This is a genomic window from Aeromonas sp. sif2416, assembly GCF_019218665.1.
Lineage (GTDB): Bacteria > Pseudomonadota > Gammaproteobacteria > Enterobacterales > Aeromonadaceae > Aeromonas > Aeromonas encheleia.
Map to the genome: position 1 here is coordinate 1 of NZ_JAHUXC010000010.1, position 115,343 is coordinate 115,343.

Here is a 115,343-nt window from a genome sequence, read left to right on the forward strand (position 1 = left end):
CTCGGTGGGTGGGGGCATGTGCCTTGCATTAGGATTCGTAATTTCCGTCAGTGGAATCGTTCATCCTCAGATGCTCAACTCAGGGCCATCAAGTGACCCGCCAATACTGCACGGGGCTTGGCCCCGTCCCCCCTGGTACTAACAGCTGCTGCAAGCAGCACGATAACGACTATGGCGCCAAAGGCAGGGTATCCCGTGCCGAGGCTGACCGGCGCTTGCGCCAGTGCCTGATTGCCCAGGGCAAGCTGATTATGGCCTGGCTGTTCTGGGCCGCCTGCCGCGCTGGCGGCTGGTATTTCTGGAAGGACAAGACGAATGATTGATCTCTATCTTAAGGCAGGCAGTAAGTCGGCCATGACGTTGGCCCTCAAGACGGCGGGCTTTATCCAGGATCCCGATAGCGGGGCGCTCTATCACCCTGCCGCCGCGCTTGATGTGATCGGCGCCATCTACGCGCCGACTGGTGAGACCACCATGGTGGAGGGCGAGCGGGTGCCGGTGACAGCCCCAGTCCCCGGCTACCATGCCAACGTGCGCACCACATCGGAGGCGCTGGCCACTGCCCTCGATGCCCTGCGCCTCTACCCCGAGACGCCCGTGCGAGTGTGGGCCTGATGTGAATCCGCCCCGGCCAAGTGCCGGGGTGTCAAAATGTACGACGGCAGAAGGCCTAATCCTATCAAAGTCATATCAGGTACAAAATCTGGTACAGAATTAAAGTTGGTGGTAAGTTTTTAATAAAATTCAGATGTTTACTATGCGGTTTCGTAATCGTGGAAGTAGAAGGTGGGCTCGCTGCCTGGCTGTGCTGTTTTGCTCATGTTGTTCGAGATGGGCTGTCCGATGGCGGCGCCATGGCGCCTGGGTGGGCGGTGCCATGCACCGCAGTTGCCAGCATGGTAAACCATAGCGCAGGCAGAGCGAAGCCTGGGGCGGTTGCCTGCTGTTTTAATGGGCAGAATGAAACGGTGCTATTTGGCTATATCCCTCACTTTCTGCTCCACCTGATGGGCGATGGCCCGAATATGTGCCAGTTCCAGCGTGCCGACGCGCAACTGTGGCAGCACCTGTTCATCTCCTTGAAGCGGGATAAACAGCGGGTTCAATTATGCCCATCTATGTAAGGCGTACTCTTTTTGCCGCACGAACATAAGGTTGCAGAGAAAGGATAGTGGTCGTGAAGGCGGGCAGGTAAATCCTGTCGCAGTTGGGACCAACTCGAGATCCCGCTCTGCTCAGGGGTTGTCACCGGATGAGGTTGGCATCAGGCTATGCAGATCGAGCAGGGTGAAGAAGCCGCCCTCATGAGGGTACCAACCGCCGGTGTCGATGTAGTACACATTGCCCAGGCGGGCGGGGGCGCTCAGCGGGGTGTGGCCCACCACCAGGGCGACCAGATCCGCGACTCCACTCTCATCCCGCAGCTCTATGCGGCGGCGTGACCACAGGCAGACGTTCTTGATGGCCCGCAGCTGGCCGCCGGCCACCCCACCGTCCAGCTTGTCCAGCAGCGTTTGCCAGGAGGGGAAGGGGCAGTCGGCATGCAGCAGGCCGACCGGGCCGCTCGGGGTGGCCACCTCGATGGCAATCGGCAGTGCGCGGTAGCGGGCGGCAAATTCGTCTCGCTCGGCGCTGGCCAGGCGCTGAAACCAGGCGCCCCCATTCTGGATCCAGTTGTCTTTATCGCAGCTCTCGTGGCGGCAGACGTAGTCGTCGTGATTGCCACACACTGAGTGGAACCAGGGGCGTGCCAGCCAGTCGAGGGCCTGAGTGCACTCAGGCCCGCGATCGGTCAGATCGCCGACGGAGAACAGGCGATCGCACACAGGATCGAAGCCCACCCGGTTCAGCGCCTGTTGCAATAGCGCAAAATAGCCGTGGATGTCACCGACGGCCAGATCGCGCCCCCGGCGGTTGAGGGGGAAGCGTCGGATCAGTGGCGCCTTGTCCATGCCTGCCTCCTTGGTTGGGGTCGTCGGCCCAGGGCGGTGCCGAATGGCCGCTGCGGATGATTGCGTCGTGGATAAGAGCAGCATGGCACGCTCTGCCTCGGCGGTGTAGGAGCGGGCGGGATCAGGGCGCCCCGTCGCCCGGCGGCCGGGCTGGCGCACTCAGCGTCGCCGACTTTCCCGGCATTTTTCTGGGCATACACAGCCGAAGGATCCCATCCTAATGAAGACCGCCATCCGCTTCACACAGGGAGTCTCATCATGGCCGAATACAGGGTTCGTCTGGTTGCCCGCCACCCGCTCGCCGAAGGCACCATGGCCTTTCATTTTGAAAAACCGGAAGGGTTTGACCACAAGCCCGGTCAGGCCCTGGATCTCAGCCTGCCGGGACATCAGGACAACCCCAGATCCCCCGATGTCCGCCACACCTTCTCCATCGTCAGTGCGCCCCATGAGGACGAGTTGCTGGTGGCCACCCGCATGCGGGACAGCACCTTCAAGCGTGCGCTGGGCGCCCTGCCCATCGACAGCAAGCTCCAGATCAACGGCCCCTTCGGCTCGCTCACCCTGCACAAACAGCCGGAGCGCGCCGGCGTGCTCATCGCCGGCGGCATCGGGATCACCCCCTTCATGAGCATGCTGCGGCACGCGGCCAAGCAGCAGACTCCGCAGGACTTGCTGCTGCTCTACAGCAACCGGCGGCCGGAGGATGCGGCCTTCCTGGCCGAACTGCAGCGGCTCGAGCGACTCAACCCGAGATTTCGCCTGCTGGCGACCATGACGGACATGGCGCACTCGGCGCAGCCCTGGCAGGGCGAGACCCATGTCATCGACAGCCCCTGGCTGAAACAGGCCATCACCGGGCTGGCCAACCCGGTCTGCTACGTCTCAGGCCCGCCGCTCATGGTCGAGGCCATCTGCCAGGCGCTGACGGCGGCCGGCGTGGATGAGGAGAACGTGCGCAGCGAATCCTTCTATGGCTATTGAACAGGGTGCCGGCGCCACTCCCGTCGACTGCAGATTGAAATAGCGGCCTGTCATGTCGTGCGCGGCAGGCCTGCCTACCAGCCGTCCCGCCCTCGCGGCGGGACGCGCTTTTTCCCTGCTCGTACATAAGGTTACAGAAGATTGATAGCCGCCCCGAGGGCACTGGTGTAAACCTGATGGCGACTGGCAGGGAGAGGGGCGCGGCGATGGCACCCCGGCCGAGGTTCGTTCTCATTTGGACTGTATTTTCTCCACCCGACGTGGATTCTCTCCTTAGTCTCAATGGGGTGTGTTTGTTATTTCTCTCCTGACAGGAATCTTGAATGTGGCGTTCGCTGTTGATCTGGTTGGGCCCCCTGTGCAGCCTGTTGCTGCTGGGGGCGGCATTGACCGTGCTGTATCGTTTGACCCACCTCTGGCACTGGCACGACATCCGGCTGGCCATCTGGTCCCAGCCCTTGCCGCAGCTGGGCGGGGCGCTGCTGCTGACCCTGCTCAGCTATGGCTGCCTCTGCTGCTATGACCTGCTGGCGGTGCGCGCACTCGGCAGGCGGCTGCCCTGGCAACAGATCGGCATGACCTCCTTCATCGCCTACACCTTCTCCAATACCCTGGGGTTTGCGCTGCTGACCGGCTCCTCGGTACGCTACCGGATCTACTCCTCGCTCGGACTCGGCACGGGGGAGGTGGCCAGAGTCATACTGTTCTGCTCCATCACCTTCTTCCTCGGTCTGCTGGCCTGGGGCGGCGGCGCCTTGCTGCTGGGGCAGGCCGCCAGCCTGTTGCCTGGCTGGCCGGCATGGACCGGCTGGCTGTTGCAGCTGGTCGGCGCCCTGGCGCTGCTGGCGGTGCTGGGCTATCTGCTGTGGCCCAGGCCGGCCCTCTCCTGGCGCGGGCACGATCTGGTGCTGCCAACCTTCAAGACGCGCCTGCTGCAACTGCTGATCGCCCTGCTGGACTGGCTGGCCGCCGCCGCCGTGCTCTATGTGCTGTTGCCGGCGGGCAGCGTCTCCTACCCGGTGCTGCTCAGCGCCTTCGTGCTCGCCAGCTTCCTCGGGGTGCTGGCCCATGTGCCCGGCGGGATAGGGGTGTTCGAGGCGAGCATGAGCCTGCTGCTCGCCCAGTATCTGCCGGTAGACAAATTGCTGGCCTCCTTGCTGCTCTATCGCTGCGCCTATTACCTGCTGCCCTTCCTCTGCGCCCTGCTGCTGTTTGCCAGCCAGGAGGCTTTGCAGCAGCGGGCCCGCTGGCACCGGCTGCAGGGGATCATGGCCGCCATGCGCGAATTCCTGCCGGCCCTGATCAGCCTGGGCACCTTCGCGGCCGGCACCCTGCTGCTCTGCTCCGGCATGCTGCCGACCATGCGAGGGCGGATCGAAGCCTTGCTGCAGCTGTTGCCGCTGCACCTGCTGGAGCTGTCCCATGTGCTCGGCAGCGTCAGCGGCGTGCTGCTGATCCTGCTGGCCCACAGTCTCTATCGGCGCCACGATGCCGCCTTCCGGATCACCCAGTGGCTGCTGGCGCTCGGGTTGCTCTTCTCCCTGCTCAAGGGATTTGACTGGGAGTCGGCCCTGCTGCTCGGCACCTTCCTGCTGATCATCACCCCCTGCCGCAGCCTGTTCTACCGCAAGGGCTCCCTGCTGCATGCCCAGTTCACCCCGGGTTGGCTCCTGTCGGTGGGCGCCGTGCTGCTGTGGGCGCTGTGGCTGCTGCTGTTCTCCTATCGGCAGGTGGCGTATGACCACAGCCTCTGGCTCCACTTCTCGCCCCATGGCGCCGCCTCCCGTGGCCTGCGCGCCATGGGCAGCGTGATCGCCGTGCTGGCCGCGGTCGGGGTGGCGCAGCTGCTGGCGCCCTTGCGGATCTCCGGTAACAAGCCGGATCAGGAGGCGCTGGCCAGGGCGCAGGCACTGGTGCGGCGGGAGGGCGGTGGCCACGGCTATCTGGCGCAGCTCGGCGACAAATCGTTGTTGTTTCACCCCGGCGGCGAGGCGTTTCTGATGTATGGGGTCGAGGGCAATGGCTGGATAGTGATGGGGGATCCCATCGGCCATGCCTCGCTCATCGAGGAGCTGCTCTGGCAGTTTCGCGAGCTGTGCGATGAGCACGACGTCAATCCTGTGTTCTATCAGGTGTCGGCCCGCTATCTGCCGCTCTATCTGGATCTCGGACTGATCCCGTTCAAGCTGGGGGAGGAGGCCATCGTCGAGCTGCGCGAGTTCGATCTCGCCAGCAGTCGGCTGCGCAACCTGCGCCAGAGCCATGCCAAGGGCAAGCGGGAGGGGCTCAGCTTCGAGGTGGTGGATGCAGATCGGGTCGTCGCCTTGCTGCCCAACCTGAGCGCCATCTCCGACGCCTGGTTGCAGGGCAAGCAGGGCAAGGAGAAGGGCTTCTCGGTGGGCAACTTCGAGCCCGGCTACCTCGCCTTGAGCCCGGCGGCGCTGGTGCGGCAGGGTGGGGATCTCGTCGGCTTTGCCAACCTCTGGGTCAGCGATGACAAGGAGAGCCTCTCCATCGATCTGATGCGCTACGACACGGATGCGGGCACGGCGCCCATCATGGACTTCCTGTTCGTCGAGCTGCTGCTGTGGGGCAAGGCCCAGGGCTATGCCAGCTTCAATCTCGGCATGGCGCCCATGTCCGGCTTCAACGACCACCCGCTCGGTGGTTACTGGGCCCGGCTTGGCAACACCCTCTTCACCCGGGGCAGCCGCTTCTACAACTTCCAGGGGCTGCGGCGCTACAAGGAGAAGTTTTCCCCGCGTTGGGAGCCCCGCTATCTGCTCTGCACCAGCCGATTGGCGCTGCCCGGTACCCTGACCCACCTGATCTCCCTGATAAGCCGCGGCCCGCTCGGGCTGATGAAGAAATAGGAGTCGGCCATGAGAGCCCTGTTGTTACTGTCCCTGCATTGTTTTTTGCCATCCCCGTTGAGTCGGGACCTGCTTTGGCCCGTCAAGCGAAACGGGAGTGGCTCATGAGAGCGCTGTTATTGCTGCTGCTGTGTTGTTCGTTTCCGCTCTTCGCCGCCTCGGTGAAGGCGGATCTCGGCCTGGTGGAACTGCCGGTGGCGCAGGCCTCGTCGGCGCCCATGGTGGTGTTCCTGAGTGGGGACGGGGGCTGGGCCGCGCTGGACAAGGGGCTGAGCGCCGAGCTGCAGCGCCACGGCATGCCGGTGGTGGGCTGGAGTTCGCTCAGCTACTACTGGCAGAAGAAGACGCCGGCGCAGGCAACCCGGGATCTGGTGCGGATCCTGGACGACTATCAGGCGCGCTGGGGACGCCAGCGCTGGCTGCTGGTGGGCTTCTCCTTCGGTGCCGAGATAGTGCCCTTCGTCATCAACCGCCTGCCGGATGCCTATCGCAACAGCCTGGTGGGGGCCGTGATGCTCTCCCCCTCGACCGCGTCGGATTTCGAGATCCACGTCAGCGACATGGTGGTGCATGGCGAGGCGGGCAGCTATCCCACCCAGCCCGAGGTCAAGGCCATCCACAGCCTGCCGCTGCTCTGCGTGCAGGGGGCCGAGGATGACTCCCCGGTGCGGCTATGCCCTCGGCTGCAACAGACCAACGTCAGGACGGTCACGCTGCCGGGGGCGCACCACTTTGATGACGACTATGGTGCGCTGTTTCAGAGCATCGTCGCTCATCTGCCTCTGGTGCAGGGGTCGGCTGCGCCGTGATCTCGGGTGGCAAGGCCAGGTCGGATGGTGTTGGGATGAGGCAGGCGTGACGGGTTGGAGGGAGCAAGGCAATCAATGGGGCAGGGCCTAGAGGCGAGCCCGATGAATTGGCCCGCCTCATGGGTACTTCTGGGTCGTTAAAGCGCGGCCATGGCCTCTCTGACCAGGGCGCCTATCTTGTCCCACTCCCGCCGATCGATGAGATCGGCCGGGACCATCCAGGTGCCACCGCAGGCAAACACCGATTTAAGAGCCAGGTAATCCTTCACATTGCTCGGGCTGACACCGCCGGTGGGCATGAAGCTGATCGGGTAGACGGCACTCATGGCCTTGAGCATGGGCAGGCCACCGGAGGGCTCCGCCGGGAAGAACTTGAGGGTGCGCAAGCCCAGCTCCATCGCCTGCTCGACCAGGCTGGGGTTGTTGACCCCGGGGATCATCAGCACGCCGCGTGCCTGACAATACTGGACGATGCGCGGGTTGAGGCCGGGGCTCACGATGAAATCCACCCCGGCGTCGATGGCCTGATCCACCTGGGCTGTGGTGAGCACGGTGCCGGCCCCGATGATCATGTCGGGGAAGGCGGCCCGCAGCTGGCGGATGGCCTCGGCGGCGGCGGGGGTGCGGAAGGTGATCTCGGCGCTCGGCATGCCGTTGTCCATCAGGGCCCGACCCAGAGCCACGGCGTCATCGGCATCCTTGATGGCGATGACGGGAATGATCTTCAGGGTCGACAATTTTTCAAGCAATGCAGTCATGGGATGCCTCTGTGGTAGGAAGGGGAGTGGTCGGCATCGCCGGGCGGGGAATGATGGCCCCGCGATGCTGGATGACGGTGCTGGCCAGCAGATGGGCATAGTGCGCCGCCTCGCTCGCCGCCTGCCCGGCCAGCCGCTTGGCGAGGTAGCCGGCGCTGAACGAGTCACCCGCTGCCGTGGTATCGATCACCAGCTCCTTGGCCAGAGACATGGCAGAGACCTCGTCGTGCCGCTCACCTTGCACTATGAGGCAGGGCTCGGCGCCGCGTTTGATGATGATTTCCGGTACGCCGAGCGCCTGGGTGCGCGCCAGGGTCTGGGTCTCATGACTGTCGCCCCAGAGTGCTATCTCGTCATCCAGCGTCAGGAAGGCGATATCCGTCAGCGCCAGCACGGCGCCATAGGCCTGCTGCGCCGCCTCTTTGCTTTCCCACAGCCGTGGCCGGTAGTTGTTGTCGAACGCTATCTTCACGCCGGCCGCCCGGCACTCGGCCAGTCGTCGCAACAGGTTCAAGCGATCGGCGGGGGAGAGGATGGCGAGGCTGATGCCACTCAGGTAGAGGTAGTCAAAGCCGCGCAGTTGCTGGCAGATGGTCTCGGCCGTCGGGCCCTGCAGCCAGTAGCGGGCCGCCGCGTCGTTGCGCCAGTAGTGGAAGGTGCGCTCGCCCTGTACATCGGTCTCGATGAGATAGAGGCCGGGCAGCTTGTGCTCGAGGCGCTGCACCAGCTCGGTGTGAATCCCTTCCTGTTGCCACTGGGCCAGCATGGCGTCGCTCATGGCGTCGGTGCCGAGGGCCGTCACATAGTGCACGGCCAGCTCGGGGTTGGCACGGGTCAGGTAGACCGCCGTGTTGAGGGTGTCTCCGCCGAAGTGGCGCACTATGCCCGCCTTGCTCTCGGATAGTTCGATCATGCACTCGCCGATGACGGCAATCTTGGTAGGCATATGTCCTCCCGCGTTGATGATGGGGCACATTATATGTCATGCCCAATCGCCATCAAGTAAATTAAAACAATGTTTCATTAAATTATTTATAAATGTGAATTTGATCTGGAAGGGATGAGGACCAGTCTTTTGCTGGCCGGTTGGTCACAGCTCCGGCTATGGCGGCGCGGATCGAACAGGGCATGGGGCGGGTCAGCCGAGATGGCGTCGTCCAGCGCCAATATCCGCGGCCATGACTATGATTGCGCAGTCGTTTTAAATATAATGAAACGACGGAATTTATAAGGAGATCCCTATGTCAGTGGTAGATAACTCGCCGGATTCGGTCTCGTCAGTCCTGAAAGTGTTCGGCATCTTGCAGGCGCTGGGCGAACAGAAAGAGATTGGCGTCACCGAGCTGTCCCAGCGGATCATGATGTCCAAGAGCACCGTGTATCGCTTCCTGCAGACGATGAAGACCCTGGGCTACGTCAACCAGGAGGGGGAGTCCGACAAGTACACCCTGAGCCTGAAGCTGTTCGAACTCGGTGGCAAGGCGCTGGAGCATCAGGAGCTGATCCCGATCGCGGATAACCAGATGCACCGCCTCGGCAAGCTGACCAAGGAGACCCTGCACCTGGGGGCGCTCGATGAGGACAGCATCGTCTACCTGCACAAGATCGACTCCGAGTACAATCTGCGCATGTATTCCCGCATCGGTCGCCGTCGCCCGCTCTACAGCACCGGCCTTGGCAAGGTGATGATGGCCTGGCTGCCCGAGGAAGAGGTGCGCAGCATGCTGGCCAACGTGACCTTCGAGCGTTTCACCGATCGTACCCTGACCGACGTCGATGCCTTGCTGGCGGAGCTGGCGCTGGTGCGCGAGCAGGGATACGCGGAAGACAACGAAGAGATGGAGCCGGGCCTGCGTTGCTTCGCCGTGCCCATCTACAGCCGCATGGGCCGCATCATCGCGGGGCTTTCCCTGTCGCTGCCAGTGGTGCGCTTCGAGGAGGCGAAAGGCGCCGAGCTGGTGCGTCTGCTGCACGAGGCGGCAAGCCACATCTCCGCCGACATGGGGTTCCACGACTACCCGTTCGTCCCGCGCTAGGGCGGGAAAGCCGGCACCTGTTGCTGGCGCCGTGAGACATTTACAGGGGGCGTGCAAGGCATGCCCTCTTTATTTGTCCGCTTGCCAACAGACGAAAAAGGCGCCCTCGGGCGCCTTTTTGCATGCTGAGGAATTAACGGGCCAGCCAGCCGCCGTCGACGGCGATGGTGTAGCCATTGATGTAATCGGAGGCGGCGGAGGCCAGGAAGACCACGGGGCCCATCATGTCATCCGGCACGCCCCAGCGCCCGGCCGGGATCCGCTCCAGGATGGCGGCGTTGCGGTCATCATCGGCGCGCAGGGCTGTGGTGTTATTGGTGGCCATGTAGCCGGGGGCGATGGCGTTGACGTTGATGCCCTTGCTGGCCCATTCGTTGGCCAACAGGCGGGTGATCCCCATGACGCCGCTCTTGGACGCGGTGTAAGAGGGCACGCGAATGCCACCCTGATAGGAGAGCATGGAGGCGATGTTGACGATCTTGCCACCCTGGCCCTGGGCCATGAACTGTTTCCCCACGGCCTGGGACATGAAGAAGACGCTCTTGATGTTGATGTTCATCACGTCGTCCCAGTCTTTCTCGCTGAAGCTGATGGCATCTTCGCGGCGGATGATGCCAGCGTTGTTGACCAGGATATCGACGCGACCGAAGCGGGAGACCGCCTGATCCACCAGTGCGGGCAGGGCATCCACCTTGCTGACATCGGCCTTGAGGCTCAGGAAGGTGCGACCGAGCGCCTCCACCTTGGCGATGGTGTCGGTGGGTTCGACGATGTTGATGCCGACGATGTCACAGCCGGCTTCGGCCAGACCGAGCGCCATGCCCTGGCCCAGACCGGTGTCACAGCCGGTCACGATAGCGACCTTACCCTTCAAATCGAATGCGTTGAGAATCATCTTGTTTCCTCTGCTGCCACCCTGGGTGACAGGCATGATGGGGGGGAATACGGGCAGTGCAGACTGCCCGGCACAGAATGGGAATTAGCGCAGATCCTTGACGGCCACATGATCCATGTCGCCGAACACCTGGTTCTCGCCGACCATGCCCCAGATGAAGGTGTAGGCCTGGGTGCCGACACCGGAGTGGATGGACCAGCTCGGGGAGATCACCGCCTGCTCGTTGTGGACCAGCAGATGACGGGTCTCGTCCGGCTTGCCCATCATGTGGAACACGGCGGCATCGTCCTTCATGTTGAAGTAGAAATAGACTTCCATGCGGCGCTCGTGGGTGTGGCAGGGCATGGTGTTCCACAGGCTGCCCTCTTTCAGCTGGGTCATGCCCATCACCAGTTGGCAGGTCGGCAGCACATCTGGCACCAGGTACTTGTAGATGGTGCGGCGGTTGCTGGTGGCCGCGTCGCCCAGGGTGCTCGGGGAGGCCTGCGCCTGGGTGACCTTGCGGGTCGGGAAGCTCACATGGGCCGGGGCGCTGTTGTAGTAAAACTTGGCCGGCTGCTCGGCGCTGACGCTGGCAAAGCTCAACTCGCGGGCACCCTGACCCACATAGAGCGCCTCGGCGTTGCCGATCTCGAAGGTGGTGCCATCGACCACTACCACACCGGGACCGCCGATGTTGATGAGGCCCAGCTCGCGGCGCTCCAGGAAGTAGCTGACGCCGAAGGTCTTGCCCAGCTCGTCCGAGAAGGCGAGGGGACCCTGGACCGGCATGATGCCACCGAACACGATGCGGTCGATGTGGCTGTAGGTCATGGTCAGCTGGTCCGGCGTGAAGATCTCTTCTACCAGGAATTCACGGCGCAGGCCCTGAGTGTCCAGCTGTTTGGCATGATCGCTGTGAATGCTTTGACGAATTTGCATGGTTAACCTCGATGAGCGCCGCAGGTTGGCAGTCGCGTTGTCTGTAATGACCATAATAATAACAAGCAACAAATAAAAATCAAAACGGTGTTTTGTATTTTTTATTTATTGAGATTAAACTCCGTGCCCGGTGTGGCTCATGGCCGTGCCGGGCCCGTCGAACCGGGCCACAGATGTCTTTGCGGCATGAGGACAGGCTCGCGGCGAAGGCAGACAGGCTGCCGCCCTGCCGGGTGGCGGCGACAGGACATTCGTTGCCAATCTCATTCAATAACAGGTCTACCAATGAATAAGTGTGTTTCATCCAATCGAATCATCATGTTGGCCGGGGTGGCTGCGCTGAGCACCATTCTGTTCGCCTTCGATACCGCCTCCCTCGGGTTGTGCGCGGCCTTCCTGACCACGGGATCCTTCTCGCTGCAGGTGTTCGACATCCTCAAGACGCGGGAAACCAAGGCGATTTCCACCAAGATGTATCTGGTATTCATCAGTGGTCTGTTGTTGTGGCTGACCTATGGCCTGAAATCGGGCGACACGCCGCTGATCATGGCCAATGGCATCACCCTGCTGCTGGCCAGCGCCGTCATGGTGCTGAAGTGGAGCAATGAACGGGCCTGACCCAAGGGTCGCGAGAGAGGCCATCCTCCGCTGGGGATGGCCATCGGACGGGCCATCCTTTATCGGGGCTCAGCTCCCTCTCTCTCTGGTGGATGAACCAAGCGGCGCCCCGGGCGCCGTTTGTCGTAGGGGGCTGATCCTCTCCAGCATCCCGTGTTATCGACTCAAGTGGCGCAGATAGGCCACGCTCTCCCGCAAGGCCTCCCCCGTCAGCTCCTCGACGATGATGGGAATATGGGTCAGCTGACACTGCGCCAGCATGGCCAGCACCTCGGCATAATCGATCAGCCCCTGCGCCAGTCCCACCGACACCTTGTCACGCCCCTCCAAGATGAAGTTCTTGAAATGAAACAGCCGGATGCGCTCGCCATGCCGGCCGAGAAAGTCGGCCAGGATCTCGCGCCAGGCGGCGGCATTGTCGGCATCCAGCAGGTTGGCCAGATCCAGGGTCACCAGGAAGCGTTCCCCCAAGCGCGCGTTCAGCCGCGCCAGACTATCTGCGTCGTGAATGATGTGATCACACACCGCTTCGACCAGAAAATCGCAACCGGCCTGCGCCAGCTCGGGCCTTAACTGCGCCAGACTCTGCTCCACCTTGTGGAAGGCGGCGGCCCCGTGGTTGTCCGGATGCCGGGTCCAGTCATCATCGTTCAGGGAGCCGGTCTCGCTGCCCACGGCGTCGATGTGGCAGCGTTGGGCGAGCTCGATGTTGAGTCGCACCCGTTCCATCTCGCGCGCCAGGAAGTCGGCGTCGGAGTGGGCGGGGTTGAAGTAGCTGGCCAGCAGGAAGATGGAGAGATCGGCCTGCTGGAGGTGCTGGATATGGGTGGCCAGGATGTGGGTATCGCGGGCCTGATAGGCCTCGGGCCAGCTCTTGTGCACGGCCAGTTGCAGCCCGTCGAGGCCGAGCTCATGTGCCTGGGCGATCAGCGCCGCCGGCGTCTGATCCGCGAGATCATGGGCACGGGCCCCAATCTTCAATCTGTTCATGACATGCTCCTGTGGGTCATGGCGATGGTGTCTCTGACGGCGCCTTGGCTCGGGGGCTTGGGCTGGCATCAGAAACGGCTTGCGAGCCCATCTGGGCTCGCAAGTTCAAGAGGCAAGTCGCGGCGCTCGAATGGGCCCCGGTGAGGGGGCCCGATACCCGATGCGTGCGCTTGCCATCGGCACAATCAAAGTCCCATCAGGCGGCAGGTGCCGGGACGGCGGCATCGGGTGCTGCCTGCGGGCCCTTGTTGTACTCCTGCTCGAAGTACTCGCGCACCATGGGGGCCGACAGACCGACCACCACCTGCAGGTTCTTGCCCGAGCGCATGACCCCCAGGGCACCGGCCTGTTTGAGGGCCTTGTCATCCTGTACCAGGGTGGAATCCTTCACTACCAGGCGCAGACGGGTCTGGCAGTTGCCTATGGTCTCGACGTTGTCACAACCCCCGACACAGCGCAGGATGGCGGCAGCCCGGAGGCGATCCGGCTCCTGGCCGGCCACGGCCTTGCCAGACTGTTTGTCACGGTAGTCCTGCTTGGAGTAGAGACGCACGTCGTCTTCCTCTTCCTCATCGCCACGACCCGGGGTCAGGAAGTTGAACTTCAGGATCATGTAGCGGAACACGAAGAAGTTGATGGCGGCGAAGCTCAGGCCCAAGGCCAGGTGGATCCAGATCAGGTGAGCGTGGTTCTTGGCGTAGAAGACCCAGTTGAACAGGATGATGTCGTTCAGACCACCGCCCATGAAGCCGACCACGCCGGACAGATAGAGCGCCACGCACAGGGTCGCACCTATGATGGCATTGACCAGATACAGCACAGGTGCCACGAACAGGTAGGTGAACTCGATGGGTTCGGTGATGCCGACGGCCATGGCGGTGATGATGGCCGGGATCACCAGGGCGGCGATCTTGCGCTTCATCTTCTGCTTGGCGGTGGCATAGATGGCGAGGCCAGCCCCCAGGGAGCAGAACACGCTGATGTTGCCGTACAGGGAGTAACCGGCGGCCGGGAACTGCTCAACCAAAGGCACGGTGGAAGCCGCATAGGTGGAGACGTTCTCGATCCAGTGGGTGTAGAGACCACCATCGACCACGGCCGGGCCGAAGAAGAAGGGGAAGTAGACGAAGCGGTGCAGACCGGTCGGCACCAGCAGGCGCTCCACGAAGGCGAGCAACCACATGCCGAAGGCATCGGCTTCAACATAGAAGCCCTGCATGGCGTTGATCCCGACCTGAACCTTGGGCCAGAACTCGCAGGTCAACCAGGCCATGGGCAACATGACGAAGAAGGAGATGATGAACACCAGGCTCATGCCCTGGAAGATGGTGAGGTAATCCGGCAGCTTCTTCTCGAAGAAACGGTTGTGGATCCAGGTCACCACGCCGCCGATGATGAGCGAGAAGACGATGCTGGTATCCAGTGTCTTGATGCCCCCCACCAGCGCCAGGCCGCTGGCGCCGCCGACTTCCTGATTGAAGTTGACCCCGAACTCAGGCCCCCAGAAGGTGAGCATGCTGTTGGTAAAGTAGTTGTAGGCCATGTAGGCAAAGAAGGCGACCAGCGCCGCCCGGGCCTGACCCGACCTGGCAAGACCCACCGGGAGTGCCATACAGAACAGCAGCGGGAAGTTGCGGAAGATGGTCCAACCACCCGACTTGATGATGGTCATCACCTTGAAGAAGTTGGAGTCGGGATGGGCCAGATCGCCCATGATATCGGGCATGGTGAGCAACCCGGTGATGGCGAGCAGCAAACCGGTAAAGGGTAAAAAGGCAATGGGGACAGCCATGGCACCGCCAAAAGTCTGGAAGGCCCCCATAAAGTTCCGTTTGGACATCAAATTTTCTCCGAATGATTACAACAATAAAGTGTTCAGGCCAGCCACTGGCCCTGCTCCAGCTCGAGCAGCAGCAACATCGTCAACGCCTGGGCATAGGGCACGGGCGCCATGGCAATGTCGCAGTAGTACTGATGGTCATGACCCACCATGGTCCCCTTGGAGGCCTCGAGGACGATGCCGTCCCCGTCGATACGCTGCCAGACGGCACGGGCCGCCCGCAGGGCAGGCTCAACCACGGCCTCATCCAGCAGGCCCAGGCGGACACCGCGCAACATGCCATAGGCGATCCCCGCCGTGGCCGAGGACTCCTGGGGGGAGAAGGGATCATCCAGCACCGTGTGCCACATGCCGTTGTCGGCCTGCAGCTCGCACAGGGAGCGCACCTGGCGCGCCACCACCTGGGTGAAGTAGCGCCGCACGCCGGCGTCCAGGTGATCCCCCATCAGATCGATGAACTCGGGGATGGCCACCGTGATCCAGGCGTTGCCCCTGGCCCAGAAGGCCTCGGCATAATGGTGCCGGTCGAGGAAGGTCCAGCCGTGATACCAGAGCCCGCTCTTGGGCTCGCTCAGGTAGCGGGTGTGCAGCAGGAACTGGTAGACGGCCTCGTCGATCAGATCCTGCCGCGCCAGCACTATCCCGGCCGTGCCGAGGAACAGGCAGGTCATGAAGAGGGTGTCATCCCAGAGCTGGCCGGTGTTGGGTTGCTCCTTCACCACGTGCTGGAAGCCGCCCTCTTCGGTTCTGGGCAGGTTGGCCAGCAGATCGTCGGCCCAGGCATTCACCGCCTCGCGCAGATCGGCACGGCCGCTGTGGCCCGCCAGCAGCGCCAGGGTGATCATGGGGGCCGTGGTATTGATCTGCATGGCGGGCAGCCCCTTGCGGATCTGGCCTTCGTACCAGGCCAGCAACGAGGCTTGCAGTTCGGCATCGTCCTTGTGCCGGGCATAGCGCCAGAAGCCGTAGAGCCCGACCCCGACCTCCCACTCCCACTGCTCGAACTGGATGGCCAGGCCCTGGCTGGCGGTCAGCTCGCCCATGCCTTTGAGCTGGCAGAAGCCACGGACCACCCGCTCCAGGGTGGGGATGAGTGCTTGCTGTTTCATTGTGCCTCTCCACGATAGGTGACGATGGGATCGCATCCCGCCTCGGCGGGGAAGTGGTGCGAGACTCCCTCGACCTGGCATGCACCCTGCCAATCCAGACGCATGAGTTCGCTCTCTGCGGTGCCAGCGATGGCCGTCTCGCCATCGAGGTGTACCTCGAGTGCGGCCATGCGTTGGCAGAAGGCCGCGAAGGCCGCGTCGTCGCCATGGCCGACCTCGATATACCAGGCAACCCGATGCGCCTTGGCGCGATATTCGTTGCCGGCGGTCATCCCGGTCGTCACCGCGCACAGGGGCGCCGAGCAGCCGATGGCGGCGAAGGCATTCCCGGCCCGGATCAGGCAGCCGTGAGTCGTCGCGATCACCTGATCGAAGGCCTCCGCCGGCAGGTAGAGGTGAGTCCAGGGGAAGGGATCATCCTCGGCCAGCCGATAGAGCTGCAGGGTGCGGTTTTCCACCTGCATCACCCGCGGCAGCACGCCGTTGCCGGACCAGTAGGAGGGGCGCTGTTCACCGCCGGGTTCGGCTTCGCCCGGGTGGTTGACCCAGAACTTGGCGTCGTGACCGGAGGCGAACTGCACATCCACCAGATGCTGCTGATGGCCGCGTTGACCGGTATGGTGGTCGACGCAACTGGAGAGGCTGACCCCCGGCTCCTTCCAGACGACGATCTTGCCGCCACCCGCCTGATAGCAGGCCACCAGGGTGCCCTGTTGCAGGGTCGCGTAGCGGTCAGCCTCAACCGGCGGCTGATAGTCGCTGGCACAGAACAGCGGCAGGGAGGCGCACTTGCGGTTATACCAGCCGCCGCCCCAGGCGACGTTGCCGTAGGCCGACAGCTCGGTGAGCACGCCAGCCAGCAGCTCCTTCTCGTAGACCCGCCCCATGGTGCCGGCGGCAATCCCGTCCTGATAATGCAGGGCGCTCAGCAGCATCAGTCGATCGATGAGCCCCTTGGCGCGCTCGCGCACCCAGGCATCTTCCGCCAGCTGATAGAGTGCAAAAAGGCCGATGTAGTCGACCGGATAGTAGGGCGCCGAGTTCCATTCGACGAAGCCGTGCCGATCGATGGCATCGAACCACAGCGCCAGGCGCTGCGCCGCGATGGCACGCTGCTGCTCGCCGCTGCGCCCCGAGGCCAGGAAGCGCTCATGGGGGAACATCTGGCCGGCCAGGTATTGGGCGGTATGGAAGCAGAGGGTATGGTTCTCGCTCCAGAACCACATCACGTCGTTACCCGGCTCATCCAGCCAGTAGCGGTAACCGAGGATGGAACTGCGCACCCGTCGCCACATGGCGGGCTGGAAGTGCTCGCCCTGATGGCGTTGCCAGATCCAGAGCAGCGGGACCAGGGAAAAGTCGGAGCAATCCTCGCGGGCGCTGATCCGTGCCAGGGTATCGAGCAGCAGCTGATCGGCCTCGGCCGTGAGCTCGCCGCACTGCAGCATGGCCAGCAGGCGGGCGGTGCGATCCATGCCATGACGGGCGGTGTGCCGCAGCGCCTGCTGCTTGCGCTCGGCCAGGTTGCTGGATGACTCGGCATTGCCGAGGGGCTGCATGACGTTGACACCGAAGCTGCGGCTGATGGCAACACCAGCACAGCTCATGTTCAGCACAATCTGGTAGTGCGCCGGACCGATGTCGGCGGGGAGATCCAGAGTCAGCAGCTGGCTGCCCGGCGAGACGGTGCCGAAATCCACCCGGCGCGGTCTGAAATTGTCATTGCCCATGCCGTGGATCTCGCCTTGCAGGCGAACGGGGTGCGTCGGTGCGGCCACGCCGAGCCGGATCCTGGCTTGGTTGTGCCAGGCGGTGAGTTCGGGGCGCATGGTGCCGGCAAACTGGCACAGCTCATCGAGCACGGCGGCATCGACATGGGGCAGCGAGACCCCGAGGGGCACGTGGCCACGGTAGATGAGTCGCAGCGCAAACACCGTATCCCGCTCAAACAGCTCCTCCAGATGGACAAGCAGGGTGTTCTTGCCAGCCTGCAAGGGCAGCATGAGCTCACAACTCTGCAGCTTGTTGCGGGTGAAGGGGGTGAACTGGGTGATGGCCAATCCATCACACCAGAGCCGGACACCACCGCAGGTCGACAGCTGGAAGGGGTAGTTGCCCGCCTCGTCGGCATGCAGCTCCACCTCTAGCCAGCGCTGCACATGGAATGGCACACGCTGGAAGGAGGAAAAAGAGACGGTATCGCTCTCGCCGGTGAAGCTCACCTGGGTGCGCGGCAGGGCTTCAGCCGGCTCGACGGTGCGCTCGGCCATCTGCTGGCGGAAGACTCGTCGGCAGAATGCGTCCTCTTGCGGCCCCATGCCATTCTGGAAGCGGTAATCCATGGTCATGTCCATGGCTTCACCGGCAAAAAATTCGGCGAATCGCTCCTCGCGGGGGGCAGATACGCAAAAACGGGTGAGTGCCGAATCCGGCTCGAGCACCCAATTACCAAGCTTCATACAACTCTCCTTGAAGCTATTAACACCCAGAGGGGGCTATCTATATTGAGTAACCAGACGAACCCCTTTTTATGTAATAAAAAGGGGTCGGTCACCTTAATAAGTCTAAAAACCAGATGGCCGTGTTCCTCAGCGGCAGTCGATGAGAGTCATTGTGGCATTTGACATCTGTTTTAAGCCTTCATTCAAAGCAATGATGCAAACTATGACGCGATCGGCAATATGGTCGGGTCAGCCGGCTCATATTTCCTGAACTGGAGCATAACAATCTCGTTCGTTCATCCGCTCACGGAATAATGTCAATTTCAGATAAGTCGACATTCTGTGACACAAGACCCATATTCAGCGATGCATATCCAACCATAATGAATAACAGGGGCCATTAGATTCCCTTGTTCGCACATCTTTCACGATTCTTAAATTCGTCGTGCAAGCGGATTGAATTGGCACCAGCTTGCAAGAGTGCTGTCGTTATTCACTGACTCCAATGATGCTTGATACATGGCTGATGGTGACATTGGTACATCTTACCGGCGGGGTGGCTCAGAGTTAGAAGATGTACTCTATCCCTACGCGCCAGCGCCACTGCCAATCATTGGGGTAGGGGTTGTCATCTGCCGGATCGTTGTATGACACATAACCGATCTCGGTGAATGGCCGCCAATTTTTATTGATCGGGACGCGAATGGTGACGTTATTCAGATAAGAATATTCTTCGCCATTAAAGTCCGGGTAATCGAGCTTTTTATATTCGAAGTCATAGGCAACAGACCAATTTTCCGCATTATAGCCGAGGTAATAGTTCAGCTGGAAATAATGGCCGTTTTCCTTGTTGAGCGAATCGTCGTAGTTACGCTGTCCCACCCGGAAACGTGCGGCGGTATAAAAGTTGGGATTGAACCAATAAGTGGGTTTGAAGTGAATGCGCAAATCTTGCACGTCATTGGTGATCTCGGTATTGAAACCGGCTTCCCACCACCATATGTCATTGGGCTTGGCAAGATAGGTCAAGTCATATTCGGTGCCCGTGGTGTGAAGTTCATCGAAGGCCCCTTCCCCTTCACCTCCACTGGTAAACTTGGATTCGACACCAACCCCCCAGCCATTATCGAAGCGATGAGAAACCACCAGACGATCGCTTTGCTGATCCTGTTTCTCCAGGAACTCGTGTCGGTAATTGAGGCTCAATGCATTTGCATTCATGCTGGTGAGCGCCGAACAGACGGCAATGGCTGCACATGTGAATTTCAACTTCATACCTTTCGATCAATCCTATGAAAAAAAGCTACTGACGGTGGTCCCATTGCCAGATAGCGCATGTGGCTTTCAATCTGGATCGGACTCGTTAGGGCCAATTTTGGTGGCAGGCCACGGCAGTGGGTCCTGAAGGCCAGCGCGAGCATCTGTACGACGCGTCGACTAGTTTCATTTTTACCGGGTTTTTGCTTTTCAAAACGACGGTTCAAATATAATTCATCTGGTGTTTCATTTGCAATGGTGGTGGCATGACGACATCAGAAAATGGGATCTGTATCTACATAAAATGAAACGTCGTTTCTATTGTGTGTTTTGGAGGGGGCTGACTGGAGCTTGGTGGGGCGGCGAGCTTGTTCAGGGGACGGGGGTTAGAGCGAGACGTCCGCGAGGAGTCAGAAACAACCTGGCCCTCGGGAAGAGGACCAGAGGAGGGTATTAGCACTGAGTCAGCGCGTTCAGCCTTGACGTGCCTTGAATCTGGGGTTGCTCTTGCAGATCACGAACAGCTTGCCGCGTCGACGCACGACCTGGCAATCCGGGTGACGTGACTTGGCCGATTTCAGGGAGGAGAGTACTTTCATGCCGGCTCTTTTCCTTTGTTGAAGAATTGCCCGAAGCGTTGGCCGAAGCGGGCTACTTGTCCCTCCTTGCCGACTTGTTTCTGCTTGCCGGTATAGAAGGGGTGAGAGGCACTGGAGACATCCAGCGTCACGTAGGGATAGGTGTTGCCATCTTGCCACTCCTTGGTGCGATCGGTCTTGAGGGTCGACCCTATCAGGAAGTGAGTGTTGGTGGTCAGATCGTGGAACAGTACCTGACGGTACTCAGGGTGAATATTGGGGCGCATGATTCTCTTCCTGTTGTTATGTTATAACAAACCAATTGTGCGACAGGTGAGAATCAATATCAATCCATTTTATGCCGAGATCTTATCCTGCCGGATAACGGCACCTGACGGACGCAATACAAAGTTAAGGAAATGCCCTCATCCGGGCTGTTGCGGGGAGATTTATTGGACGGCACGAGGTGAAACTAGGGTGGGCGCTTTACTTTTATAGCTTACTGTATAAAAATACAGTCATATATCATGGAGAAGTATCCTATGCGTCTGGAAATCATCATCGACAGAAAACATCAGATCCCCACCACGACCATGGAGGCGCTGCGCCAGGCGCTGCTCAAGCAGTTGGGTGAGAAGTTTCCCGATCTGCACGTGCGGGTCGCGCCGGGCAGCGCCATGGCGCTGACGGTCAGTCGCGCCAGCAAGGAGGACAGGGAGCTGGCGGAGGCCATGGTGCAGGAGGTGTGGGAGAACGCCGACAGCTGGATGCCCGAGGCGGAAAACGCCGACGCCTGAGCCGTCATCGCGGATGCTAGTGCCCGGCAAATGGCCGGCTCAATCCGGATCAAGCAAAACGCAGCCCTGGGCTGCGTTTTGCGTTTATGGATGAGCTGCTGTCAAACTTGGCCGACCCTCGACCCTCGACCCTCGACCCTCGACCCTCGACCCTCGACCCTCGACCCTCGACTTTCAACCTTCAACCTTCAACCCTCGACCTGCAGGCGCGCTCAGAGCCCGCTCCAGCGCTTGAGGCTGTCAACTTGTACGCGATGGTCGGCCTGGGCGATGTCGCCATTGGCGCGTAGGGCCTTGAGGGCGATGGGCAGGGCGCTGCGCACCTCGTCGGCAGTCATGCCGGCATGCAGGGCCGGGTGATAGGCGAGCTTGAGCAGCACGTAATCGAGCCCGGTCGGGAAGCTGTCGATGCTGTGGTCGTTGAAGATGGAAGGGAACACCTTGTCCGAGTCGTTGGGCAGTCCCATCACCTGGGTGAGCTCCTCCACCACGCAGTCCAGAAAGCGGCCCTTGGTCCGGCTGTAGTCCACCGGGATGATGATGGTAGCGCGGGTGATCTCGTAGCGGGCATTGGTCGCGAAGTTGGCCAGGCAGACCCCCTCCTTGAGGGCGATTTTGACCGATTCATCCTTGCCAATGGTGCGGCTGGCCCAGCTCGCCATCTGCTGGCGTCGGGTCATGATGAGGGTGAGGTTGGGCTTGTCGCCGACCAGCAGTATGGGTTGGCCGGTGATCCTGGCCAGGTGCTGGCTCTGCACCCTGACCACCTCGGCCTGCAGCGGCTTGTCACCGAACTCGTTGATGAGCTTGAGGCGGATCGGCCCCTGCCAGCGGGAGAAGCGCACATGCTGCTCGTGGCCGTATTCCCGCTTCATGGCGACCTCGAAGAAGCTCTGGGTCAGGTAAACATCGCTCTGCCAGCGTTCGGCCGCCGGCAAGGCGCAGGGCAGCAGCAAGGCGAGCCACAGCCCCAGCATCCGGCCTGGTGCGAAATGACGGCCGGATCGCCGTGCACGCTGTCGCCATGGGATCATGGGGCCTCCTTGCAAGCGGTATGGGTCAGCGCTGGGCTCGCTCGATATCACGCCAGGTGAGCCAGAGCCTGAGGTCGAACTCCAGTTGATGATAGTCCGGTTCCATGTGCTGACAGAGCTGGTAGAAGGCCTTGTTGTGATCCTTCTCCCTGAGGTGGGCGAGCTCGTGCACCACTATCATCTTCAGGAAGGCGGGATGGGCCTCCTTGAACAGGGCGGCGATGCGGATCTCGTTCTTGGCCTTGAGCTTGTTGCCCTGTACCCGGCTGACATAGGTGTGCAGGCCGAGGGCATCCTTGATCACGTTGATCTTGCCATCGAAGATCACCTTGGACAGTGGCGCCGAGCTCTTCAGGTAGCGGTTCTTCAGCTCCATGGTATAGGCCAGCAGCGCCTTGTCGCTCTGGACGAGGTGGGTGTCCGGGTAGCGTTTGGCCAGCATCTCGCCGAGCTTGTCCGCCGCGATCAGCTGTTGCACCTGGGCCTTGAGCGGCTCGGGATAGCCGCCCAGATAGGTCAGTTCCGCCATGATTCGTCACTTTTCACACAAAAAAGAGCGCCATTGTAGTCATCAAGCGCCGGCTTGGAAACAGACAGGCCGCCCTGGCGTCGCGCGCGCCAGCGAAAAGGGCCGCCATTGTTGCCAACGACGGCCCTCTCGGGGGTCTGTATTCACAGCCTGGCTCAGCGCCGGCGGTAGAGGCCCGGATCCACTTCCTGGTAGCGATCCGTCAGATATTGATAGAAGGCGAGGCTGGAGGGGGAGCTCGGCTGCTTCAGCTCGGCGGCCACCCGCTCCGGCTTGGCGATGATGAACTTGGGATCCTGGCGCTTGATGTCGGCCAGCACCCGCTCGCGCACGTCATAGGGCGGGTTGACGTTGGCGAAGAACAGATAGGCGGAGGCGGGCTGGCGATCGGTCCACAGATAGTATTGCGGCTGGATGCCATCGACCCAGATCTTGTCGGTCGGCACGGTTTCGGCCTTGATCCGATCGACCCGCACCTGGGCCGGCGGGTTGAACGGCTGGCCCTTCAGGGTGCCCTCCCAGGCGTTGTTGACCAGCAGGGCCAGCATGGCCAGCGAGGCCAGCCAGGGGGTGGCGCTGCGCACGTCCCAGGCGCGCCACAGGGGCACCAGGATCAGCACCGGCAGGGCCCACAACAGGCTGTTGCCGAGCACCTCCCGCACCCGCTCCAGCGACCACTCCTTGGTACTCCAGCCATAACCGAGCTGCTGGGCCAGCAGCCAGCTGGCGGTCAGCACCACCAGCGAGATGCAGAGCAGGCCTAGCGCATCGGCCTGCTGCTCGCTGCGATCCAGCAGGCAGGCGAGCGGCAGCAGGGCCAGCGGCAGGTAGAGCACGTCGTAGTGATCGAACACATGGCCGGAGACCGAGTTGGCGACCAGGGTAAACAGCACCCCGAACAGGGTGGCGAACAGGGCGGGCAGGTACCACTCCTGGCGGCGCCCCAGCATCAGCACCATGAAGGCAGGCAGCAGCATGATGAGGCCGGTGCGCAGCAGGCCGACGGCCCCCACTTCCGGCGAGAAGCCGTTGCCGTAGCTCCCCTCGAAGAAGATGCCGAAGGCGTAATACTGGAATTCGGCCAGCAGCCCGTGGTGCTGGAAGTAGGCGAACAGCGGGCCGCCGATCAGTGCCAGCCCCAGCAGGCTGCTGCAGAGCAGGCCGAAGGCGCAGCGCCACTGCTCACGCAGACACCAGTGGCAGAACAGCACCAGATACCAGGCGCCCCAGAAGGCGCCGTTGTTGGTGCGCATCCAGGCCACAATGGCGAAGGTGATGGCCGCCACCAGCGCCGGTCCCCAGCGAAACTGCTTGTCCAGCAGCATGGTGATGAAGGCCCACTGGGCGATGAGGGCCAGGTAGAAGGTCCAGTCCTCGGTCATGTTGCCGTAGTAGTAACGGGTGCCATAGAGCGCCAGCACCGCCAGCATGCTGCCGAGCCGGGCCTGCAGGGAGAGGCCGAGCTGGGAGAAAGCCTGCCAGCTGGCGAGCAGGCCGAGCCAGCAGAGCACCCACTCCAGCAGCCAGATCCCGAAGAAGCCACCCAGGTGATAGCCGAGCGCATCGAGGGCGAAGATCATGGGGCCCTTGATGTCGATCATGTCCCGATAGAGCACGCCCCCCTCGCTCCACATCTTGCCCATCACCGCGAACAGGGAGGCGTCAAAGCCGGGGGCCATGCCGTGGAACAGCGGGTTGCGCAGGCAGAACAGCAGCGCCATCAGGGCGGTGAGCAGGATCACCAGCGGCTTGAGCCCCGGATTGTGGCGCTGAGGGGCAAAACGGATGGCGTGATTCATGGGTGACCAGTTCCTGCAGGAAAGACGAGAAAGCGGGCCTATCTTGCCGAGGCTGGCAGCCTGATGCAATGGGGCGAGGGAATGTGCTTGAAATAATTTATAAAAGTATCGTTTTCAGTGCCCGCATTGTGCAAGACGAACAGCGGGACCCGGTGTTGCCGAGGCCGGCAGCCCGATGCAATGGGGCAGGGAAATGTGCTTGAAATAATTTGCAAAAGTGCCGCTTTCACGAAGCAAAGCGGCACTTTTGCTGGAATTTGGCCGGATGAGGGCCTCACTCCATGGCGCGGTCGCCATGATATTCCACCAGGGCCGGCAGGGGGGCGAGCTCGGGCAGATGGCGGGCCCAGCGGATGAAGGCATCGGCCAGGGTGATGCCGAGTTCCTGATTGTGCTGGGTCAGGGTGCGGGCCAGCGCGGTGTAGCCCTCCTTGCCGGAGGCGGTGTAAGCGCTGGAGACCCCCCGATAGACGGCGTCGGCCTCGACTGCTTGCCACTGGCCCGGGCTCGTCTCCCACTCCAGCCGGGTGATCCGGCTCCCCTTGGGGCGGTCGGCCCGGTAGCTGAAGCGCACCCCGGCGGTGTAGGGGAAGCTGCCGCTGCCATTGCCGATCACGCCGTTGTTGGTGGCGTTGTCGATGGCCCCCTCCAGCGCCTCGGCCAGTTCATGACCGTGGACCCGGTAGAGGGTGAGCGGGATGGCGAACGGCAGCAGGCGGCCGGCAATGTCCGCCTCGCTCAGGGGACCGGGTTCGAGGGAGCAGCGCACCCCGCCGGCGTTGTGCAGCGCGAAATCCACCTGACCCACCTGCTCTCGGGCGGCGGCCAGCATGGCATGGGCGACCAGGGGCGCCACCTGGCTGCCGGCAGGCAGCTGGGCATCGGGCAGGCGCTGATGGTGCAGTGGCCCGGCGAGGCGGGTGACGATGCGCTTGGTCATGGTCTCGAGTTCGGGCCGGTAGCGCTTGGCCAGGCGTTGCTCGAGCTCGGGGGCGGGCTCGCAGAAGTGCAGCCCGGCCGGGGGCGGGGAGGCGAAGGGCCAGGGCTGCCAGGGCAGCCACTCCAGTTGGCCCTTGCTGCGCCGCACGCGTCCCTTGTCGTCGAACTCCAGCTCGCAGACCCCGAGGCAGAGCGCGCTGTGGGCCGCATGCAGGATGGCGACCCCCTCGACCATCAGCGGGTAGTCTCCCTCGCTCGCCAGCCCCAGCGGAGCCAAGTCCCCCAGCTGGCTGTGGGTGTGGCCGCCGACGATCAGGCTGAGCTCGGGGAAACGAGCCGCCAGTCGCTTGTCCTGCTCGAGCCCGAGGTGGCTCAGCAGGATGATGTGCTGGATCCCCTGCGCCGCTATCTCGCTCAGGGCGGCGGTGAGGGTCTGCTCTATGCCGTGGAACCGGGTGTGGGGATCCGGGCTCGCGATGGCGGCCATCTGCGGCAGCGTGATACCGAGCAGGGCGAAAGGCACGCCATCGATGACCCGCTTGTGCCAGGGGCGGCTGGCATCGAACAGCATGGGCAGGTCCCGCAGTCGCAGCGGGGCATCGGCCGGCTCCTGGCTGCTGTCGAGGTTGGCGGCCAGCACCGGGAAGTCGAGCTGGCGCAGAAACTCCACCAGCGGGCCGTTGCCGAGATCGAACTCGTGATTGCCGATCACCATGGCATCCGGTCGCAGCAGGCGCAGCAGGTCGGCGTTGGCTCGCCCCTTGAAACGGTTGAAATAGAGCGAGCCCTGGAAGGTGTCGCCGCCGTGCAGCAACAGGCAGGTCTGGCCGGCGGCGGCAGACTGCCGGCGCAGGGCGTCGAGTCGGGTCAGGATGCGGGCATAACCGCCACACTGGGTGCGCCACTCGGTGTCGCCTGCGGGCAGGAAGCGCATGGGGGCGCCATCGAAATGGGAGTGGCAGTCACTGAAGTGGGCAAGTTGAACCGTAATACTCATCTCGGTCCTCCTTAGAGAAAAAGAGCACCGAGTCTACTGCAGGGAAGGGGGGGAAGCCAGCCCGGCGGACGCCGGGCTGGGAAAGTGTCAGGCGGGTACCATTATCTGGGTGGCGAGGATCACCACCAGCAGGCCGACCGCGACCGGCACCGAGGTGCGCTTGACCACCTCGAACGGCGACAGGTTGCCCATGCCCGCACAGGCGACCACCACGCCGGAGACCGGGGAGATGGTGCGACCCAGGTTGGAGGCCTGCAGCATGGGGATGACCAGGTAGGCGGGGTTGACGCCGAGGCTGGTGGCCAGGTGCGGGATCAGCTCCACGAAGGCGTAGAAGGGGGCATTGCCCGAGCCCGTGGTGAAGGCGGCCAGGGTGGTGATGACCACCAGCACCAGCATGATGACGATGCCACCGGTGCCGAAGCTCTGGGCCAGATCCAGCAGGTGGGCGATGAAGCCGAGCCCCATCAGCCCCTGGGCGAAGACGCCGGCACCGACCAGCAGCATGACCACGCCGGCGAAGGCGTCCGCCATGCTGCGCCAGCACACCTGCAGGCCGTCGAGCAGCTCCTTGCCGTTGCGCTTGCGCACCAGCTCCAGCAGGGCGGCCAGCACCAGACAGATGACGATGATGGTCACTATGTCGAGCTTGGGGCCCACCTTGCCGTCAAACAGCAGCACGCCGATGATGGGGGTGAACGGCAGTATGGCGTAGAAGCTGGGGGCATCGGTGATGAGATCGCTCGGGGCGACCGCCTCGTTGTGCTCGCCCGACCTCTGATCCAGATAGCGCTGCCAGAAGAAGTGAGCCACCGCCATGGCGGCGATGGCCACCAGCGAGATGGGCAGGGTCAGCTTGAAGGCGAAGTCGAGCAGCTCCATGTTGGCGGCCTGGGCGGCCATCACCACGTCCCCCGAGGTGGGGGCCAGGATGATGGCGGCCGGGGAGGCGCACACCGCCGCCGCGGCGCCACGGGAGATCCCCATGTTGACCATCAGCGGGAACAGGGTGGCCATCAACAGCACGCCGAGACCGGTGGCGGAGCTCACTGCCAGCGACATGGCACAGGCCACCAGGTAGGCGGCCACCAGCAGTATGTAGGGGGACTTGATGATCCCGAGCGGCTTGCTGGCGAGTTTCACCAGAATGGTGTTGGCGCCGATATGGCTCATGTAGCCGGCGAAGCCGCACAGCACCATGATCAGCATGCCCAGGCCACCGCCTCTGTCTACCAGCAGGTAGCGCACATACTCGAACACGTCGGTGGCCACGTGACCGGTCGAGGCGACGCTGGCGGGCAGCACGGCCTTGCCCATCAGGGCGGTAATGGCCAGCAGCAGCAGGCCGCCGCTGAGCAGCACCCCGGTCGCCGAGTAGCCTTTGAAGATGTAGCGTCCCACGGCCAGAGTGACCAGGGTGCCAATAAGCAGTTCCATCATAGACAAGTTCCTGAGTACGACATGAAGGTGGGACATTTCCGGCGTTAACTTGGTGGTTAATCTGGCCTGTGGCGAAATGTACCGGTAAAAACGCGGCGATTATTATCCAATAAGAGGTAAGCGACCATGATGTCGGTCATCACTTGTGATCCCGCCTGCAAATCTCGGTGCCCGGCCGGGGGGCGAGATCTTGCCCGGTTGCCGCCGCGGATGACGACAGCAGGTGACAGTCGTCGGGATCGCGGTTAATCTCCCATCCTGAATATTAATTCATTGATTCTTAATCGAAATAACGCTGGGACTCACAAGGGGCAAGGCCGCGAGCAGATGGGACTTTTCAGCAGAATAGGTATGGTGGCGGCCCTGATGTATGCCGCCTCGAGCGGGGCAGAACCCTCCCATTATGCCGGCATCCGGGTCGCCCCTGACATCAAGGTCGATTTCCAGTTTTATCGGGTGTCGGGGGCCGATGTCGCGACCGTGATGCGCCAGATAGCCAGGCAGGCACCGGCCCAGGCCGGCGGCCACATCGGCAAGGCCAGCTATCAGCTCTCCTGGCAGTTGCAGACCCGGCCGACGGCGTCGCGCTGCGAGCTGGAGCAGGCCCGCGTGACGGCCCGCATCGGGGTTCGGGTGCCGAACTGGATGGACAAGGCCAAGGCGTCCGCCGGCGAGCAGCAGAAATGGGATCGGCTGGTGGCGGCCATGTTTGACTACGAGAGTCGTCACAAGGACATACTGCTGGAGAGCGTCAGCCAGCTCGGCATCCGGCTGGCGCAGCTACCGGTGGCGCGGGATTGCGCCGCCTTGCAGTCCGAGGGCTGGCAGCAGGGGCAGGCGGTGCTCGCCAGCACCCGCGAGCGCTTCGCCGCACTGGCGCAGCAGACCGAGCAGGGCCGCAAGCTGGGGGTGATCTGGCCGCAGGGGAGCTGATCCCGCCCATCGCACGTTTACGCCAAGCAGTCGCGCTAAAAGAAACGGGCTACCCGCAAGGGAGCCCGTTTCTTATTGGCCGAGGTGGTGATGAGGGAACGGCTCGCCTCAGTGAAGGGGCTTGCCCTTGAGCAGCTTGCGCACCCAGTAGCGGGCGGGATGCAGCGCTTCCAGCAGCTCGGCCGCCAGCGGCAGCGGCTCACCGCAGATCTCGCTGGCGACCAGCTCGCCGCAGAGCGGGGCCGAGCAGAGGCCCCGTGAGCCCAGGGCCCCCACCACGAACAGGCCGGGATGGAGCGGCAGGGGCGCCGCGTGCTGCCGATCGGACTGCAGCCCGGCATAGTGCGCCGCGAGATTCGCCAGTCGGACGACGGGCCCTGCCACCGGCAGGTGATCCCGGCTGGCGCAGCGCACCCCGACCCGGGCCTCGGCCGCGCTCACATCCACCTCCGCAGGCCAGGTCTGCTCCGGCAGGCAGGCTTGCAGCCGAGCCTGATTTTGTATCTGCTCATCGGCGCTGTAGTCGGTCGTGCTCTGGTTGCGGCCATAGCTGGCGCCGATGCAGTGTTCTGCATCATGGGCTGGGGTGAGATAGCCGTCGTAGCAGAGCACCGTCTTGAGCCGGCTCAGGGTGGCCGTGGTCGGTACGTGGCTCACCTGGCCGCGCACCGGATAGAGCGGCAGCTCGGTAAAGGGCAGCAAGGCCTGCAGCCGGTGACCGGCGGCGACCACCAGATTGGGGGTCTGCCAGTGGCGACCATCCTGTGTCTCGACCCGCCAACCGTCGAGCTGCTCGTCGACAGCGGTGATGGGGATACCGTATTCCACTCGCAGCAGGCCGCTCGCCTGCGCCTCTTTGATGGCGGCGCGGGTCAGGTCCACCGGGCAGAGCCAGCCTCCCAGCGGGTAGCCGACGCCGCCATGGCCGCAGGGCAACCCGCATTCGGACTCGACCTCGGCGGGGGTCAGCGGGCGCATCAGCGCGGGCGGGAAGGGGCCCTGACCCATCTTGCCGAGCTTGGCGACGGACTTGTCGTCATAGCCGAGCTGCACCACGCCGCACAGGTCAAAGGCGATGGGATGACGCTCGGCGAGTGCCAGCAAGCGGTTGCGGGCATAGCCGAACGCCAGGGAATAGAAGCGGGAGAGGGCATCGTGCTCGCCATTGAGCAGGGGATAGAGCGCCCCCTGCCGGTTGCCGGAGGCACCGGTGGCGGGCTCGCCATCTTCACACAAGAGTGTGACCCTGCGCCCGCGCTCCACCAGGGAGAGGGCTGTCATGGCCGAGGCGATGCCGCCGCCGATGATCAGCACCTCGCCGTCTCGCCCTGCCTGACGGGCATACCAGGGCGCTATGGTCTGCTGCGGTTGCTTGTCGGCCCTGTCTCCCACCAGCATCTCCCGCTTGCTGCCGTGGCCCTTAGTCTTCTTCATGGCAAAGCCAGCCTCAATGAGGCCGCGGCGCACGAAGCCGGCGCAGGTGAAGGTGGCGATGCTGGCCCTGGGGCGGGCGAGGCGGGCGAGGCCGTCGAACAACTCTTGCGTCCACATCTCGGGATTCTTGGCCGGGGAGAAACCATCCAGATACCAGGCATCCACCAGCCCCTGTGGACCGTGGGGCACCTGGGGCAGCATGTCTTTGATGTCGCCAAACCAGAGATCGAGCCGAACTCGCCCCTCGGCGAACTGCAGGCGGTGGCAGCCGGACACCGGCAGCGGCCACTGCGCGATGAGCGCCTGACTCAAATGAGCGAGCTCTGGCCAGGCCGCCAGTGCCTTGCCAAGGTCGGCCTGGGTGAGAGGGTACTTTTCGAAGCTGATAAAGTGCAGACGAGCACAGCGATCGGGGTCGCTTCCCTGTTCCAAAAAGGCGGCCATTGTCGCCAGAAAGTTAAGGCCTGTGCCGAAACCTGTTTCGCCAATCACGAAATTGTCACTATCGTGGTGTGAAAATCGCGCCGGTAGCCGGTTTTGCTGTAAAAAGACGTAGCGGGTTTCACTTAGACCGTTATCATTGGAAAAGTACACATCCCCGAACTCACTGGAGACTGGAGTTCCCGCTTCATTCCAGTCCAATCGGGCATGATGTAAGGATGTTTGACTCACGTTTTCCTCTGCTCGCGTCACAAATTCGCGGGCATTCTACGTGAAAGCAGACCAGTTTGGCAGCCGAAAGCGGGTAGACTCGGTGCCAGTTTTTCCAGACGAGATGAATTAATGAGAAGAGCAGTGATCACCGGTATCGGCGTCATCTCCAGTATCGGCAACAACAAGGAAGAAGTGCTGGCCTCCCTGAAAGCAGGTAAATCCGGCATCACCTATTCCGAGCAGTTTGAACAATACAACCTGCGCAGCCGTGTCTGGGGTAACATCAAACTCGATCCGTCTGAACTGATCGACCGTAAAGTCATGCGTTTCATGGGCGACGCCGCCGCGTATGCCTATCTCTCCATGCAGCAGGCCATCGAAGATGCCGGGCTGCCGGAGGATCAGGTTTCCAACGAGCGCACTGGCATCGTGGTCGGCTCTGGCGGTGCGTCCGGCAAGAACACGTCGGAGTCTGCGGATATTGCCCGTGAGAAAGGCGTCAAGCGGGTGGGTCCCTACATGGTGCCGCGTACCATGTCCTCCACCACCTCCGCCTGCCTGGCCACCCCGTTCAAGATCAAGGGTGTCAACTACACCATCAGCTCCGCCTGCGCCACCTCTGCCCACTGCATCGGTCACGCGCTGGAGCTGATCCAGCTCGGCAAGCAGGACATCGTCTTCGCCGGCGGCGGCGAGGAGCTGGACTGGTCCTCGACCATCCAGTTCGACGCCATGGGTGCCCTCTCTACCAAGTACAACGACAACCCGGAAAAGGCCTCCCGTACCTATGACGCGGACCGCGACGGTTTCGTCATCTCCGGTGGCGGCGGCATCCTGGTGGTCGAGGAGCTGGAACATGCCCTGGCTCGCGGCGCCCACATCTACGCCGAGATCACCGGTTACGGTGCGACCTCCGACGGCTATGACATGGTGGCTCCGAGCGGCGAAGGCGCGGTGCGTTGCATGAAGATGGCGATGCAGGGCGTCGGCACCGTGGACTACATCAACACCCACGGTACCTCCACCCCGGTCGGCGATACCAAGGAGCTGGAGGCCATCCAGACTCTGTTTGGCAGCAATTCGCCCAAGCTCTCCGCCACCAAGGCCATGACGGGCCATGCCCTCGGCGCCGCCGGTGTGCACGAGGCCGTCTACTCCCTGCTGATGATGCAGCACGGCTTCATCGCCCCCAGCATCAACATCGAGACCCTGGACGAGAAGGCCATCGGCCTGCCCATCGTACGCGAGTGCGAGGCCGCCGAGCTCAATACCGTCATGTCCAACAGCTTCGGCTTCGGCGGTACCAATGCTTCCCTGGTGTTCAGCCGATTCAAGGCTTGATGATCCGGAAAGTAGATTGAAAAAGGCGCCGCGAGGCGCCTTTTTTTATGGGGAAATCGATGACTCTCAGGCCGGCTCGGTCAGCGGCAGCCGCATGTAGACGGCCCCTTCTCCATACTCGGCCAGCGACTTTCGGGTGGCGGCCGGCAGGAAGCCCTGCTTGCGCCAGAAGGCCGGTGCGTCCTGTACCGCCACCAGCCCCGCATGTTCATACCCTTGATCGCAGGCAAACTCGAGGGCGGTCTCGAGCAGGCGCTGGCCTATGCCCCGACCCCGTGCCAGGGGCGAGACCGCCAGATCGTGCAGATAGAACTCCTCATCCCCAGCCAGGCTCGACAGGGATACGGAGAGGGGTGGGGGCTGGTGGGCACGCCAGGGATGGCAGAGCAGGTAGCCCAGCACCTCGCCGCCATGTTCGGCCACCCAGCAGCAGGCCGGGGCCAGCTCGGCCTTGTTGCTCATCACCTCGAGGGGCTCGGGCTCCAGCTGGTGATAGCAGTCGCTCTGAATGCGCATGATGGCGGGCCAGTCGTCGGCCAGGGTCGTGCGGATCTTGATCATGGTACTGTGACGTTCGCTCGTGCCGGTGGGTGACGGGAAAATTGCGTCAGCCAGCATAGCAGAGCGCGGCGACGAACTGAACAACCATATCCAAACGATGCCTTTTTAAGGCAGGCGCGTTAGCGGACCGGCTGCTTGCTCACCACCCTGATCAGCTGATAGCGCACCGAGGAGGCATCGGCGGGGACATCGGTCAGCTGCTCGGTGCGCACTTCCAGCTGATAGCGGAAGCCCGGCTCGAAGGTGAAGCCCTCGATCTGCTGGTAGAAGAGGCTCCAGCTTGCGCCCGGCTGGCTGCGCACCTGCATGCACTTCATGGGGGCGACACCGACGCAGTCGGCCAGCTGATCCTGGATGTAGAGGGTCTCGGTGGTCGGGGTGCTCTGGCAGGCGCCGAGCAACAGGGCGGAGCAGAGCAGCAGGGGGGCTTTCATGATGGTGTGTCCTTGACGTAAAAGGGCGCGATTAGACCCTCAAATAAAAAGGCGGTCAATGACCGCCTTTGTAACAAACCATGTCAGATGCCGGGATCAGCGCTGATCGAGCGGGGTGAATTCCCGTTGGGCCAGGCCGGTATAGAGCTGACGCGGACGGCCGATCTTCTGGTCCGGGTCCGAGTGCATCTCGTTCCAGTGGGCGATCCAGCCGATGGTGCGAGAGATGGCGAAGATCACGGTGAACATGGACATGGGGATGCCGATGGCCTTCATGATGATGCCGGAGTAGAAGTCCACGTTCGGGTAGAGCTTCTTCTCGATGAAGTAGGGATCGGACAGCGCGATGCGCTCCAGCTCCATGGCCACATCCAGCAGCGGATCCTTGATCTGCAGCTCTTGCAGCACCTCGTGGCAGGTCTGACGCATGACCTGGGCACGGGGATCGTGGTTCTTGTAGACCCGATGGCCGAAGCCCATCAGACGGAAGGGATCGTTCTTGTCCTTGGCCTTGGCGATGAACTCGGGGATGCGTTCCACCGATCCGATCTCCTCGAGCATCTTGAGGCAGGCTTCGTTGGCGCCGCCGTGAGCCGGCCCCCACAGGGAGGCGATCCCCGCGGCGATACAGGCAAACGGGTTGGCACCGGAGGAGCCGGCCAGACGCACTGTGGAGGTGGAGGCGTTCTGCTCGTGATCCGCGTGCAGGGTGAAGATGCGATCCATGGCCCGCTCGACGATGGGGTTGACCTTATACTCTTCGGTCGGCACACCAAACATCATGTGCAGGAAGTTGCCGGCATAGGAGAGGGCGTTACGCGGCTGCATGAACGGCTGACCGATGGAGTACTTGTAGCACATGGCGGCCAGGGTCGGCATCTTGGAGAGCAGACGGAAGGCGCAGATCTCGCGATGCTCTTCGTTGTTGATATCGAGGGCATCGTGATAGAAGGCGGACAGGGCGCTGACCACACCACACATGATCGCCATGGGGTGGGAGTCACGACGGAAGCCGCGGAAGAAGAAGGCGATCTGCTCGTGCACCATGGTATGGCGGGTGACCAGGCGTTCAAATTCCGCGTATTGCGTCTTGGTGGGCGCCTCGCCGTACAGCAGGATGTAGCACACTTCGAGGTAGCTGGCCTGGGTGGCCAACTGGGCGATGGGATAACCACGGTGCAGCAAGACACCCTGATCTCCGTCGATATAGGTAATGGATGATTTACAAGCACCGGTGGCCATAAAGCCGGGATCGAAGGTGAAGTACCCTTGAGCACCCAGTTTTCTGACATCGATTACATCGGGTCCGACAGTTCCAGACAGGATCGGTAGTTCTACCGGCTCTTTTCCGGGCAGATGTAGGGTGGCTATCTTATCAGCCATAGCACGTCTCCTTTGCTCTTTTATAATTTGGTTCCAGTCCTACTTTATTACGACTTTCATAACGCTGGCAAAGGTTCTTACCCATACCGCGGCGGCTGGAGCGCCTTATTTGAACCAGAGATCCACCTTCTTGTCAATTTTACTGAATGATCATTAATGACTTGTTAAAGCCATTGTGAGATCTGGTTTACGGTTTTGGGTTTTCTATGTAGCCAATTGATTGTCATTGGTTAAGGCCGCCGATATACTGCGCCTCGTGGGTGATGGTCGTCGGTGTTTGAAACGCTTTCGCAAAGCCAGATGTGATATCTAAAATGTTGTTTTTGGCTTTTCCGAGTTGTTTTGGTAACAAAAACCTAACAAATGCCACTCCTAGCCCTCAAAGCGTGTGAAAACAATAACTAACGTGCTCAATGGAGCTGAGTGGGCAAAGCCGTGAAAAATAAACAGAGACCTGTAAACCTCGACCTGCAAACGATCAGCTTTCCTGTCACCGCCATCGCTTCCATCTTGCACCGTGTCTCAGGGGTCATCACCTTTGTGGCGCTCGCAATCTTGCTGTGGATGCTTGGTACTTCACTCTCCTCTCCCGAAGGATTTGAGTCGGTCGTTGCCATCATGGACAACTTCCTGGTCAAGTTCGTGTTGTGGGGGATCCTGACCGCGCTGGCTTACCACATTGTGGGTGGTCTGCGTCACCTGGTCATGGACATGGGGCATTGGGAAGAGCTGGAATCCGGTAATCAGAGTGCCCGCGTGGGCTTCGTGATCACCGCGGTTCTGGCGGTATTGGCGGGGGTGCTGGTATGGTAACCAATTCTGCAACTTTCGGGCGCAGCGGCGTTCATGATTACATCCTGATCCGCGCCACCGCTCTCATCATGACGTGCTACGTCCTCTACCTGGTTGGCTTTGTCGCCATCAACGACATCAGCTACGAGGTGTGGACCGGCTTCTTCGCTAAAACCTTCACCAAGGTCTTCACCCTGCTGACGCTGCTGTGCGTCCTGATCCACGCCTGGATCGGTCTGTGGCAGGTGCTGACCGACTATATCAAACCGGTAGGACTGCGCGGTGCGCTGCAATTCGCACTGGTTGTGGTGCTGTTTGTCTATCTGATGACTGGTTTCGTCGTGCTGTGGGGGGTGTAAGGTGACTATTCCAACTCGTGAATTTGATGCGGTGGTGATCGGTGCCGGCGGTGCCGGTATGCGCGCCGCCCTGCAGATTGCCCAGTCCGGCAAGAGCTGCGCCCTGTTATCCAAGGTTTTCCCGACTCGTTCCCACACCGTTTCCGCCCAGGGCGGGATCACGGTTGCGCTGGGCAATGCCCATGACGACAACTGGCAGTGGCACATGTATGACACCGTCAAGGGCTCCGATTACATCGGTGACCAGGAAGCGATCGAATACATGTGCAAGACGGGCCCGGAAGCCGTCTATGAACTGGAGAACATGGGCTTGCCCTTCTCCCGTTTTGACAACGGCTCTGTGTATCAACGCCCGTTCGGCGGCCAGTCCAAGAACTTCGGTGGCGAGCAGGCGGCCCGGACCGCGGCTGCGGCCGACCGGACCGGTCACGCCCTGCTGCATACCCTGTATCAGCAGAACGTCAAGAACAAGACCACTGTCTTCTCCGAGTGGTATGCGCTGGATCTGGTGAAGAACCAGGACGGTCACATCGTCGGTTGCACCGCCATCGACATGGAGAGCGGCGAGGTCGTCTACTTCAAGGCCAAGGCCACAGTGCTCGCCACTGGCGGCGCCGGTCGCATCTACCAGTCCACCACCAACGCCCACATCAACACCGGTGACGGTGTCGGCATGGCGCTGCGGGCCGGGGTCGGCGTGCAGGACATGGAGTTCTGGCAGTTCCACCCGACCGGTATCGCCGGGGCAGGGGTGCTGGTCACCGAAGGCTGCCGTGGTGAAGGCGGCTATCTGCTGAACAAAGACGGCGAGCGCTTCATGGAGCGTTATGCCCCCAACGCCAAGGACCTGGCTGGTCGCGACGTGGTGGCCCGCTCCATCATGATCGAGATCCGCGAAGGCCGTGGCTGTGACGGCCCCTGGGGTCCGCACATCAAGCTCAAGCTGGATCACCTCGGTAAAGAGGTTCTGGAATCCCGTCTGCCGGGGATCTGCGAGCTGTCGCGCACCTTCGCCCACGTGGATCCGGTCAAGGAACCCATCCCCATCATCCCGACCTGCCACTACATGATGGGCGGCGTGCCGACCAGCGTGAACGGTCAGTGCCTGAGCCAGGATAAAGATGGCAACGACGTGCCTGTGGTCGGTCTGTTCGCGGTGGGTGAAATCGCCTGCGTGTCGGTACACGGCGCCAACCGCCTGGGTGGCAATTCCCTGCTGGATCTCATCGTGTTTGGCCGCGCCGCCGGCATGCACCTGGTGGAGAGCCTGGGTCAGATGGAGCACGGTCGCGAGGCCTCCGAGGCCGATCTGGACGCCGCCCTTGCCCGTTTCAACCGTTGGGAAGCCAACCGTGACGGGGAAGACCCGGCCCAGATCCGCAAGGATCTGCAGCGCTGCATGCAGAACAACTTCTCGGTATTCCGGGAAGGGGATGCCATGGCAGAAGGGCTGGCCGAGCTGAAACTCATCCGCGAGCGGCTGAAGAATGCCCGTCTGGACGACACCTCCAAGGAGTTCAACACCCAGCGCATCGAGTGCCTGGAGCTGGACAACCTGATGGAGACGGCGTTTGCCACCGCGGTGGCGGCCAACTTCCGTACCGAGAGTCGTGGTGCCCACAGCCGCTTCGACTTCCCGGATCGCGACGATGAGGGTTGGCTGTGCCACAGCCTCTATCACCCGGACACCGAGTCCATGACTCGTCGCGCTGTCAACATGTCTCCGAAGACGCGCGAGGCATTCCCACCCAAGGTGCGGACCTATTGATGATGGAGCCAGGTGCGATGCAGGCCACCTCATCGATCTATCGCTACATTCGCCGGTCTGCGAAGAGGTGGGAGGCACTCCCATCTCGCTTATCCAAGGTGCGGACTAACTGATTGCGGAGCCAAGTACAATGAACGTCACATTCTCAGTCTACAGATACAATCCGGATGTTGATAACGTCCCCCACATGAAGGATTATCGTCTTGATATTCCTGAAGGTTCCGACATGATGGTGCTCGACGCACTGATCCAGCTCAAGGAGCTGGATCCCACGCTCTCCTTCCGCCGCTCCTGCCGCGAAGGGGTCTGTGGATCAGACGGTCTCAACATGAATGGCAAGAACGGTCTTGCCTGTATCACTCCGCTCTCCGATCTGCTGAAGAAGGGCAACAAGGTCGTCCTCCGTCCCTTGCCCGGCCTGCCGGTGATCCGTGACCTGGTGATCGACATGACCCAGTTCTACACCCAGTGGGAGAAGGTCAAACCCTTCCTCATCAACGAGGACAAGCTGCCGCCCGTGCGTGAGCACCTGCAATCCCCCGAAGAGCGCGCCAAGCTGGACGGTCTGTACGAGTGTATTCTCTGTGCCTGCTGCTCCACCTCTTGCCCCTCCTTCTGGTGGAATCCGGACAAGTTCATCGGCCCCGCCGGTCTGCTCGCCGCCTATCGCTGGCTGGCCGACAGCCGCGACACCGCGGCCAGTGAGCGACTGGGTAACCTGGACGACGCCTTTAGCGTGTTCCGCTGCCACGGCATCATGAACTGCGTGAGCGTCTGCCCCAAGGGCTTGAACCCGACCAAGGCCATCGGTCAGATAAAGTCGATGTTACTCAACCGGGCTGTTTAGTATCAGGGCCAGGGCGTCACGCGCCGGGCCCGACCTCTGGATAGCCATCCAACCCCCTGGTGGGATGGCTATTTAAACCCTACAAGCTGCGCTGCAGTGAACAAGATGTACAAGGGATAGAAATGCATAACGGCGTGATGAAGGCCTGGTTGGAGTCATCTCACCTGGCTGGTGCGAATGCAAGCTACATTGAGGATTTGTACGAATCCTTCCTTGAAAACCCCGAATCCGTGGCCGATGAGTGGCGCAGCCTGTTCGAACAGCTGCCCCAAGTCAATGGTCACGCGGTGGAACAACCTCATTCCCAGGTCCGCGACTATTTCCGCCGCCTGGCCAAGGACCCTTCCCGTTACAGCGCGCCTGTCACCGATCCGCAAGTGGACGCCAAACAGGTTCGCGTACTGCAAATGATCAACGCCTTCCGTTTCCGTGGCCATCAAAATGCCAATCTGGATCCGCTCGGCCTCTGGGCACGTGAAACCGTTGCCGAGCTCGACCCGGCATTCCACAACCTGCAGGGCGCAGACATGGAGACCACCTTCAACGTGGGCTCCTATGCCATAGGTCGCGAGACCATGGTGCTCTCCGATCTCTACGCCTCGCTCAAGAAAACCTATTGCAGCAGCATAGGTGCCGACTACATGCACCTCACCTCCACCGAGGAGAAGCGCTGGCTGCAGGACAGACTCGAATCCATCGAAGCCAAGGGCAGCTACAGCGCCGAGGAGAAGATCCGCTTCCTCGAGAGCCTGACCGCCGCCGAAGGGCTGGAAAAATACCTGGGCGCCAAGTTCCCGGGGGCCAAGCGTTTCTCCCTGGAAGGGGGCGATGCCATGGTACCCATGCTGAAAGAGCTGATCCGTCGCGCCGGTGAGCAGGGCTGCAAGGAAGCCGTCATCGGCATGGCCCACCGCGGCCGCCTGAACGTGCTGATCAACGTGCTCGGCAAACGGGCACAGGAGCTGTTCGACGAATTCGCCGGCAAGCATGGCGAGTCCTGGGGCACCGGGGATGTGAAGTACCACATGGGCTTCTCCTCCGACTTCGCCACCCCGGGCGGCAGCGTCCACCTGGCGCTGGCGTTCAACCCGTCTCACCTCGAGATAGTCAACCCCGTGGTCATCGGCTCGGTGCGTGCGCGCATGGACAGACGTGGCGACAAGGATGGCTCCAGCGTGCTGCCCATCACCATTCACGGTGACTCGGCCATCGCCGGTCAGGGGGTGGTGGCGGAAACCTTCAACATGTCCCAGACCCGTGCCTACGGCGTCGGCGGCACTGTGCGCATCGTCATCAACAACCAGGTGGGCTTCACCACCTCCAACATGCGTGACGTGCGCTCCACCGAATATTGCACCGACATCGCCAAGGCGGTGCAGGCCCCCGTGCTGCACGTCAACGGCGACGACCCGGAAGCCGTGGTGCTGGTGACCCAGATTGCCCTGGATTACCGCAACACCTTCAAGCGCGACGTGGTGATCGAGCTGGTCTGCTACCGTCGGCACGGTCACAACGAGGCCGACGAGCCGAGCGCGACCCAGCCTTTGATGTACCAGAAGATCAAACAGCATCCGACCCCGCGCAAGATCTACGCCGATCAGCTGATCGCCGAAGGCTGCGTCAGCCCGGAGCTGGTCACCGCTCAGGTCAACGACTATCGCGACGCCCTGGACAAGGGGGAGCGGGTGGTCAAGGAGTGGCGTCCAATGGAGCTGCACTCCGTCGACTGGACCCCGTACCTTGGCCACGACTGGGCCATGAACTACGACAGCACGGTGGCGATGGATCACCTGAAGTCCCTGGGGGAGCGCATCAGCCAGTACCCGGCTTCCCATACCTTGCAGCGTCAGGTCGAGAAGATTTACGAAGACCGCCGCACCATGGCCGCCGGCGACAAGCTGGTGGATTGGGGCTTCGCCGAGACCCTGGCCTACGCCACCCTGGTGGACAAGGGCTCCCGCATCCGCATCACCGGGCAGGATTCCGGCCGTGGCACCTTCTTCCACCGCCACGCCGTGCTGCACAACCAGAACGATGCCAGCACCTATACCCCGCTGTGCAACATCCACGAGAGCCAAGGCCCGTTCGAAGTCTATGACTCGGTGCTGTCCGAAGAGGCGGTGCTGGCGTTCGAATACGGTTATGCCAGCGCCGAGCCGGCCGGCCTGACCATCTGGGAAGCCCAGTTTGGCGACTTCGCCAACGGTGCCCAGGTGGTGATCGACCAGTTCCTCTCCTCCGGTGAGCAGAAGTGGGGCCGGATGTGCGGCCTGACCATGCTGCTGCCGCACGGCTACGAGGGGCAGGGCCCAGAGCACTCCTCCGCCCGCCTCGAGCGCTATCTGCAGATGTGCGCCGAGCACAACATGCAGGTGTGCGTGCCCTCCAACCCGGCGCAGGTGTTCCACATGCTGCGTCGCCAGGTGGTACGCCCGATGCGCCGTCCGCTGATCGTGATGTCGCCCAAGTCCCTGCTGCGCCACCCGCTGGCGGTGAGCAAGCTGGAAGAGCTGGCCGAAGGCACCTTCCAGAACGCCATTGGCGAGATCGATGCGCTGGATCCGAAAGGGGTCAAACGGGTGGTGTTCTGCTCCGGCAAGGTCTACTACGACCTGCTCGATGCCCGTCGCAAGGCCGAGCAGCAAGACGTGGCGCTGGTGCGGATCGAGCAGCTCTATCCCTTCCCTGAAGCGGAAGTGCGCGCCATCCTCGCCGATTACACCCAGGCCACCGATTTCGTCTGGTGTCAGGAAGAGCCGCAGAACCAGGGCGCCTGGTACAGCACCCGTCATCACTACGATGGCGTGCTGCCAAGCGGAGCCCGCCTGCGCTATGCCGGTCGCCCAGCCTCGGCCTCACCCGCCGTCGGTTACATGTCTGTCCACACCAAGCAGCAGAAAGCCTTGGTGGAAGATGCCCTTACCCTGTAATACGCCTCTGGCACAGTAGTAAACAAGGAACTGATTACATGACTATCGAGATCAAGGTACCGGACCTGCCCGAATCAGTGGCAGATGCCACCATCGCCACCTGGCACAAGAAACCGGGTGATCTGGTTGCCCGTGACGAAGTGCTGGTTGACATCGAAACCGATAAAGTCGTGCTGGAAGTCCCCGCGCCGGAAGCCGGTGTACTGGGTGACATCCTGCAACTGGAAGGCGCGACCGTGCTGTCCCGCCAGCTGATCGCCATGCTCAAGCCGGCCCCGGTGGCCGGTGAAGAGACCAAGGAGAAGCCGGTCGAAGCCGCCGCCGATGACTCTGCCGAAGGCCTGAGCCCGTCCGTGCGCCGCCTGGTGGCCGAACACTCCATCGACGTGGCCAAGCTGACCGGCACCGGCAAGGGTGGCCGTGTCACCAAGGAAGACGTGGAAGCCTTCATCAAGGGGCTGAGCAAGGCGGCGGTGGCTGCACCTGTCGCGGCTGTGGCGCCAGTGGCGCCCATCGCGCCGCTGGTCGGCCGCACCGAGAAGCGCGTGCCTATGACCCGTCTGCGCAAGCGGATCGCTGAGCGTCTGCTGGAGGCGAAGAACACCACCGCCATGCTGACCACCTTCAACGAGATCAACATGGCGCCCATCATGAAGCTGCGCAAGCAGTACGGCGAGATCTTCGAGAAGAAGCACGGCATCAAGCTTGGCTTCATGTCCTTCTACGTCAAGGCCGTGGTGGAGTCCCTCAAGCGTTACCCGGAAGTGAACGCGGCGCTGGACGGTGACGACATCGTCTATCACAGCTACTTCGACGTCAGCATCGCCGTCTCCACCCCCCGTGGTCTGGTGACCCCGGTGCTGCGTGACTGCGACAACATGAGCCTGGCGGACATCGAGAAGGCCATCAAGGATCTGGCGGGCAAGGGCCGTGACGGCAAGCTGACCGTGGATGAACTGACCGGTGGCAACTTCACCATCACCAACGGTGGTGTGTTCGGCTCCCTGATGTCCACCCCGATCATCAACCCGCCCCAGAGCGCCATCCTGGGGATGCACAAGATCCAGGACAGACCCATGGCGGTGAACGGCCAGGTCGAGATCCTGCCGATGATGTACCTGGCCCTCTCCTACGATCACCGCATCGTCGACGGTCGTGAGTCGGTGGGCTTCCTGGTCTCCATCAAGGAGCTGCTGGAAGATCCAACCCGCCTGCTGCTGGACGTCTAAGAGTATTGGCAGGATCGAGAAGCCCTCGGGCTTTGGAAGATCCGAGCCACATGCTGCTGGACGTCTAAGCGGCATTCGGGACATGACAGGGGGCCTTCGCGGCCCCGCATCGAATGTCTGAGCAAAATTAGAAAGATAATGAGGGGCCCTCGAGGCCCCGTTCACAGGGGATTGAGAAACAACGAGCCCCGGACGGAAATACCTACAACACGGATAGAGCATCTATGAATCTGCATGAATATCAGGCAAAACAGCTGTTTGCCGAGTATGGCCTGCCGGTCTCCGAAGGTTATGCCTGCGCCACCCCGCAGGAAGCGGCCGAAGCGGCCGACAAGATTGGCGGCAACACCTGGGTCGTCAAATGCCAGGTCCACGCCGGTGGCCGCGGTAAAGCGGGCGGCGTCAAGCTGGCCAAGAGCAAGGACGAGATCCGTGCCTTCGCCCAGCACTGGCTCGGCAAGAACCTGGTGACCTATCAGACTGACGCCAACGGTCAGCCGGTCACCAAGATCCTGGTGGAATCCTGCACCGACATCGCCAAGGAGCTCTATCTGGGCGCCGTGGTCGATCGTGGCAGCCGCCGCGTGGTGTTCATGGCCTCCACCGAGGGTGGTGTGGATATCGAGAAGATCGCCCACGAAACCCCGGAACTCATTCACAAGGCGGCCATCGATCCGCTGGTAGGCCCGCAGGCTTACCAGGCGCGCGAGCTGGCCTTCAAGCTGGGTCTGGTCGGCGATCAGATCAAGCAGTTCACCAAGATCTTCTTGGGTCTTGGCCAGATGTTCCTGGACTGCGACTTCGCGCTGTTGGAAATCAACCCGCTGGTGATCACCGACAAGGGCAACCTGCATTGCCTGGACGGCAAGATCAACATCGATGCCAACGCCCTGTATCGCCAGCCCAAGCTGCGCCAGATGCACGATCCGTCCCAGGATGACCCGCGCGAGGCGCACGCCGCCCAGTGGGAGCTGAACTACGTGGCGCTCGATGGCAACATCGGCTGCATGGTCAACGGCGCCGGCCTGGCCATGGGCACCATGGACATCGTCAACCTGCACGGCGGCTCACCGGCCAACTTCTTGGACGTCGGCGGCGGCGCCACCAAGGAGCGCGTGACAGAGGCCTTCAAGATCATCCTGTCTGACAGCAAGGTTCAAGCCGTGCTGGTCAACATCTTCGGCGGCATAGTGCGCTGCGACATGATCGCGGAAGGCATCATAGGTGCGGTCAAGGAAGTGGGGGTCAAGGTGCCCGTGGTAGTGCGTCTGGAAGGCAACAATGCCGAACTGGGTGCCCGTAAACTGGCCGACAGCGGCCTCAATATCATCGCCGCAACGAGTCTGACTGACGCAGCTCAGCAAGTGGTTAAAGCAGCGGAGGCCAAATAATGAGCGTTCTGATCAACAAAGACACCAAGGTGATCTGCCAGGGCTTCACCGGCGGTCAGGGTACCTTCCACTCCGAACAGGCGATTGCCTACGGTACCCAGATGGTCGGCGGCGTGTCCCCGGGCAAGGGTGGCACCACCCACCTGGGCCTGCCGGTGTTCAACACAGTGCGTGATGCCGTCGAAGTGACCGGCGCCACTGCCTCCGTCATCTATGTGCCGGCGCCGTTCTGCAAGGACGCCATCCTGGAAGCGATCGATGCCGGTATCAAGCTCATCGTCACCATCACCGAAGGCATCCCGACCCTGGACATGCTGCAGGTCAAGGTGAAGCTGCAGGAAACCGGCGTGCGCATGATTGGTCCGAACTGCCCGGGTGTGATCACCCCGGGTGAGTGCAAGATCGGCATCATGCCGGGCCACATCCACAAGCCGGGCAAGGTGGGTATCGTCTCCCGCTCCGGCACCCTGACCTACGAAGCGGTCAAGCAGACCACGGACGAGGGCTTCGGTCAGTCCACCTGCGTCGGCATCGGTGGCGACCCTATCCCGGGCTCCAACTTCATCGACATCCTGGAGATGTTCCAGAAGGATCCGCAGACCGAAGCCATCGTCATGATCGGCGAGATCGGCGGCAGCGCAGAGGAAGAGGCGGCGGCCTATATCAAGGCCCACGTCACCAAGCCGGTGGTCTCCTACATCGCGGGCGTCACCGCCCCGGCTGGCAAGCGCATGGGTCATGCGGGCGCCATCATCGCCGGTGGTAAGGGCACGGCGGCAGAGAAGTTTGCCGCCCTGGAAGATGCCGGTGTAAAAACCGTGCGCTCCCTCGCCGATATCGGCAAGGCCCTGCGTGAAGTGACCGGCTGGTAAGTCGTCCCTCGCTGAATGCACAATCCGGAAGCCCAAGGGCTTCCGGATTTTTTTATGGCGGCGCACTGCGCCGCCTTCGTGTTTCTGATATCTGCGCCCGGCGAATGGCTGGCTCATGCTCCCAACCTTGAAAAATCGGGCCAAAAGGGGTATAACCACGCGCTTTCCTGGTCTATTTAGCGAGCCCCTCCATGCAGCAAGTCGAGAAAATGCAGCCAACTCCTTTTTGGCAGGAAAAGACCCTGCAGCAGATGACCGATGCCGAGTGGGAGTCCCTGTGCGATGGCTGCGGCAAGTGCTGCCTGAACAAGCTGATCGACGAGGATACCGAGGAGCTGGTGTTCACCAACGTCGCCTGCGATCTGCTCAACACCAAGACCTGCCAGTGCTCCGATTACGGCAACCGCTTCAAGAAGGAGCCGGACTGCCTGCAGATCACCGTCGACAAGATAGCCGAGTACGACTGGCTGCCCTTCAGCTGCGCCTACCGGCTGCTGGCCGAGGGGCAGAGCCTGCCTGCCTGGCATCCGCTGATCACCGGCAGCCGCAGTGCCATGCATCAGGCCGGCCAGTCGGTGCGCGGCAAGGTGGTGCACGAGGCCCATGCCGGCGACTGGATCGATCACATCATCACCTGGGCCAGTTAAGGCCAGCTGAGCCGACTCAGGCAACCTTTATCCAATTCATGTGCCGCAGGGGCAGGGGAGTCAGACTCTTCTGCCCCTGTTGCTATTGGCATATCCATGATGCGTCTTGAGGGTGGATGGCAGTTTAACAAGGCGGGCCGAGGTTAAGGACCATGAAGCCGTAGATATCATCCCCCGGGCGCCGCTGGCGCACTTCAAATCACGGCTATGGCGCAAGGGCAGTCTGCTGTTCTTGATGCTTTCTGGTGCCGCACAGCGATGCACAGGCGCCATTCCCGGGGTAGAGGGAGTAGTTCGAGGGATGTATGCATCTCCCGGAGTCAGTTGGCCGAGTATGGATTTGTTCTCTTCTGAAAGCGTGAAGGCGAGGGGAGGTTGGGGGGCTAACGCACATCTCGCATCAGCGAGTCAAAGGGAGGGGGTGATCTAGGATCTGGCCATCAGGCATAAAAAAACCGGCGCCTTGGCGCCGGTTTTTGGTCACTGCGATGCTCTATTACAGAGAGGCGGTGAAGGTACGGGTGATGACGTCTTGCTGTTGCTCTTTGGTCAAAGAGTTGAAGCGAACGGCATAACCGGATACGCGGATGGTCAACTGCGGATATTTCTCCGGGTTTTCCATGGCTTCCAGCAGCATTTCACGGTTCATCACGTTGACGTTCAGGTGCTGACCGCCTTCCAGGTTGGCTTCATGGTGGAAGTAACCATCCATCAGGCCTGCCAGGTTGGCTTTCTGGGATTCCATGTCTTTACCCAGCGCGTTCGGCACGATGGAGAAGGTATAGGAGATACCATCTTTGGCGTAGGCGAACGGCAGCTTGGCCACGGAAGTCAGTGAGGCAACGGCACCCTTCTGGTCACGACCGTGCATCGGGTTGGCACCTGGGCCAAACGGCGCACCGGAGCGACGGCCATCCGGGGTGTTACCGGTCTTCTTGCCGTACACCACGTTGGAGGTGATGGTCAGCACGGACTGGGTGGCCACGGCGCCACGGTAGGTGTTGAGCTTCTGAATCTTCTTCATGAAGCGCTCGACCAGGTCACAGGCGATGTCATCGACGCGAGCGTCGTTGTTACCGAACTGCGGGTACTCACCGTCGATCTCGAAGTCGATGGCTACGCCATCTTCGTCACGAACTGGCTTGACCTTGGCGTACTTGATGGCAGACAGGGAGTCAGCTGCCACGGACAGACCGGCGATGCCGCAAGCCATGGTGCGATAGACGTCACGGTCGTGCAGCGCCATCAGGGAGGCTTCGTAGCTGTACTTGTCGTGCATGTAGTGGATGATGTTCAGGGCGGCGACGTATTGCTTGGCCAGCCAGTCCATGAAGTGATCCAGGCGATCCATCACGTCGTTGTACTCGAGGTACTCACCCTTGACCATTTCGGTCTTCGGACCGATCTGGATCTTGAGCTTCTCGTCGATGCCGCCGTTGATTGCATACAGCATGGTCTTGGCCAGGTTGGCACGAGCACCGAAGAACTGCATCTGTTTGCCGACGATCATCGGGGACACACAGCAAGCGATGGCATAGTCATCGTTGTTGAAGTCCGGACGCATCAGGTCATCGTTCTCGTACTGAACGGAAGAGGTCTCGATGGATACCTTGGCGCAGTACTTCTTGAAACCGACCGGCAGCTTCTCGGACCACAGGATGGTCAGGTTCGGCTCAGGGGACGGGCCCATGGTGTACAGGGTGTTCAGCATACGGAAGCTGTTCTTGGTGACCAGGGTACGGCCATCAACGCCCATACCGGCCAGGGTCTCGGTCGCCCACATCGGGTCGCCGGAGAACAGTGAATCGTATTCAGGAGTACGCAGGAAGCGAACCATACGCAGCTTCATGACCATGTGGTCCATCAGCTCCTGAGCTTCTTGCTCGGTCAGCAGGCCTTTCTTCAGGTCACGTTCGATGTACACGTCCAGGAAGCTGGAGGTACGACCGAAGGACATGGCTGCGCCATTCTGGGACTTGACTGCCGCCAGGTAGGCGAAGTAGGTCCACTGCACGGCTTCTTTGGCGTTCTTGGCCGGTACGGAGATGTCGCAGCCATATTTGGCGGCCATCACCTTCATCTGGGCCAGGGCACGGTGCTGCTCGGAGATCTCTTCGCGCAGACGGATGGTGGCTTCCAGATTGACGCCATTTTCCAGGTCGGCTTGCAGGGACTTGAACTGAGCCAGCTTGTCGGCCATCAGGAAGTCGATGCCGTACAGGGCGACACGACGGTAGTCACCGATGATACGGCCACGGCCGTAGGCATCCGGCAGACCGGTGATGACGCCGGATTTACGGCAGTTCAGGATGTCCTTGGTGTAAACGTCGAACACGCCCTGGTTGTGGGTCTTGCGGTACTCGGTGAAGATCTTCTCGACCATCGGGTCCAGTTGACGACCGTACACTTCGCAAGAAGTCTTGACCATCTTGATACCGCCGTTGGCGATGATGGCGCGCTTGAGCGGCTTGTCAGTCTGCAGACCGACGATTTGCTCCAGGCTCTGGTCGATATAGCCGGCATCGTGAGCGGTAATGGTGGAGGGCAGGTCAGTATCAAAATCGACCGGCGCATGAGTGCGGTTCTCGATCTTGATGCCTTCCATGACCTTGTCCCACAGCTTGGTGGTTGCTTCGGTCGCGCCAGCCAGGAAGGACTCGTCACCTTCATACGGGGTGTAGTTCTTCTGGATGAAGTCACGGGTGTTGACAGAGGTCTGCCATTCACCGGCCGCAAAGCCTTCCCATGCTTTTTGGAACTGTTCGTTAAGTTCTGCCATTTTCATTACCTCACAAGGTATTTATGTGTCAGCCGTCATCCTTAATGATGACGACGGAAGATAAACCAGTAAGTCAAACCAACCATGACACCACCACCAATGATATTACCCAGGGTGACGGGGATCAGGTTGTTTAGGACGAAGTTGGATACGGTCAGATCGGCGAAGGTGGCCGGATCCTGGCCGATGGCCTGCCAAAACTCCGGGCCTGCGACGCTGTGGATAGCGATACCGACCGGGATCATAAACATGTTTGCGATGCTGTGCTCGAAACCTGAGGCCACGAACATGGCGACGGGGAGCAGCATCACCATCACCTTGTCGGTGGCAGTGCGGGCGCCGAAGGCCATCCACACGGCGAGACACACCATGAGGTTGCAGAGAATACCGAGGGCGAGGGCCTCGAAGAAGCTGTGGTGGATCTTGTGCTGAGCCACTTTCAAGGCATTCAGGCCCCACTGACCATCTGCCGCCATGTACTCGGCCGACATGATGATGAGGCCGACGACGAGCAGGCCACCGATGAGGTTACCGAAGTAGACCAGGCCCCAGTTCTTGAACAACTGGCTCCAGCTGATGCGGTTGGCCGCCTTGGCGACCAGGGTCAGAGTGGTGGAGGTGAACAGCTCGGCCCCCAGCAGCACACACAGGATCAGGCCAAGGGAGAAGCAGAGGCCGCCGACCAGCTTGGACATGCCCCAGGACATGCCACTACTGCCCGTGGTGACGGTGATGTAGAACACGAATGCGATGGCGATGAAAGCACCGGCGGTGATGGCCAGGGGAATGACCTTGTGGGCGGGCTTGGTGGCCTTGGCATAGGTTATATCTTCTGCCAGTGCAGCGATGGCTTCTGGCTTGAGACAATCAAAGGGGGATTCTGCTTTCAATTCTCATGTACCTGAATATTTTGCCTGTGGAAATCATAGCAAAGGGCCAGATCGCCAAAATTGACATCGATCAACAATTACAGATTGTGAATGTAATTTTACTACAGATTTTTGAGTCGTTTGGAAGCTTGACTTTACACCAGGTTTCAGCTGAAACAGAAATGGGTGTGTTTATAAAAACATGATTTTAAAGAATTTATAATTTTAGCCTTTAAAAAGGCACCGGCAAGACATCTTTGCGGCAACCCTGCCCTATGGTCTGCACTTTAACAACCCCCTAAGAGGTATTTTTTGTTTTTTATTTCATCTTCGAATAACAAGCAGCCAAAGCGTAGACCATAAAACAGAAGGGGCCACTGGGCCCCTTCGTCACGCTAGCATATCAGGTCCACTGATGGGCTCGTTTGGCTTTTTGCAGTTTTTCGTAGGCGGCCAGCAACTTCTGGTGCAACGGGAACTGGGACAGCGACAGATCGGCGCTCTCCAGCCCGTGGAAGCGAGCCTCACCGCTGGCGTGCGCCCAGGCCTGCGCCAGGGTCTCTTCCCCGAACATGCGGCTGAACACCGGACGGTACTGCTCAGGGTCACGCTCCTCGTCCAGGAACAGCTCGACGCAGGCGCGCAGGGCACGGTAGTAGTTGGCGCGATCCGCCGGGAACACCGACTGGTTGAACTCCATGGTCCAGTCGATGAGGTCCAGCGCGCTCTCCAGCTCACCGGCGGCCAGCGCCAGCATGGCCTTGAGCTCACCCACCCGCAGGGTGTGCAGGGCGGTGCCCTTGGCGGCGGCGATGCCGAGCAGCTCGCGTACCCGGGTGCGCTCGTCGTGGCCTTCCTCATCCAGCTGGTCGAACAGCGCCATATATTGCTCGGCGTCCCACTCCAGCGACGGCAGCGCCAGGATCACCTCGCGCAGGTGAGCCCCCATGGTGTTGTTGGCCAGCAGCAGATCCTCGACTGGATAGATGTCGGACATGCCGGGCACCAGGATGCGACAGGCGTAGACGCCAAGGTGCTCGTAGTCGGCGATGTAGACCGGCTGCTCCAGCTCGTGGAAGATGCCGATCAGGTGATCGAACTCCTCCTGGGAGGTACCGCGGAAGTCCCAGTCGGCGAACTCGAAGTCTGCTTCCTGCTTGAACAGATCCCAGCTGATGAGGCCGGAGGAGTCGATGAAGTGGGTCTCCAGGTTGTGGTGATCCGCGACCTGCTCGTTATCGAACGAGGGCGGCACGAACACGTCCAGATCCTTCAGGCCACGGCCCTGCAGCAGCTCGGTGACGGTCCGCTCGAACGCCACTTCGAAGCGCGGGTGGGCGCCGAAGGAGGCGAAGCAGGTACCGTTGCGCGGATTGAGCAGCACCACGCAGATGACCGGGTAGCGACCGCCGAGGGAGGCGTCGAAGCTGTAGATGGGATAGCCTTCGGCTTCCAGCGCGGCGATGGAGGCCTTGATCCCGGGGTAGCGATCGATGACCTCGCTCGGGATCTCGGGCAGGCTGATGGCCTCGGCGATGATCTTGTTCTTCACGTGGCGCTCGAACACCTCGGACAGCCCCTGGGTGCGGGCCTCGGTCTTGGTGTTGCCGGCACTCATGCCGTTGGAGACATAGAGGTTGCCGATGATGTTCATCGGGATGTAGACGGTGTGGTGATCGGACTGACGCTCGAACGGCAGCGCGACTATGCCGCGGTCCTCATTGCCCGACTGCAGATCCACCAGCATGTCGGCGGTCACCTCGCCATCCGGGTTGTAGAACTTGCGGGTGAAGCTGTCGAGCAGGCCGGCCGGCAGCTGATCGCCCTCGATGGGGAACCACTTCTCGTTCGGGTAGTGGACGAAGTCGCCGTTGGCTACCTGCTCGCCCAGATAGAAGTCGGCGAAGAAGTAGTTGGTGGAGAGCCGCTCGAAGTACTCGCCAAGGGCCGAGGCCAGGGCCGCCTTCTTGCTGGCGCCTTTACCGTTGGTGAAGCAGAGGGCGCACTCCTTGTCCCGGATGTGCACGGACCAGACATTGGGCACGGGGTTGAGCCAGGAAGCCTCTTCGATATCAAACCCCAGGGCCTGCAACTTGGTCTGGAAGCGTTCGATGGAGTCTTCCAGTGCCGCGTCCTTGCCGGGAATAAAAGTGTGGTCGGTCATCACAATATCCTGATTTTTATTGGCTCATGTTTGGTCGCAGATAATAGCATGAGTCGAAAGAGATGCGGCCTAGACAATGGCGCAGCTCGCGCTCTTTTCAGTGCCTGAAAGGGGGGAGGACAAGCCAGCCGTGCCTGTTGGTACAGGGGAAAAACGCGAGGCCGGCTGGCCCTTATTAGGATTGCTTAATGGGATTAAGAAAAAGTAGGTTTTATTCTATCTGGCTGTTCTGCATGATGTTTCCACTTATTCCAGAGTGAGCTGCGCGCAACATGGCGCGGCAACACCTATTACCGCAGCGGCACCTTGCACCTTTATTATCGGCTCGGCCGTTGATCACGAATTGGGAGTATCTATGCCATCCATGACACCGCGAGTGGGGTCTGACATTACCAAGCTTGCCCCCGGCTTCAGAGCCCTAAGCATCCTGGTCGATGCGGCTACCATCACCAACATGAGCGTTGGTTCTCATGCGCTGCAGCGGGCTTGCCAGTCAGTCGCGGCGGGAGGCGCGCCCTGGGCGGAGGCGCACCTGGCGGCGTGGGCTGAGGTGTTCAAGCAGTTCGGCGCCAAACCACAGCGAACCCCTTGTTCGGCAGAAGCCCTGCGCAAGAGAGTATTGCGGGATGGCGAGCTGCCGAGCATCGATCCCATCGTCGATCTCTACAACGCCATTAGCATCGAGTATGCCATTCCCGTCGGTGGGGAAAATCTGGTTGCCTATGAGGGGGTACCGCGCTTGGTGGTGGCGGATGGCAGCGAACTGTTTGACACCATGAAAGAGGGCTTGCCCGCTCACGAAACACCCGAGCCGGGGGAGGTTGTCTGGCGTGATGACAAGGGGGTGACCTGCCGCAGGTGGAATTGGCGACAGGGTGTCAGAACCCGGCTCAGCGTGGAATCCGAGCAGATGTGGTTCATCCTGGAGAGCCTGCCTGAGATGCCCCTGGCTGCCTTGCAGGAGGCCGGCGATCGATTGATTGCCGGCTTGCTGGCGATGATGCCCGGAGCCCGGATAGAGCAAGAGCTGATCGGGTGCCAGTCCGGGGCATAGGGAAGGGAAGAGATGATGGCCACCGGGGGAGGGGCCATTTTTATAGGTGGTGATGGGCGCCGTACCGGGCGTCGACCTATGACCGAACGCTGAACCATGGCGGATAAAAACATTATCCGCCATCGATTTTACAGATGAAAAAATGCGTAAAACGATCACTGGTAGTGATATCTATGAACTCGCATTGGCGGGCACCTGTCACGCCGATATCGCTGGCGGGTAGGTTCATCTGGAGTCAGCCCTGTCTCCATTCAGCCGATAAATTTCAGGCCAAGGATCCCGCCGATGATCAGCAGCAGGCAGAGCACCCGTGCCAGGGTGGCGGGTTCGTTGAACAGCCAGATCCCCATCAGCACAGTGCCGACCGCGCCTATGCCAGTCCACACCGCATAGGCCGTGCCGAGTGGCAGCTGTTTGACCGCCATGGCGAGCAGCAGCACGCTCACCCCCATGGCAGAGAGCGTCAGCAGGGTAGGGAGGGGGCGGCTGAAACCGTCGGTGTACTTGAGGCCTATGGCCCAGGCGACCTCGAACAGGCCGGCCAGTAGCAGGAGTAACCAGGGCATAAGAGTATTCCACGCGGGGCAGGGTCGTCCCTGCGAGTAAAGAAGGCCTTGGGGTCGTCCCCGAGGGGCAGTGGTTGCCAGTCGGGCATCATGATGCCCGACCGATGGGGGGTCCGCCAAGAGGAGGAGCCTCGAACCTATGGTTATTGCGGCAAACGACACAGAATATTGCGCAATTCGACTTGCGCCTGTCGCCACAATCCGTAATGTGGACAGACGCATTTTTTGCAAATCATTCTTGTGACAAACTTGTGAACGGACCCGCGTCCGGCAAGGGGGCACGGCGTGTTAAGCACAGTTTCTATAGCAGCTATCCAGGGTAGGACATTATGAAAAAAGTAGGTTTGGTCGGTTGGCGCGGCATGGTGGGTTCGGTACTGATGAGCCGGATGCAGGAAGAGAACGATTTTGCCCGCATTCAACCCACCTTCTTTACCACCTCCCAGGCCGGTGAGGCCGCCCCCAACTTCGGCGTCGATGCCGGCACCCTACAGGATGCTTTCGACATCGAGGCGCTGGCCGCGCAAGAGATCATCATCACGGCCCAGGGTGGCGACTACACCAAGGATGTCTATCCCCGGCTGCTGGCCGCCGGTTGGCAGGGCTACTGGATCGATGCCGCCTCCTCCCTGCGCATGGAGAAGGACGCCGTCATCATCCTGGATCCGGTCAACGGCGACGTGATCGACGAGGCGCTGGCCAAGGGCGTCAAGACCTTCGTCGGCGGCAACTGCACCGTCAGCCTGATGCTGCTGGCACTGGGTGGCCTGTTCAAGGCCGATCTGGTGGAGTGGGTCAGCGTAGCCACCTATCAAGCCGCCTCCGGTGGCGGTGCCCGCCACATGCGTGAGCTGGTCACCCAGATGGGGCTGCTGCGTGACGAGGTCGCGGTGGAGCTGGCGGATCCCGCCTCCGCCATCCTCGACATCGAGCGCAAGATCACCGAGAAGACCCGTTCCGGCACCCTGCCGGTGGACAACTTCGGCGTGCCGCTGGCCGGTGGCCTGATCCCCTGGATCGACACCAAGCTCGACAACGGCCAGAGCCGTGAGGAGTGGAAGGGCCAGGCCGAGACCAACAAGATCCTCGGGATTGAAGACGCCGCCATCCCGGTGGATGGCCTCTGCGTGCGGATCGGCGCCCTGCGCTGCCACAGCCAGGCCTTCACCATCAAGCTCAAGAAAGACCTGCCGCTGGCCGAGATCGAAGCGCTGCTGGCGGCCCACAACGACTGGGTCAAGGTGATCCCGAACGATCGCGACATCACCGCCCGCGAGCTGACTCCGGCTGCCGTGACCGGGACTCTCAACATTCCGGTCGGCCGTCTGCGCAAGCTGAACATGGGGCCGGAGTACCTGGCGGCCTTCACCGTGGGTGATCAGCTGCTGTGGGGGGCGGCCGAGCCGCTGCGTCGCATGCTCAACATCCTGCTGGCGCGCTGATCGGCCAGGGTAGACACGACAAGAAAAGAGGAAGGTTCAGCCTTCCTTTTTTTGTGCTCGCAATAAAAAAACGGCAGCCCTTGCGGCCTGCCGTTTTCCATTGATCCAGTTCGACTCTTACATGTTCTGTGCTTCGTTTGGCACGATAACAGAGGCGTGATTTCCTTTCGGCCCCTGCTGCAGTTCAAAGTTGACTGCCTGACCTGCTTTCAAGGTCTTGTAACCTTCCATTTGTATCGTGGAGTAGTGAGCGAAGATGTCTTCACCACCGTCTTCCGGACAGATAAACCCAAATCCTTTTGCGTTGTTAAACCACTTGACTGTTCCGGTTGCCATACATCTACATCCTTTTATTGATTACCCTGAAGTCGTTGAGTAACCTGCGCCAGCCCTTTATAACTAGTAGCATATGCCCATAGCAGACGGGCGCCGATTAGCAAGTAACCAATCTAGTCTAACTTTTGAGCGAGTCAAGAAGTTGTTAACAACCGATGTGATCGGGTTAACAACTCTATTGACAATCTTGAGTAAGACGGTAGAAATCTAGAGGTACCGAAGCGCGATTATGAGCAAGCAGAAAGAACTCTTTGCTAATGAAGAGATTGCACAAGCAGAGAAAACGAAGCTGCAACCGCCACCCATGTACAAGGTCGTGTTGAACAACGATGACTATACGCCGATGGAGTTCGTGGTGGAGGTGCTGCAAAAGTTCTTTGGTATGGATCTGGACAAGGCGACTCAGGTCATGTTGAGTGTGCATTATAGTGGTAAGGGAGTCTGCGGCACTTTCACCGCCGAGATTGCCGAAACCAAGGTGGTCCAGGTCAATACGTATTCACGTAACAACGAACATCCACTGCTATGTACCATGGAAAAGGCTTGAATCTGATGACTTGATAGCGATGACGACACCACATTGTTGCTGTACTGAGGGGAGGTGCCTATGTTGAACAAAGATCTAGAAAAGACGCTGAACGAGGCTTTCAAACTGGCCCGTGACGAGCGCCACGAATTCATGACCGTCGAGCACCTGTTGTTAGCCCTGCTGGATAACAGCTCAGCCCATGAGGCGCTGAGTTCTTGTGGTGCAGACGTGGAGTTGATGCGCAAAGAGATCCGCGCATTCATCAGTCAAACAACCCCGCTTATTCCTCACGACGATGAAGACAGGGAAACCCAACCCACCCTTGGCTTCCAACGGGTGCTGCAACGGGCCGTGTTCCATGTGCAGTCCTCGGGCAATACCGAGGTCAGTGGTGCCAATGTCCTGGTCGCCATCTTTAGTGAGCAGGAATCCCAGGCCGCCTATTTCCTGAAAAAAGCCGAGGTCAGCCGACTGGATGTGGTGAACTTCCTCTCCCACGGGGTACGCAAAGACAGCAAGCCGGAGAGCGGTGGCAATAACGCCGAGTCTGACGATGATGTCTCCTCCGCCCAGATTGAGAGTTTTGCCACCAACCTGAATCAGATGGTGCTGGAGGGGCGCATCGATCCCCTCATCGGCCGCGATCAGGAGCTGAGCCGCACCATCCAGGTACTGTGTCGTCGCCGCAAGAACAACCCGTTGCTGGTGGGGGAGGCCGGGGTGGGCAAGACCGCCATCGCCGAAGGGCTGGCCTATCGCATCGTCAAGGGGGATGTGCCCGAAGTCATCGCTAACAGCACCATCTATTCGCTGGATATGGGGTCCCTGCTGGCGGGCACCAAGTACCGTGGCGACTTCGAGAAGCGCCTCAAGGTGCTGCTCAAGCAGATCGAGCGCCAGGAAGGGGCCATCCTGTTCATCGACGAGATCCACACCATCATAGGGGCGGGTGCGGCCTCCGGCGGTCAGCTGGATGCGGCCAACCTCATCAAACCGCTGCTCTCCAACGGCTTGCTGCGCTGTGTCGGCTCGACAACCTATCAGGAATACTCCCAGATCTTCGAGAAGGATCGGGCCCTAGCGCGCCGCTTCCAGAAGATCGACATCGTCGAACCAAGCGTGGATGACACCACTCGTATCCTTATGGGGCTCAAGAGCCGCTATGAGGCGCACCATGGCGTGCGTTACACCGTCAAGGCGATCCGGGCCGCGGTCGAGCTCTCGGCCAAGTACATCAACGATCGCCACCTGCCGGACAAGGCGATCGACGTGATTGATGAGGCGGGGGCGGGTCAGCGTCTGCTGCCCGTCAGCAAGCGTAAGAAAGTGATCAATGTGCCGGAAATCGAGGCCATCGTCGCCAAGATTGCCCGCATTCCAGAGAAGTCGGTCTCCTCTTCCGACAAGGAAGTGCTGAAGAACCTGGAGCGCAATCTCAAGATGGTGGTGTTCGGTCAGGACAAGGCCATCGCGGTGTTGACCGATGCCATCCGCCTGTCACGTTCCGGCCTTGGCAATGAGCGTCGTCCGGTGGGCTGCTTCCTGTTTGCTGGCCCGACCGGGGTGGGCAAGACCGAAGTCACCCAGCAGCTCGGCAAGGCGTTGGGAGTTGAGGTGCTGCGTTTTGACATGTCCGAGTACATGGAGCGTCACACCGTCTCCCGTCTGATCGGGGCGCCCCCCGGCTATGTCGGCTTCGAGCAGGGTGGGTTGCTGACCGACTCTGTGCTCAAACACCCTCATTCGGTGGTGTTGCTGGATGAGATCGAGAAGGCGCACCCGGATGTGTTCAACCTGCTGTTACAGGTCATGGACAACGGTACTTTGACGGATAACAACGGGCGCAAGGCCGATTTTCGCAACGTGATCCTGGTGATGACTACCAACGCCGGCGTGCAGGAAACCCAGCGCAAGTCGATAGGTTTCCAGCAGCAGGACATGAGTCATGATGCCATGGCGGTGATCAACAAGACCTTTAGCCCCGAGTTCAGAAACCGGCTCGATCACACCATCTGGTTCAACCACTTGGACATGACGGTGATCCACCAGGTCGTCGACAAGTTCATCGTCGAACTGCAGGTGCAGCTGGATGCCAAAGGCGTGTCACTCGAAGTATCGGAAGAGGTGCGCCACTGGTTGGCAGAGAAGGGTTATGACAGAGCCATGGGCGCCAGACCCATGGGACGGGTCATTCAGGAGCATCTCAAGAAACCCCTGGCCAATGAGATCCTGTTCGGTTCACTGGTCGATGGTGGGGTGGTGAGAGTGGAGTTGGTGAATAACAGCCTCAGCTTTGATTTTCAGGTCAATGTCGAAGCTGTTTCCCACTAAGCGTGATTGAGACCAGAAACGACAAAAAACCCCAACCGAGAGGCTGGGGTTTTTTGCTGAATTCCTGGCTTAGCGAGAGCGGAAAACAATACGTCCCTTGGAGAGATCGTACGGAGTCAGAGCCACCGTTACTTTGTCCCCAGTCAGGATACGGATGTAGTTTTTGCGCATCTTGCCGGAAATATGAGCGATAACCACGTGACCATTTTCCAGTTCCACACGGAACATGGTATTGGGCAGGGTCTCGAGAATAGTGCCCTGCATCTCAATACTGTCTTCTTTAGCCATTGAATCCTCTTGATAAGCCACAACAAAAATCCGCTGGATCATGCCGGATTTAAGGCTATGTGTAAAGTTTACTCGGGCTTGGTGTCGATCTTTTTCCATTCTCCCTGCACCAGCAGCTCGTGGGGCAGGTACTGGCGCTTGTAATTCATCTTGCGACAGGCCTCCACCAGATAGCCAAGGTACAGCCAACTGCGGCCGGTGCGCTTGGCCAGTTCCAACTGACTCAGAATGGCAAAGGTGCCGAGGGAGCGGTCGGCATAGTCCGGATCGAAGAAGGTATACATGGCGCTCAAGGCATGGGGCAGCAGATCCGTGGTGGCCACCCCGATGAGCCGGCCCGCCTTGCGCATCTCAAGATAGAGGGGAGGCATCCAGTCACAATGCAGGAAGCCCTTGTACTGGGTGCGGCTTGGTGGGTACATACTGCCATCGTGGTGGCGCTCGCGGATGTAACGCTCGTAGAGCTGGTAGTACTCCGGCTTGTCGTCATAGCTCAGCACCAGTTCCAAATCCCGGTTCAGCTGACGGATCCGTTTCTGGCCACGGCTCGGCACGAAGTGCTCGCTGTGAATGCGCAGGGACTGGCAGGCGCTGCAGGCCGGGCAGTGGGGACGATAGATGTCGTTGCCACTGCGCCGAAATCCCGCCGTCAACAGCCGCTCATAGCCTGCGGCATTGAGCAGTTCGTGATCCATCAGCACCAGCAACTGCTCCTGCTCATGGCCGAGATAGCTGCACGGGTGCCTGGGGGTCAGCCCTACCTTGAGGATCACTTCTTCGGTCATAGGCTGATGTCCCCCGGCTGCCAGCACCCCTCGGTCAGCGGCTGCCGGGTGAGGGTGGCCAGTTCCGTCAGAAAGCGCCTCCTGGGCCACTGCTCTATCCCCAGGGTAGCAAGGAAGTCATTTTGCATCTGGCAGTCGATGAGGGCGCCGCCGTGGCGGGCGAAGTGGCGGCAGAGCGCCACCATGGCCAGTTTGGCGCCGTTATCGATACGACTGAACATGGACTCGCCGCAGAAGACCCGACCGAAGGAGAGGCCGTAGAGGCCGGCTTGTAGCTGGCCCTCCTGCCAGATTTCGACGGAATGGGCGTGGCCGAGGCGATGAAGTTGTTGATAGGCGTCGATCATGGGCGTGCTTATCCAGGTTCCACTGGCGCTGCGACGGGGGGCGGCGCAGGCCACTATCACCTCATTAAAGGCGCGATCGATGGAAATATCGAATGAGGTGCGGCGGATAAACTTCTGCAGGCTGCGACCTATGTGCAGTCGCTCGGGTTCGACCACGCCTCTGGGGTCCGGCGACCACCACAGCGGCGGCTGGTAGGGCTCGTTCCACGGGAAGATCCCCTTGTGATAAGCTGCCAGCAGGCGGGCAGGGGAGAGATCCCCCCCGATCGCCAACAGCCCGTTGGGCTCTTCCAGCGCATGTCTGGGGTCGGGAAACCAGCACAGCTCATCATCCAGTTGGGTAAGATAGCGAGACATAAGACAGAGGTTCATAGATGAAGGCCATTATCCTGATAGTATCCAGCTTGCTTGGCTTTGTCACTGCACCCGCCTGGGGCGCGGCCTACGATCGCAACACGGCGCGCCCCGTGGATCAGGTGGTGTTTGGCCAGGTGGATACGGTGCGCAACATCACCCAGCGCCAGATAGTGGAGTCCGAGCATACCGGCTGGAAGACGCTGGGGGGCGCCGTGCTGGGAGGCTTGCTCGGCAATCAGTTCGGCGGTGGCCATGGCCGGGAGATCGCCACCGCGGTGGGCGCCCTGGCCGGGGCGGCTGCGGTGCAATATTACCAGTCGGGTGACAGCGTGGTGGAGAACAAGCTGGTGGAACTGCTTATCCGCAACGAGCAGAACGGGCTCATCAACGTGATCCAGGATTATGATCCGGCCATGCAGTTCGCCAGCGGCGACAAGGTGCGCATCCTCTATTTCAGCGACGGGGTGCGGGTCGACAAGACCTATTGAGCGCGCTCAACGAGCGGCAAGAGAGGGCAAGCAGGGGGAGGGGAATTACCCGGCGGCCACCACTAAGGGGCGCCGGGCGGTACTACACGGGATACCTGTGTTGAGACTCGCTCAGGCGTCCTGAGACACTATCTTGTCGCGGCCGGTGTTCTTCGCCTGATACAGCTGGCGATCCGCTTCGCTCAGTGCCTCGTCCATGGAGAGCCGCCCGACGTTGATGACGCCAAAACTGGCGCGCACGAATAGCGGTATCTCCCGGGACAGCGGTTGCTGGCGCATCTGCTGGCGCAGCCCCTCCAGTCGCTTGAGCAGCACGGGCACAGTGCTATGGGGCACCATGAGGGCAAACTCCTCCCCCCCGAAACGGGCGATCATGGCATCCGGGAAGAACTGGGTGAGCAAACGGGTCAGGTGACAGAGCAGCTGATCGCCGATGGCATGGCCCCAGTGATCGTTGACCTGCTTGAAATGATCCACGTCGAGCACGCACAGGGCGAGCGGCGCCTGCTGGCGCTGATGCTCCTCGAACCACCTCTGCCCCTCGTTGAACCAGTAGCGCCTGTTGTATAGCCCGGTCAGGTAGTCGCGATTGGCCGACTCCTGGATGCTGTTGAACTGCTCCAGCGCCTCCAGATTGTGGCTGACCCGGCATTGCAGCTCCTCCGGCTCGAACGGCTGGTTGAGAAAATCATTCGCCCCCTGCTTGAGGTAGCGGGCGGAGAGGCCGTGCTTGTCCGACACCGAGATACCTATGATGGCGAGCTGCTGCTTGCTGTAGCGCTCCCGCAGCATCCGCACCAGGCTGATGCCGTCGATCTCCGGCATGTAGTAGTCCACCAGCATCAGCCGAATGGCGGGATTCTGTTCCAGGGCGCTCAGGGCGTCGCGGGCGCAGTTTGCCTCATGCACCTGCAGCAACTGCTTGCGCAACTGGGCCGCGGTACGGTGGCGGGAGGTGCGCGAGTCGTCGACCACCAGCACCTCTATGGTCTGGTTGAGGTAGAGGCGGTGTACCAGGCTGACGGCGTATTGCAGGGAGTGGCGTGAATCCTTCATCACATAGTCCAGCCCCCCCGCCTCCAGCCAGGCTTCCCGCTTCTCCTCGCTGATGTCGGCGGTGAGGATCACCACCGACAAACCCCGCTCCAGCAACACCTTGACCGCTTCCCCGCTGGGGGCATCCGGCAGGGTGAGATCCACCAGGGCGACCACGTACTCCTCCCCCCGGCAATGACGGGCCCCCTCCAGGGTATCGAACGCATCGATCTCCAGCCCGGTTTGCTGCGCAATGGCCTGGATCAACATGCGGCGGATCGTCATGCTGTCTTCGACAATCAATATTTTCCGTTTCATCCGGATCCTTAAAAGAAAAAGGCATGCCTCTCGGCATGCCCTTTATAACCTTGTGCTTATTGTGCGTCCAGATATCGCTCTGCATCGAGGGCCGCCATGCAGCCGGTGCCGGCTGAGGTGATCGCCTGGCGGTAGACATGGTCGGCCACGTCGCCGGCGGCGAACACGCCGGGGATGCTGGTCTGGGTCGCGAAGCCTTCCAGGCCACCGCGTACCTTGAGATAGCCGTTCTCCATCGCCAGCTGGCCCTCGAAGATCTGGGTGTTGGGCTGGTGGCCGATGGCGATGAACACGCCCATCAGCGCCAGCTCGGAGCTGGACTCGTCACGGGTGCTGCGCAGGCGCACGCCGGTCACCCCCATGTTGTCACCCAGCACCTCGTCCAGAGTCTGGTGGGTGTGCAGCACTATGTTGCCACTCTCGACCTTGTCATTGAGGCGCTTGATCAGGATCTTCTCGGCGCGGAACTCGTCGCGACGGTGGATCAGATGCACCTTCTTGGCGATGTTGGCCAGATACAGTGCCTCTTCCACGGCGGTGTTGCCGCCGCCGACCACGGCCACTTCCTGGTTGCGGTAGAAGAAGCCGTCACAGGTGGCGCAGGCGGAGACGCCGCGGCCCTTGAACGCCTCTTCGGAGGGCAGCCCCAGATACTTGGCGGAGGCACCGGTGGCGATGATCAGCGCATCGCAACTGTATTCGCCGTTGTCGCCCTTGAGGCGGAACGGACGCTCGGTCAGCGCCACTTCATTGATGTGATCGAACAGAATGCGGGTATCGAACTTCTCCGCATGGGCCTGCATGCGCTCCATCAGGGCTGGACCGGTCAGGCCTTCCGCATCACCCGGCCAGTTCTCCACCTCGGTGGTGGTGGTCAGCTGACCACCTTGCTGCATGCCGGTGATGAGCAGGGGACTCAGGTTGGCGCGGGCGGCATAGACGGCCGCGGTGTAGCCCGCCGGGCCGGAACCCAGGATCAGCAGTTTGCTATGAGTAACTTGGCTCATGATGTGATTTCCGAGACGTGATGAGTTTGCGCGATTGTAGGTAATTCGTGATCCAGGGTCAAAGGCCAGCGCGTCGATTGTAGCAATCGCCTGTGGAGGGGGTTGGCGGCGCTCGTGGCGCCATAAAAAAACCGCCCATCGCGGGCGGATTTTCACTCATCGGCGCTCCCTTGCGGGGGCGGGATCAGTTCAGCAGGGTCAGGGGATCCGTGTAGGCCAGATGATGCGCCTCGGCCACTTCCCGGCAGGTGATCTTGCCTGCCATCACGTTCAGCCCGTGCAACAGGTGGGGATCGCCCAGCAGCGCATTGCGGTAGCCCTGCTCGGCCAGCCGGATGATGAAGGGCAGGGTGGCGTTGTTGAGGGCGACGGTGGAGGTTCGCGCCACGGCGCCCGGCATGTTGGCCACGCAGTAGTGCACCACCTCATCGACGATGAAGGTCGGGTCCTGGTGGGTGGTGGCGTGGGAGGTTTCCACACAGCCGCCCTGATCGATGGCCACGTCGACCACGGCCGAGCCCGGCTTCATGCGCGCAATGTGGTCACGGCTGACAAGTTTTGGCGCAGTGGCGCCGGGCACCAGCACGCCGCCGATGACCAGATCTGCCGCCAGGATGTGGCGCTCCAGGGTCTCGCGGTTGGAGTAGACCACCTTGGCCGCCCCCTGGAATTCGCTGTCGAGGCGACGCAGGGTATCGATGTTGTTGTCGAGTATGGTGACATCGGCGCGCAGGCCTATGGCCATACGGGCTGCATTGGAGCCCACTACGCCGCCACCGATGATCACCACCTTGGCAGGTTCGACCCCGGGTACGCCGCCGAGCAACACGCCGCTACCGCCGCGGGACTTCTCCAGCGCCTGGGCGCCCGCTTGAATAGACATGCGTCCGGCCACCTCCGACATGGGGGCCAGCAGCGGCAGTCCACCACGGGCATCGGTGACGGTTTCGTAGGCGATGCAGACGGCGCCGCTGTCGATCAATTCCCGGGTCTGGGCCAGGTCTGGCGCCAGATGCAGGTAAGTGAACAGGGTCTGGCCCGGACGCAGCATGGCGCGCTCGACCGCCTGGGGCTCCTTGACCTTGACGATCATCTCGGCCTTGGCGAAAACATCGTCAGCAGAGGCCAGAATTTCGGCCCCCGCAGCCAGATAATCTGCGTCACTGAAGCCAATGCCAGTTCCTGCGCCGCTTTGGACGAAAACGGTATGGTTTCGTGCTGTTAGTTCACGTACACTGGCCGGAACCATGCCTACGCGATATTCATGGTTTTTTATTTCCTTAGGTACACCGATAATCATGCTATCCCTCGTCTATCGATTGGTGGTTTATGTTGCCACAATGTTAAGCAACATTTGCGCCTAGTATATTCAGGTATTGACAGGATTTGTGACCATAATTATAAAATGACTGGTGATTCTTACCAAAAAATAGCCAAAGGATGGAATTAAATGATGGAAGCTAAGAGTCGGCTAAAGGATTTGGACAGGATTGACCGCAACATTCTGAATGAACTGCAAAAGGATGGCAGGATTTCGAACGTTGAGTTGTCCAAACGAGTTGGCCTGAGTCCTACACCGTGTCTGGAACGGGTTCGTCGCCTGGAGCGACAAGGCTATATCGAAGGATATGCCGCTATTCTGAACCCTCATTATCTGGACGCGTCTCTGCTGGTGTTCGTGGAAATTACCCTCAATCGCGGCGCACCCGACGTCTTTGAACAGTTCAACAAGGCTGTTCAGGTGCTTGAGGAGATCCAGGAGTGCCATCTGGTCTCCGGTGATTTCGACTATCTGCTCAAGACCCGCGTCAGCGACATGTCGGCTTACCGCCGCCTGCTGGGGGAGACCCTGTTGCGTCTGCCCGGGGTCAATGACACCCGCACCTACGTGGTGATGGAAGAGGTCAAGCAGAGCAGTCGTCTGGTGATCAGCACCCGCTAAGCCGGGTTATGCTGTGACTTGCAAGTTCCATGACGAGTCACGATAGTCAGAAACGAGCGGCCGGTCCGCTCGTTTCTTCTTATGAACTTGGTTGTAAAGATGGCCCCGCCCTCAGGCACAGGCTGACAATCGGTGGGCTTTTCAGGGATACTAGGCCCCCTATCCCCGCATTACATGTTTTCAGAAAGGAGCCGGAGTTTGGCCGATAAAAAGCTGTTTACTCCTTTGTCAGGTACCCAACGGATCTTCGAGGCCGTCTTGATCGCCATCACCCTGATGGCTGCCTATCTCTTGCTTGCCCTCTTGACTTACCATCCCGCCGATCCCGGTTGGTCCCAGACCTCCTGGCAGGGGGAGGTGAAGAACCTGGCGGGCAGCGCCGGTGCCTGGCTCGCCGACATCACCATGTTTACCTTCGGCGCCTTCTCCTATCTGGTGCCGCCGCTGACGGTTCTGCTCGGCTGGAGCCTGTTCTGGCGCCCGAGCCGGCTGCTGGAGGTGGATTATCTGACCCTGTCGGTGCGCATCGTCGGCTTCCTGCTGACGGTGCTCGGCATGTCGGCCATCGCCAGCATGAACTTCAACGACATGCAGAATTTTTCCGCCGGCGGCCTGGTGGGGGACGTGATCGCCTCCGCCGTGGTGCCGCTGTTCGGCGGTGTCGGCGCCAACCTGATGCTGCTCTGCTTCGTGGCCACCGGCATCACCCTGTTCACCGGCTGGTCCTGGCTCACCATAGTCGAGCGGATCGGGGCCAGCTGCACCGGCACCGTCAGCGCCATCTATCACTTCCCCACCACGCTAGGTCGCTGGTTGACCGGGGGCTGGCGCCAGCCTCGCTTCGAGGGACCGGATCCCTTGCTGGAAGGGGGCGTGGGTGCCATCGATCTGGATGAGGAAGACGAGCCTCACGGCAGCTGGACACGCAATCCCAAGGCCAAGGGCGCGGCCCAGAAGACAAAATCTGACGAATGGCTGCCGGAACTCGATGACGATACATTCCAGTTCGAGCCGCAGTTTGACGACGAAGATGACGAGGCGCCGACGCCCGTCGCCAAGCCGAAGCGCGCGGCCAATGCCCGCCCGCAACCCGTGCTGGCAGCCGCGGATGATGACGAGCTCGATCTGCCCTGGGCGGAGGGCGACGAGGCCCCGGCCGCGCCGGTGGCGGTCGCCCCCAAAGCCAAGCGCCGCCCGCAGCCGGGCATGGCCCCCTTGCCGGGGCTGGATCTGTTGGACAGACCGCCCGCCAAGACTCAGATGATGAGCAAGGACGAACTGGACCGCATGGGCCGTCTGGTGGAGGCCAAGCTGGCCGATTACAACGTGCAGGCCAAGGTGGTCGGCGTCTATCCTGGCCCCGTCATCACCCGTTTCGAGCTGGATCTGGCGCCGGGCATGAAGGCGAGCAAGATCACCAACCTGTCCCGCGATCTCGCGCGCTCCCTCTCCGCCAGCAGCGTACGGGTGGTGGAGGTGATCCCGGGCAAGACCTTCGTCGGCATCGAGCTGCCGAACCGGGTACGCCAGACCGTCTACCTGCGCGAGACTCTCGACTGCGACGACTTCCGCGACAGCCGCAACCCCTTGACCATGGGCCTGGGCCAGGACATCGCAGGGGAGCCCGTGGTGGTGAACCTCGCCAAGATGCCGCACCTGCTGGTGGCCGGTACCACCGGCTCCGGTAAATCGGTGGGGGTCAACACCATGATCATCTCCATGCTCTACAAGTCGTCGCCGGAGGATCTGCGCTTCATCATGATCGATCCCAAGATGCTGGAGCTCTCGGTCTACGAGGGGATCCCGCACCTGCTGACCGAGGTGGTCACCGACATGAAGGACGCCGCCAACGCCCTGCGCTGGTGCGTGGGCGAGATGGAGCGCCGCTACAAGCTGATGTCGGCGGTCGGGGTGCGCAACCTCAAGGGCTACAACGACAAGGTGCTGGCCGCGGCCGCCGAGGGACAACCGCTGCGGGATCCGCTGTGGCGCCCTGGCGACTCCATGGATCAGATGCCGCCTGAACTCGAGAAGCTGCCCCACATAGTGGTGGTGGTGGACGAGTTTGCCGACATGATGATGATCGTCGGCAAGAAGGTGGAAGAGCTCATCGCCCGTATCGCCCAGAAGGCGCGGGCCGCCGGTATTCACCTCATCCTCGCGACCCAGCGTCCGTCGGTGGATGTGATAACGGGTCTCATCAAGGCCAACATCCCGACCCGGATCTCGTTCCAGGTCTCGAGCAAGATCGACTCCCGTACCATCCTGGATCAGGGCGGTGCCGAATCCCTGCTCGGCATGGGTGACATGCTCTACATGCCGGCCGGTACCTCCAACCCGACCCGGGTCCACGGCGCCTTCGTCGATGACCACGAGGTGCACAAGGTGGTGGCGGACTGGAAGCTGCGCGGTGAGCCGAACTACATCGAGGAGATCCTCTCCGGCGAGTCGGATAGTGAAGGCGGCAGCGGTGACTACGGCAGCAGCGGCGACGAGGAGCTCGATCCCCTGTTCGACGAGGCGGTGGCCTTCGTGGTGGAATCCCGCCGTGGCTCCACCTCCAGCGTGCAGCGCAAGTTCAAGATCGGTTACAACCGGGCGGCTCGTCTCATCGAGCAGATGGAAAACCAGGGCATCGTCAGCAGCCCGGGTGGCAACGGTCAGCGCGACGTGCTGGCACCGCCGCCGGTGCGTGACTGAGTTCCCCCTATCATCCAGGCCATGTCTCGCTAGACATGGCCTCTTATCGAGCCCTTTCGAATGGGAAGCATGATGAAGAAACAATTTTTGATGGGTACGGTGCTGCTGCTGGCCAGCAGCCAGGTGTGGGCCGATGCCGCCAGCGACCTCAAGCAGAAGCTGTCCGATGTGAGCCTGTTCTCGGCCAAGTTTGCCCAGACCGTCTATGACAGCAAGGGCAAGGAGCTGCAAAAGGCGAGCGGTGATCTGCTGGTGCAGCGCCCCAACCGGTTCAACTGGCACACCACAGCGCCGGATGAGAGCCTGATCGTGGCCGATGGCAAGGACGTCTGGGTTTATGATCCCTTCGTCGAGCAGGTCACCGCCCTCAAGCTGAAGGATGCGGTGCTCAACACCCCCTTCGTGCTGATCGCCGGCAATGACAACGCGCTCTGGAAGAACTACGACGTGACCCAGCAGGGGGACGTCTACACCGTCACCAGCCGCAACCAGGACGAGCTGATCGCCTCCTTCCGCATCACCTTCGATCGGCAGAACAACATCAGCCGCTTCGACGTGAAAGAGGCGCAGGGGCAGTGGAGCGAGTTCACCCTCAGCGGCTTCAACCGCAAACCGGTGCTCAAGGGCAGCGAGTTCCAGTTCAAGATCCCGAAGGGGGTCGCACTGGACGACCAGCGCTGATGCGCGATCTCTCTTTGGATCTCTGCTCGGGCCGTCTCCTGCTGGCGGCCCGGGTGACGCAGGATGGTCAACGCCGATGAGCAACCTCTCTTTGGATTTATCGTCGGACCGTCTGCCACTGGCGGTCGACGTGGCGCAGGACGGTCAACGCAGATGAGCAACCTGTCGCTGGACTTCTCGTCCGACTTTCGCCCGCTGGCGGCCAGGATGCGGCCGCAGAATCTCGATCAGTACATAGGTCAGCAGCATATCCTGGGGGCTGACAAGCCCCTGCGCAAAGCCATCCTGGCCGGCCACTGCCACTCCATGATCCTGTGGGGCCCCCCGGGTACCGGCAAAACCACCCTCGCCGAGCTGATGGCGCACTATTGTCAGGCCGAGGTGGAGCGGCTCTCGGCCGTCACCTCCGGCATCAAGGAGATCCGCGCCGCCATCGACAAGGCGAAGGAGAACAGCTGGCGCGGGGTGCGCACCATCCTGTTCGTGGATGAGGTGCACCGCTTCAACAAGAGCCAGCAGGATGTGTTCCTGCCCCACATCGAAGACGGCACTATCACCTTCATCGGCGCCACCACCGAAAACCCCTCGTTCGAACTCAACAACGCACTGCTCTCCCGGGCCCGGGTCTATCTGCTGAAGAGGCTGGAGGAGGACGACATCCTCGCCATGATCGATCAGGCCCTGACCGACCCGCGCGGCCTCAATGACTCGACGCTGGCCTTCGCCCCCGGGGTGAAGGAGGCGCTGGCCAAGGCGGTGGACGGTGACGGCCGCAAGTCCCTCAACTACCTGGAGCTGTTGGCCGACATGGCCGAGGCCAACGGGGCAGGGCAGCGCATCATCGACAGCGCCCTGCTGGCCGCCGTGGTGGGGGAGCACGTGGCACGCTTCGACAAGGGGGGCGATCACTTCTACGACCTCATCTCGGCGGTGCACAAGTCCATTCGCGGCTCGGCCCCCGATGCGGCGCTCTACTGGTATGCCCGCATGGTGAGCGCCGGTTGCGATCCGCTCTACATCGCCCGCCGGCTGCTGGCCATCGCCTCAGAAGACGTCGGCAACGCCGATCCGCGCGCCATGCAGGTGGCACTGTCGGCCTGGGACTGTTTCCATCGCATCGGCCCGGCGGAGGGGGAGCGTGCCATCGCCCAGGCCATCGTCTACCTCGCCTGTGCCCCCAAGAGCAATGCGGTCTACACCGCCTGGAAGGCGGCGCTCAACGACGCCAGGAACCTGCCCGACTTCGAGGTGCCACCGCACCTGCGCAACGCACCGACCAAGCTGATGAGCGAGCTGGGCTATGGCGCCGAGTACCGCTACGCCCACGACGAGCCCGGCGCCTATGCGGCGGGGGAGAGCTACTTCCCGCCCGAGCTCGCCGGCAAGCACTACTACCAGCCGACCGATCGCGGCCTCGAGAAGCAGATTGCCCAGAAGCTCGACTATCTGCGTGAGCTGGACCGGCAGAGCCCGCACAAAAGAGACAAATAACGGCTCGACGCCGGATGTGGGACGCCGTAAGACCGGATCGGCGAAGAAGAGGCTGCCGATGCCCGAAAACTTGGCAAAAACGACAGCAATAGTCCCTGTTCGGGCGGGGGGGCGGTCTGCTACACTGCCCCTCTGACCCCGCTTGTCTTGGCCTTGCACCATCTTCTTGATTTCGAAGGCCCGATTCCGAAGACATAGGGGTGCGCCAACCGATGTTAACTTCCGGATCTGTTCTCTCGCCCGGTCACGACGACCCAGGCCCAGATCCCATTAAAAAAAGTAGGTAAACCATGCTGGATCCCAAATATCTGCGCAGCGATATCGAAGAGGCTGCCGCTCGTCTGGCGACACGTGGCTACGTTCTGGACGTAGCGGCTGTCAATGCTCTGGAAGAGAAACGCAAGGATCTGCAGTCCCGTACCCAGGAGCTGCAGGCCGAGCGCAACGCTCGCTCCAAGTCCATCGGTGAGGCGGCCCGTCGTGGTGAAGATGTGGCCCCGCTCAAGGCCGAGGTGACCAAGATCAACGACGAGCTGGAGACCAGCAAGGTCGAACTCGAGTCCCTGCTGACCGAGATCAAGGCCATCTCCGACGCCATCCCCAACCTGCCAAGCGAGACCACCCCGGTGGGCCGTGACGAGAACGATAACGTGGAAGTGCGCCGCTGGGGCACCCCGCGCGCGTTCGACTTCCCGGTACGCGATCACATCGATCTCGGTGAAGCGGCCAAGGGCGTGGATTTCAAGAACGGCGTCAAGCTCGCCGGTGCCCGCTTCGTGGTGATGAAGGGGCAGATCGCCCGCCTGCACCGCGCCCTGGCGCAGTTCATGCTGGACCTGCACACCCTGCAGCACGGCTACACCGAATGCTACGTGCCCTATCTGGTGAACCCGGACAGCCTGTACGGCACCGGTCAGCTGCCGAAGTTCTCCGAAGACCTGTTCAACACCGGCATCAATGGGGAAGGGGATGACGAGGGCAAGCTGCGCAAGTTCTCCCTGATCCCGACCTCCGAAGTGCCGCTCACCAACATGGCCCGCGACGAGATCTTCGACGAGCAGGAACTGCCCATCAAGATGACCGCCCACAGCCCCTGCTTCCGCTCTGAGGCGGGCTCCTACGGTCGTGATACTCGCGGTCTGATCCGCATGCACCAGTTCGACAAGGTCGAGATGGTGCAGCTGGTGCACCCGGAGAAATCCTGGGAAGCGCTGGAAGAGATGGCCGGTCACGCCGAGAAGGTGCTGCAACTGCTGGAGCTGCCGTATCGCGTGATGGCGCTGGCCACCGGCGACATGGGCTTCTGCGCCGCCAAGACCTACGATCTGGAAGTCTGGCTGCCGGCTCAGAACACCTACCGCGAGATCTCCTCCGTCTCCAACTGCACCGACTTCCAGGCCCGTCGCATGCAGGCCCGGGTGCGCATCGATGGCAAGCCCCAGCTGCTGCACACCCTGAACGGCTCCGGCCTGGCAGTGGGTCGCACCCTGGTGGCGGTGATCGAGAACTACCAGCAGGAAGACGGTCGCATCGCCATCCCGGCGGCGCTGCAGTCCTACATGGGTGGCCTGACCCACATAGGGTAAGCCGCTCGTGCTGACGACAACGCCATGGCAGTGCCATGGCGTTGTGCATTCCGGCGTCGGCCAATGGTTTCGGCAGGGGCTAACATGGCTTCTATCGGCGCCGTATTGGATATTTAACACAATTTTATCAAGCATTGCGCAATCGTTTTTGTTAGACTGCGCCGCAATTTCGCAGGACATCTTTTTCTATGGTCTGGATTGATTACGCCATCATCGGCATCGTCGGTTTCTCCGCTCTCATCAGCCTGGTGCGCGGCTTTCTCAAGGAAGCCATGTCCCTTGTCACCTGGTTCGTCGCCTTTTTCATTGCCAGCCATTTCTATCCCGATCTCGCCGTCTACTTCACCTCGTTTACCGATGCCATGGTGCGCAACGGCCTGGCCATCGCCGCCCTGTTCGTGGCGACCCTGATCCTGGGGAGCGTGGTCAACTATGTGGTGGGCTTGCTGGTGGAAAAGACCGGCCTGTCCGGCACCGATCGGGTGCTGGGAGTCTGTTTTGGCGCCATTCGCGGGGTACTGATCGTCAGTGCCCTGCTGTTTTTTATGGATACCTTCACCAGTCTCTCCCAGAGCGACTGGTGGGTGGCGTCCAAGCTGGTCCCCGAGTTTAAACCGGTGATCCAGTGGTTCTTCGGGTTCATGCTGAACTCATCCAGTTTTCTCAATCAGGTACAGTGACTTCGAGGTAGCAAAGACATGTGTGGTATTGTCGGTATAGTTGGCACCACCCCCGTCAATCAGGCCCTCTACGACGCCTTGACGGTGTTGCAGCACAGGGGACAGGATGCCGCCGGGATTGTGACCATAGACAGTGGAAACTTCCGGCAACGCAAGGCCAACGGCCTGGTGAAGGATGTGTTTGAAGTGCGCCACATGCAGCGACTGAAGGGGCATATCGGCATAGGACATGTCAGATATCCCACCGCAGGCAGCTCAAGTGCCGCTGAAGCCCAACCTTTTTACGTGAACTCCCCCTACGGCATGGTGCTGGCCCACAACGGCAACCTCACCAACGCCAAGGCGCTCAAGGAGCAGCAGTTCAAGGTCGCCCGCCGCCACATCAACACCACCTCCGACTCGGAAGTGCTGCTGAACGTGCTGGCGCACGAGCTGGATCTCTGCGACAAGATGGAGCTGCGTCCCGAGGACATCTTCTCCGCGGTGCGCAAGACTCATCAGCAGATCCGCGGCGCCTATGCCGTGGTCTCCCTGGTGATAGGTCACGGCCTCATCGGCTTCCGCGATCCCAACGGCATTCGGCCGCTGATCCTGGGTCGCCGGATCGACGAGCAGGGCCAGGTGGAGTACATGCTCGCCTCCGAGAGCGTGGCGCTCGACGCCATCGGTTTCGAGACGGTGCGTGACGTCGCCCCGGGCGAGGCCATCTACATCACCGAACAGGGCCAGCTGTTCTCCGAGCAGTGTGCGGAGAACCCGCAGATGAGTTCCTGCATCTTCGAGTACGTCTACTTCGCCCGTCCCGACTCCTGCATCGACAAGGTCTCCGTTTATGCCGCCCGCCTCAACATGGGTCGCAAGCTGGGCCAAAAGATCGCCCGCGAGTGGGAAGATCTCGACGTGGATGTGGTCATCCCCATCCCCGAGACCTCCTGTGACGTCGCGCTGGAGATAGCCCATACCCTCGATCTGCCGTACCGTCAGGGCTTCGTGAAGAACCGCTACATCGGCCGTACCTTCATCATGCCGGGCCAGACCCAGCGCAAGAAGTCGGTGCGTCGCAAGCTCAATGCCATCGGCTCCGAGTTCAAGGGCAAGAAGGTGCTGCTGGTGGATGACTCCATCGTCCGTGGCACCACCTCCGAGCAGATCATCCAGATGGCGCGGGAAGCCGGTGCGGCCAAGGTCTACTTTGCCTCCGCCGCCCCCGAGATCCGTTTCCCCAACGTCTACGGCATCGACATGCCCACCGCCAACGAGCTGATCGCCCATGGCCGGGAAGTGGAAGAGGTGTGCAAGCTGATCGGTGCCGATGGCCTCATCTTCCAGGATCTGGAAGATCTGGAAGAGGCGGTGCGGGAGATCAACCCCGAGCTGCGCCACTTCGAGACCTCGGTGTTCAACGGCCACTACGTCACCGCCGACGTGGATCAGGGCTATCTGGACCACCTCAATGCCCAGCGCTGCGACGACAACAAGGCCGTGCGCGAATGGCAGGAAGGCACCAGCAACCTGGAAATTTTTAACGAAGGCAGTTAAACGTTTTCCAGCTGGTCTAGACCGGAAATGAAGATGGGGGCCTTGGCCCCCATCTTTGTCTCGGTACTCTGTGCTTCATCTCACGCCAGATCTTCCCCATGGCTGGCGATCACCTTCTTGTACCACCAGAACGACTTCTTGCGCCTGCGCGCCAGGGTGCCCTTGCCGGCGTCGTCCCTGTCCACATAGACGAAGCCGTAGCGCTTGCTCATCTCCCCGGTGGAGGCGGCCACCAGATCGATGCAGCCCCAGCTGGTGTAGCCCAAGAGCGGCACGCCGTCGGCGATGGCGTCCCCCATGGCGCTGATGTGCTCGCGCAGATAGCCGATGCGGTAGTCGTCCTCGATCTCGCCCTGCTCATTGACCTCATCGACGGCGCCCAGGCCGTTCTCCACCAGAAACAGCGGCTTCTGATAGCGGTCATAGAGGGTATTCATGGTGATGCGCAGGCCGAGCGGGTCTATGCCCCAGCCCCATTCGCTCACCTTGATATGGGGGTTGCGCAGGGACTTGACCACGTTGGCGGCGCTGGTGTTGCCTGCGTTCATGTCGGCCGAGGCACAGCGGGAGGCGTAGTAGCTGAAGGAGACAAAGTCGACGGTGTTGCGAAGGATCTCGTCGTCACCCGGTTCCTTGACGAGCCGGACTCCCTTCTCGCGGAACACGCGCTCGGCATAGGCAGGGTAGGCGCCGCGAGCCTGCACGTCGATGAACAGCAGGTTCTCCCGCTCCTTTTGGATCGCAGCCCACACATCGTCAGGCTTGCAGGAGTAGGGGTAGAAATTGCCCCCCGCCAGCATGCAGCCGACCTGGTTGTGCGGGTTCACCTCGTGGGCAATTCGGGTCGCCAGGGCGCTGGCGATGAGCTCGTGGTGGGCCGCCTGATACTTTATCTGCTCCTGATCTTCACCCGCTTCAAACACCAGCCCGGCCCCGGAGAAGGGGCTGTGCAGCATGATGTTGATCTCGTTGAAGGTGAGCCAGTACTTCACCAGCCCGTCGAACGCCTCGAAGCAGGTGCGCGCATAGCGGGTGAAGAACGCCACCATCTTGCGGTTGCGCCAGGAGCCGTACTCCACCACCAGGTGCATGGGCACGTCGAAGTGGCACAGGGTCACCAGCGGCTCGATGCCGTACTTGCGGCACTCCTCGAACACCGCCCGGTAGAAGGCGATGCCCTCGGCGTTGGGCTCTTGCTCGTCCCCCTTGGGATAGAGCCGGGCCCAGGCTATGGAGGTGCGAAACACGGTGAAGCCCATCTCGGCCATCAGCGCTATGTCTTCTTTGTAACGGTGATAAAAATCGATGGCGTCATGGCTCGGATAATACTCGTCGTCCCGCAGGGTGAAGCGCGGTTCCTGGCCAAGTTTCACCGCCATCCGGTTGGCGCCGTGGGGGATCATGTCGACCGTGGTCAGGCCCTTGCCGCCTTCGCGGTAGCCCCCCTCCGCCTGGTTGGCGGCCAGGGCGCCGCCCCAGAGGAAGTCTCGGGGAAATCTTGCTAACGACATCTGTTACCTCTTGTCATGTCGGATGATGCGAATTCACAGGCTGGCGGCAGTCTTGACCTGCAGTGTCGGCACTGCCTCATCGGATGCGGCCTGGGGGTGCTCCTCCTGCACCGGAATGTCTTCAAAGCCCATCAGCAGGGTCAGGATGAAGGAGAGCACCACTGAGAGTGCCATGACCCCGAACACCCAGGCGATGCTCATGGGGTTGGCCGGATCGAAGAACTGGACGCTGGTAAAGAGACCCGGTGCCGCCATGGAGTGGCTGGCAAGCCCGGCCATGCCGGCCACGGCGCCACAGATGAAGCCGCTGATAAGGCTGGCGATGAGCGGCCGTTTCAGGCGCAGGGCCACCCCGTAGAGCGCGGGCTCGGAGATGCCGGCCATGATGGCGGAGGCCGCCGCAGCCAGCGCTGTCTGGCGCAGTTCCGGGTTCTTGGTGCGCCAGGCCACCGCCAGGGAGGATCCGCCGAGGGAGAGGTTGGCACCAATCTCGGAGGGCATCACCATGCCTTCCTTGCCGGTCTCGGCGATGGTCTGGATGATGGTCGGGGTGAAGACGCGGTGCATGCCGGTCATCACCAGCAGCGGCCACAGGGCCCCCATGATGGCCACTGACAGCCAGCCGAGGTAATCGTGTACGGTGTAGACCAGGCCGGAGATGGCGGTGCCGATCCAGATGCCGATGGGGCCGATCAGCAGGATGGCGAGCGGCGCCGCGATCAGCACGATCAGCATGGGTTTCAAGAAGTTCTTGGTCACCGCCGGGGTGATCCTGTCTACCCAGCGCTCTATGTAGGAGAGGCACCAGGTCATCACCAGGGCCGGGATCACGGTATAGGTGTATTTCACCGCGGTGACCGGGATAAAGCCGAAGCTGACCGGCTCCCCCTGGGCGGCTCTGGCCATCAGCTCGATGAAGCTCGGGTGCACCAGCACGCCGGCGATGGCGATGGCCAGCGACATGTTGGTCTTGAACTTGACTGCCGCCGAGGCGGCGACCATCAGGGGCAGGAAGAAGAAGGCGCCATCGCCGATGGCATTGAGGATGATGTAGCTGGGGGAGGTGACCTCCACCATGCCGCTCATACTGAGCACCATGGCCAGCAGCTTGACCATGGAGCCGCCGATGATCGCCGGAATGAGCGGCGACATGGTGCCGATCAGGGCGTCGAGGATGCCGGCGCCGAGGTGTTTGAGGCTGAAACCGGCTTTCACCTCTTGCGGTGCGCCCTGTGCGTCTTCTGGTAGCCGGGCGAGCACCTCGCGGTAGGCGTGGGACACCATGTTGCCGATGATCACCTGGCACTGGTTGTCATTGTTCACCACACCCAGCACCCCGGTGGTGGCCTTCAGGGCGGGGTTGTCCACTCGGCTTGAATCCGTCAAGACGAAGCGCAGGCGCGTCATGCAGTGGGTCACCGCGACGATGTTGTCCGCTCCCCCCAGGGCATTGACGACGGCACTGGCCAGGGCCGCATAGTTTTTTGACATCTGGTTTATCCTTTTGACCAAGAGATACCAGCCATAGCCCCGCCTGTGGCGTACGGATGGACGGTGTGAAACTGCACATGTGGAACCGGTTCCACATAGAGTGCTCAGTTTCTTTCTGCGATACAAGACAGTCTCCCGATCATTGTGCAGATCCGTGAATGGGATCACTCAATGACCCCCCATGCCCGCATTCTTGCTACGACAACCCCAGGCCGGTGCAGTACACTGCGGCCCGTCAAGCATAACGGGATGGAGCAAGATGACGACGATGCTGGAGGTGGCAAGGCGGGCAGGGGTGTCGAAGGCGACTGTCTCTCGCGTGTTGTCAGGCAATGGCTACACCAGCCAGGAGACCCGGGACCGGGTGTTTCAGGCCATCGAGGAGAGCGGTTATCGCCCCAATCTGCTGGCCAGGCAGCTGGCGACCAAGAATACCCAGACTCTGGGGCTGGTGGTGACCAACACCCTGTATCACGGCGTCTATTTCAGCGAGCTGCTCTCCCATGCGGCGCGGATGACCGAGGATCGCGGTCGCCAGCTGATCCTGGCCGATGGCAAGCACAGCGCCGAGGAGGAGCGTCAGGCCATCCAGTATCTGCTGGACCTGCGCTGTGACGGCATCATCATCTACCCGCGCTTTCTGAGCGTCGAGGAGATGGACGAGATCATCGAGCAGCATTCCCAGCCCATCATGGTGCTCAACCGCAAGTTGCGGCGCCACCACCGCCATTGCGTCTACTCCGATCAACAGGCTGCCGCCGCGGCCGTGGTGGATAAATTGGTGGAGATGGGCCACACCGACATCGCCTTCATCACCGGCTCGGCGGATTCGCCGACCGGCATCGAGCGTCTGGCCGGCTACAAGCAGGCTTTGGTCCGGCACGAGATCCCGCTGCGTGACGAATTGATCGCGCACGGCAAGTGGACCCCCGCCTGCGGCGCGGCCGGGGTCTCGACCCTGCTGGGGCGGGGGGCTCGCTTCAGCGCTCTGGTGGCCAGCAACGATGACATGGCGATCGGTGCCATCAAGCAGCTGCACCAGGCCGGCGTGTCGGTGCCGGAGCAGGTCTCCGTGGTCGGCTTCGATGACATAGCGCTGGCCCCCTACGTGATCCCGTCCCTCGCCAGCGTCAAGATGCCGGTGACCGAGATGATCCAGGAGACCATCAGCCGGCTGATCACCATGGTGGAGGAGGGGGAGGCCGGTGAGCTGCCCTCCTTCAGCGGCAAGCTGATCCGGCGCGACTCCCTCAAACGGCTGCTGAAGTGAGGCGCTGGCTCCTCGCTCAAGGTGGTGGGCAGCACAGGCGGGATCCGCTAGCATAGGTGCCCCGGCGCGTGCGCCGCCTGTCATAGCAAGAGATGAGACGTTAGATGGATGACCTGCTAGCCCCCGTTCGCCAGTTCCTGCATTGTGAGACCCCGGATGCCTGGGTGGAGATGGCGCGGGATCCTGCCCAATTGCCGACCCTGCTGATCGATCACGCCAACTGCGAGAACAAGGCTGCCCTGACCGCCCACAGCCTGGTGCGTCGCTACTGCCTGCCCAAGGGCAAGCGCCACCTGCTGCCCAAGCTGGCGTTCTACCGGGAGCTGGACGCCATCCCCGAGAAGGCCGAGATCCTCGGTAAACGTACCATGGGGGAGTCCGACAGAAGCGTGTTTGCCGAACTGGAGCGCAACCCCCTGCTGTTTCCCATGGTGCGGCTCATTCAGGAGGAGCTGCATCACTTCGAGCAGGTGCTGGAGATCATGGCCGCCCGCGGCATCCCCTACGGCCCGGTCAGCGCCTCCCGCTATGCCCGCAGTCTGCTAAAGCATGTGCGTACCTATGAGCCCGCCGCCGTGGTCGACAAGATGATCATCGGTGCCTATATAGAGGCGCGCTCCTGCGAGCGCTTCGCGAAGATAGCCCCCCATCTGGACGAGGAGCTGGGGCGCTTCTATGTCTCATTGCTGCGCTCGGAGGCGCGCCACTACCAGGATTATCTGGCATTGGCCTCGCATTTCGCGGGGGAGGACATCAGCGAGCGGGTGGCCTTCTTCGGCGCCATTGAGGCTGAGCTCATCTACTCACCGGATCCGCAGTTCAGGTTCCATAGCGGACCGCCTGTCAGATCTGACAGTTGTTGAACTCCAAGGGGGCACCTACTATCTCGGTGTTCCTACTACGAGCGACGCAATCACTTTTTGAGCGCAATTCCCGGCCCACAAGCCGGGTTTTTTTATGCCTGAAAAACGAGGGAACGGCCGCGCCGGGTCCGCGGCCTCGACATCATCTGCGGTATTCGTTGTTGTAGTTCTGGATGAGGCGGCGGGTCACCTCGTGCTGGGGATCGGCAAACACCTTGAGGGTCTTGCCGCGCTCCACCACCCGGCCGTCATGCATCACCAGCACCTCGTCGCTGATGTGGCTGACGATGCCGAGATCGTTGGCCACCAGCACATAGCTCAGCCCCGTGGTCTCCTGCATCTCCAGCAGCAGATTGATGATCTGGGAGCGCACCGAGATGTCCAGGGTCGACAGCGCCTCGTCCGCCACCACTATCTTGGGATTGAGGATCAGGGCGCGGGCCAGTCCCACCCGCTGCTGCTGACCGGCGGAGAGCATCTGCGGGTAGAAGAGGGCGTGGTCGGGCAGCATGCCCACCATGCGCAGGGTCTGCACCACCTTGTCCTTGCGCTCCTCCTCGCTCATCTCGGTGTTGAGGCGCAGCGGGGTCTCCAGGATCTGGCCGACCCGGATCTTGCGGTTGAGCGATGTATTGGGGTCCTGGAAGATCATCCGCAGCAGCTTGCAGCGGGTCTGGTAGTCGCCGTGCACCAGGGGCTGCCCCTCGATGGCGATCTCGCCGCCGCTGGGCTCTATCATGCCCGCCAGGATGCGCGCCAGCGTGCTCTTGCCGGAGCCCGCCTCGCCGACGATGGCCAGGGTCTGGCCCACCTCCAGATTGAACGAGAGCGGCTTGATGGCTTCCACCGCCTGGCGTCGGAACAGGCCGGTGCGGTTCTGGTAGGTCTTGCAGAGGCCTCTGACCTGCAACAGGGAGGGTTCGATCACAGGCTTGGCTCCTTGGCGAGCGACGGCGTCGCCACAGACAGATGATTCATGTTCATTTCTTCGGCTCTTCCATGTTCAGGGGGAAGTGGCAACTGATACCTGGCTGGCCCCTGGCGTTGCTCATGGGTCCGAATCATTTCTTCGGTTCGTCCATGTTCAGGGGGAAGTGACAGCTGATACCTGGCTGGCCCCTGGCGTTGCTCATGGGTCCGGATCATTTCTTCGGTTCGTCCATGTTCAACGGAAAGTGGCAACTGAACTGGTGACCCTTGACCTTGCTCATCAGCGGGGTCTGCACGCACTGCTTCTGGGCATAGGGACAGCGGGGGCCGAGGCGGCAGCCGATGGGCAGGTGCTGCAGCGGCGGTATCACCCCGGGCAGGGTCTCGAGCCGGGACTTGTGGCGCACCAGCTTGTCAAAGTCCGGAATGGACTTGAGCAGGGCGTCGGTATAGGGGTGATGGGGCGAGGTCAGGATCTGCTCCCGGGTGCCCACCTCCACCATCTGGCCGCAGTACATGATGTTGATGGTATCGGTCAGGTTGGCGATGGCGGCGATGTCGTTGCTGATGATGAGGATAGTGGTGTTGCCCAGCTTGTTCATCTTGTCCAGCAGCCGCAGGATCTGGGAGTGGGTAGTCGACTCCATGGCGCTGGTGGGCTCATCGGCCACCAGCAGCCGTGGCTGGTTGGCGATGGCCATGGCGATCATCACCTTCTGGCACATGCCGTCCGACAGTTCGTGAGGGTAGGCCCGCATCACCTTGCGGTGATCCTTGACCCCGACCCGGTGCAGCAGGGCGATGGCCCGCTTCTTGCGCCACTGGAAGCGCTGCCAGAACTTGCCGACGAAGGAGTCGGTCGGGATGGCCTCTTCCAGCTGGGTGCCTATCTCCTCCGAGGGATCGAGGCAGCTGATGGGGTCCTGGAAGATCATGGCGATCTCGCGGCCCATGATGCGGCGGCGCTCCTTGGGGGCCATGGTCAGCAGATCCATGTCGTTGAAGCGCATCCGGTCGGCGCGTACCGTCCAGTTGTCCTTCTGGATGCCGACGATCACCTTGGCGACCAGGCTCTTGCCGGAGCCGGATTCACCCACCAGGCCCCGGATCTCTCCCTCGTTCAGGGTCAGACTGACCCTGTCCACCGCCTTGACCTTGCCCTGGGGGGTATCGATCTCGATGGTGAGGTTGCGTATGTCGAGCAAGGGCATCAGTGGCGCTCCTTATCAAGGCTTGGCACGGCTTTTTGCGTCGCACCTATACCAATTTTAACGGTATCGAGTAAGGGCATCATCAATCATTCCCCTCTTTTAGCGCTTCACGTATGCCTTCGCCGACCAGGTTGGTCACCAGCACACTGAACAGGATGGCCATGCCCGGCAGGGTCACGGTCCAGGGGGCGAGATAGATGAGATCGCTCGAATCGGCCAGCATGGCGCCCCACTCGGGTTGCGGCGACTGGGCGCCGAGCCCGAGAAAGCCCACCGCCGAGATATCCAGGATGGCGGCGGAGAGGGTACGGGTGGTCTGCGCCACCAGGGTCTCCACTATGTTCGGCAGCACGGCGAGCCGCATGATGCGCCAAGGGGGCGAGCCGTCGAGGCGGCTGGCGATGATGTACTCCTTCTGCATCTCGGTGTGGACCGCGTTGTAGGTCGCCCGGATGAAGGGAGGAATGAGCGCCAGCGTGATGGCGATCAGGGTGTTGAACAGGCCAGGCCCCAGGATGGCGACCACTATGATGGCCAGCAGCAGGGAGGGGATGGAGAGCAGGGTATCGAGCAGGTGATGGAGCACGCTCGATTTTACCCCCTTGCTCATGCCGCCGAGGATGCCGATGGCGGAGCCGACGATGAGCGCGATCACCACCACCAGCAGGGCGTTGCCGAAGGTGAGCCTTGCCCCTACCACGAGGCGGGAGAGGATGTCGCGGCCCAGATCGTCGGTGCCGAGGAAGTAGTCGATGTTGCCGGTGCTGGCCCAGGAGGGGGCCAGCAGCAGGCGGCTGCTGTGTTGATCGTCGATGCCGTAGGGCACCACCAGGGGGCCCACCAGGGTGATCAGCAGCAGCAGGCCGAAGCACCAGAGGCCGCCCATGGCCAACGGGTTACGACGATAGGAGGCCCAGGTCTGCTCCAGCGGGGAGAGGATCTTGAGCTCCGGATAGATGTTCGATTTATCTTGCATAAGTCAGGCTCCAGCCCAGGCCATGAGCAGGTTCAATCTTGTTTTGCATAGCGTTCTTTGCGCCGTGCCGGGTACCCCATGAGGGCGGTGAGCAGCGCGGCGCTGACAGCATAGAGAGAGGGCAAGATGGGCTCACCATAGGTTCGTGTTCAATCTTGTTTTGCATAGAGCTCTTTGCGCCGTGCCGGGTACATGATGGTGGTGAGCAGCTCGGTGCTGACGCTGATGAAGATCACGAAGCTGGCGACCACCAGGGTCGCGCCCCGGATGGCGGCGTAGTCCTGCAGCGCTATGCTGTTGACCAGCCAGCGGCCGATGCCGGGCCAGTCGAACACCACCTCGGTGATCATGGCGGAGGTGAGCACGCTGCCCAGTTGCAGGCCGAGCAGCGGCAGCACCGGGGGCAGGGCATTCTTGAGACCATGGCGCCAGACGATCTGGCGGCGGGAGAGGCCCCGGCTCGCCGCGGCCTTGATGTAGTTCTGCTTCAGCACGTCGATGAGCGAGCTGCGCACGTGGCGGATCACCTCGGTGGTGGGAACCACCGCCAGCACCAGCGACGGCAGCACCAGATGGCGCAGGGCATCGTGCAAGGCCGCCTCCCGCCAGGGCTCCTGGCTCAGCAACACGTCTATGATGGCGATGCCGGTGATGGAGGGCACGTCATAGAGCAGGCTGATCTGGCCCGAGGCCGGCAGCCAGCCGAGATCCAGCGAGAAGAACATCACCATCAGCAGGGCCAGCCAGAACACCGGCACGGCGTAGCCGATGAGGCCGGCGGTCATGATGGAGAGATCCAGGGAGCGCCCCTGATAGAGGGCGGCCAGGGTACCGAGCGGGATCCCCAGCAGCAGCGAGATGGCGAAGGCCGTGATGCAGAGGGTCAGGGTCGCCGGGAAGTAGTGGCGGATCTCCTCCAGCACCGGCAGGCCGGAGACGCTGGACAGCCCGAGATCGCCGGCGAAGATGCGCCGCAGGAAGTCCGGGTAGCCATGGCCGAAGTCCAGCACCTGACCGATGAGGCGAGACTCCAGCAGATAGGCGCCCAGGGTCAGCACCAGCAGGGTGATCAGCAGCAGGCTGATGCGGCGCAGAATATAAAAGAACATGGTTAGCCCTCCGCACTCGGGTGCGTCGATGACAGGGGAGGCCGGCTGCCGCTGCCGGGATGGGGATAGAGACGCATGCTTACTCCCGGTAGGCCTGGTTGAAGGTGGTGCCACCGAAGGGCATGAGGGTCAGCCCCTGGATATCGCTGCGGCTCACCTGGGTGCGCAGGGCATGGGCCAGCGGGATCAGCGGCAACTGCTCATTGAGCAGAGTCTGGGCATAGTAGTAATTGCGCAGGCGGAAGGCGAGCTGGGGCGTGGTCACCGCATCGTCCAGCAGCTGATCGAAGGCCGGGCTGCACCAGCGGCTGTAGTTGTTGCCCCGCTCGACCGCGGCGCAGCTCAGCAGCTGGCGGAAGAAGTTGTCCGGGTCGGCGTTGTCGGCGATCCAGCCGGAGAGCAGGCTGTCGTACTGGCCCTTGGCGAGGCGGGTCTCGATGACCGGCCAGGCCTGCTGCACTATCTTCAGCTTCACCCCTATCTTGGCGAGATCGCTGCGCATCAGCTGGGCGGTCTTGAGGCCGTCCGGGTTGTAGGGGCGCGCCCCCGGCTGCACCAGTACCTGCATCTCGAAACCATGGGGGAGGCCGGCCTCCTTGAGCAACTGGCGGGCGAGTTTCAGGTCCGGCTGACGCAGTTGCAGGGAGGGGTTGTAGCCCCAGGAGAGCGGCGGCAGCAGGCTGGTGGCCGGCTGTCCGGTCTCGAAGTAGACAGCATGCAGCAGGTTCTGCACGTTGATGGCGCTGGCCAGCGCCTGGCGCACCTGCACCTTGTTGAAGGGGGCCTTGCGGGTATTGAGTGCCAGGAAGGCGACGTTCATGCCCGACTGGATCGACAGGTTGAGATCCGGATCCTTGTCGATCACCGACAGCTGGCTGGCGGAGGGAGTGCTCATCACGTCGCACTCGCCGGTCAGCAGCTTGGCGAGCCGCTTGGACGACTTGGGAGTGATGTCGTAGATCAGCTGTTCAATCTTGGCCTCGCCGCCCCAGTAGCCGGGATGGCGCAGGTAACGGATGAACTCGTTGTGGCGGTACTCCTTGAAGCTGAAAGGCCCGGTGCCTATGGGGCGATTGTCGAGCAGCGCCGGGGTGCCGGCCTTGATCATCTGCTCGCCATACTCGGCCGACAGCACCACGGCGTAGTCGCTGGCCAGGGTAGCGAGGAAGGAGGCATCCGGCCGGTTGAGCTCGAACACCACCTCATAGGGGCCCTGCTTGTAGACCCGCTTGATGAGGGAGGCCAGCCCCAGGCTGTAGAAATAGGGGTACTCGCCGCCGGAGATGGTGTGGAACGGGTGGTGTTCGTCCAGCAGGCGCTGGTAGGTGAACAGCACGTCGTCGGCGTTGAACTGGCGGGAAGGGCTGAACCAGGGGGTGCGATGGAAGGTCACCCCCTTGCGCAGGTTCAGGGTATAGGAGAGCCCATCGTCGCTGCTGTGCCAGTGGGTGGCCAGGCCCCCCTCGATGCTCAGGGTATTGGCGTTCACCTCGAGCAGGCGATCATAGAGCGGGCGGGCACTGGCATCCAGGGTCACCCCCGAATTGGCGATCTGCGGGTTGAAGGTCTGGGGAGCCCCTTCGACGCAGTAGACGAGCCCTGTCTTGGAGGCCTCTGTCTGTTTCTGACAGCCGGTGACCAGGACCAGGAGACCGAGCAGCAGTGGTTTGAGAATTCTCATTATGGAACCATGTTTTCATGCAGAGTTGCCCGCCGGGGGGCGGGCGCGTTGCGGGAGCCTGCCGGGCAGGGACTCCCTCTGTTGGGATCAGTCGCTATCGCTGTCACCATCAAGCCGCGGGCATGTACGCAGCATGCTCCGAAATCGGTGATGGCGCCGGCTCAGTCGCTGTCCGCGTTGCCATTGCTGTCATCCCCCTCGAGCCGCGGGCATGTACGCAGCATGCTCCGAAATCGGTGATGACGCCGGCTCAGTCGCTGTCCGCGTTGCCATTGTTGTCATCCCCCTCGAGCAGCTGATATTTACGCAGCATGCCCCGGAACTGGTGATAGCTCAGGGCCAGCAATTGAGCCGCTTTGCGCTGATTATACTGGGATTGCTGCATCGCTTGCTTGAGTAAATTAATCTCGTATTCCGCCACTGCACCCTTGAGATCCAGCGGCAGGTTGTGGGCCTGTTGCCCGTTCGGCGCCGCCTCGACGGGGGAGGGTGCCAGGCCATTGGCGCGGGGGCGCCAGGGTGAATCGAACGGGTTGAGCACCAGCTCCGCGAGCGGCAGCTGGGGGTTGCCCTGGCGGTAGAGGCTGCGCTCCACCACGTTTTTCAGTTCGCGCACGTTGCCGGGCCAGGGATAGTCCAGCAATAGCTGGGTCGCCTTGCGGGAGAAACCGGCAAACAGCGGATAGCCCAGCTCCCGGGTCATGCTGTGGGCGAAGTGCTCCGCCAACATCAGGATATCGTCCCGCCGCTCCCGCAGCGGGGGCAGGGTGATGACGTCGAAGGCCAGCCGGTCCAGCAAGTCGTGGCGAAACTGGCCGCGCTCGGCCAGCCGCGGCAGATCCTCGTTGGTGGCGCACACCAGCCGCACATCCACCTTGAGCGGCTTGGCACCGCCCACCCGCTCGAACTCGCCATATTCGATGACCCGCAGCAGCTTCTCCTGCACCCGGGCGCTGGTGGTGGCCAGTTCGTCGAGGAACAGGGTGCCGCCATCGGCGCGCTCGAAGCGGCCCTGATGGCGCTTGGCGGCGCCGGTGAAGGAGCCCGCCTCGTGGCCGAACAGCTCTGTTTCCAACAGACTCTCGCTCAGGGTGGCGCAGTTGATGGTGACAAAGCTTTGATCCCAACGTCCCGAGAGATAATGTAGGCGGTGGGCGATGAGCTCCTTGCCGGTCCCCCGTTCGCCGATGATCAACACGGGTTTGCGCAGCGGCGCGAGGCGCGAGGTCTGTTCGATGATTTCGAGGAAGGCGTTGGACTCACCCAACAGGCTTTCCGTGTCCGTGGTCATAATGATCCCTGCCCGGTGAAAAATCTGGTCAATCTTACCAAAAGTTAGTGTTTTTTATCATCTCTTGTTTCGGGCGTCTTGAAACTCATGGAGAGCGCCCATATAAATCAACAAGTTAAATTTCGTTCCAGATTGGCACACAAGTTGCCATTGTCAATGGAGAAACAACCCAATGCCCATCACAGGAGTACAATCATGAGTATTTTTTCCCGCTTGGCCGACATCATCAACTCCAACCTGACGGCCCTGCTCGACAAGGCAGAAGATCCCCAGAAGATGGTGCGCCTGATCATCCAGGAGATGGAAGATGAGCTGGTGAAGGAGCGCTCCAACCTGGCCCGCTTCCTCGCCAACCAGAAAGAGATTGGCCGTCAGGTCCACCGCCACCAGGAGCGGGTGAATGAGTGGCAAGGCAAGGCCGAACTGGCGCTGGCCAAGGGCCGCGACGATCTGGCCAGGGCCGCCCTCATCGAGAAGAAGAAGCAGACCGAGCTGGCCGAGACGCTCTATCGTGAGCAGCAGGCGGTGGACAGCGGCATCGACAAGCTGGGGGACGAGATCCGCCAGCTGGAAGCCAAGCTGGAAGACGCCCGCGCCCGCCAGAAGGCGATGGCCATTCGCAGCGAGGCCGCCAGCAGCCGCCTGAACGTGCAGAGCCAGGTGGCCCGTGGCGACAGCCAGGCCGTGGTCAGCAAGTTCGAGCGCATGGAGCGCCGCATCGACGAGATGGAGGCCCGCGCCGATCTCGGCCAGTCCGACAAGGCGCTGGCCCAGCAGTTTGCCGAGCTGGAAGTGGACGATCAGATCAGCCGCGAGCTCGAGGCCATGCGCCAGAAGCTGTGCCAGGGCGACACCGCCTCGAAACAGGGAGAGTGATGAATGGAAGACATTCTTGGGATATTGGCGACGCCACTCATCGTCTTCATGGTCATAGTGGCCCCCATCTGGCTGGTGCTGCACTATCGCGCCAAGGGCCGGATCGGTGCGGGTCTCGCCGACAATGAGCGGGAGGAGTTGCAGGGCCTGCTGGTCCGTGCCGAGAAGATGCAGGAGCGGGTCGGTGCACTGGAATCCATTCTGGATGCCGAGGTCCCCGGTTGGAGGAACAAGGTATGAATGCCATCTATGGCTGCCATGGCGTGACGTCTGCGTCGGTCGGTACACAGGGTTTCATTGCGGATGCGGAAGTCTCCGGCTGGAGGAACAGGGTATGAGCGCCTCGAACAACTCACGCAATCTCTACCGGGATCCCCAGAAGGGCAAGATAGCCGGCGTCTGCGCCGGCCTTGCCGACTACTTCGGGGTGGAGACCTGGATAGTGCGGCTGCTGGCCATCACCGGCCTCATCTTCGCCGGTTTCATCACCTTCACCGCCTACATCGCGGCCTGGTTTCTGCTCGACAAGAAGCCGGTCACCCTCTATGGGGAGCAGGAGGCGGATTTTGCCGAGGTGCGCATGAAGGCGCGCAGCTGGCAGGCGGGGGTCACCCCCCATCAGGCGCTCGGCCGCATCGCCCAGGAGCTCGACACGCTCGAGCCCAGACTGCAGCGCATCGAGAAGCTGGTGACCTCCAAGGAGTTCACCCTGCAGCGCGAGTTCAGCAAGCTGTAGTGCCATCATGAATGACACCGCGCCGGCCAGACGGGCCGGCGATCTTTAGCGGGAGGATCGAACGAGCCTTGATACGCAACAAGTTAGAGCAGAAGTGGTCTGTGCTGCAGCACAAGGCCTTCGAGGCGGTAAACCGGGTACGGGATCGCCACATCCGGCTGGCGGTCACCGGCCTGTCACGCAGCGGCAAGACCGCCTTCATCACCGCGCTGGTCAACCAGCTGGAACACGCGGCCATCGACGGTCGCCTGCCCCTGTGGGATGCCCAGCGCCAGGGGCGGATCCTGGGGGCGCGCCGCGTCCCCCAGCTGAATGCCCACATTCCCACCTTCGCCTATGAGCGGGGCCTCGACTCCCTGTTTGGCGAGCCGCCCGCCTGGCCGGAGCCCACCCGCGGCGTGGCCGAGGTGCGGCTCGAGATCCGCTACCGCACCCGCCATCCACTGCGCAAGCACCTGGGGGAGATCTCCACCCTCTATGTGGATCTGGTGGACTACCCGGGGGAGTGGCTGCTGGACCTGCCGCTGCTGGAGCTGAGCTACGAGCAGTGGAGCGAGCAGGTGGCAAACCAGCTGCGCCGCCCCGAGCTGCAAGCACTCGCCAGCAGTTGGCTTGAACCGCGCTGGCAGGCCGAGCAGGCCTTCGAGGAGCGGCCGGCCTGCGAGCTGGCGGAGCGTTACACCTCCTACCTGCATGCCTGCAAGCGCGAGCTGGGGCTGCACCTCATCCAGCCGGGCCGCTTCGTGTTGCCGGGGGAGTATGCCGGGGCACCGCTGTTGCAATTCGTGCCCTGGGTGTGGGACACGCCCGCCTCCGAGCCCGCCGATGGCAGCCTCTACGCCACCTTCAAGCAGCGCTTCGAGCAGTACAAGCAGCACCTGGTGCAGGGCTTCTACGAGCAGCACTTCGCCGGCTTCGATCGCCAGATAGTGCTGGTGGACTGCCTGCAACCCCTCAACGCCGGCGCCGCCAGCTTTGGCGACATGCAGCAGGCCATCGCCCGCATCATGGAGAGCTTCGCCTACGGCAAGAGCAACTGGTGGCGCCGGCTGTTCGCCCCACGCATCGACAAGCTGCTGTTCGTGGCGAGCAAGGCGGATCACGTGACCCCGGAGCAGCACGCTCCGCTGGTGTCCCTGCTGCAGCATCTGGTGAGCAGTGGCCGTGGCCAGGCTCGCTTCGAGGGGATCGAGACCGAGTGCCTGGCGCTCGCCGCCATCAAGGCCACCGAGGTGGGCAAGGGGCTGGCCAATGGCCGCGAGTTCCCGGCCATCCGTGGCACCAGTCTGGCTGGCGAGCCGCTGCTGCTGTTTCCCGGCGAGGTGCCGTCCCACATTCCCCCGGCGCAGTGGTGGCACAACCAGGGCTTCGATTTTCAGGCGTTTCGCCCCCTGCCCATGAGCCCCCATCAGGCGTTGCCCCATATCCGACTCGACGCCGCGCTGGAGTTTCTGCTGGGGGATCACCTCGAATGAGCGCCACCCCTGCGCGGGCACGGCGCCCTGACCGAGCGCTACAGAGGAACCTATTGCGATGAACGATCAGACCAAAGTGCGGACGCCAGACGAGGGCGTCCCGTTGCAAGGCAAGGTGCTGCTGGAGCCTGCGTTTTCGGCGGCGGCAACCGAGCAGGCGCCCGCTCCAGCCCAGCGGCTGGAGGAGGAGAGCTTCGAGCGGCTCGACGAGCTCAATGACTTCGTGGAGCCGGCCCTGACCCTGCGGCCAAGGCGCCGGCACCGGTTGCTGGGCTGGGGGCTGGGGGCGGTCGGTGTGCTCTCCCTCGGCCAGTTTGGTGGCTTCCTCTACGACCAGTTCGTCGCGTCCCCGCTCTGGGGCGGCGCCTGGTTGCTGGCCTCCGGGCTGGTGGTGGTGGGCACGGCCGGGGTCGCGGGGCGGGAGTGGTTGCGGCTGCGCACCCTCAAGCGGCGCCAGGATGTGCGCTCCCGCGCCGAAGACTTGCTGGCTCACCAGGGGGTGGGGCAGGGGCAGGCGTTCTGCGAGGCCCTGGCAGAGAAGAGTGGTGACAAGGGACGGGAGGGCTATCAGAACTGGCTCGGCCAGCTCGACGAGAGCCACAGCGATCGGGAGGTGCTGACCCTCTACAGCCAGCTGGTGCTGACCGAACGGGATAAACTCGCCCAGGCCAGGGTCGCCAAATGGTCGGGGGAGGCCGCGGTGCTGGTGGCCCTGAGCCCGCTCGCCACCGTCGACATGATGCTGATGCTGTGGCGCAACCTGCGGATGATCGAGGACATCGCCGATGTCTACGCCATCGAGCTCGGCTACTGGAGCCGCATCAGCCTCATCCGCCAGGTGCTTCGCAACATGCTCTATGCCGGCGCCACCGAGTTGGTGACCGAGGTGGGTATGGACTTGCTGGGGGCCGAGCTCACCGCCAAGCTCTCCGCCCGCGCCGCGCAAGGAGTGGGCGCCGGCCTGCTCACCGCCAGGCTGGGGCTGCGCACCATAGAGGCCTGCCGCCCGCTGCCCTGGTGCGGCGACGAGAAGCCGAAACTGGGTGAGTTGCGCAAGCGGCTTATCGGCCAGCTGGCGGGCTATCTCAACAAGTCCTGAACCCGGGGAAATGAACAGGTAATGTCACAAATTGTTTACATTTGTGGCCGGCAGCCGACCTCGGGGTCGGCTGCTTTTTTAGGGGCTAAACCGTTACAGTGATCCTGACAACCAACGCAAAGGCGCCGCTCTCTGGCGCGGGATGGAACGGGATCATGGCAAGCCTCTACACAGCACATCAACCGGACGAGCAGGGCCTCATTCATTACACGGATGAAGAGCACGGCACCTGGCAGATCCTGATCGATCGCCAGCTCGCGGCGCTCAAGGGCAAGGCCTGTGACGAATACCTGGCGGGGCTGGCCCGACTCGACCTGCCCCGTGATCGCATCCCGCAGCTGATGGAGATCAACGCCGTGCTGACCCCTGGCACCGGCTGGTCCGTGGTGGCCGTGCCCGCCCTCATCTCCTTCGATCGCTTCTTCTCGCTGCTGGCCCAGCGCCAGTTCCCGGTGGCCACCTTCATCCGCCGCCGGGATGAGCTCGATTACCTGCAAGAGCCGGACATCTTCCACGAGCTGTTCGGCCACTGCGCCATGCTGACCAACCCGGCCTTCGCCCATTTCACCCATGTCTATGGTCAACTCGGCCTCAAGGCCAGCAAGGAGGACAGGGTCTATCTGGCCCGGCTCTACTGGTTCACGGTGGAGTTCGGTCTGGTGCAGAGCGCCGCCTCCCTGCGTATCTACGGCGGCGGCATTCTCTCCTCCATCGGCGAGACCGCCTATGCCCTCTCCGGTCAACCCAGCCTGCAGCCGTTCGATGCGGTGGAGGTGCTGCGCACCCCCTATCGTATCGACATCATGCAGCCGACCTATTTCGTGCTGCCCAGCCTGGATGCCCTCTACCAGTTGGCGGAGCAGGACATCATGGCCTGCGTGGCCCAGGCGCGTCGCCTCGGCCTGCGAGCGCCGCGTTTCGCGCCGGCGCCCGGCAAATAGGCGAGCTGACGACGGCGCGCAATCCATTCCAACCCATTGTTAATGAAAGGAGTCCCTAATGTCCGAACTGGCAAGCCAACGGTGCGAAGCGTGCCGTGCCGATGCCCCCAAGGTCAGCGAGCAGGAGCTGAGCGAGCTGATGCACGCCATACCCGACTGGCAGCCCATGGTGGTGAAGGGGGAGTTGCAACTGCGCAGGGAGTTTGGCTTTCGCAACTTCAAGGAGGCGCTGGCCTTCACCAATCGCCTCGGCGAGCTGGCGGAGGCCGAGTTCCACCACCCGGCGATCCTGACCGAGTGGGGCAAGGTGACCGTCAGCTGGTGGACCCACAAGATAGGCGGCCTGCATCGCAACGACTTCATCATGGCGGCGCGCACCGACCAGCTGCTGAAATAAGCGGCTGGATCAGCGCTATAGACGAGGTGGTCTGCATGGCAAGGTGTTCATCATGGTGGCACGCACTGGCCAGTTGCTGAAATAAGCGGCTGGATCAGCGCTATAGACGAGGTGGTCTGCATGGCAAGGTGTTCATCATGCTGGCACGCACTGGCCAGTTGCTGAAATAAGCGCCTGGATCAGCGCTTTAGACGAGGTGGTTTGCATGGCAAGGTGTTCATCATGGTGGCGTGCACCGACCGGCTGCTGAAATAAGCGTCAGCCATTGACTCGGGCCTGTCCGGCGAAAGCGGGGCGGGCCCGCATTTTTATGGGCGAGCGCTCGCACTGGCGGGATCGAGTCTGTATCATCCCGTTATTCAGAGTGTTAGCTAGGAAGTGTGTCCCGAATGCGTCTTGAAGTCAGCTGTGAAGACCGCCTGGGCCTGACCCGGGAACTGCTCGACCGTCTGGTGGAGCACAACATCGATCTGCGCGGCATCGAAATCGATACCACAGGCATCATCTATCTCAACTTCCCCGAGCTGGAGTTTCGTGATTTCCAGCATCTGATGCCGGAGATCCGCCGTATTCCCGGTGTCTATGACGTCAAGACCATCCCCTACATGCCCTCCGAGCGGGAACATCACGAGATAGAGGCACTGCTCAAGGCGCTGCCGGATCTGGTCTTCTCCCTCGACAGCAAGGGGCGGATAACCCAGGCCAACCAGTCGGCCCTCACCACGCTTGCCTTGCCCCAGGAGGAGGTGCGCGGTCTGGCCCTCGGTTCCCTGGTCAAGGGCTTCTCCTTTGCCCGCTGGCTGGAGGCGAGCGAGATCAAGCCGCAGACCTGCAAGCTCAGCCTCGGCGGTGAGGAGTACCTCGGCGATCTGATGCCGCTGTTTGTGGCCGAAGAGAAGGGCCGGCAGGCCCTGGCCGGCGCCGTGGTGGTGCTCAAGTCCGCGCGCCGGGTCGGCATGCACTTCAGCGCGCTGCACGCGGTGGAGGTGGGGGGCTTCGAGCACCTGCAGGCCGAGAGCCAGAAGATGAAAGAGGTGCTGGCCCAGGCCGCCAAGCTGGCGATGCAGGACGCGCCGCTGCTCATCCTGGGTGAGACCGGCACCGGCAAGGAGCTGCTGGCCCGCGCCTGCCACGGCGCCAGCCTGCGCTCCAGCCATCCCTTCATGGCTCTCAACTGTGCCGCCATGCCGGACAACGTGGCCGAGAGCGAGCTGTTTGGCTACGCCCCCGGCGCCTTTGGCAACAACACCGAGGGCAAGCGCGGCGTGCTGGAGCTGGCCAGCGGCGGCACCCTGATGCTGGACGAGATCGGCGACATGTCCCCCCATCTGCAGACCAAGTTCCTGCGGGTGTTGCAGGACGGCGTCTTCCGCCGGGTCGGTGACGAGCAGGAGGTGAGGGTCAACGTGCGCTTCATCTGCACCACCCAGAAGCAGTTGCTGGATCTGGTGCACGAGGGCAAGTTTCGCGAGGATCTCTACTACCGTCTCAACGTGCTGAGCTTAGGCCTGCCGCCCCTGCGCGAGCGCAAGGCGGACATCATGGCGCTGGCCCAGCAGTTCGTCTCCCGCTTCGCCAGCGAGTTGCAGCGGCCCCGCCCGCGCTTCACCCGCAACATGGCCGAATACCTGACCGCCTATCGCTGGCCCGGCAACGTGCGCCAGCTGCGCAACTGCCTCTACCGCGCCATGACCCTGCTGGAAGGGGACGAGATAGGCCCCGAGCACGTGGATCTGCCGGTGGCGGCCGATGCCATGCCGCTCATCGACGAGTGGTTCGAGGGCGGGCTGGATGAGGCGGTGAAGCGCTTCGAGAGCCGGCTGCTGGAGCGGCTCTATCCGGCCTTTCCCTCCACCCGCCAGCTGGCCAAGCGGCTCGGGGTCTCCCACACCGCCATCGCCAACAAGCTGCGCGAATACGGGATCGGCAAGAAGTAAGCCCATGCCTGCCGTTGGTCAGTGGGGCTCACATCCGGGTGGGCCCTTGTCATTAGTACGACACAAGGTGACACAGCCTGCGCGCAGAGCCATGGGTGGCTGGCGCGCGACTGATAAGCTTGATGCCACTCCTCTTTGGCATAGCCCTCTGGCCTCTTGGGCAGACGTGAACAGGCAGGCATCATGCAGTCACATTCTCTGATCCGGGCCATGGCGTGGCTGGCGCTGCTGTTCTGCTCGCTGGCGCTGGCCAGCGTCAGCGAGACCTCGGCCGAGGTGCGCGCCGAGCTGGTGCGCCAGACGGTGCTCGACATCCTCAGCTATACCCGTTGGCCCACCGAGCCTGCCGAGTTGCGCCTGTGCATCGCGGCGCCGACGGAGTATGCCGGGGCTCTGCCCTCCATCAAGCAGCAGGCCAACGGCCGCCCGGTCGATGTGCACCGTTACGATCTGGATGACGAGGCCTTGAGCCAGCGCTGTGACGTGCTCTATCTGGGGGTGATGACGAGCGAGCAACGGGTGGCGCTGTTCCAGCGCCTGCGTGGGCACGCCATCCTCAGCATCGGTGAACAGAGCCACGAGTGCATCGCCGATGCGGTGTTCTGCCTGCAGGCCAGCCAGGAGCGGGTGCGTTTCAAGGTCAATCTGGATGCGCTCGCCCGCAGTGGCGTCCGGGTGCACCCGGCCGTGCTCAAGCTGGCCAGGGCGGACGAGGACGCACGATGAAAAATCAGATCCCTGCCGAGCAACGGATCACGTTGCGACAGAGCCTGGGCCGCACCCACATGATGACCTCCCTCACCGCGGTCTGCATGGCCGGCCTGTTCCTGACCATCACCGCCCTGCTGGCGCTGCGCCTCTACGCCGATCACAACCTCGAGCTGGTGGCACGCGCCATCAGTTACACCACTGAGGCGGCGGTGGTATTCCACGACGAGGAGGCGGCGAAAGAGACCCTGCAGGCCATCGCCTCCCACGAGGATGTGGCCAGTGCCCGCATCCAGCTGGCCGATGGCCAGGTGCTGGCGAGCTGGACCCGGGCCATCACCACCCCCTGGTCCAGCCTGGAGCAACAGCTGGCCCACCTGATCCTGCCGGGGCCGGTGGAGCTGCCGGTGCTGCGGGAGGGCAAGGAGATAGCGCGGATCCACCTGGTCGGCCACGGCCAATACCTGCTGCGCTTCCTGTTGCAGACCCTGATGGCGACCCTGCTCTGCCTGCTGCTCAGCATACTGGGGGCGCTCTATGTGGCGCGCCGCATGCAGTACTCCATCACAGATCCCCTCAAGGCGCTGGCGCAGGTGGCCCACAGCGTCCGCCGCCAGCGCGCCCTCAAGCAGCGCGTCCCAGCGGCCGACATCGCCGAGTTGCATGAGCTGGGGGAGGATTTCAACTCCCTGCTCGATGAGCTGGAGGCCTGGCAACTCCATCAGAAACGGGAGAATGCCAGCCTGCTGCACCAGGCGACCCACGATCCCCTGACGGGTCTCCCCAATCGCGCGCTGTTCGAAGCCCGGCTGGATCAATCCATCATGACCGGTCGCGCCCAGCATGAGCGGTTCGCCCTGCTGTACCTCGATTGCGACCGCTTCAAGCAGATCAATGACAGCCTGGGCCATGCCGCCGGTGACGAGGTGCTGGTGACGCTGGCCAGGCGGATACAGCATCAACTGCGACCCATGGATCTGGTGTGCCGGCTGGGGGGGGACGAGTTTGCGGTCCTGCTGGCGCCGCTGCAGCACGAGCGCGAGGTGCGCGACGTGATGATCCGGATCCAGCAGGCGATGATAGTGCCCGTAGTATTGGGGGATGGCCGCCATCTGGTGGCCAAGGTCAGCGTCGGCTATGCCATGTTCCCCGAGCAGGGGCTGACCGCCGATGAGCTGCTGCAGCACGCGGACAGTGCCATGTATCAAGCCAAACGACAACGCAGGGAGGAGGTCACCGACCACAAGCTGAGTATTTGATGTTTTTGCAGGCAAAAATAACAAAAGGACTATAACAATGAAAATTTCCAACCTGATGAAGGTGGGTCTGTTCGGGCTCTTGTTGAGTGTGTTGGCGGCTTGCCAGAGTGCGCCTCAGGGTCTCACGGCGGAGCAGGTGACCGTGCTCAAGGAGCAGGGCTTCCACCTCACCGATGAGGGCTGGACGCTGGACATCTCCAACAAGGTGCTGTTTGCCAACAACGTGGGCGCACTCAACCCCAATACCCGCCAGGTGGTGGAGAAGCTGGGCAAGGCCCTGCTGGACGTGGGCCTGAACCGGGTCAGGGTCGACGGTCATACCGACTCCAACGGCGAGGCGGCCTACAATGAGCAGCTCTCCCGCAAGCGGGCCCAGTCCGTGGCCGACGTGCTGGCGTCGGTGGGGATGCCGGCGGCCAACCTGGACATTCGTGGTCGTGGCGAGCAGGCGCCAGTCGCCGACAATGGCACCGCCGCCGGACGGGCGGAGAATCGCCGGGTGGCCATCATCATCGGCAACGGCTGATCCCACCCCAGTCGCAGTGCATTCGCCGCCTCCGTCCGTTGCCCGAGGCTGGCAGCAAGGCTCCCCGCTAGCCTGAATGCGTGTGTGTCCGCTCTCCTGTCGATGACCCCGATGCCGACAGGGGAGTGGTTCTCCGCCAGTACACTCTCTCCTGAACCAACCTTCGCTCAACAAACCCCCTGGCTGATGCCAGCCCGAGGGATAAATGGCGGCCCAGTGCCACAGACTTGATCTGGCACAAGTTCATTATTGAGTGATATTCGTTATCATTTGCATTATTTCCAAATGGTAACCGCCAGTGACGACAGCACAGCTCACCCCGACCATGACCGGACTCTCGACTCCCGATCCCCTCAAGTTTGCCTTCACCGCCAAGACCTCGGCCCACGCCAGCCGGGGCGGTATTCGCCCCTTGTCGCTGGATGACGCCGCCTGGCAAGGCTGGTGGCAACAGCCGAGCCAGGCGCAGGAGCGGGCGCTCTACATCCACATTCCGTTCTGTCGCAAGCGCTGCAGCTTCTGCAACTTCTTCGAGAATGGCGCCAATCCGGCGCGCATGAGCCGCTACATGGCGGCCCTGTGTGACAGCCTGCAGCGGGCCGCCGAGTCCCCCCTCGGTCAAAGTCAGCCCTTCTCGGCCGTCTACGTGGGGGGCGGCACCCCGACCGACATGGCGGCAGAGGATCTGGCGTGCCTCGCCACGGCGATCCGCCGTTTTCCCTTGAGTGAGGATGCGGAGCTGACCCTGGAGGGGCGGCTCAACGGCTTCGATGACGAGAAGTGGCAGACCGCGCTGGCGGGGGGCTTCAACCGCTTCTCGTTTGGCGTGCAGAGCTTCGACACAGAGGTGCGCCAGCAGGCGGCCCGCTTCGATGACAGGGAGACCCTGCTCGCCCGGCTGGCCGAGCTGACCCGGGATGATGCCGCCGTCATAGTGGCGGATCTCATCTTCGGCCTGCCGGGGCAGGATGACGCCGTCTGGCGCCAGGACATAGCGGACGTGATGGCGAGCGGGGTGCATGGGGTGGATCTCTATCAGCTCATCGCCATGGCGGGCACCAATCTGGAGCGGGTGCAGGAGAATGGCCGGCTCGGCTGGTCGGCCGACGGCCAGCAGCGGGCCGGCATGTATGCCTACGGCGCCCAGACCCTGGAGCAGGGGGGCTGGCAGCGGCTCTCCAGCAGCCACTGGCGGCGGGGGGAGCGCGAGCAGAGCCGCTACAACCAGATGGCCAAGCGTGGCGCCGAGATCCTCCCCTTCGGCGCCGGCGCCGGGGGCAATGTGCAGGGTCATGGCCTGATGTATGGCCGGGATCTAGGGGCCTGGCACGAGGCGCTGGCGAGCGGCGTGCGGGCGCCCGGCATGGTGATGGGACGCAATCCCAACGCGCACATCGACGGCCTGCTGCGCGGCGCCCTCGATACCGGCTGGCTCGCTCTGGCGCGCTTGCCTGCCCCCTTGCGAGAACAGCTGATGCCGCTGTTTCAGGCGTGGCAACGGCACGGGCTGGCGGTGCTGACGGAGGAGCGGCTGGAGCTGACCCTGGCGGGGCGTTTCTGGAACGTCAACCTGCAGGCCGGGCTGTTCGAGTTCCTGCAGCTCAATCCGCTGGGTGGTGAGGCAGCGAGCGGCGCTCAGCCGGCCGGGGCGGTGCGGCACTCGCTGGTGTAACGGGCTGGGATCAAGACGAGGAGGGGACGAAAAGGGGGCCGGTTGAAGGCCCCCTTGTTTATCTATGGGTTGTGCACCTCTTCGACTCGCACCCGCAGATGCCCCTCTGCGAGTGTGGTCACCAGCGACTGCCCGGCGCTCACCTGGGCGGCGCGGCTGATCACCTCACCACCCTGTGTGCGGGTGATGGAGTAGCCACGCCCCAGGGTGGCGAGCGGGCTCACCCCGTCGAGGCGGGCGCTCAGCATGGCGAGGCGATGGTCGGCGAGACTCTGGCGTTTGGCCATCAGGGCGAAGAGACGCTCCTCGGCCAGCTGATGACGGCGCTTCCCGGCGGCCAGCAGCTTTTCCGGGCTCCTGGCCTGCAGCCGCAGCTCGAGGTTGGCGAGGCGCCGCTCCCCCTGATGCAGGCGCTGGTTGAGTAACTGCTGCAAACGGCTGGAGAGTTCGTCCAGCCGCTGGGACTGCTGCTCCAGCCGCCGCTTCGGATCCTGATGGTCGAGCCGTTTTTGCAGCAGCGCGAAGCCGTGGCGGGCGGCGGTCTGGTGGCGGCTGATGGCCTGGGTCAGCCGCTGCCCCAGGTGGGCGAGGCGCTGGGCGCGGGCGCCCTGATCCGGCGCCACCAGCTCGGCGGCGGCGGAGGGGGTGGGGGCGCGCAAGTCGGCGGCGAAGTCGCTGATGGTGACGTCCACCTCGTGGCCCACCGCGCTGATGACGGGGATGGCGGAGCCTGCGATGGCCCGGGCCACCGCCTCCTCGTTGAAGCACCAGAGATCTTCCAGCGATCCGCCGCCGCGACCGACGATCAGCACATCTACCTCGGCGCGGCGGTTGGCCAGATGGATCGCCGCCACTATCTGACCGATGGCGGCGCTGCCCTGCACCTGAGTCGGGTAGATGAAGACCGGCAGATCCGGGGCGCGGCGCTCAAGCACCGTCAGCATGTCGTGCAGGGCGGCGCCGGTGGCGGAGGTGACCAACCCCACGGCGCGGGGCTCGCGCGGCAGCGGCCGCTTGCGGCCCTCGTCAAACAGCCCCTCGGCGCCAAGGCGGCGCTTGAGCTCCTCGAAGCGCAGGGCCAGCATGCCATCGCCGGCGGGTTGCATCGACTCGATGATCAGCTGATAGTCGCCGCGCGGCTCGTAGAGGGAGACCCGCGCCTGTACCAACACCTGCATGCCATCTTGCGGGCGGAACGGCACCCGGCGGTTGTTGCCCTTGAACATGGCGCAGCGCACCTGGGCCGAGATGTCTTTCAAGGAGAAATACCAGTGGCCCGAGCTTGGCATCGCCAGGTTGGAGAGCTCCCCCGTCAGCCACACCAGCCCCAGATCCTGCTCCAGGATCATGCGCACGGCGCTGTTGAGGCGGGTGACGGTAAAGATCTGTTGCTGCTTCTGCTGGCGGTCGTCGAGGTGGTTCAAGGCAGATCCTGCTGGTGCGCCCCTCTCCTTGGCAAGGCCGAGGGGGATGAAAAAAGGAGAAAGCGAATGGGGCCATCTTACCCCAGTTTGGACGCTGAGCCGAGCCTGTCGCTCGGCCCCGTCATGACTAGCGTTCGACTTCCGGGTTCACCCTGGGCTGGCTCCTGGCCGGGCTGACCACCAGCCAGACCGAGAGGCAGACGATGAGGCCGCCGATGATGAAGCCCTCGGTGAGGGTCTCGCCGAGCACCAGATAGCCCCAGAAGATGCCGAACGGCGGGATGAGGAAGGTCACCGTCAGGGAGCGCAGCGGCCCGATGTCGGCGATCAGCCTGAAATAGAGCAGGTAGGCGAGGGCGGTACAGACGAAGCCGACGGCCAGGATGCTGGCCCACACCTCGGGGATGGCCCAGTTGACGGCGGGCCCCGCCGTCATGGTGTAGCCGAAGAAGGGCAGCAGAAACACGCAGGCGCCCAGCTGGCTGCCGAAGGCCACCAGCTTGGCATCGAGCCCGCCCTGCTCGGTGATCCAGCGGCGGGTCAGGAAGCCGGCGCAGCCGTAACAGGCGGTGGCAAACAGGCAAGCCAGCACGCCGATGATCACGTTGCCGCTCAGGTGCACCTCGCCGGTGGTGGTGATGAGGGCGATGCCGACGAGCCCCAGCATCACACCGAACCACTTGCGCGGGCTCAGCTTCTCGTCAAAGAACGAGAAGCCGATCATGGCCCCCATCAGCGGGGTGGTCGCGTTCAGGATGGCCGAGTAGCCGGCCGGCAACCAGAGAGCGGCGATGGCGTACATCAGAAAGGGCACACCTGAGTTGATGACCCCGAGCAGCATGGTGGATCTCAGCTTGCCTTTGAACCTCATGGGGGTGCGCAGCAGCAGGAGCATGACGGCGAGCCCGATGAGGGCGAACAGAACCCGCAGGAAGGTGGTATTGACCGAGCCGAACGCCGGCGCTGCGATGCGCATGAACAGGAAGCTGGCGCCCCAGATGGCCGCCAGTACCAGCAGCCTCACATAATCCGATGTTCTCATCTTCTCTCCTTGAAATCATGGGGCTCACGCCAGCGCTCTGACATGCAGATCCCGCATCATGCAGGGATGCCCCGCGTCTGACAACCGGGTGATTGGGCGGCAAACAAGCAAGGCACCACCTGGGTGATGCCTTGTTGCCAGCGTCGCTTCGATTCGCACTGACCTAGGGCGATCACTCGGCTTCAGGCTGGCTGACAAAGGCAATCTTGTGCAGCCTGTGCTGAGAGGCCAGGGCCATCCCCCGGGCGTATAGACAGCGCCGTATTCGACCCGCTTCAGACCGGCTGTCACTCTACCTCGGGCTGGCTGACAAAGGCGATCTTGTGCAGGCCATGCTGGGAGGCCAGCGCCATCACCCGGGTGTATAGACAGTGCCGTATTCGACCCGCCTCAGACCGGCTGTCACTCGGCTTCCGGCTGGCTGACAAAGGCTATCTTGTGCAAGCCATGCTGGGAGGCCAGCGCCATCACTCGGGCGTATAGACAGCGCCGTATTCGACCCGCTTCAGACCGGCTGTCACTCGGCTTCCGGCTGGCTGACAAAGGCTATCTTGTGCAGGCCGTGTTGGGAGGCCAGCGCCATCACCCTGGCGATGGTGCCGTATTCGACACTCTTGTCGATGCGCAGCTGGATCTCGGGGAGCTCCTGCGCCTTCTGGTCGACTGCGCTCATCTGGGCGATCAGGGCCGCCTCATCGACCGGCTTGTCATTCCAGTACATCTTACCTGCCCCGTCGATGGAGAGGCTGATGTCGTCCTGTTTCGGCTGATTTGCCTGGCTGCTGGCCTCGGGCAAGTCGAGCTTGACCGCGTTGGTCAGCAGGGGGGCCGTGATCATGAAGACGATCAGCAGCACCAGCATGACATCGATCATCGGGATCATGTTGATCTCGGAGAGGGGTTGATCGTCCGAGTCACTGGATATTTTACCAAATGCCATTATCCGCGCCCCTTCCTGGCTTCCCGCTCGGCGAGCTGGGTGACCTTGGGCGAGGCCTGCTCAAATCCGGTTACCAGCAAGGCGAAGAGGTCATAGGCAAACTCGTCGAGGGCCGCCAGCTTGAGGCGATTGCGGCGCACGAAGAAGTTGTAGATGAGCACCGCCGGCAGGGCGACGGCGAGGCCAAAGCCGGTCATGATCAGCGCCTCTCCGACCGGACCCGCCACCTTGTCCAGGCTGCTCTGGCCGGCGCTGCCGATGGCAAGCAGGGCATGATAGATGCCCCAAACGGTGCCAAACAGCCCGATGAAGGGGGCCGCAGAGCCCACGGAGGCGAGCAAGGTCAGGCCCTGTTCGAGGCGGATCCGCTCCAGGGTGATGGCCTGGCGCAGGGCGCGCAGCAAGAAGTCGTCGGGGGATCCCAACTTGAGGGAGACGGCCCGCTCCTGCGCCCTGTCAAGCTGGGCCACGGCCGCGAGGGCAGCACGCGTTACCCGGCCATAGCCTTCCTGAGGCGGCGTCTGGGCGAGCTGGCGCTCCATCTCCTGCACGCTGGCGTGTTGCCAGAACTGGCCCACGAACCGGGCATTGAGGCGCTGCTCGCGATAGCCGAGCCAGAGTTTGAGCAGGGCGTAGTAACAGGTAGCAAGCGACATCAGCACCAGCAAGATCAGTGGGATAAGGCCCACTCCCGTGTTCTGGCTGAGCAGATGAGCGATGCCCATCCCGTTCGTTTCGATTTCCGGATTCATGGTTATGTCCCTAACTTGAAGATGATGGTGACCCCGGTCCAGGCCGCGACGGCGTTATTCTGCCTGGCCGGGATGAAGCGCCAGCGGCTGACCGTCTTGCGGGCAACCATGTCCAGGCGCCGGTAACCGCTGCTGTTTTCGACCTCGACCGACTCGGCCGTGCCCTCCTTGCTGACGCGAACCTTCAACACCACACGCCCTTCCTCCCCTCGTCTGCGTGACTCATGAGGATAGGGGGGCTCAGGGTTGTTGAAGCTGGCATCGCGGGCAATGGGGGCGCTGCTGCCCCCGCCGGTCCCAGTCTGGTTCGTCTTGGCAGGTGCACTGCTGCTGCCGCTCTGGTGATTGGCCGTGGTCAGCGGCGCGGCGGGCGCCGCTGGTGCCGTTACCGGCTGGGCCTTGGTGACGGGTTTGACCAGGGGGGCTGGCTTGGGCGGTGCCTTTGGTACAGGCTTGGGAGCGGCTTTCTTGACGACCGGCTTGACCGGCTTGTGCTGAACCGGCGCGGGCTGCTTGACTACCTTCGGCTGTGCCGGGGTGGGCGCTGGCGCCGCCGGTTTGCCCGGCGCGTCATCCTTGTTCGACTCCCCGGCCCAGCGGGCAGACAGGGTGAGGGGCTCGGGCGGCTGGATGGGGGCGGGGTGGCTCCCCTGCATCAGCCACAGGATGGCGAGGTGCAGGAGTGCGGCTATGGCCAGGCAGGTGAGCTGGACAGGGCCAAATGCCATCTTGTCGCGGCCGATGGCCGGTCTCATTGCACAGGAGCTCATCGACCTGCTTCCTTCCTGATCGTCATGTTCGTACTCAAATGTCTATGAAATAGGCGCCAAAGCCAGCCTTTGGCGCTCAGCATGCGCCACTTCAGGGTCTGCAAACAAGAAACATTATCAATCGCGTTTTAATCACCGGAGCCTGGATCGCGAGGGGGAAGAGTGGGCGTCGAGAGCCCTGGAAAGAGGGCGAGGCGGGAGCAGAAATGAAAGCGCTATCAATCACAACTAGCCAATCTTGAGGTCGATTGTGGTCACATTTTGCACTCGCCTGCCATGAATAGGCCCGCCTGCGCCCTAGACTGACCGAGCCCATCTGAAGACCGGCGGTAGCGGATGGGGGACATGCCGGGACGCATGCCCGGCCTCACACAAAAACCAAGAATAAAGGACTATCAATGGCTAGATGGATAATGGCTGCCGGCCTGTTGGGGGCGCTCGTCATATCGCCGGCCACCATGGCGGCTGAGTGGTTCTTCCGTGGCACCGCCAATGGGTGGTCGGCGACCCCCATGGTCTCGACCGACGGCGTCAATTACAACACCTGTCAGCTGTTCCAGAGCGGGGATGCCAGCGGCGGCCCGCGCTTCAAGATCGACAGATACGGCAACTGGCAGCAGAGTTACCCGGCGGCCGATTATGCGGTCAGCGCCAACACCCACTACCGGATCAACATCAACGCCGGCAACCAGGCGATCACCGCCACGGCGGTCGACAGCTGCACCTCGTCCGGCTTCGCCAAGACATGGCCGCAACTGCAGGTGCGTGGCACCTTCAACGGCTGGAGCAGTGTGCCCATGCAGCTGGTGGCCGATCACCTGTGGCAGGCCGAGGCCTATCTGGATGGCAAGACCAACCAGCGCCTCAAGTTCGATCAGGCGGGGGACTGGGTGACCAGCTTCGGCGACAGCAACGCCGATGGGGTGCTGGAGCCCGGCGGCGGCGACATCTTCTTGAGCGGGACCGGCACTGTTCGCTTCCAGGTCAATGATCAGACGCAAGCCTACAGCATCACCCCCCTGGGGGATGACAACCAGCCGCCGCTGGCGGTCATCAGCCCGGGCGGCACGGTCCGAGTCGCACTGGGGGCGGCGCTGACCCTGAGCGGCAGCGACTCCACCGATCCCGATGGCCAGGTCACCGGCTATCTCTGGAGCAACGGCGAGAGCACGGAGAGCATAGTCGTCAACACCAGCCAGGCGGGCACCTTCACCTATGGCCTGACGGTCACCGACGATCAGGGGGCCAAGGCCGGCAGCAGCGTCAGCGTGGTGGTCGGGGAGGCCGTCGCCGGTGACAAGTGGTACTTCCGCGGTACTCCGAACAACTGGGGCCTCACCGCGATGACCAGCCTGGATGGGGTGAATTTCTGCACCGAGCAGGCCTTTGGCAGCAGCGATCCCCGCTTCAAGATCGATCACAAGGGGGACTGGACCGAGGCCTACCCGGCCCAGGACTACAAGGTGGCGGCCAACACCGGCTATCGCATCTGCTTCGATGCCCAGCGCAAGGCGCTGGATGTGGCGCCGCTGGCCGGGATCGATACTCAGGCGCCGACGGTCAGCGCGACCCCGCCCGCCGGCAGCTATGCCCAGGCGCAGTCCGTCAGCCTGGCGGTGAGCGACGATCAGGACGGTGCCCCCAGGCTCTACTTCACCCTGGATGGCAGCACGCCCACCACGAGCTCCACGCGTTACGCCGGACAGTCGATCGACGCCAGCGACAAGGGCAGCGGGGCCGATCTGGTGATCAATACCCTGGGCATAGATGCCAGCGGCAATCAGCAGACCCAGAGCTTCAGTTACCATATCGGCGAGCAGGGGGTGGCCAGCGGCGACTTTCGTGGCGAGAGCATCTACTTCCTGCTGACCGCCCGCTTCTATGATGGCGATGCGGGCAACAACTACTACAACCGGGATCGCTACAAGGCCGGGGATCCCCACTGGCGCGGCGACTTCAAGGGGCTCATCGGGAAGCTCGACTACATCAAGGATCTCGGCTTCACCGCCATCTGGGTGACGCCGCCGGTGGAGAACCGCTCCGGCCTCGACTACCACGGCTATCATGCCTACGACTTCTACCGTGTCGATCCCCGGCTGGAGTCGCCGGGCGCCGGCTACCGGGAGTTTATCCAGGCGGCCCACGGCAAGGGGCTCAAGGTGATTCAGGATGTGGTCATCAACCACTCCAGCCAGTACGGCCTGCGCGGCAAGGTGTGGATCGATCGCCTGCCGGTCAAATACTACGTGCCGACGGGCTCAAGCCAGGGGTTGATCAACAACGGTCCCTACCAGGGCAACCTGGGGGATTACGCCACCCTCAACCGCTGTGACGATGACAACCCGGCGGCGCCCGACTGGTACAGGGCCCGCTGTCAGTCCGATCCGGCAGGCCTGGTGCCGCTGGTGGATCCCAAGAGCGGCAGCAGCGTGCCGAGCGCCGGTTACAACCCGAACCGCTTCTTCGGCATCGATGCCCAGGGGCTGGATCCGAGCTGGTATCACCAGGACGGTTTCATGTCCGGCGGCGACTGGGAAAGCCCGCTCGCCCTGCAGCGCAAGCACATGGCGGGTGACTGCATCGATCTGGCGACCGGCAACGCCAACGTCAAGGCGTATCTCAACGGCGCCATCCACCAGTACCTTGACATGGGGGTCGACGCCATCCGCATCGATACCCTCAAGCACATAGAGCGCGACGAGCTGCTCAGCTATGTCCATGACTGGCAGGCCCACAAGCCGGGGCTGTTCGTGTTCGGCGAGAATCTGGTGAAGGGCACGGGCTGGGGGTCTGAGCTCGCCAACGACAACGCCTCGGCGGTGATCCGCCCCTGGTGGTATACCCGCACCACAGCCAACCCGGCCAATCCCCGCGCCGGCGGCGACTCCGGGCTGTCGGTGCTCGACTTCTCCCTGTTCTCGACCTTCCGTGACAACGTCACCAAAGGCAGCTTCGGCGGGGTGGGCGGCATCTTCGGCATGGATTGGGTCTATGGGGATGCCACCAAGCTCATCACCTTCTTCCAGAACCATGACGTGGGGCCGGACAACGACTTCAAGTACCGCTATGGCGGGGAAGAGGGCAATGCGGCCATGACCTACAACCTGCTGTGGACGGCGCGGGGCATCCCGACCCTCTACTACGGGGAGGAGGTGATGTTCCAGGCCGGCAAGCCACAGGACATCGATGGGGCCACCATGACGGTGGATCAGACCGGCCGCGCCTACTACGGCGAGGTGCTGGACAACCCCGCGACCCCATCACACCCGCTCTACCAGCACATCAAACGCCTGAACCAGATCCGCAAGGCGGTGCCGGCCCTGCAGAAGGCGCCCATGAGCCAGGTCAACGAGTGGGGGAGCGGCATCAGCTTCGTGCGGGATCTCGGCGCCGAGGGCAGCTATGCGGCGGTCGGCCTGGCCGCGAACTCGGCCCAGCAGGTCAGTCTCAGCGGCATCCGAAACGGCAGCTACACAGAGGCGGTCACCGGCAGCACGTTAACGGTCGGCAATGGCACGCTCTCGTTCCAGGTACCGGCCTATTCCGCCCGTGTCTGGGTGCTCAACGGCCCCGGCAAGATAGGGGTCGACGGCAAATATCTGAAGTGATGCACAGCCCGGTAAGCCGGGTTATCATTGCGCTGAAATGAAAACGGATAAATACCCGAAGTCGGCCCCTGGGCCGACTTTTTTTATGCCCGCGTTCTGCTCGCAACGCGGGTCGGGGTTGGGGCTAGGGATGTCGTTGCACCTAAATGAGGCGCGCGCACTGATTTGGTGCGCCCATCTTAAATGGCTGAGCCCCCATTGACCCTGAAAATGCCGTCGCTTGCGGGTGTCTTCTGGTTCTCATGTATGGCGCCAAGCCTGATGGGAAAAGGGATGGCGGCCACTGCCGCGCGTCTTGAGAGAGGCGCGACGCGGCCCCTTGAGCACCGACCTCGCAAATATGCTGGCTCGCCGGATCCGGCGGTTTTCAATCTGGTGTTATCACCTTGAATTTTTACCTGCGTACGGAACTTAAATCCGAATATCCGATATTTATCGGACTCTTGTTTTGATTGGCTCTGTTTTTGCTGCAGTTTGTAGCGGGGTAACCCCATGGACAGGGCAAGCCCCCCATTTTCGTCGCACGCGGCGCCTTATCGGCCGTCAAGCAGCATTCGATGTTGTGTTATTGGTTATCAAAAGGAGTCATATGGAAGGTGAAATGACCATGCAGCCGCTTGCTGCGGGCAAGGGACTGGCTCATAGCCTCAAGGATGATGTCTATGGCATGGTGCTCGGCGTCATGTTCATCGCCGTGGGCCTGAACCTGCTCAAGTGCTCCGGCATGATCACCGGCGGCATCGCGGGCATAGCGCTGCTGCTCGCCCACGTCAGCAGCCTGCCCATCGGTCTGCTGTTCTTCCTCGCCAACCTGCCTTTTCTGGTGTTCAGCTACTTCACCATGGGGCGGGGCTTCATGCTCAAGACACTGGTGGTCAATGTGGCGCTCTCGGCCGCGACCCAGGGGGTGCCGCTGCTGCTGACGGTGAGCTACATCCACCCGCTGTTTGCCGCCCTGGTGGGGGGCACCTTCCTCGGCATGGGGGTGTTATCGCTCGCCCGCCACAACGCCTCGGTGGGAGGCATAGGCGTGGTGACGCTCTGGTTGCAGAGGCGCGCCGGCATCAACGCGGGTAAGAGCCAGATGCTGCTCGATGTGCTGGTGTTTGCGCTCTCCTTGTTCACGCTGCCGTTGCCCTTGCTGCTCTGGTCCACCCTGAGTGCGCTCGCCATGAACGCCATGCTGATGAACTGGCACAAGCCCGGCCGCTATCAGGGCGGCTGAGTGGCGGCCATGGGAGAGGCGTGGGGGAGGGGAATTGTTAAAAAGTGATCCGACGGGCGGTTCGTGGCAGATGGGGTGCCAACGGCAAAAAAGATCATCTTGTCGCGAAAAATGGCATGATTACGCCTGAATTTATTGGTTTTTTACCCCGTTGGTGGCGTTAAACCGGGCTACCCCATAAAAAATTCAAAAAACTTCTTTACCAGTGGCCAATGCATGAGTAAAATTTGTCGGCAATATTTTACACCCCCACTCCTCAACGGTGAGATATTGCCATGCTCAGGATTGCCAAAGAAGCGCTGACCTTCGACGATGTATTGTTGGTTCCAGCCCACTCCACTGTTCTTCCTAATACAGCCGATCTGCGTACCAAGCTGACGTCTGCTATCTCCCTGAATATCCCGATGATTTCCGCTGCCATGGACACAGTGACCGAAGCCCGTCTGGCTATCGCACTGGCCCAGGAAGGCGGTATCGGCTTCATTCACAAGAACATGTCCATCGAGCAACAGGCCTTCGAAGTGCGCAAGGTCAAAAAGTACGAGAGCGGCGTCGTTTCCGACCCTGTGACCGTACGCCCTGACATGACCATCGCCCAGATCAAAGAGCTGAGCCTCAAGAACGGCTTCGCCGGTTACCCCGTGGTGACCGAGGGCAACGTGCTGGTCGGTATCATCACCGGCCGTGACGTGCGCTTCGTGATCGATCTCTCCCAGACCGTCGAACAAGTCATGACCCAGAAAGATCGTCTGGTCACCGTGCGTGAAGGAGCCCCTCGTGAAGAGGTGGTTGCCCTGATGCAGAAGCACCGTATCGAGAAGGTGCTGGTGGTCGATGCCGACTTCAAACTGAAGGGCATGATCACCGTCAAAGACTTCCAGAAAGCCGAGCGCAAGCCGAACGCCTGTAAAGACGAGCGCGGCCGCCTGCGCGTCGGCGCCGCCGTCGGTGCCGGTGCCGGCAACGAGGAGCGCGTCGCCGCCCTGGTCGAGGCCGGTGTGGATGTGCTGCTGATTGACTCCTCCCACGGCCACTCCCAGGGCGTGCTGGATCGCATCAAGGCGACCCGCGATGCCTACCCTGATCTGCAGATCATCGGCGGCAACGTCGCCACCGCCGCTGGCGCCCTGGCGCTGGTCGCCGCCGGCGTCAACGCCGTCAAGGTCGGCATAGGCCCGGGCTCCATCTGTACTACCCGCATCGTGACCGGTGTCGGCGTGCCCCAGATCACCGCCATCTCCGACGCCGTCGACGCGCTGGAAGGCACCGGCGTGCCGGTCATTGCCGATGGCGGTATCCGCTTCTCCGGTGACGTGGCCAAGGCCATCGCCGCGGGCGCCAGCTGCGTGATGGTGGGCTCCATGTTCGCCGGTACCGAAGAGGCACCGGGCGAGATCGAGCTCTACCAGGGCCGCTCCTTCAAGTCCTACCGTGGCATGGGTTCTCTGGGCGCCATGTCCAAGGGCTCGAGCGACCGTTACTTCCAGACCGACAACGCCGCCGACAAGCTGGTGCCGGAAGGGATCGAAGGGCGGGTGCCGTACAAGGGCCGCCTGAAAGAGATCATTCACCAGCAGATGGGCGGCCTGCGCTCCTCCATGGGATTGACCGGCAGCGCCACCATCGACGAAATGCGCACCAAGGCTGAGTTCGTGCGCATCTCGGGGGCCGGGATGAAAGAGTCCCACGTCCACGATGTGACCATTACCAAAGAAGCCCCCAACTATCGGATGGGCTGATAAAACGGGGCTCTGGCCCCGTTTTCACACCATTTTTATCCCACACTTTTTGTGACAACATCAGCCTGATGCAGGAATAAAATGACTAAAAATATTCACGCTCACCGTATCCTGATCCTGGATTTCGGTTCCCAGTACACCCAGCTTATCGCCCGCCGTGTCCGTGAGATCGGTGTCTACTGCGAACTGTGGGCCTGGGATGTGACCGAAGCGCAGATCCGCGAATTCAATCCCAACGGCATCATCCTCTCCGGCGGCCCCGAGTCCGTGACCGAGGCAGGCAGCCCCCGTGCCCCCGACTACGTATTCACCGCCGGCGTGCCGGTGTTCGGTATCTGCTACGGCATGCAGACCATGGCCGAGCAGCTCGGTGGCAAGGTGCAATCCTCCACCGAACGTGAATTTGGCTATGCCCAGGTCGAAGTGCTGGGTCAGTCCGGCCAGGCCAGCGCCCTGCTGCGCAACATCGAAGACGCCATCGCCCCCAACGGCCACGCCCTGCTGGACGTCTGGATGAGCCACGGTGACAAGGTGACCGAGATCCCGGCCGGCTTTGAGACTATCGCCCAGACCGCGACCTGCCCCCATGCGGCCATGGCCTGCGAAGAGAAGAAATTCTACGGCGTGCAGTTCCACCCGGAAGTGACCCACACCCGCCAGGGTGCCCGTCTGCTCGAACATTTCGTGAAAGACATCTGCGGCTGCGAATGCCTGTGGACCCCGGCCACCATCATCGACGACGCCGTCGCCCGCATCCGCGAGCAGGTGGGTGACGACGAAGTGATCCTGGGCCTCTCCGGTGGGGTGGACTCCTCAGTCGTCGCCATGCTGGTGCATCGCGCCATCGGCGATCGCCTGACCTGCGTGTTCGTCGACAACGGCCTATTGCGTCTGAACGAAGGCGTTCAGGTGATGGAGATGTTTGGCGATCACTTCGGGCTCAAGATCATCAAGGTCGACGCCGAAGAGCGCTTCCTGTCAGCGCTGGCGGGCATCGACGAGCCGGAAGCCAAGCGCAAGACCATAGGCCGCGTCTTCGTCGAGGTGTTTGACGACGAAGCCAAGAAGCTGAAAAACGCCAAGTGGCTGGCCCAGGGCACCATCTATCCGGACGTCATCGAATCCGCCGCCAGCGCCACCGGCAAGGCCCACGTCATCAAGTCTCACCACAACGTCGGCGGCCTGCCGGCCGAGATGAAGATGGGGCTGGTGGAGCCGCTGCGCGAGCTGTTCAAGGACGAGGTGCGTCGCGTCGGTCTGGAGCTGGGCTTGCCCTATGACATGCTCTACCGTCATCCGTTCCCGGGTCCGGGCCTGGGTGTGCGCGTCCTCGGCGAGGTGAAGAGAGAGTACTGCGAGCTGCTGCGCAAGGCCGATGCCATCTTTATCGAAGAGCTGCGCAAGGCCGACCTCTACAACCAGGTCAGCCAGGCGTTCGCCGTCTTCCTGCCGGTGCGCTCCGTCGGTGTCATGGGCGATGGTCGCAAGTATGACTGGGTCATTGCCCTGCGCGCCGTCGAGACCATCGACTTCATGACCGCTCACTGGGCCCATCTGCCCTACGACTTCCTGGGTCTGGTGTCGAACCGCATCATCAACGAGATCAACGGCATCTCCCGCGTGGTGTACGACGTCTCCGGCAAGCCGCCCGCTACTATCGAATGGGAATAAGCGCTCACCGCTTTCCTTTCCTATAATGCAAAACTGTCAAAAAGACGCCCTTGAGGCGTCTTTTCTTTTTCCAATCGTTTGCGCCACACATCTTCTTTTTCCGAGCAGCTTTTTCGCCGCTTTGCCCCTGTCATATGTGACAGGGGCATTTACGCGATCCCGCACCGGGCTCTCTCATGCCAATTGAGCCCGCTATCATCAGGCGTTCATGGCAAGGGGGAGGGCAGGCTAACGTGCAGACAGCCGCGAAAACTGGCCCATCGTCATCACGCCAACGGCAGTGATGACACCCCGGTGGAGACCGGAAACCACTTGAATCAACGGGGCGCAGCCCGAACAGCCAAACGAGTAGGGACAGAGATCACGGAGGGTTTGTTATGTCAGAACAAGCAGTGCTGTTGGGCGGATGGGCTGCCTACCACAAGCTGAGCGCCAAGGATCAGGCGGTATTCAATCCGGCGCTGGAAGGATTTGTCGGGGTGCAATACCAGCCGTTTGAAGTCTCCACCCAGGTCGTCGCCGGCACCAACTACCGTTTCAAATGCAAAACCACTGTGCCCTTGCCCAACCCGATCCATGGCGAAGCCGTGGTGCAGATCTTCCAGTCGCTGGATGGTTCAGCCCATATCACCTCCATCACCCCGATCTGATTTGGTTTAGGGGCAAGCAGGGGAGGAGGTGATGCCAGCGATCAGTTAGCCTCCAAACCTCACCAATGAAAAAGACGCCCGGGTGGCGTCTTTTTCATTGGTTTGCAAGAAAGTTGGTCCCAGAGCTGGGTGAGGGGGCGGCACTGCGCTCGACTCGGCAGCTCTAGGAGGGAAGGTAAGGTATAGGGATGAAGTGGGACTAGGGAATGAAATACGACACCACCGTTTTCATGCCCCGTGTTGATACGATGTGCCGATACGACAGATCACCATTCATGTGGATTAGTTTGTTGATATTGCTCAGGAAATTATCATCCAACTCTTCCCTCCACAGTCTCGTTCGCTAAGATAGTCGTTTGGCACAGTCTCTCCGGAGTAAATCATGAGCCAGTCCAGAAAAACGCCACAGGTAAAAAAACATCAGGCTGTCGGGCGGTAGCTTGGTTGTTATTCGGGAATAGTATGAGCAAGTGGGCGTAGCGGTTGGTACAAGCGCATTATGGCCCAGACTTGTTCACGTAGGCGGGTCTACTGGTGTTTTCCATGGCTGCCCTAATCATCTGTTTTTATACAGTTATGTATGGTAGAGCAAAAAAGGAAGTCAAGAGAATACGTTAAGACACCAGTGATATTCTGGTAATATTATGATTTAAAATAAAATTTTTGGCGGTTATGAAGGTGAAGCTGAGTTATACGGAAGGCTCTGCTACCGGATTAGTACCGCCTTCTATTTAATCACTGTTAGGAATCTTCATGCACTTTCCATCCATCACAATACTGGCAAGTCTATCTATAGCAGCCTGTTCCACATTGACGTATCAAGAGCCACAAACTGGGCCGCTAGCGCGGGTTCGTTTTGTCACCGATTCCAATCAGATATCAGTACTACGAACCTACGGGGATAAAAACTGCACGACAAATGAAGTTGAATGGCTTCGCCTCAGAAATGGGATGATGATTAACAGCTCGCCGAAACGGTTAGGCATGCCGCTGTGGAACTATCATGACAATGCTGCGAAGGAAGTCTTTGTAGAGGCAAACAAGCAGATATACGGACTTTTCCAAGGAGGGGAAACGACGGCCCTAACGACATATCTTTGCGGCACACCATTTTCGTATTCATTTAAGGACGGGGCCGACTATGAAGTTCGTTTCAAGTGGGCTCCTCAAGAGTGTCGCGTCACTATTGCTCAAATCGTCGATGGGCCGAAGGGCATGGAACTGAGAGAACAAGCTGCGTTTTCTAATCAAGTCAATGAAATGAACAAAGGTTGTTTGGCCGCATTCAATAAACCACGGCTCTATTAGTAGTAGTTAGTGCCGGGCCGATTCCTCACATCATATTCAACAACGCTCCCTGCGGTCGCTCGGGCGTGCCGCAAGCGGTACGCCGTTTAATTCAACGTTAGGGCTTCCCATGTCACCATTCGCAAACCTAGCCACCGAGCTTAAATCTGCTGGAGTCCGCATGGGGCAAATTCGCATCTACGATCCCCAAGACTGTTGCTAAAGGGGCGATCTGCGCCCGAGTTCTCTATAATGCCTCTCTTTTAATCGCCGGGCTCATGTCCGGCGGTGCCATATGGTCTGCTTTAGCATCGCTAAGCAGAGCCACCCTGATAGAGACATTGCCATGCATACCCTGGAACAGCTGCTCGCTGGCGAGTTGAACGGCACCCGCCATCTGAAGCTCTCTGAAAATCTGACGAGCTTCCCCCCCGAGATCCTGAGTCTGAAAGAGACGCTGGAGGTGCTGGATCTTACCGGCAACCAGCTCTCAGCACTGCCCGACGAGCTGGCCGAGTGCAGCAAGCTTCGCATCATCTTCTGCTCCGAGAACCGCTTCACCGAACTGCCCGAGGTGCTGGGACGCTGCCGGTTGCTGACCATGGTGGGCTTCAAGGCCAACCGGATCAGCGTGGTATCCCCCCAATCGCTGCCCGCCAAGCTGCGCTGGCTGATCTTGACCGATAACGAGATTGAGCAATTGCCCGATGAGCTGGGTCAGTGCACGGCGTTGCAAAAGCTGATGCTGGCGGGCAACCGGCTCGAGACGCTGCCAGCTGCGCTGGCGCACTGCACCCGTCTCGAGTTGCTGCGCATCTCCGCCAACCGGCTCGAGGCATTGCCCCTGTGGTTGCTCTCCTTGCCACGGCTCTCCTGGCTGGCCTATTCGGGCAATTCCTTCTGTGAGGGGTGGGAAAAGCAGTTGGGCGAGGCGACGGCCATCGCCGAGATCCCCTGGCATGAGCTGGCCATCGGCGAACTGCTGGGACAGGGTGCCTCCGGGGTCATCCATAGAGCGCAGTGGTTCGGTGAGGGGAGAAACCCCCGCGCCGTGGCGGTGAAGCTGTTCAAGGGGGAGGTGACCAGCGATGGCCTGCCGGGGGCCGAGATGACCGCCTCCATGGCCGCGGGTCAGCATCCGGCCTTGATCGAGGTGGTGGGCCGGATAGGCGATCACCCCTCCGGCATCCCCGCGCTGGTGATGGCGCTGATCGCGCCTGAGCTGGTGAACCTGGCCGGTCCCCCCAGCCTCGCGTCTTGTACTCGCGATGTCTATCCGGCCTCGCTCGCGCTCTCGCTGCCGACGGCGCTGGAGATGGCCTGGCGCATTGCCTCTGCCGCCGCCCATCTGCATCGGCTGGGCATCATGCACGGCGATCTCTATGGCCATAACATCCTCCATGACGGCCAGGGCGCCGCCCTGCTCGGGGACTTCGGCGCCGCCTCTTTCTACCCGGTGCGGGATCCTCTGATGGCCGCCCGGCTGGAGCGCTTGGAGGTGCGGGCCTTCGGCTGCCTGCTGGAGGAGTTGCTGGCACTCTGTCCGGCGCACGGGGCCACGCATCATGGGCTCGAGGCGCTGGTACAGGCTTGCCAGCAGCGGGAGCCGGCGCTGCGCCCGGCCTTTACCGCGATCTGTGTCCGGCTGGTCGATGCCAAGAGTCGACTCGATCGTGACAGCCATGCTGAGGAAAGCGGGGCTTGCGCACTCCTGTCGACGGCTGGCGTCGAGTCTTGAGTAAAACCTGCCGAAAGCGGCGCTTGGTATCGCTTTCGGTTTTGCAATCGTTTGTCTTGCAAAAAGGCGGATGAGGGGGCGACAAGGGTTGCACCGTCCCGTTGAAGTTGTGATATTGATGCATCATTGCAGATGACGAGAGGATGATGATGGAAGCGGCGTTTTGGCATCAGAAGTGGAAAGAGAACCGGATAGGCTTTCATCAGGTGGAGTTCAATCGCTGGCTGCAGACCGGCTGGTCGGCCCGGCAGGGAGATGAGCCCGTGCTGGTTCCCCTCTGCGGCAAGTCGGGCGACATGCTCTGGCTCAACCAGCAGGGTCACCCCGTCGACGGCTTCGAGCTGTCCGAGCTTGCCATCAGCCAGTTCTTCAGTGAGAACCAGCTGACCGAGACGGTGAGCGAGGTCGAGCCTTACCAGTGCCATCAGCACGAGACGTTGCGCATCTATCAGGGTGACTTCTTCGCCGCACCTACTCTGGGGCGCCGTTATCGGCTGGCCTATGACAGGGCGGCGCTGATCGCACTGCCGACCTCCATGCGCCGTCAGTATGCCGAGCTGATGAGTCGCCTCATCGAGCCGGCTGGACAGATCCTGCTGGTAACGCTGGAGTATCAGCCGGAACAGCAGGTGCAGCCGCCGTTCTCGGTGGGGGAGATGGAGGTGCGCAGCCTGTTCGAGCGCGATTTCAGTGTGGAAGTCCTGGGCAGGGCGACCGAGCAGGATCATCCCAGGGTGCAATCCGGCCAGCTCTCTTATTTCGATGAGGTGGCCTACCGGCTGATCCGCCGCGCCTGAGCGGTGGATGAGACCAGAGGGAAGGTGAGGCGAAAGGGTGACGAGGCGAGACTCTCTTTACCTCCTTTGACATAGATCAACGTGAAAGACAGGGGCCCTGTCTAAGATGATCCTGTTTCTCAATCACTGTTGGTCTCGGTCGATGAGCGCTGGTTTGCATCACCTGGCCGATCATCAACTCAGTGTCTGATTTTCACGCTCATGTTCACTTTTGGCGGCTCTGTCGCAATTGATATGGTTTTTCCAGCCGACCCTCAGGTCGGCTTTTTATTGCCTGCGATTCGAGGGGGCTCAGGCCTCGAAGGTGCTGGCGGCGAGCCGGAACGCCTTGGGATCGTCGATGAACTGGCCGGTGATCCGCTCGTCATGCTCGTGGCCCTGGCCATAGCTGCAGAGGATCAGCCGATCCGAGGTCCTCGATCTCAGCTGGGTGATGAAGCGCACCAGATCGGCCCGGTTCAGCTTGCCCACCTCCTCGCACACCCTCTCCCGCTGATCGAAGCCGAGATCCTTGTTGCCGATGCTGACCCAGAGCCGCTGGCCCCGGCTGCGCAGGTTGGCGTCCCGCTCGCTGAGCTGGGCCTGCAGGCCCGCCTTGCTGTCCTGCCACTGCTGCTCGGTGAGCTCCAGCATGGCCAGCGGGAAGAGATCGATAAACTCCTCCACCGCATCCAGCAGGATCTGGGGGCCGGCCACCGGCGACTGGATATAGAAGATGAGGCCGGGATGGCGGTTCAAGGGCAGGTTGCCGGCCCCCACCACGTAGCCGAGCTGCTGACGGGTGCGCAGCTCGTGGAAGAAGGTGGAGGACATGATGTGGTTGGCCAGGGTGAAGCAGGCGAGATCCCGCGCCCGGGTGGTGCGGGACTGGTAGTAGACCAGCAGCGCCGAGTCTTCGTGCTCGCAACCCTGCTCGCGGATGAGGGTGCCTCTGTCCTGAATGGAGATGAGGGGGCGGCGGGTCTCGGCGCTGGGCTGGCTGCTGACGCCGAGGTGGCGCTCCAGCAGCGCCGCCAGCTCGAGTGCCTCGGCCACGTCCCAGTCCCCGTGGATCAGGGTCTCCACATGCACTTCGGCAAACAGCCGGGCGACGAAGTCGGGCATCTCGTCGAGGGTGATGGTGCGCAGGTGGCGCAGCAGTTGCTCGAACGGCGGATTGTTGGGCTGCAGCAGGCTGGTGAGCTGGTTGAAGAGCTGGGAGATGGGCCTCGTCTTGGACTGGTTCTCCCAGTTGCGGATGAGCTGCTCCTTGATCT

At 61.9% G+C, this 115,343-nt stretch carries 99 protein-coding genes (1 of these 99 running past the window's edge); 52 read left to right on the top strand and 47 right to left on the bottom strand.

Features of this window, described 5'->3' with window-relative positions:
• The first annotated feature begins 315 nt into the window (after positions 1-315).
• Positions 316-615 carry a hypothetical protein gene (locus KW821_RS16485; RefSeq protein WP_218292214.1) on the top strand — a complete coding sequence of 100 codons (300 nt, stop codon included), beginning with the start codon at positions 316-318 and terminating at the stop codon, positions 613-615.
• Between the two features lie 356 nt (positions 616-971).
• On the opposite strand, the gene KW821_RS16490 is transcribed toward KW821_RS16485, so the two are convergent.
• Together KW821_RS16490 and KW821_RS16495 are read right to left on the bottom strand one after the other, a co-directional pair.
• Complete coding sequence (locus KW821_RS16490; protein ID WP_256353529.1) at positions 972-1,106, bottom strand: hypothetical protein; 135 nt, start codon at positions 1,104-1,106, stop codon at positions 972-974.
• Positions 1,107-1,235: 129 nt separating this feature from the next.
• Positions 1,236-1,952, bottom strand: coding sequence for a metallophosphoesterase (locus KW821_RS16495; protein WP_218292215.1), 717 nt, complete (start codon positions 1,950-1,952; stop codon positions 1,236-1,238).
• A gap of 258 nt (positions 1,953-2,210) precedes the next feature.
• On the opposite strand from KW821_RS16495, the gene KW821_RS16500 reads away from it, so the two are divergent.
• From KW821_RS16500 to KW821_RS16510, 3 genes are all read left to right on the top strand, one after another.
• On the top strand, positions 2,211-2,936 hold the full coding sequence (locus KW821_RS16500) for a ferredoxin--NADP reductase (protein WP_218292216.1): 726 nt from the start codon (positions 2,211-2,213) through the stop codon (positions 2,934-2,936).
• Positions 2,937-3,259: 323 nt separating this feature from the next.
• Positions 3,260-5,809, top strand: coding sequence for a bifunctional lysylphosphatidylglycerol flippase/synthetase MprF (mprF, locus tag KW821_RS16505; protein ID WP_218292217.1), 2,550 nt, complete (start codon positions 3,260-3,262; stop codon positions 5,807-5,809).
• A gap of 104 nt (positions 5,810-5,913) precedes the next feature.
• On the top strand, positions 5,914-6,618 hold the full coding sequence (locus KW821_RS16510; protein WP_218292218.1) for a virulence factor: 705 nt from the start codon (positions 5,914-5,916) through the stop codon (positions 6,616-6,618).
• Between the two features lie 137 nt (positions 6,619-6,755).
• On the opposite strand, the gene KW821_RS16515 is transcribed toward KW821_RS16510, so the two are convergent.
• Both KW821_RS16515 and KW821_RS16520 read right to left on the bottom strand, forming a co-directional pair.
• The gene (locus KW821_RS16515) at positions 6,756-7,376 is read right to left on the bottom strand and encodes a bifunctional 4-hydroxy-2-oxoglutarate aldolase/2-dehydro-3-deoxy-phosphogluconate aldolase (RefSeq protein WP_218292219.1); all 621 of its coding nucleotides are present in this window, start codon (positions 7,374-7,376) and stop codon (positions 6,756-6,758) included.
• On the bottom strand, positions 7,360-8,322 hold the full coding sequence (locus KW821_RS16520) for a sugar kinase (protein WP_218292220.1): 963 nt from the start codon (positions 8,320-8,322) through the stop codon (positions 7,360-7,362). The genes KW821_RS16515 and KW821_RS16520 overlap by 17 nt, the downstream gene beginning before the upstream one ends.
• Before the next feature lie 295 nt (positions 8,323-8,617).
• On the opposite strand from KW821_RS16520, the gene kdgR reads away from it, so the two are divergent.
• Complete coding sequence (gene kdgR, locus KW821_RS16525) at positions 8,618-9,412, top strand: DNA-binding transcriptional regulator KdgR (RefSeq protein ID WP_242380176.1); 795 nt, start codon at positions 8,618-8,620, stop codon at positions 9,410-9,412.
• Between the two features lie 133 nt (positions 9,413-9,545).
• Here the strand turns inward: kdgR and kduD are convergent, their stop codons facing one another.
• Together kduD and kduI are read right to left on the bottom strand one after the other, a co-directional pair.
• Positions 9,546-10,307, bottom strand: coding sequence for a 2-dehydro-3-deoxy-D-gluconate 5-dehydrogenase KduD (gene kduD, locus KW821_RS16530; RefSeq protein ID WP_218292221.1), 762 nt, complete (start codon positions 10,305-10,307; stop codon positions 9,546-9,548).
• 84 nt (positions 10,308-10,391) lie between these two features.
• Positions 10,392-11,228 carry a 5-dehydro-4-deoxy-D-glucuronate isomerase gene (kduI, locus tag KW821_RS16535; protein WP_218292222.1) on the bottom strand — a complete coding sequence of 279 codons (837 nt, stop codon included), beginning with the start codon at positions 11,226-11,228 and terminating at the stop codon, positions 10,392-10,394.
• 318 nt (positions 11,229-11,546) lie between these two features.
• On the opposite strand from kduI, the gene KW821_RS16540 reads away from it, so the two are divergent.
• Positions 11,547-11,846, top strand: a complete 300-nt coding sequence (locus KW821_RS16540) for a SemiSWEET family sugar transporter (RefSeq protein ID WP_218292223.1) — start codon at positions 11,547-11,549, stop codon at positions 11,844-11,846.
• Positions 11,847-12,002: 156 nt separating this feature from the next.
• On the opposite strand, the gene KW821_RS16545 is transcribed toward KW821_RS16540, so the two are convergent.
• The 7 genes from KW821_RS16545 to KW821_RS16575 form a co-directional block, all read right to left on the bottom strand.
• Positions 12,003-12,836 carry a sugar phosphate isomerase/epimerase gene (locus KW821_RS16545; RefSeq protein WP_218292224.1) on the bottom strand — a complete coding sequence of 278 codons (834 nt, stop codon included), beginning with the start codon at positions 12,834-12,836 and terminating at the stop codon, positions 12,003-12,005.
• Positions 12,837-13,032: 196 nt separating this feature from the next.
• On the bottom strand, positions 13,033-14,676 hold the full coding sequence (locus KW821_RS16550) for an alpha-glucoside-specific PTS transporter subunit IIBC (protein ID WP_252994447.1): 1,644 nt from the start codon (positions 14,674-14,676) through the stop codon (positions 13,033-13,035).
• A gap of 35 nt (positions 14,677-14,711) precedes the next feature.
• On the bottom strand, positions 14,712-15,785 hold the full coding sequence (locus KW821_RS16555; protein ID WP_218292225.1) for a glycoside hydrolase family 105 protein: 1,074 nt from the start codon (positions 15,783-15,785) through the stop codon (positions 14,712-14,714).
• Positions 15,782-18,244: a hypothetical protein gene (locus KW821_RS16560; RefSeq protein ID WP_218292226.1), complete on the bottom strand. Its 2,463-nt coding sequence runs from the start codon at positions 18,242-18,244 to the stop codon at positions 15,782-15,784. Before KW821_RS16560 ends, KW821_RS16555 begins: the two co-directional genes overlap by 4 nt.
• Positions 18,245-18,793: 549 nt before the next feature.
• Positions 18,794-19,501 carry an oligogalacturonate-specific porin KdgM family protein gene (locus KW821_RS16565; protein ID WP_218292227.1) on the bottom strand — a complete coding sequence of 236 codons (708 nt, stop codon included), beginning with the start codon at positions 19,499-19,501 and terminating at the stop codon, positions 18,794-18,796.
• Between the two features lie 455 nt (positions 19,502-19,956).
• The gene (ykgO, locus tag KW821_RS16570) at positions 19,957-20,082 is read right to left on the bottom strand and encodes a type B 50S ribosomal protein L36 (protein ID WP_042653589.1); all 126 of its coding nucleotides are present in this window, start codon (positions 20,080-20,082) and stop codon (positions 19,957-19,959) included.
• Complete coding sequence (locus KW821_RS16575; RefSeq protein ID WP_042653590.1) at positions 20,079-20,348, bottom strand: type B 50S ribosomal protein L31; 270 nt, start codon at positions 20,346-20,348, stop codon at positions 20,079-20,081. The genes ykgO and KW821_RS16575 overlap by 4 nt, the downstream gene beginning before the upstream one ends.
• A gap of 255 nt (positions 20,349-20,603) precedes the next feature.
• On the opposite strand from KW821_RS16575, the gene KW821_RS16580 reads away from it, so the two are divergent.
• Positions 20,604-20,858: a DinI family protein gene (locus tag KW821_RS16580; protein ID WP_042653591.1), complete on the top strand. Its 255-nt coding sequence runs from the start codon at positions 20,604-20,606 to the stop codon at positions 20,856-20,858.
• A gap of 212 nt (positions 20,859-21,070) precedes the next feature.
• Here KW821_RS16580 and KW821_RS16585 read toward each other — a convergent pair whose 3' ends face one another.
• From KW821_RS16585 to dcuC, 5 genes are all read right to left on the bottom strand, one after another.
• The gene (locus KW821_RS16585) at positions 21,071-21,835 is read right to left on the bottom strand and encodes a DUF2927 domain-containing protein (RefSeq protein ID WP_218292283.1); all 765 of its coding nucleotides are present in this window, start codon (positions 21,833-21,835) and stop codon (positions 21,071-21,073) included.
• 82 nt (positions 21,836-21,917) lie between these two features.
• Positions 21,918-22,421, bottom strand: a complete 504-nt coding sequence (locus KW821_RS16590; protein WP_042653593.1) for a M48 family metallopeptidase — start codon at positions 22,419-22,421, stop codon at positions 21,918-21,920.
• A 155-nt stretch (positions 22,422-22,576) separates the two neighbouring features.
• On the bottom strand, positions 22,577-24,220 hold the full coding sequence (locus KW821_RS16595) for a hypothetical protein (RefSeq protein ID WP_218292228.1): 1,644 nt from the start codon (positions 24,218-24,220) through the stop codon (positions 22,577-22,579).
• 274 nt (positions 24,221-24,494) lie between these two features.
• A complete protein-coding gene (locus KW821_RS16600; protein WP_218292229.1) occupies positions 24,495-26,156 on the bottom strand; it encodes a bifunctional UDP-sugar hydrolase/5'-nucleotidase in 1,662 nt (553 codons plus the stop codon).
• A gap of 87 nt (positions 26,157-26,243) precedes the next feature.
• Entirely contained in the window at positions 26,244-27,596 is a 1,353-nt protein-coding gene (gene dcuC, locus KW821_RS16605; RefSeq protein WP_218292230.1) for an anaerobic C4-dicarboxylate transporter DcuC, read from the bottom strand.
• 327 nt (positions 27,597-27,923) lie between these two features.
• On the opposite strand from dcuC, the gene KW821_RS16610 reads away from it, so the two are divergent.
• Positions 27,924-28,529 (top strand): DUF922 domain-containing protein, encoded by a 606-nt coding sequence (locus tag KW821_RS16610; protein ID WP_042653597.1) that lies wholly within the window; start codon positions 27,924-27,926, stop codon positions 28,527-28,529.
• A gap of 108 nt (positions 28,530-28,637) precedes the next feature.
• Here KW821_RS16610 and mnmC read toward each other — a convergent pair whose 3' ends face one another.
• Complete coding sequence (gene mnmC, locus KW821_RS16615; RefSeq protein WP_218292231.1) at positions 28,638-30,656, bottom strand: bifunctional tRNA (5-methylaminomethyl-2-thiouridine)(34)-methyltransferase MnmD/FAD-dependent 5-carboxymethylaminomethyl-2-thiouridine(34) oxidoreductase MnmC; 2,019 nt, start codon at positions 30,654-30,656, stop codon at positions 28,638-28,640.
• Positions 30,657-30,746: 90 nt separating this feature from the next.
• Between mnmC and fabB the strand changes: the two genes are divergently transcribed.
• Positions 30,747-31,958: a beta-ketoacyl-ACP synthase I gene (gene fabB, locus KW821_RS16620; protein ID WP_042653599.1), complete on the top strand. Its 1,212-nt coding sequence runs from the start codon at positions 30,747-30,749 to the stop codon at positions 31,956-31,958.
• A 66-nt stretch (positions 31,959-32,024) separates the two neighbouring features.
• Here the strand turns inward: fabB and KW821_RS16625 are convergent, their stop codons facing one another.
• From KW821_RS16625 to KW821_RS16635, 3 genes are all read right to left on the bottom strand, one after another.
• Positions 32,025-32,519, bottom strand: coding sequence for a GNAT family N-acetyltransferase (locus KW821_RS16625; protein WP_042653600.1), 495 nt, complete (start codon positions 32,517-32,519; stop codon positions 32,025-32,027).
• Positions 32,520-32,638: 119 nt separating this feature from the next.
• On the bottom strand, positions 32,639-32,953 hold the full coding sequence (locus tag KW821_RS16630; protein ID WP_218292232.1) for a DUF4377 domain-containing protein: 315 nt from the start codon (positions 32,951-32,953) through the stop codon (positions 32,639-32,641).
• 96 nt (positions 32,954-33,049) lie between these two features.
• Positions 33,050-34,336, bottom strand: coding sequence for a citrate synthase (locus tag KW821_RS16635; RefSeq protein ID WP_042653602.1), 1,287 nt, complete (start codon positions 34,334-34,336; stop codon positions 33,050-33,052).
• A 423-nt stretch (positions 34,337-34,759) separates the two neighbouring features.
• Between KW821_RS16635 and sdhC the strand changes: the two genes are divergently transcribed.
• The 9 genes from sdhC (at position 34,760) to KW821_RS16680 (ending at position 45,171) form a co-directional block, all read left to right on the top strand.
• Entirely contained in the window at positions 34,760-35,149 is a 390-nt protein-coding gene (sdhC, locus tag KW821_RS16640) for a succinate dehydrogenase cytochrome b556 subunit (protein ID WP_042653603.1), read from the top strand.
• Positions 35,143-35,487, top strand: a complete 345-nt coding sequence (gene sdhD, locus KW821_RS16645) for a succinate dehydrogenase, hydrophobic membrane anchor protein (RefSeq protein ID WP_042653604.1) — start codon at positions 35,143-35,145, stop codon at positions 35,485-35,487. The genes sdhC and sdhD overlap by 7 nt, the downstream gene beginning before the upstream one ends.
• Position 35,488: 1 nt before the next feature.
• Positions 35,489-37,255 carry a succinate dehydrogenase flavoprotein subunit gene (gene sdhA, locus KW821_RS16650; RefSeq protein WP_042653605.1) on the top strand — a complete coding sequence of 589 codons (1,767 nt, stop codon included), beginning with the start codon at positions 35,489-35,491 and terminating at the stop codon, positions 37,253-37,255.
• 130 nt (positions 37,256-37,385) lie between these two features.
• Positions 37,386-38,102 carry a succinate dehydrogenase iron-sulfur subunit gene (locus KW821_RS16655; protein ID WP_042653606.1) on the top strand — a complete coding sequence of 239 codons (717 nt, stop codon included), beginning with the start codon at positions 37,386-37,388 and terminating at the stop codon, positions 38,100-38,102.
• 122 nt (positions 38,103-38,224) lie between these two features.
• Positions 38,225-41,032 carry a 2-oxoglutarate dehydrogenase E1 component gene (sucA, locus tag KW821_RS16660; protein ID WP_218292233.1) on the top strand — a complete coding sequence of 936 codons (2,808 nt, stop codon included), beginning with the start codon at positions 38,225-38,227 and terminating at the stop codon, positions 41,030-41,032.
• 38 nt (positions 41,033-41,070) lie between these two features.
• On the top strand, positions 41,071-42,261 hold the full coding sequence (gene odhB / locus KW821_RS16665; protein ID WP_042653608.1) for a 2-oxoglutarate dehydrogenase complex dihydrolipoyllysine-residue succinyltransferase: 1,191 nt from the start codon (positions 41,071-41,073) through the stop codon (positions 42,259-42,261).
• 224 nt (positions 42,262-42,485) lie between these two features.
• A complete protein-coding gene (sucC, locus tag KW821_RS16670) occupies positions 42,486-43,652 on the top strand; it encodes an ADP-forming succinate--CoA ligase subunit beta (protein WP_218292234.1) in 1,167 nt (388 codons plus the stop codon).
• Positions 43,652-44,524, top strand: coding sequence for a succinate--CoA ligase subunit alpha (sucD, locus tag KW821_RS16675; RefSeq protein WP_042653610.1), 873 nt, complete (start codon positions 43,652-43,654; stop codon positions 44,522-44,524). Before sucC ends, sucD begins: the two co-directional genes overlap by 1 nt.
• A 209-nt stretch (positions 44,525-44,733) precedes the next feature.
• Entirely contained in the window at positions 44,734-45,171 is a 438-nt protein-coding gene (locus KW821_RS16680; protein WP_218292284.1) for a YcgN family cysteine cluster protein, read from the top strand.
• A gap of 496 nt (positions 45,172-45,667) precedes the next feature.
• Here KW821_RS16680 and pflB read toward each other — a convergent pair whose 3' ends face one another.
• From pflB to ycaO, 3 genes are all read right to left on the bottom strand, one after another.
• Positions 45,668-47,950 (bottom strand): formate C-acetyltransferase, encoded by a 2,283-nt coding sequence (gene pflB, locus KW821_RS16685; protein ID WP_042653758.1) that lies wholly within the window; start codon positions 47,948-47,950, stop codon positions 45,668-45,670.
• A 41-nt stretch (positions 47,951-47,991) separates the two neighbouring features.
• Positions 47,992-48,840, bottom strand: a complete 849-nt coding sequence (focA, locus tag KW821_RS16690; RefSeq protein ID WP_042653611.1) for a formate transporter FocA — start codon at positions 48,838-48,840, stop codon at positions 47,992-47,994.
• Between the two features lie 382 nt (positions 48,841-49,222).
• Positions 49,223-50,983 carry a 30S ribosomal protein S12 methylthiotransferase accessory factor YcaO gene (gene ycaO / locus KW821_RS16695; RefSeq protein ID WP_218292235.1) on the bottom strand — a complete coding sequence of 587 codons (1,761 nt, stop codon included), beginning with the start codon at positions 50,981-50,983 and terminating at the stop codon, positions 49,223-49,225.
• Positions 50,984-51,338: 355 nt separating this feature from the next.
• On the opposite strand from ycaO, the gene KW821_RS16700 reads away from it, so the two are divergent.
• Positions 51,339-52,037, top strand: a complete 699-nt coding sequence (locus KW821_RS16700) for a B3/4 domain-containing protein (protein WP_042653614.1) — start codon at positions 51,339-51,341, stop codon at positions 52,035-52,037.
• Positions 52,038-52,288: 251 nt separating this feature from the next.
• Here the strand turns inward: KW821_RS16700 and sugE are convergent, their stop codons facing one another.
• Positions 52,289-52,603: a quaternary ammonium compound efflux SMR transporter SugE gene (gene sugE / locus KW821_RS16705; RefSeq protein ID WP_025326753.1), complete on the bottom strand. Its 315-nt coding sequence runs from the start codon at positions 52,601-52,603 to the stop codon at positions 52,289-52,291.
• 329 nt (positions 52,604-52,932) lie between these two features.
• On the opposite strand from sugE, the gene asd reads away from it, so the two are divergent.
• On the top strand, positions 52,933-54,045 hold the full coding sequence (asd, locus tag KW821_RS16710; protein ID WP_042653615.1) for an aspartate-semialdehyde dehydrogenase: 1,113 nt from the start codon (positions 52,933-52,935) through the stop codon (positions 54,043-54,045).
• Positions 54,046-54,162: 117 nt separating this feature from the next.
• On the opposite strand, the gene cspD is transcribed toward asd, so the two are convergent.
• The gene (gene cspD / locus KW821_RS16715; protein WP_042653616.1) at positions 54,163-54,381 is read right to left on the bottom strand and encodes a cold shock-like protein CspD; all 219 of its coding nucleotides are present in this window, start codon (positions 54,379-54,381) and stop codon (positions 54,163-54,165) included.
• A 229-nt stretch (positions 54,382-54,610) separates the two neighbouring features.
• On the opposite strand from cspD, the gene clpS reads away from it, so the two are divergent.
• The gene (gene clpS / locus KW821_RS16720; protein ID WP_005310725.1) at positions 54,611-54,928 is read left to right on the top strand and encodes an ATP-dependent Clp protease adapter ClpS; all 318 of its coding nucleotides are present in this window, start codon (positions 54,611-54,613) and stop codon (positions 54,926-54,928) included.
• A gap of 60 nt (positions 54,929-54,988) precedes the next feature.
• Positions 54,989-57,241: an ATP-dependent Clp protease ATP-binding subunit ClpA gene (gene clpA / locus KW821_RS16725; protein ID WP_218292236.1), complete on the top strand. Its 2,253-nt coding sequence runs from the start codon at positions 54,989-54,991 to the stop codon at positions 57,239-57,241.
• Positions 57,242-57,310: 69 nt separating this feature from the next.
• Here the strand turns inward: clpA and infA are convergent, their stop codons facing one another.
• The 3 genes from infA to aat all read right to left on the bottom strand — a co-directional run bounded on the left by infA (position 57,311) and on the right by aat (position 59,018).
• On the bottom strand, positions 57,311-57,529 hold the full coding sequence (gene infA / locus KW821_RS16730; protein WP_005300033.1) for a translation initiation factor IF-1: 219 nt from the start codon (positions 57,527-57,529) through the stop codon (positions 57,311-57,313).
• 68 nt (positions 57,530-57,597) lie between these two features.
• The gene (locus tag KW821_RS16735) at positions 57,598-58,314 is read right to left on the bottom strand and encodes an arginyltransferase (protein WP_042653618.1); all 717 of its coding nucleotides are present in this window, start codon (positions 58,312-58,314) and stop codon (positions 57,598-57,600) included.
• Positions 58,311-59,018: a leucyl/phenylalanyl-tRNA--protein transferase gene (gene aat, locus KW821_RS16740; RefSeq protein ID WP_218292237.1), complete on the bottom strand. Its 708-nt coding sequence runs from the start codon at positions 59,016-59,018 to the stop codon at positions 58,311-58,313. Before aat ends, KW821_RS16735 begins: the two co-directional genes overlap by 4 nt.
• Positions 59,019-59,035: 17 nt before the next feature.
• Between aat and KW821_RS16745 the strand changes: the two genes are divergently transcribed.
• Positions 59,036-59,506, top strand: a complete 471-nt coding sequence (locus KW821_RS16745; protein ID WP_218292238.1) for a glycine zipper 2TM domain-containing protein — start codon at positions 59,036-59,038, stop codon at positions 59,504-59,506.
• A 111-nt stretch (positions 59,507-59,617) separates the two neighbouring features.
• Here the strand turns inward: KW821_RS16745 and KW821_RS16750 are convergent, their stop codons facing one another.
• The 3 genes from KW821_RS16750 to ald all read right to left on the bottom strand — a co-directional run bounded on the left by KW821_RS16750 (position 59,618) and on the right by ald (position 63,166).
• Positions 59,618-60,859: a diguanylate cyclase gene (locus tag KW821_RS16750; RefSeq protein WP_218292239.1), complete on the bottom strand. Its 1,242-nt coding sequence runs from the start codon at positions 60,857-60,859 to the stop codon at positions 59,618-59,620.
• Positions 60,860-60,915: 56 nt separating this feature from the next.
• Positions 60,916-61,866, bottom strand: a complete 951-nt coding sequence (trxB, locus tag KW821_RS16755) for a thioredoxin-disulfide reductase (RefSeq protein ID WP_218292240.1) — start codon at positions 61,864-61,866, stop codon at positions 60,916-60,918.
• A 184-nt stretch (positions 61,867-62,050) separates the two neighbouring features.
• Positions 62,051-63,166 (bottom strand): alanine dehydrogenase, encoded by a 1,116-nt coding sequence (ald, locus tag KW821_RS16760; RefSeq protein ID WP_042653623.1) that lies wholly within the window; start codon positions 63,164-63,166, stop codon positions 62,051-62,053.
• 150 nt (positions 63,167-63,316) lie between these two features.
• On the opposite strand from ald, the gene lrp reads away from it, so the two are divergent.
• From lrp to purF, 7 genes are all read left to right on the top strand, one after another.
• Positions 63,317-63,808, top strand: a complete 492-nt coding sequence (gene lrp, locus KW821_RS16765; protein WP_005300047.1) for a leucine-responsive transcriptional regulator Lrp — start codon at positions 63,317-63,319, stop codon at positions 63,806-63,808.
• Between the two features lie 198 nt (positions 63,809-64,006).
• Positions 64,007-66,508 carry a DNA translocase FtsK gene (locus KW821_RS16770; protein WP_218292241.1) on the top strand — a complete coding sequence of 834 codons (2,502 nt, stop codon included), beginning with the start codon at positions 64,007-64,009 and terminating at the stop codon, positions 66,506-66,508.
• 72 nt (positions 66,509-66,580) lie between these two features.
• On the top strand, positions 66,581-67,189 hold the full coding sequence (gene lolA, locus KW821_RS16775; RefSeq protein WP_042653625.1) for an outer membrane lipoprotein chaperone LolA: 609 nt from the start codon (positions 66,581-66,583) through the stop codon (positions 67,187-67,189).
• A gap of 153 nt (positions 67,190-67,342) precedes the next feature.
• Positions 67,343-68,680, top strand: a complete 1,338-nt coding sequence (locus tag KW821_RS16780; RefSeq protein ID WP_218292242.1) for a replication-associated recombination protein A — start codon at positions 67,343-67,345, stop codon at positions 68,678-68,680.
• Between the two features lie 290 nt (positions 68,681-68,970).
• A complete protein-coding gene (serS, locus tag KW821_RS16785) occupies positions 68,971-70,266 on the top strand; it encodes a serine--tRNA ligase (RefSeq protein ID WP_218292243.1) in 1,296 nt (431 codons plus the stop codon).
• Between the two features lie 188 nt (positions 70,267-70,454).
• Entirely contained in the window at positions 70,455-70,946 is a 492-nt protein-coding gene (locus KW821_RS16790) for a CvpA family protein (protein ID WP_042653628.1), read from the top strand.
• A gap of 18 nt (positions 70,947-70,964) precedes the next feature.
• Positions 70,965-72,485, top strand: coding sequence for an amidophosphoribosyltransferase (purF, locus tag KW821_RS16795; protein ID WP_042653629.1), 1,521 nt, complete (start codon positions 70,965-70,967; stop codon positions 72,483-72,485).
• 80 nt (positions 72,486-72,565) lie between these two features.
• On the opposite strand, the gene KW821_RS16800 is transcribed toward purF, so the two are convergent.
• On the bottom strand, positions 72,566-73,996 hold the full coding sequence (locus tag KW821_RS16800; protein ID WP_218292244.1) for a 6-phospho-beta-glucosidase: 1,431 nt from the start codon (positions 73,994-73,996) through the stop codon (positions 72,566-72,568).
• A 33-nt stretch (positions 73,997-74,029) separates the two neighbouring features.
• Complete coding sequence (ascF, locus tag KW821_RS16805; RefSeq protein WP_218292245.1) at positions 74,030-75,487, bottom strand: PTS cellobiose/arbutin/salicin transporter subunit IIBC; 1,458 nt, start codon at positions 75,485-75,487, stop codon at positions 74,030-74,032.
• A gap of 259 nt (positions 75,488-75,746) precedes the next feature.
• On the opposite strand from ascF, the gene KW821_RS16810 reads away from it, so the two are divergent.
• Positions 75,747-76,757, top strand: coding sequence for a LacI family DNA-binding transcriptional regulator (locus tag KW821_RS16810; protein ID WP_218292246.1), 1,011 nt, complete (start codon positions 75,747-75,749; stop codon positions 76,755-76,757).
• Positions 76,758-76,861: 104 nt separating this feature from the next.
• Complete coding sequence (locus tag KW821_RS16815) at positions 76,862-77,620, top strand: tRNA-(ms[2]io[6]A)-hydroxylase (RefSeq protein ID WP_218292247.1); 759 nt, start codon at positions 76,862-76,864, stop codon at positions 77,618-77,620.
• A 142-nt stretch (positions 77,621-77,762) separates the two neighbouring features.
• Here KW821_RS16815 and KW821_RS16820 read toward each other — a convergent pair whose 3' ends face one another.
• From KW821_RS16820 to pspF, 6 genes are all read right to left on the bottom strand, one after another.
• On the bottom strand, positions 77,763-78,548 hold the full coding sequence (locus KW821_RS16820; RefSeq protein ID WP_042653631.1) for an ATP-binding cassette domain-containing protein: 786 nt from the start codon (positions 78,546-78,548) through the stop codon (positions 77,763-77,765).
• Between the two features lie 214 nt (positions 78,549-78,762).
• The gene (locus tag KW821_RS16825) at positions 78,763-79,761 is read right to left on the bottom strand and encodes an oligopeptide/dipeptide ABC transporter ATP-binding protein (protein ID WP_042653632.1); all 999 of its coding nucleotides are present in this window, start codon (positions 79,759-79,761) and stop codon (positions 78,763-78,765) included.
• A gap of 82 nt (positions 79,762-79,843) precedes the next feature.
• Complete coding sequence (locus tag KW821_RS16830; protein WP_042653633.1) at positions 79,844-80,737, bottom strand: ABC transporter permease subunit; 894 nt, start codon at positions 80,735-80,737, stop codon at positions 79,844-79,846.
• 149 nt (positions 80,738-80,886) lie between these two features.
• Positions 80,887-81,846: an ABC transporter permease subunit gene (locus KW821_RS16835; RefSeq protein ID WP_042653634.1), complete on the bottom strand. Its 960-nt coding sequence runs from the start codon at positions 81,844-81,846 to the stop codon at positions 80,887-80,889.
• Between the two features lie 79 nt (positions 81,847-81,925).
• Positions 81,926-83,527, bottom strand: a complete 1,602-nt coding sequence (gene sapA / locus KW821_RS16840; protein WP_256353531.1) for an ABC transporter substrate-binding protein SapA — start codon at positions 83,525-83,527, stop codon at positions 81,926-81,928.
• Between the two features lie 250 nt (positions 83,528-83,777).
• Positions 83,778-84,818: a phage shock protein operon transcriptional activator gene (pspF, locus tag KW821_RS16845; RefSeq protein ID WP_218292248.1), complete on the bottom strand. Its 1,041-nt coding sequence runs from the start codon at positions 84,816-84,818 to the stop codon at positions 83,778-83,780.
• A gap of 195 nt (positions 84,819-85,013) precedes the next feature.
• On the opposite strand from pspF, the gene pspA reads away from it, so the two are divergent.
• The 12 genes from pspA to hutW all read left to right on the top strand — a co-directional run bounded on the left by pspA (position 85,014) and on the right by hutW (position 96,444).
• Complete coding sequence (gene pspA / locus KW821_RS16850) at positions 85,014-85,694, top strand: phage shock protein PspA (protein WP_218292249.1); 681 nt, start codon at positions 85,014-85,016, stop codon at positions 85,692-85,694.
• A gap of 3 nt (positions 85,695-85,697) precedes the next feature.
• Entirely contained in the window at positions 85,698-85,934 is a 237-nt protein-coding gene (pspB, locus tag KW821_RS16855; RefSeq protein ID WP_042653638.1) for an envelope stress response membrane protein PspB, read from the top strand.
• Positions 85,935-86,028: 94 nt separating this feature from the next.
• On the top strand, positions 86,029-86,430 hold the full coding sequence (gene pspC, locus KW821_RS16860) for an envelope stress response membrane protein PspC (protein ID WP_106886959.1): 402 nt from the start codon (positions 86,029-86,031) through the stop codon (positions 86,428-86,430).
• Positions 86,431-86,498: 68 nt separating this feature from the next.
• A complete protein-coding gene (locus tag KW821_RS16865) occupies positions 86,499-87,905 on the top strand; it encodes a YcjX family protein (RefSeq protein ID WP_218292250.1) in 1,407 nt (468 codons plus the stop codon).
• 58 nt (positions 87,906-87,963) lie between these two features.
• Positions 87,964-89,004 (top strand): YcjF family protein, encoded by a 1,041-nt coding sequence (locus KW821_RS16870; protein WP_218292251.1) that lies wholly within the window; start codon positions 87,964-87,966, stop codon positions 89,002-89,004.
• 155 nt (positions 89,005-89,159) lie between these two features.
• On the top strand, positions 89,160-89,945 hold the full coding sequence (gene phhA / locus KW821_RS16875) for a phenylalanine 4-monooxygenase (protein ID WP_218292252.1): 786 nt from the start codon (positions 89,160-89,162) through the stop codon (positions 89,943-89,945).
• 58 nt (positions 89,946-90,003) lie between these two features.
• Complete coding sequence (locus KW821_RS16880; protein WP_218292253.1) at positions 90,004-90,342, top strand: 4a-hydroxytetrahydrobiopterin dehydratase; 339 nt, start codon at positions 90,004-90,006, stop codon at positions 90,340-90,342.
• 389 nt (positions 90,343-90,731) lie between these two features.
• Positions 90,732-92,279, top strand: a complete 1,548-nt coding sequence (gene tyrR, locus KW821_RS16885) for a transcriptional regulator TyrR (protein WP_042653644.1) — start codon at positions 90,732-90,734, stop codon at positions 92,277-92,279.
• A gap of 183 nt (positions 92,280-92,462) precedes the next feature.
• Complete coding sequence (locus KW821_RS16890; protein ID WP_170176002.1) at positions 92,463-93,005, top strand: YfiR family protein; 543 nt, start codon at positions 92,463-92,465, stop codon at positions 93,003-93,005.
• Positions 93,002-94,246, top strand: coding sequence for a diguanylate cyclase domain-containing protein (locus KW821_RS16895; protein ID WP_218292254.1), 1,245 nt, complete (start codon positions 93,002-93,004; stop codon positions 94,244-94,246). The genes KW821_RS16890 and KW821_RS16895 overlap by 4 nt, the downstream gene beginning before the upstream one ends.
• 37 nt (positions 94,247-94,283) lie before the next feature.
• The gene (locus tag KW821_RS16900; RefSeq protein ID WP_218292255.1) at positions 94,284-94,772 is read left to right on the top strand and encodes an OmpA family protein; all 489 of its coding nucleotides are present in this window, start codon (positions 94,284-94,286) and stop codon (positions 94,770-94,772) included.
• Positions 94,773-95,097: 325 nt separating this feature from the next.
• Positions 95,098-96,444: a heme anaerobic degradation radical SAM methyltransferase ChuW/HutW gene (gene hutW, locus KW821_RS16905; protein ID WP_218292286.1), complete on the top strand. Its 1,347-nt coding sequence runs from the start codon at positions 95,098-95,100 to the stop codon at positions 96,442-96,444.
• 62 nt (positions 96,445-96,506) lie between these two features.
• Here hutW and xseA read toward each other — a convergent pair whose 3' ends face one another.
• From xseA to KW821_RS16930, 5 genes are all read right to left on the bottom strand, one after another.
• Positions 96,507-97,868, bottom strand: coding sequence for an exodeoxyribonuclease VII large subunit (gene xseA / locus KW821_RS16910; RefSeq protein ID WP_218292256.1), 1,362 nt, complete (start codon positions 97,866-97,868; stop codon positions 96,507-96,509).
• A gap of 127 nt (positions 97,869-97,995) precedes the next feature.
• Positions 97,996-98,910 (bottom strand): DMT family transporter, encoded by a 915-nt coding sequence (locus tag KW821_RS16915; RefSeq protein ID WP_218292257.1) that lies wholly within the window; start codon positions 98,908-98,910, stop codon positions 97,996-97,998.
• Positions 98,911-99,427: 517 nt separating this feature from the next.
• Positions 99,428-99,850, bottom strand: a complete 423-nt coding sequence (locus KW821_RS16920) for a biopolymer transporter ExbD (RefSeq protein ID WP_218292258.1) — start codon at positions 99,848-99,850, stop codon at positions 99,428-99,430.
• On the bottom strand, positions 99,850-100,602 hold the full coding sequence (locus tag KW821_RS16925) for a MotA/TolQ/ExbB proton channel family protein (protein ID WP_218292259.1): 753 nt from the start codon (positions 100,600-100,602) through the stop codon (positions 99,850-99,852). The genes KW821_RS16920 and KW821_RS16925 overlap by 1 nt, the downstream gene beginning before the upstream one ends.
• Positions 100,603-100,604: 2 nt before the next feature.
• Entirely contained in the window at positions 100,605-101,372 is a 768-nt protein-coding gene (locus KW821_RS16930; RefSeq protein WP_218292260.1) for an energy transducer TonB, read from the bottom strand.
• A 398-nt stretch (positions 101,373-101,770) separates the two neighbouring features.
• On the opposite strand from KW821_RS16930, the gene KW821_RS16935 reads away from it, so the two are divergent.
• The 8 genes from KW821_RS16935 to KW821_RS16970 all read left to right on the top strand — a co-directional run bounded on the left by KW821_RS16935 (position 101,771) and on the right by KW821_RS16970 (position 114,087).
• Positions 101,771-104,980, top strand: coding sequence for an alpha-amylase family glycosyl hydrolase (locus KW821_RS16935; RefSeq protein ID WP_256353533.1), 3,210 nt, complete (start codon positions 101,771-101,773; stop codon positions 104,978-104,980).
• Between the two features lie 589 nt (positions 104,981-105,569).
• Complete coding sequence (locus KW821_RS16940) at positions 105,570-106,205, top strand: YitT family protein (protein ID WP_218292261.1); 636 nt, start codon at positions 105,570-105,572, stop codon at positions 106,203-106,205.
• Positions 106,206-106,480: 275 nt separating this feature from the next.
• Positions 106,481-107,944, top strand: a complete 1,464-nt coding sequence (gene guaB / locus KW821_RS16945) for an IMP dehydrogenase (protein WP_042653654.1) — start codon at positions 106,481-106,483, stop codon at positions 107,942-107,944.
• A gap of 81 nt (positions 107,945-108,025) precedes the next feature.
• Positions 108,026-109,615: a glutamine-hydrolyzing GMP synthase gene (gene guaA / locus KW821_RS16950; protein WP_218292262.1), complete on the top strand. Its 1,590-nt coding sequence runs from the start codon at positions 108,026-108,028 to the stop codon at positions 109,613-109,615.
• A 377-nt stretch (positions 109,616-109,992) separates the two neighbouring features.
• Positions 109,993-110,265: a hypothetical protein gene (locus tag KW821_RS16955; protein ID WP_218292263.1), complete on the top strand. Its 273-nt coding sequence runs from the start codon at positions 109,993-109,995 to the stop codon at positions 110,263-110,265.
• Between the two features lie 753 nt (positions 110,266-111,018).
• Positions 111,019-111,573, top strand: a complete 555-nt coding sequence (locus tag KW821_RS16960) for a hypothetical protein (RefSeq protein WP_218292264.1) — start codon at positions 111,019-111,021, stop codon at positions 111,571-111,573.
• A 325-nt stretch (positions 111,574-111,898) separates the two neighbouring features.
• The gene (locus KW821_RS16965) at positions 111,899-113,290 is read left to right on the top strand and encodes a leucine-rich repeat-containing protein kinase family protein (protein WP_218292265.1); all 1,392 of its coding nucleotides are present in this window, start codon (positions 111,899-111,901) and stop codon (positions 113,288-113,290) included.
• 149 nt (positions 113,291-113,439) lie between these two features.
• On the top strand, positions 113,440-114,087 hold the full coding sequence (locus KW821_RS16970; RefSeq protein WP_218292266.1) for a thiopurine S-methyltransferase: 648 nt from the start codon (positions 113,440-113,442) through the stop codon (positions 114,085-114,087).
• 291 nt (positions 114,088-114,378) lie between these two features.
• Here the strand turns inward: KW821_RS16970 and KW821_RS16975 are convergent, their stop codons facing one another.
• Positions 114,379-115,343 carry the end of an insulinase family protein gene (locus KW821_RS16975; protein WP_218292267.1) on the bottom strand. The gene runs 1,810 nt beyond the window's last position, so only the last 965 of its 2,775 coding nucleotides appear in the window; its start codon lies beyond the right edge, outside the window — the gene reads right to left on this strand; the stop codon is at positions 114,379-114,381.

Bases quoted from the DNA above. Each gene is read 5' to 3' on its own strand.
- KW821_RS16485 (WP_218292214.1), top strand. From the start codon at position 316: ATGATTGATCTCTATCTTAAGGCAGGCAGTAAGTCGGCCATGACGTTG.
- KW821_RS16495 (WP_218292215.1), bottom strand. From the start codon at position 1,952: ATGGACAAGGCGCCACTGATCCGACGCTTCCCCCTCAACCGCCGGGGG.
- KW821_RS16500 (WP_218292216.1), top strand. From the start codon at position 2,211: ATGGCCGAATACAGGGTTCGTCTGGTTGCCCGCCACCCGCTCGCCGAA.
- mprF (WP_218292217.1), top strand. From the start codon at position 3,260: ATGTGGCGTTCGCTGTTGATCTGGTTGGGCCCCCTGTGCAGCCTGTTG.
- KW821_RS16510 (WP_218292218.1), top strand. From the start codon at position 5,914: ATGAGAGCGCTGTTATTGCTGCTGCTGTGTTGTTCGTTTCCGCTCTTC.
- KW821_RS16515 (WP_218292219.1), bottom strand. From the start codon at position 7,376: ATGACTGCATTGCTTGAAAAATTGTCGACCCTGAAGATCATTCCCGTC.
- KW821_RS16520 (WP_218292220.1), bottom strand. From the start codon at position 8,322: ATGCCTACCAAGATTGCCGTCATCGGCGAGTGCATGATCGAACTATCC.
- kdgR (WP_242380176.1), top strand. From the start codon at position 8,618: ATGTCAGTGGTAGATAACTCGCCGGATTCGGTCTCGTCAGTCCTGAAA.
- kduD (WP_218292221.1), bottom strand. From the start codon at position 10,307: ATGATTCTCAACGCATTCGATTTGAAGGGTAAGGTCGCTATCGTGACC.
- kduI (WP_218292222.1), bottom strand. From the start codon at position 11,228: ATGCAAATTCGTCAAAGCATTCACAGCGATCATGCCAAACAGCTGGAC.
- KW821_RS16540 (WP_218292223.1), top strand. From the start codon at position 11,547: ATGTTGGCCGGGGTGGCTGCGCTGAGCACCATTCTGTTCGCCTTCGAT.
- KW821_RS16545 (WP_218292224.1), bottom strand. From the start codon at position 12,836: ATGAACAGATTGAAGATTGGGGCCCGTGCCCATGATCTCGCGGATCAG.
- KW821_RS16550 (WP_252994447.1), bottom strand. From the start codon at position 14,676: ATGTCCAAACGGAACTTTATGGGGGCCTTCCAGACTTTTGGCGGTGCC.
- KW821_RS16555 (WP_218292225.1), bottom strand. From the start codon at position 15,785: ATGAAACAGCAAGCACTCATCCCCACCCTGGAGCGGGTGGTCCGTGGC.
- KW821_RS16560 (WP_218292226.1), bottom strand. From the start codon at position 18,244: ATGAAGCTTGGTAATTGGGTGCTCGAGCCGGATTCGGCACTCACCCGT.
- KW821_RS16565 (WP_218292227.1), bottom strand. From the start codon at position 19,501: ATGAAGTTGAAATTCACATGTGCAGCCATTGCCGTCTGTTCGGCGCTC.
- ykgO (WP_042653589.1), bottom strand. From the start codon at position 20,082: ATGAAAGTACTCTCCTCCCTGAAATCGGCCAAGTCACGTCACCCGGAT.
- KW821_RS16575 (WP_042653590.1), bottom strand. From the start codon at position 20,348: ATGCGCCCCAATATTCACCCTGAGTACCGTCAGGTACTGTTCCACGAT.
- KW821_RS16580 (WP_042653591.1), top strand. From the start codon at position 20,604: ATGCGTCTGGAAATCATCATCGACAGAAAACATCAGATCCCCACCACG.
- KW821_RS16585 (WP_218292283.1), bottom strand. From the start codon at position 21,835: ATGCTGGGGCTGTGGCTCGCCTTGCTGCTGCCCTGCGCCTTGCCGGCG.
- KW821_RS16590 (WP_042653593.1), bottom strand. From the start codon at position 22,421: ATGGCGGAACTGACCTATCTGGGCGGCTATCCCGAGCCGCTCAAGGCC.
- KW821_RS16595 (WP_218292228.1), bottom strand. From the start codon at position 24,220: ATGAATCACGCCATCCGTTTTGCCCCTCAGCGCCACAATCCGGGGCTC.
- KW821_RS16600 (WP_218292229.1), bottom strand. From the start codon at position 26,156: ATGAGTATTACGGTTCAACTTGCCCACTTCAGTGACTGCCACTCCCAT.
- dcuC (WP_218292230.1), bottom strand. From the start codon at position 27,596: ATGATGGAACTGCTTATTGGCACCCTGGTCACTCTGGCCGTGGGACGC.
- KW821_RS16610 (WP_042653597.1), top strand. From the start codon at position 27,924: ATGGGACTTTTCAGCAGAATAGGTATGGTGGCGGCCCTGATGTATGCC.
- fabB (WP_042653599.1), top strand. From the start codon at position 30,747: ATGAGAAGAGCAGTGATCACCGGTATCGGCGTCATCTCCAGTATCGGC.
- KW821_RS16625 (WP_042653600.1), bottom strand. From the start codon at position 32,519: ATGATCAAGATCCGCACGACCCTGGCCGACGACTGGCCCGCCATCATG.
- KW821_RS16630 (WP_218292232.1), bottom strand. From the start codon at position 32,953: ATGAAAGCCCCCCTGCTGCTCTGCTCCGCCCTGTTGCTCGGCGCCTGC.
- KW821_RS16635 (WP_042653602.1), bottom strand. From the start codon at position 34,336: ATGGCTGATAAGATAGCCACCCTACATCTGCCCGGAAAAGAGCCGGTA.
- sdhD (WP_042653604.1), top strand. From the start codon at position 35,143: ATGGTAACCAATTCTGCAACTTTCGGGCGCAGCGGCGTTCATGATTAC.
- KW821_RS16655 (WP_042653606.1), top strand. From the start codon at position 37,386: ATGAACGTCACATTCTCAGTCTACAGATACAATCCGGATGTTGATAAC.
- sucA (WP_218292233.1), top strand. From the start codon at position 38,225: ATGCATAACGGCGTGATGAAGGCCTGGTTGGAGTCATCTCACCTGGCT.
- odhB (WP_042653608.1), top strand. From the start codon at position 41,071: ATGACTATCGAGATCAAGGTACCGGACCTGCCCGAATCAGTGGCAGAT.
- sucC (WP_218292234.1), top strand. From the start codon at position 42,486: ATGAATCTGCATGAATATCAGGCAAAACAGCTGTTTGCCGAGTATGGC.
- sucD (WP_042653610.1), top strand. From the start codon at position 43,652: ATGAGCGTTCTGATCAACAAAGACACCAAGGTGATCTGCCAGGGCTTC.
- KW821_RS16680 (WP_218292284.1), top strand. From the start codon at position 44,734: ATGCAGCCAACTCCTTTTTGGCAGGAAAAGACCCTGCAGCAGATGACC.
- pflB (WP_042653758.1), bottom strand. From the start codon at position 47,950: ATGGCAGAACTTAACGAACAGTTCCAAAAAGCATGGGAAGGCTTTGCG.
- ycaO (WP_218292235.1), bottom strand. From the start codon at position 50,983: ATGACCGACCACACTTTTATTCCCGGCAAGGACGCGGCACTGGAAGAC.
- KW821_RS16700 (WP_042653614.1), top strand. From the start codon at position 51,339: ATGCCATCCATGACACCGCGAGTGGGGTCTGACATTACCAAGCTTGCC.
- sugE (WP_025326753.1), bottom strand. From the start codon at position 52,603: ATGCCCTGGTTACTCCTGCTACTGGCCGGCCTGTTCGAGGTCGCCTGG.
- asd (WP_042653615.1), top strand. From the start codon at position 52,933: ATGAAAAAAGTAGGTTTGGTCGGTTGGCGCGGCATGGTGGGTTCGGTA.
- cspD (WP_042653616.1), bottom strand. From the start codon at position 54,381: ATGGCAACCGGAACAGTCAAGTGGTTTAACAACGCAAAAGGATTTGGG.
- clpS (WP_005310725.1), top strand. From the start codon at position 54,611: ATGAGCAAGCAGAAAGAACTCTTTGCTAATGAAGAGATTGCACAAGCA.
- clpA (WP_218292236.1), top strand. From the start codon at position 54,989: ATGTTGAACAAAGATCTAGAAAAGACGCTGAACGAGGCTTTCAAACTG.
- infA (WP_005300033.1), bottom strand. From the start codon at position 57,529: ATGGCTAAAGAAGACAGTATTGAGATGCAGGGCACTATTCTCGAGACC.
- KW821_RS16735 (WP_042653618.1), bottom strand. From the start codon at position 58,314: ATGACCGAAGAAGTGATCCTCAAGGTAGGGCTGACCCCCAGGCACCCG.
- aat (WP_218292237.1), bottom strand. From the start codon at position 59,018: ATGTCTCGCTATCTTACCCAACTGGATGATGAGCTGTGCTGGTTTCCC.
- KW821_RS16745 (WP_218292238.1), top strand. From the start codon at position 59,036: ATGAAGGCCATTATCCTGATAGTATCCAGCTTGCTTGGCTTTGTCACT.
- KW821_RS16750 (WP_218292239.1), bottom strand. From the start codon at position 60,859: ATGAAACGGAAAATATTGATTGTCGAAGACAGCATGACGATCCGCCGC.
- trxB (WP_218292240.1), bottom strand. From the start codon at position 61,866: ATGAGCCAAGTTACTCATAGCAAACTGCTGATCCTGGGTTCCGGCCCG.
- ald (WP_042653623.1), bottom strand. From the start codon at position 63,166: ATGATTATCGGTGTACCTAAGGAAATAAAAAACCATGAATATCGCGTA.
- lrp (WP_005300047.1), top strand. From the start codon at position 63,317: ATGATGGAAGCTAAGAGTCGGCTAAAGGATTTGGACAGGATTGACCGC.
- lolA (WP_042653625.1), top strand. From the start codon at position 66,581: ATGAAGAAACAATTTTTGATGGGTACGGTGCTGCTGCTGGCCAGCAGC.
- KW821_RS16780 (WP_218292242.1), top strand. From the start codon at position 67,343: ATGAGCAACCTGTCGCTGGACTTCTCGTCCGACTTTCGCCCGCTGGCG.
- serS (WP_218292243.1), top strand. From the start codon at position 68,971: ATGCTGGATCCCAAATATCTGCGCAGCGATATCGAAGAGGCTGCCGCT.
- KW821_RS16790 (WP_042653628.1), top strand. From the start codon at position 70,455: ATGGTCTGGATTGATTACGCCATCATCGGCATCGTCGGTTTCTCCGCT.
- purF (WP_042653629.1), top strand. From the start codon at position 70,965: ATGTGTGGTATTGTCGGTATAGTTGGCACCACCCCCGTCAATCAGGCC.
- KW821_RS16800 (WP_218292244.1), bottom strand. From the start codon at position 73,996: ATGTCGTTAGCAAGATTTCCCCGAGACTTCCTCTGGGGCGGCGCCCTG.
- ascF (WP_218292245.1), bottom strand. From the start codon at position 75,487: ATGTCAAAAAACTATGCGGCCCTGGCCAGTGCCGTCGTCAATGCCCTG.
- KW821_RS16810 (WP_218292246.1), top strand. From the start codon at position 75,747: ATGACGACGATGCTGGAGGTGGCAAGGCGGGCAGGGGTGTCGAAGGCG.
- KW821_RS16815 (WP_218292247.1), top strand. From the start codon at position 76,862: ATGGATGACCTGCTAGCCCCCGTTCGCCAGTTCCTGCATTGTGAGACC.
- KW821_RS16825 (WP_042653632.1), bottom strand. From the start codon at position 79,761: ATGCCCTTGCTCGACATACGCAACCTCACCATCGAGATCGATACCCCC.
- KW821_RS16830 (WP_042653633.1), bottom strand. From the start codon at position 80,737: ATGCAAGATAAATCGAACATCTATCCGGAGCTCAAGATCCTCTCCCCG.
- KW821_RS16835 (WP_042653634.1), bottom strand. From the start codon at position 81,846: ATGTTCTTTTATATTCTGCGCCGCATCAGCCTGCTGCTGATCACCCTG.
- sapA (WP_256353531.1), bottom strand. From the start codon at position 83,527: ATGAGAATTCTCAAACCACTGCTGCTCGGTCTCCTGGTCCTGGTCACC.
- pspF (WP_218292248.1), bottom strand. From the start codon at position 84,818: ATGACCACGGACACGGAAAGCCTGTTGGGTGAGTCCAACGCCTTCCTC.
- pspA (WP_218292249.1), top strand. From the start codon at position 85,014: ATGAGTATTTTTTCCCGCTTGGCCGACATCATCAACTCCAACCTGACG.
- pspB (WP_042653638.1), top strand. From the start codon at position 85,698: ATGGAAGACATTCTTGGGATATTGGCGACGCCACTCATCGTCTTCATG.
- pspC (WP_106886959.1), top strand. From the start codon at position 86,029: ATGAGCGCCTCGAACAACTCACGCAATCTCTACCGGGATCCCCAGAAG.
- KW821_RS16870 (WP_218292251.1), top strand. From the start codon at position 87,964: ATGAACGATCAGACCAAAGTGCGGACGCCAGACGAGGGCGTCCCGTTG.
- phhA (WP_218292252.1), top strand. From the start codon at position 89,160: ATGGCAAGCCTCTACACAGCACATCAACCGGACGAGCAGGGCCTCATT.
- KW821_RS16880 (WP_218292253.1), top strand. From the start codon at position 90,004: ATGTCCGAACTGGCAAGCCAACGGTGCGAAGCGTGCCGTGCCGATGCC.
- tyrR (WP_042653644.1), top strand. From the start codon at position 90,732: ATGCGTCTTGAAGTCAGCTGTGAAGACCGCCTGGGCCTGACCCGGGAA.
- KW821_RS16890 (WP_170176002.1), top strand. From the start codon at position 92,463: ATGCAGTCACATTCTCTGATCCGGGCCATGGCGTGGCTGGCGCTGCTG.
- KW821_RS16895 (WP_218292254.1), top strand. From the start codon at position 93,002: ATGAAAAATCAGATCCCTGCCGAGCAACGGATCACGTTGCGACAGAGC.
- KW821_RS16900 (WP_218292255.1), top strand. From the start codon at position 94,284: ATGAAAATTTCCAACCTGATGAAGGTGGGTCTGTTCGGGCTCTTGTTG.
- hutW (WP_218292286.1), top strand. From the start codon at position 95,098: ATGACCGGACTCTCGACTCCCGATCCCCTCAAGTTTGCCTTCACCGCC.
- KW821_RS16915 (WP_218292257.1), bottom strand. From the start codon at position 98,910: ATGAGAACATCGGATTATGTGAGGCTGCTGGTACTGGCGGCCATCTGG.
- KW821_RS16920 (WP_218292258.1), bottom strand. From the start codon at position 99,850: ATGGCATTTGGTAAAATATCCAGTGACTCGGACGATCAACCCCTCTCC.
- KW821_RS16925 (WP_218292259.1), bottom strand. From the start codon at position 100,602: ATGAATCCGGAAATCGAAACGAACGGGATGGGCATCGCTCATCTGCTC.
- KW821_RS16930 (WP_218292260.1), bottom strand. From the start codon at position 101,372: ATGAGCTCCTGTGCAATGAGACCGGCCATCGGCCGCGACAAGATGGCA.
- KW821_RS16935 (WP_256353533.1), top strand. From the start codon at position 101,771: ATGGCTAGATGGATAATGGCTGCCGGCCTGTTGGGGGCGCTCGTCATA.
- KW821_RS16940 (WP_218292261.1), top strand. From the start codon at position 105,570: ATGGAAGGTGAAATGACCATGCAGCCGCTTGCTGCGGGCAAGGGACTG.
- guaB (WP_042653654.1), top strand. From the start codon at position 106,481: ATGCTCAGGATTGCCAAAGAAGCGCTGACCTTCGACGATGTATTGTTG.
- guaA (WP_218292262.1), top strand. From the start codon at position 108,026: ATGACTAAAAATATTCACGCTCACCGTATCCTGATCCTGGATTTCGGT.
- KW821_RS16955 (WP_218292263.1), top strand. From the start codon at position 109,993: ATGTCAGAACAAGCAGTGCTGTTGGGCGGATGGGCTGCCTACCACAAG.
- KW821_RS16960 (WP_218292264.1), top strand. From the start codon at position 111,019: ATGCACTTTCCATCCATCACAATACTGGCAAGTCTATCTATAGCAGCC.
- KW821_RS16965 (WP_218292265.1), top strand. From the start codon at position 111,899: ATGCATACCCTGGAACAGCTGCTCGCTGGCGAGTTGAACGGCACCCGC.
- KW821_RS16970 (WP_218292266.1), top strand. From the start codon at position 113,440: ATGGAAGCGGCGTTTTGGCATCAGAAGTGGAAAGAGAACCGGATAGGC.